Raw genomic sequence first — 115,343 nt, forward strand, 5'->3', positions numbered from 1 at the left:
GACCGTCGCGACCGGTGCCCTTGACCTTGGCCGGGTCGACACCGTGTTCGAGGATCGCGCGACGCACCGACGGCGACAGCGCGGCGGCGTCGACATTGCTGTCGCCAGCGGCCGGAGCCTGCTGCGCAGCGGCCGGGGCGGCGGCAGGCGTGGCTGCGGCGGGTGCCGGAGCGGCTTCCGCCTTCGGGGCAGCGGCGGCGCCGTCGCCCGATTCGATCGTCGCGATCATCGCGCCGACCGACACCGTGTTGCCGGGCTGCACGGCGTGCTGCCCCATGACGCCCGCGACGGGTGCCGGCACCTCGACCGACACCTTGTCGGTTTCGAGGCTGGCGATCGGTTCGTCGGCGGCGACCGCCTCACCGGGCTTCTTCAACCATTCGCCCAGCGTCGCTTCGGTGATCGATTCGCCCAGCGTGGGGACCAGAACTTCGGTTGCCATCGGATCTTCCTCATCTCCCCCGTGTCGGGGGTAATAACACGGTTAGGATGCGGCCTTGCCGGTGGCGCGGTCGCCCTCGGCCTGACGGGTGCGGCGGATTTCGTCGCGGACATTGTGGCCGAGCGCATCGGCGACCAGCGCGCCCTGTTCGGCCTGGTGCCGCTTCATCAGCCCGGTGGCGGGCGATGCCGCCGCCGCGCGACCGGCATAGCGGGCGCGTGCGACCGGGGCACCGGCCTCGGCCAATGCTTCCTCGATCGCCGGTTCGACCAGGAACCACGAACCGTTATTCTTCGGCTCTTCCTGTGCCCAGACCACGTCGGTCAGGTTGGGCAGTCGCTTCAGGCGCTCGACCAGCGCGTCCGACGGGAACGGGTAAATCTGTTCCACGCGGACGATCTGGGTCTGCGTATCGCCGGCCGCATCGCGCGCCTCGATCAGGTCGAACGCGACCTTGCCCGAACACAGCACCAGCCGGGTCGTGTTCGCATCGGCCGGTGCCGACGGATCGGACAGCAGCCGCTTGAAGTGGGTACCCGGCAGGAAGTCCTCGGTCTTCGACACCGCCAGCTTGTGCCGCAGCAGCGACTTGGGCGTCATGATGACCAGCGGCTTGCGGAAATTGCGATGCATCTGGCGGCGCAGCAGGTGGAACAGGTTCGCCGGCGAAGTGACGTTGGCGACCTGCATATTGTCGCCAGCGCACAGTTGCAGGAAGCGTTCGAGACGTGCGGAGCTATGCTCCGGACCCTGGCCTTCATAGCCGTGCGGCAGCATCATCACGAGGCCGTTGGCGCGCAGCCACTTGGCCTCGCCCGCCGCGATGAACTGATCGATCATGATCTGCGCACCGTTGGCGAAATCGCCGAACTGCGCTTCCCAGATGACCAGTGCCTTCGGATCGGCGAGCGCATAGCCATATTCGAAGCCGAGCACGCCATATTCCGACAACGGGCTGTCGAGCACCTCGAAGCTGCCATGCTCGATATTGTTGAGCGGGACGTACTTATGCTCGTCGGTCTGGTCGACCCACACCGCGTGGCGCTGCGAGAAGGTGCCGCGACCCGAATCCTGCCCCGACAGGCGGACGCCGAAGCCTTCCGAGAGCAGCGAACCGAAGGCCAGCGCCTCGGCCGTCGCCCAGTCGAAGCCTTCGCCATTGGCGAACATGGCGCGCTTGGCGTCAAGGACGCGCGAGAGCGTCTTGTGGACCTGGATGCTGTCAGGGATCGTGGTCAGCGTACGGCCGAGCGAGTCGAACAGCTTCTGTTCGATGCCGGTATCGACCGAGCGACGCGAGCCTTCAGCATCCATCGGCGCGTGCAGGCCCGACCAGCGACCGGCGAACCAGTCGGCGCGATTGGGCTTGTAGCTCTTGGCGTTCTCGAACTCACCTTCGAGCAGCTGCGTGAACTCGGCGGTCTTGGCGGCGACGAATGCGTCGTCGATCACGCCTTCTTCCTGCAACCGCTTGCCATAGATGTCGCTGACGCCGGGATGGCCCTTGATCTTCGCGTACATCAGCGGCTGGGTGAAGGACGGTTCGTCGCCTTCGTTATGGCCGAAGCGGCGATAGCACCACATGTCGATGACGATGTCGCGCTTGAACGCCTGACGGAATTCGATCGCCATTTTGGTGGCGAAGGTCACCGCTTCGGGATCGTCGCCGTTGACGTGGAAGATCGGCGCCTGCACGCCCTTCGCCACGTCCGACGGATAGGGCGACGAGCGTGCGAATTGCGGGCTGGTGGTGAAGCCGACCTGGTTGTTGATGATGAAGTGGACGCAGCCGCCGGTGTTGTACCCGCGGATGCCCGAGAAGCCGAGGCATTCCCACACGATCCCCTGACCCGCGAATGCCGCGTCGCCATGGATCAGGACCGGGAGCACCTGTTCGTGCTTTTCGAGGTCGCCACGGAAGGTCTGCTGCGCGCGCACCTTGCCCAGCACGACCGGGTTGACCGCTTCGAGGTGGCTGGGGTTGGCGACCAGCGACATGTGCACCGACACGTCGTCGAAGCTGCGGTCGGTCGAGGTGCCGAGGTGGTACTTCACGTCGCCCGAACCGCCGATATCGTCGGGGTTGGCGCTGCCGCCCGCGAATTCGTGGAACAGCACGCGGAACGGCTTGGCCATCACGTTGGTCAGCACGTTCAGGCGACCGCGATGCGCCATGCCGTAGACGATTTCGCGCACGCCGAGCTGACCACCATATTTGATGACCGCTTCGAGCGCCGGGATCATCGATTCACCGCCGTCGAGGCCGAAGCGCTTCGTGCCGACATATTTGCGGCCGAGGAACTTTTCCCACTGTTCCGCCTCGATGACCTTGGCGAGGATCGCCCGCTTGCCTTCGGGGCTGAACTGGATCGCCTTGTCGCGGCCTTCCATCCGGTCCTGCAGGAACTTGCGCTCCTCCACGTCCGCGATGTGCATATATTCGAGGCCGACATTGCCGCAGTAATTTGCGCGCAGGATGTCGACGATCTCGCGTACGGTCGCCCATTCGAGGCCGAGCGTGCCGCCAAGATACACCGGCGTGTCGATCTCGGCATCCGAGAAGCCGTGATATTCGGTGCGCAGGTCTTCGGGCAGTTCGCGCCGGGCGAGGCCGAGCGGATCGAGATTGGCAGCAAGATGGCCGCGCACGCGATAGGTGCGGATCAGGATCTGCGCGCGGATCGCGTCGCCGGCGGCCTTCGCCACATCGACCTTGGGCGCAGCGGGGGCAGCGGCTGCCGGGGCGGGCTTGCCGCCGCGCGCGGGCTTGGGCGCCGGCTCCATCTGCGTCGGGTCGAGCGCGGCGGTCAGCTCGTCGGTGTCGGTCAGCGGCCAGCGCTTGCTCGCCCAGCTGGGATGCTGCGTCGCGCCCTCCAGCCCTTCGAACCACTGACGCCAGCCGGCATCGACCGACGAGGGATCCTCGCGGTAGCGACCATAAAGCGTTTCCACGAATGCCGGGCTGACGCCGGCGGCGATGTCGAAATCCTGGCCTTCGTAGCCCATGGTCACATCCTGTCCGCTTGTGCCCGGTCGAACCGGGCGGTGCCCCGTGCGGGTGGTCGCACGGGGCAAGTCACCTTCAACCGTTCAGCACTTCGAGCAGCGTCGAACCCAGCTCGCTGGGGCTCGCCGCAACCTTGATGCCGGCGGCTTCCATCGCCGCGATCTTGCTTTCCGCGTCGCCCTTGCCACCCGACACGATCGCGCCGGCATGGCCCATGCGACGGCCCGGAGGGGCGGTGCGGCCCGCGATGAAGCCGGCCATCGGCTTCTTGCGGCCACGCTTCGCTTCGTCGATCAGGAACTGCGCGGCCTGTTCCTCCGCATCGCCGCCGATCTCGCCGATCATGATGATCGACTGGGTTTCGTCGTCCGCGAGGAACAGCTCCAGCACGTCGATGAAGTTGGTGCCGTTGACCGGATCGCCACCGATGCCGACGGCGGTCGTCTGACCCAGGCCGGCGTTCGAGGTCTGGAACACCGCTTCATAGGTCAGCGTGCCCGAGCGCGAGACGACGCCTACCGAACCCTTCTTGAAGATCGAACCCGGCATGATGCCGATCTTGCACTCGCCCGGCGTCAGCACGCCCGGGCAGTTCGGGCCGATCAGCCGCGACTTCGACCCCGACAGCGCGCGCTTGACCTTGACCATGTCGAGCACCGGAATGCCTTCGGTGATCGCGACGATCAGCGGGATTTCGGCGTCGATCGCCTCGAGGATCGAATCGGCGGCGAAGGGCGGCGGAACGTAGATGACCGAGGCGTCGGCGCCGGTCTTCGACTTGGCTTCGGCGACGGTGTTGTAGACCGGGAGACCCAGATGCTCGGTGCCGCCCTTGCCCGGCGTCACGCCGCCGACCATCTGCGTGCCGTACTCCAGCGCCGCCTTGGTATGGAAGCTGCCGGTTTCGCCGGTCATCCCCTGGGTGATGACCTTGGTGTTCTTGTTGACGAGGATGCTCATTGCGTTCTCCGAAATATATTGAGCCAGCTCGCCTTCGGCGTCGCGGGCGTATCTTCAAGCGATTTGAACTGATCGGCGACCTCACGCCATGCACCGCCGGAGGGAGGGCTGCGTTCGTCGCCGGGGAAATAGATTTCTCCGTTCCCCTCGTCTCCGCTTACATCGTAAAAACCGACCCGATGCTCGACCGCTAGCCGGCGAACTGCTTCATAGGCTTCTTCGGCAACAGACCAGCGGAAATCGACGTAGATCACATGGGCGCCCACGCTGTACCCGGTGACGTGCGGGTCATCGATCCGATCGTCCTCTACTTCCTGCATATCAGGCCATGCCAGAAGCATGGCCTGATGCCAGTGTCGCAAAGCCTCGGGCAGTGCTTCGACCGTTCCCTCGCCTTCGCCCCAATCCGTCTGCGCTTCGAACCACTGCATGAATGCAGCACGTCCTCTGGGAGCGACGCTAGGGTCGAATACGAGGAGGTCGTAGCTCACCGACCTTACGCCAACGTCTCGTCGATCCCCTTGCAGGCGACCAGCAGTTCCTTGACCGCATCGACCGATACCTGAAGGTTCGCCTTGGCTTCGTCGCCCAGCTTCACTTCGACGATCTTTTCGACACCGCCGGCACCGATCACGACGGGCACGCCGACATACAGATCGTCGACGCCATATTCGCCCGACAGATACGCCGCGCACGGCAGGACGCGCTTCTGGTCATAGAGATAGGCTTCGGCCATCGCGATGCCGCTGGTGGCGGGCGCGTAGAAGGCCGAACCGGTCTTGAGCAGCGCGACGATCTCGCCGCCGCCGCCGCGGGTGCGCTTGACGATGGCGTCGACGCGTTCCTTAGTCGACATGCCCATTTCGATCAGGTCGGTGACCGGGATGCCCGACACGGTCGAATATTCGAGGACCGGGACCATCGTGTCGCCATGGCCGCCCAGCACGAAGCTGTTGACGTCCTTGACCGACACCTTGAACTCGTCCGCGAGGAAGTGGCTGAAGCGCGCGCTGTCGAGCACGCCGGCCATGCCGACGACCTTGTTGTGCGGCAGGCCGCTGAATTCGCGCAGCGCCCACACCATCGCGTCGAGCGGGTTGGTGATGCAGATGACGAATGCGTCGGGGGCGTTGTTCTTGATGCCCTCGCCGACGGCCTTCATCACCTTCAGGTTGATGCCGAGCAGGTCGTCGCGGCTCATACCCGGCTTGCGGGCGACGCCGGCGGTGACGATGATGACGTCCGCGCCCGCGATATCGGCATAGTCGTTGGTGCCGGTGATCGTAGCGTCGAACCCTTCGACGGGGCCGCACTGTGACAGGTCGAGCGCCTTGCCCTGCGGCACGCCGTCGACGACGTCGAACAGAACGATGTCGCCCAGCCCCTTCAGAGCAGCGAGGTGGGCGAGCGTGCCGCCGATGTTGCCAGCGCCGATCAGCGCGATCTTCTTGCGAGCCAAGACGTCTCTCTCCGTAGCAAGTCGGGCGCGGTCCTGCCGCGACGCGGGCGCTGTACGGCGTTTCGGGATGAGAAACAACCCTAAAGCGTATCTTATCGATAATGGATCGCAAATGCAATAAAGTACCAATACCGCAGAAATTCCCGGTTCGGCGTTCGCACATCTCAAAATATGCCGCCATATCGGCCGATCGAGGCGACAAAGCGCGATTCGGTGCGTTCGAACGTGCGACTCTGATGGCAAGCGGCGCGGGCTTTGCTATGCAGACCTATAATCTCGATCGCTACTCAAGGTTTCGTCCATGCCCAACGCCCGTATCTATCAGTATCCCAAGAACGCGATGCAGTCGGGGCGCGCCAAGACGCAGATTTGGATGCTCGAATTCGAACCGGCCGAACCGAAGCAGGCCGATCCGCTGACCGGCTGGGCCGGGTCGGGCGACACCCGCGAGCAGGTGAAGCTGCGCTTCCCTTCGCTCGACGCGGCGACCGACTATGCGAAGCGCGAAGGTATCGATTTCCACGTCGTGCCGGCACCCGAACGCAAGTTGAAGCTGCAAGCCTACGCTGACAACTTCAAATGATCCGCACCTGCCTCGCCGCGACCGCCATGCTGATTGCCATGCCGGCGTTGGCGGCGACGCCCATCGCCGGGCGCTACGTTACCGAGGACGGGTCGGGCGTGATCGAGATCGGCCGTTGCGGCGCCACCATGTGCGGCAAATTGGTCCGTATCCTCAAGGCCGAGCCGAACGCGCCGAAGACCGACGTGAACAACAGCGACCCGGCGCTGCGCTCGCGACCGATTCTGGGGATGCCGATCCTCAGTGGTTTCACCGATGCCGGGAAGGACTGGCGCGGCCGGATTTATGATCCGCGCAACGGCAAGACGTACAAGTCGATTGTCTCACGCAACGGCGACGGCACGCTGAAGGTGCAGGGGTGTATCGCGTTCCTGTGCCAGACGCAGACGTGGAAGCCGGCGGCCTGACGATCAGGCGGCCTCGGCGATCCGGGGCAGGGTGATCTCGGGCAGGCAGCGCAGTCCCGGGCGGGCGAACAGATAGCCCTGCATGAAGCGGATGCCGATCGCGCGCAGGACGGCATATTCCTCGATCGTCTCGACCCCTTCGACGATGATCGCCATGCCGAGCGACGTAGCGATCCGCACCATTCCCTCGACGATCAGGCGGCGGGGCGTGCTGACGTCGATGCCGCGGATCAGGTCCATGTCGAGCTTAAGCATGTCGGTCTGGAACTGTGCCAGCAGCCCGAGGCCGGCATGACCGGCGCCGAAATCGTCGAGCGCGGTGGCGAAGCCCATCCGGCGATAGGCGTCGACGATCGTCCGGACATGACCGACATCGCCCATTTGTTCGTTCTCGGTGAATTCGAAGATCAGTCGTTCGGTCGGCAGGCCGCTCGCCCGCGCGCTGGCGAGGGTGACTTGGATGCAGGCGACTGGTGAGTATACCGCGTTGGGCAAAAAGTTTATCGACAGCCGCGCGTCGGTGTCGAGGATGCCGGCGGCGACAGCGCCCTCGATCGCGGCGACGCGACATTGCTGGTCGAACGCATAGCGATTTTCGCGAGTCACGCCCGACAGCACGGTCGCGGCGCTTTGTCCTTCGCTGCCACGGACCAGGGCCTCATAGGCAAAGGGCAGGCCGGTTTCGACGTCGACGATCGGCTGGAACGCCATCGCGATCGCGAAATCCTGTTGTCTTGTGCGGCAACCGTCGCAACCTGATGGCATTCGGAGTTCTCCCGTCTGCCGCCGTTCTACGCGCAAGTCGCTAACCGGATGTGAAGTATCTTCGTCAGCTTTTCGGATGAGGGGTGGACGCAGAAAGGCCGGGAAGGGACCACCCTTCCCGGCCTTTTTGTTCGGGTCCGGATCCGGCGACGGCAAAGCCGCCGCCCGTCGGTCGGGTGACAGGCACCCGCCGGCCGGATCGACGTGCGTCCTGCGCGAGCCATCGCTCGCGCAGGCCACGTTCGATCAGAAGTCCATGCCGCCCATGCCGCCCATGCCGCCGCCGGCGGGCATGGCCGGAGCCTTGTCCTCGGGCAGTTCCGAAACGGTCGCTTCGGTGGTGATGAGCAGGCCGGCGACCGAGGCCGCGTTCTGCAGCGCGGTGCGGACGACCTTGGTCGGGTCGATCACGCCGGCGGCGACGAGGTTCTCATACTGGTCGGTCGAAGCATTGAAGCCGAACGACGTGTCGCTCTGGTCGAGCAGCTTGCCCGAGACGACCGCACCATCATGGCCGGCATTCTGCGCGATCTGACGCACCAGCGCGGTCAGCGACTTGCGGACGATGTCGACGCCGCGCGTCTGGTCGTCGTTCACGCCGGTCACGCCTTCGAGCGCCTTGGTCGCGTACAGCAGCGCGGTGCCGCCGCCCGGGACGATGCCTTCTTCGACGGCCGCGCGGGTCGCGTGCAGCGCGTCGTCGACGCGGTCCTTGCGCTCCTTCACCTCGACCTCGGTCGCACCGCCGACCTTGATCACCGCGACGCCACCGGCGAGCTTCGCCAGACGCTCCTGCAGCTTTTCACGGTCATAGTCCGACGAGGTGACTTCGATCTGCTGACGGATCGCATCGGTGCGGCCCTTGATCGCTTCGGCTTCACCGGCACCATCGACGATGGTGGTGTTGTCCTTGTCGATCGTGACGCGCTTGGCGGTGCCCAGCATGCCGAGCGTGACGGTCTCGAGCTTGATGCCGAGGTCCTCGCTGATGACTTCGCCCTTGGTCAGGATCGCGATGTCTTCGAGCATCGCCTTGCGACGATCGCCGAAGCCCGGTGCCTTGACCGCTGCGACCTTCAGGCCGCCGCGCAGCTTGTTGACGACGAGGGTCGCCAGCGCTTCGCCTTCGATGTCCTCGGCGATGATGAGCAGCGGACGGCCCGACTGCACCACCGCTTCGAGGATCGGCAGCATCGCCTGCAGCGACGACAGCTTCTTCTCGTGGATCAGGATGTACGGGTCGTTGAGTTCGACCTGCATTTTTTCCGGGTTGGTGATGAAATAGGGCGACAGATAGCCGCGGTCGAACTGCATGCCTTCGACGACGTCGAGTTCGAATTCGAGACCCTTGGCCTCCTCGACGGTGATGACGCCTTCCTTGCCGACCTTTTCCATGGCTTCGGCGATCTTCTCGCCGACTTCACGGTCGCCATTGGCCGAGATGATGCCGACCTGCGCGACTTCCGACGAACCCGAGACGGGCTTCGAACGGCTCTTCACGTCCTCGACCACCTTGGTCACGGCGATGTCGATGCCGCGCTTCAGGTCCATCGGGTTCATGCCGGCGGCGACCGACTTCATGCCTTCGCGCACGATCGCCTGGGCCAGCACGGTGGCGGTGGTGGTGCCGTCGCCCGCGATGTCGTTGGTCTTCGAGGCCACTTCGCGCACCATCTGTGCGCCCATGTTCTCGAACTTGTCCTTCAGTTCGATTTCCTTGGCGACCGACACACCGTCCTTGGTGATGCGGGGCGCGCCGAACGACTTGTCGATGACGACGTTGCGGCCCTTCGGCCCCAGCGTGACCTTCACCGCGTCGGCGAGGATGTCGACGCCGCGCAGGATGCGTTCGCGGGCGTCACGACCGAATTTTACGTCCTTGGCTGCCATGGTGGCTACCCTTTCAGAATGGAATTGAGTTGGTCAGGATTCTTTGATCTGGGCCCCGGCCTTCGCCGGGGTTGATACCCGTCGGCTCAGCCGACGATCCCCAGAATGTCCGATTCCTTCATGATGAGCAGGTCTTCGCCGTTGACCTTGACCTCGGTGCCCGACCACTTGCCGAACAGGATGCGGTCGCCGGCCTTGACGTCGAGCGGGGCGACTTCGCCCTTGTCGTTCTTGGCACCGGCGCCGGCGGCGACGACTTCGCCTTCCTGCGGCTTTTCCTTGGCGGTGTCGGGGATGATGATCCCGCCGAGCGTCTTTTCCTCGGCTTCGACGCGGCGGACGAGCACGCGGTCGTGCAGCGGACGGAAGTTCATGCGCGATTCCCTTTAATTGGTAGTCCGAAACATGTCTTGGCACTCACCGTTCGGGAGTGCCAGCAGCCGGGATATGTGCAGCCGTTCATCGACCGTCAAGCGCACCGGGAACAATTTTGATGCTGGTACGTGGCGCCCGTCAGACGGGTCGAACCAACCGGAGCCGATCGCGGCGACGCCAGCGGTCGACCAGCAGCAGCGCGACGGCGAGCAGCCCGAGCGCCAGCCCGATCCACACCCCAACGCCGGCCAGTCCAGTCCAGAAGCCGAGCACGACCGAGGTGGTAAAGCCGATCCCCCAATAACCGATCAACGCGATTACCATCGGCACCCGCGTATCCTGTACCCCGCGCAACACGCCCGCCGCCACCGCCTGTGCCCCGTCGGCCAACTGGAACACGGCAGCGACGGCGAGATATTGCAGCGCCAGCGCGACCATCGCCGCGTTGGCGGGTGCCTGCGTATCGACATAGACCGAGATGAACGCGCGCGGTGCGATCCACAGCAGCAGCGCGGTGAACCCCATAAAGCCGGTGCCGACCGCCAGCGCCGCCCAGCCCGCCCGCCCGATCCACACCCGATCGCGCGCGCCATAGGCGAGACCGACGCGGATCGTCGCCGCCTGGGCGATGCCGAACGGCACCTGGAACAGGAAAGCGGCGATCTGCAGCGCGATGGCGTGCGCAGCAACCTCCGTCACGCCGATCCGGCCCATCAGGAAGCCGGCGGCGGAGAACAGCGCGCCCTCGAACGTCATCGTCGCCGCGATCGGCACGCCGAGCACGACGATCTGACGCAGGCGCGCCCATTCGCCGCGCCACCAATTGCCGAACAGGCGGAAGCGCCGCAGCCGGCGATCGGCAAGCAGGACGATGGCATAGGCGAGCATCATCGCAATCGCGGTGCTCAGGCTGGCGATCGCCGACCCCTCAAGCCCCAATGCGGGGAAGCCGAGATTGCCGAACACCAGCAACCAGTTGGCGAGGATCGAGACGACAAGGCCCAAGGCGGTGATCGCCATCGCCCAGCCGGCGCGCCCAAGTGCCGAGGCGGTGATCCGCATCACCGTGCCGGCCAGCGCCGGAATCATCGCCCAGAGCAGAATGTCGAGAAACGCGTCGGTGCGCACCGCGACGCGCGGATCCTGTCCGGCGAGCAGCAACAGGCTCTCACCATGCGCCAGCAGCGCCATGAACGGCAGGCTGCCCAGCACCGCGATCCATGCGCCCATGCGGAACGAGCGTCGTACCTCGCGCACGGCATGGCGGCGACGCCCGAGTTCGGCGGCGATGATCGGCGCGGCGGCGCCGACCAGACCCGACATGGCGAACAGGATGACGCTGTAGATATAGACGCCGAGCGTGGCGGCGGCGAGTTCGACCGCACCCAGCCGGGCGACGAACACCACATCGACGGCATAAACCGCCATCTGCAACAGGTTCGCGCCGACCAAGGGTGCCGCCAACCGCAGCGTCGCGGCCAGTTCGGCGCGGGCGCTGGCGGGTGCGGCAGGGGCGGCTGCGTTGGTCATGGGCGCGCGTGTAACGGGTTCGACGGGGGGAGGCCAGTTGGGGAGGATCGTCACCTGCTACACCGTTCGTCCTGAGTAGCCGCTGAGCCTGTCGAAGCGGCGTATCGAAGGACCGCCACAGGTGCTTCGATACGGGCCTTCGACTTCGCTCATTCCCTACTCAGCACGAACGGTATGGTTTGTATTCTCCCGCGCCCCTTCGTGGGAGTGACGGTGCGAGCGGTAGCCTGTGTCCACCCGATGACGTCGCCGGTAAATCCCGGTAGGATGAGGCGATGACCGACAATGCCGAGCCACGGCCGAACCGCGCGCCGCGGCGCGATGCGCAGTTGCGGCGCGATGCGCTGATCGATGCGGCGGCGACCTGTTTCGCCGGACAGGGCTATGGCGTGCCGCTGGAGACCGTTGCTGCCGCCGCCGGGGTCGGCCGGGCGACGCTGTATCGCAATTTCGACGATCGCGAGGCGCTGGCGCTGGCGATCTTTTCGCGCGAGGTCGACCGGCTGGCAGCGATGCTCGATCCCGATGCGCCGATCATGGATACGATCGCGACGATGGTGCGCGCCGGGACGGGTGCGTTTTCGCTGTTCGCACGGATTTCGGCCGAACTGCATCTCGACGATGCCAATCGCGCGGCGTTTCAGGCGCTGGGCGTCCGCATGGAAGCGATTCTCGCACCGGCGCTCCACGCGGCGCAGCGGCGCGGCGAGGTGCGGGCCGACGCCACCCCCCGCGATCTGGTGATCGCGCTGCGCATGGCCGGCAGTCTGGTGCTGCCGGTGATGAGCGACGACGAAGTCGGCGTGCAGATCGAGACGGGGTTGCGGCTGCTGTTTACGGGGCTGCGTCCGCGCTGACAGGATCGGTCCAGCCCAGGCCCAGCGCCTTGTTCACCGCGATATAGCTTTGCGTCAGCCCGGCGCGCGCCTGCGCGACGGCGCTGGCGGCCGCGAGTTGCTGGCGCTCCACGTCGAGCTGATCGATCAACGTCGCGGTGCCGGCGGCGACGCGCTGGCGGTTGAGCGCGGCGGCGCGGGCGGCGGTCGCCTCGACCTGGACCAATTGCCCCAGTTGCCGGCGGCGGTTGCCGAAGCGCGACAGCGCGGTCTCAGCATCCTGCAACGCGTCGAGCACGGTACGGCGATAGGTCGCATCGGCCTGATCGCGCTGCGCCTCCGACACGCGCGTCGCGGCCTTTGCGCGGCCGAAATCGAGGAACGACCAGTTGAGCGACGGTACGGCGAGCGCGGCGAGATTGCCGAGGTCGAAGATCTTTTCGGGCGAGGTGCCGCCGAGCCCCAACAACCCGAGGAAGCGGATGCCGGGCAGTTCGCGCGCCTTGCTGACCCCGATTGCGGCGGTACCGGCGGCGAGCTGACGCTCGGCCGCGCGGATATCGGGGCGGCGGGCGATCAGCGATGCGGGATCGCCGACCGCGACGCTTTGCGGCGGGAGCGGCACCGGGGCGGGCGGGGCCAGCGTCGCGTCGAGCGTGCCGGGGGTGCGGCCGGTCAGGACCGCGAGCTGGTTCAGATATTCATCGCGCTGCGCGGCGAGCGGGATCGTCTCCGCCTGCGTATTTTCCAGCTGGGTCTGGAGCCGCTCGATCGCGAGTTTGGAGGCGGTGCCGGCGGCGAAGCGCTGGCGGGTGAGGTCGAGCTGGCGCTGTTGCAGGCGGGCGTTGGTTTCGCTCAAGGTGATCCGCGCCTGGACGTCGCGGAGCGCGACATAGGCCTGCGCGACGGCAGCCGACAGCGATACCTGCGCGTCGGCGAGGTCGGCGCGGCGGGCACCGGCGGTCGCCTGTGCCTGTTCGACCGTCCGGCGGCCGCCGCCGAACAGGTCGGCCTCCCACGAGGCATTGAGACCGAGATTGTAGAAGCTGGCGCTGGTGCCGCCCGCCCCCCGTTCGATCGGCGGGAGTTCGGCGAAGATCGCGGTGCCGTTGGCGCTGGCGCTGGGGAGCTGGCCGGCGCGCTGTTGCCCCAGCCGCGCTTCGGCCTCGCGCAGGCGGGCGGTCGCGAGGTCGATGGTCGGGCTGTCGGTCAGCGCGTCGTCGACGAGGCGGGTTAGCAGCGGATCGTTCAAACCCTCCCACCAGCGGGCGAGGCCGGGCGCGGGGGTGAGCGCCGCGTCGGTCGCGCGGACGAAGCGGTTCGTATCCGATGCCGTTGCAGGCGGGCCGGCATAGTCGGGGCCGACGGTACAGGCACCGAGCAGCAACAGGGCGAGCAGGGGAAAAGATCGGGTCATCAATGCACCATTGCCGGTTCGGCGCCCGTAGGCAGCGGTCGCAGGAACAGGACCAACGGCAGGACGGCGAAGGCGCCTATGCCCATGATCCAGAAGATGTCGTTGTAGGTCATCGTCAGCGCCTGTTGCGCAATCTGTTGCGATAACAGGCGTAATCCGGCGGCCGGGTCGCCGACCGACTGGCCGAGGCCGTGGACATAGTCTTGCACCGACGGGCTGTTGGCGCTCAGGCTTTCCTCGATCCGGCGCGAATGGAAATACATGCGCTGGTCCTGCAGGATCGAGATTCCGGCCAGCGCGAAGCTGCCGCCCAGATTGCGCATCGCGTTGAACAGGCCCGACGCGTCGCCGGCCTCCTCGGGCGGGACCGAGCGGACGCAGGCCTGGCTGAGGAACAGCATCGCCAATATCTGCCCGACGCCGCGCAGCAGTTGCGACACGGTGAAGTCGGGGCCTGAGGATTGCGCGGTCAGGTTCGCGTCGAGCAGCGCGGCGCTGCCCATGATGAGTAGCCCGGCCGACACAGCGATGCGGATATCGATTCGTTTGAGCAGGATCGGGACCATCGTCATCAGGATCAGGCTGGGGATGCCCGAGAGCAGCACGACCTTGCCCGCCTGCAACGCGTTGTAATCGGCCAGCGCCGCGAGGAATTGGGGGATGGCGTAGCTGGTGCCGTAGAGGACGATGCCGAGCACCACGCCCATCAGCGCGACCGATCCGAATTGCCGGTCGAGCAGCAGTTTCAGCTTGATGATCGGGCGCTGCGCCGTCGCCTGTCCGTAGAAGAGCAAGCCGAAACCGGTCGCGCTGACGAACGCCATCCAGCGGATCAGGTCGGAATCGAACCATTGTTCGCGCTGCCCGTCCTCCAGCAACACGGTGAGGCCGCCAAGTCCCAGCGCCAAGCCGGCGATGCCGAACCAGTCGGCCTCGCGGAACAGTTCCAGCTTCGCCTTTTCGTGGCGAAGGCCGACGAGGAGCAGCGTGACGAGGATCGCGCAGATGGGGACGTTGAGGAAGAAGGCATAATGCCAGCTGATATTCTCGGTCAGCCAGCCGCCGACCAGTGGCCCGAGCACCGGGCCGAGGATCGCGGTCACGCCGAACACGGCGATGCCGATCGGCTGCTGCGAGCGCGGCAGGCGCTGGGCGATGATCGTCTGCGCGGTCGGGATCATCGCCCCGCCGGTGAACCCCTGTCCGACGCGGCCGATGATCATCATCGGCAAGGTGGTGGCGATGCCGCAGACGACCGAGAAGATCGTGAACAGCCCGGCGGCGATCAGCAGGAAGGTGCGCAGGCCCAGCATCCGCTGCAACCAGCCGGCCATGGGGATGATGACGATTTCAGCGACCAGATAGGCGGTGGCGATCCACGTCCCCTCGGTCCCGCTGGCGCCAATTTCGCCCTGAATGGTCGGCAGCGCGGAATTGACGATCGAGATGTCGAGCGTCGCCATCAGCGCGCCGAGATTGCCCGCGATCACCGCCAGCCACGCGCTCAGGTCGGCGCGCTGCGGCGGGGCGGCGGCGGTCTTCGCCGCACTGGCCATGTCAGCGCCCCGCCTGCTCGCGAAGCTGCTCGATTTCGTCCTTCGCCGATTTGGTGTCGACAGTGACGGTCACCGACAGGCCGGGAACCAACAGGCGGCGGGCGGCGGGCGTCGCCTCGATCGAGACGCGGACCGGCACGCGCTGCGTGATCTTGGTGAAGTTGCCGGTCGCATTCTGTGGCGGCAGCAGCGAGAATTGCGCGCCGGTACCCGGCGCGAGGCTTTCGACGCGGCCCTTGATCGGCACATCGTCGAGCGCGTCGACATGGATCTCGACCGGCTGGCCCGGCCGCATGAGCGCGAGCTGCGTTTCCTTGAAATTGGCGGTGATGTAGAGGCGGTCGAGCGGCACGATCGACATCAACCGGGTGCCGGCCTGGACATATTGGCCGATCGTCACCGTCCGGTCGCCGATCCGCCCGCCGATCGGCGCGGTCAGTTGCGTCGCGCCGACATCGACACTCGCAGCGGCAAGCTGGGCACGGGCGGCCTGCCCCTGTGCGCGGCCCTGCGCCACCTGGGCGTCGAGCGAGCCGACGCGGCGCTGCTGGGCGGCGACGGCGGCCTCCGCGGCGCGGACATTGTCGGCGGATTGACGCGCGGTGACCTCGAGTTGGGCCAGCGTCTGGCGGGTTTCGGCGCCCGACGCGGCGAGCGGGCGATAGCGCGCGACCTCGGCAGCGTCATAGGCGGCCTTGCTGCGCGCGGCGGCGAGTTGCGCGCGCGCCTGATCGATCGCGGCATATTGTTCGGCGATCTGGGCGCGGGCGGTATCGGCCTGTGCGCCGGCGACGGCGATCTGCGCCTCGGCCTGTGCCGCCTGCGCGCGCGCGTCGCGGGGGTCGATGCGGACCAAGGGCTGGCCGGCGCTCACGTCCTGATTTTCGGCGACCAGCACCTCGGCGACATAGCCCGACACGCGCGGGGCGATCGTGACCATGTCGGCCTGCACGGTCGCGTCGTTGGTCTCCTGCATATATCTGCCGTGGTTCTGGTAGCCGATGTACCACCAGATGCCGGCGACCAGCGCGACGACGAGCAGGAGCAGCAGGATGACCTTAGCCCGGCCGTTCTTGCGGGTCGGGACGGGTTCGTCCTGGACAGTGGCGGGCACTTCGTCGGGCTGGTGGTCGGTCATGCGTGGTCGTTCCGAAAAGCCGCGGAACGCCGCTTCGCCCGCTGCATCGCACAATAAGCGGACAAAGTGTCCGGTTCAAGGTCGACGGGTCAGATTCTTCACGTCAGGATCGATGGGTCGGCGGTGCGGAGGGTGGCGAGGATGGTGGCGATCAGCAACTGATCGTCGTTCCGCAGGAAATGCCCGCCGGGCAGGCCGACGACCTGCGCGCCGCTGCCGCGCAGGGTCGGGCACAGGCTTTCGGTTTCCTGCCTGCCATAGATGCAGATGACCGGCGCCCAGTGCAGCGCGCGCATCCCGGCCTCCGGGTGCGCGTCGGGGGTGCCGTGATAGAGGATGCCGGTCGGGTCGGAGCGGAAGAACACCGTCTGCGCCGGCACGACGACGTTGATCGCCGCGACCTTCGCGCGCAAGTCGGCGGGTAGGTCGGGGGCGATGGCGGAGACGATATCGGCGCCGAACGACTGGCCCATCAGGATCACGCGGCGCGCCCCGGTTTGCGCCAGCGCGGTGCGGATCGCGCCGGTGACGATCGCATCGGCCTGTGCCCGGCTGCGCGTCGTGCCGAAATTGACCGGCGAGCTGACCCCGATCACCGGAATGCCGTGCGCGGCGAGCGCGGGAACGACCTTGCTGCCCATGCCGAAGCGCAGCCCCATGTCGCCGGAGAAGTACACCGCGACGACGTCGGGATGCTCGCGCCCCTGAAAGAAGCGGATCGACTGGGTATCGATTAGGTGGAGGGCGGGTGCGGCCAGCGCGAGCAGCATCAGCAGCCCGGCGAGCAGCGCGCTGATGCCGATCCGGCGGCGCAGGCGGTGGCGGCGGCGGGCGCGAGGCGACAGGGTCATGGATGGACTTTCGCTTCGTCCGTGGGGGCGGCGGACGCGGGGGCGGGGGGCAGATATTGGGCAGGCTGCGGGCGGCCGATCAGGCGGGAAAGGTCGCGCAACCCCTGCAACAGGCCGATGCCGCCGGGGCCGGCGATGTAGCGCGGCTCCCAGCCGGGGGCGAACTTTTCCTTGTACGTACGAAGCCCGCGAAAGCCGTAGAAACGCTCGCCATGGCGGAAGATGAATGCCGCCGCCTTGGCCCAGGCGGGGGCGAGGCGGCGATCCTCGATCCCCGACAGCGGCGCCATGCCGAGCGAGAAGCGGGCATAGCCCTGCGCCTGCGCCCACAGCATCAGGTTGACGAGCAGGAAATCCATCGTTCCCGGCGGTGCGTCGATCCGGTGGCGCATCAGGTCGACCGAGGCTTCGTTCTTCGATGCGGTCAGCCATAGATTGGCGAAGGCGACGATGCGGTCGTCGATCGTCACCACTGCGACGTCGAAATGGCTGAGATAGGCGCGGTCGAAATGGCCCAGGCTGAAGCCCTTTTCGCGCTGCGCCTTGGCCATCAACCATTCGTCGGACACGCTTTCGAGTTCGTCGATGATGGTGCTAAGTTCGCTGGCAGCGACGATGTGCAGCGTCGCGCCCTTGCGCGCGACGGCGCGTTCGGACTTGCGCAGCGCGCGCAGGCGGGGGGTGTCGAGGGTGAAGGTCGTGAGGTCGACCACCGCATCCTCGCCATATTTAACGATGTTCAGCCCCATGCCGATCGCGATGTCGAGAACGGGAGAGGAGACTTCGTAGAGCAGCAGCCGCCCCTGTTCGCGGTCGGCGAGATCGCGCAGGTTCCACAGCAGTTCGCCCCATGCTTCACGCGGGCCGACCGGATCGCCCATTACGATCCAGCTGGTGCCGTACACCTGATACATGACGAAGGCGTCGCCCGCCTGCGACAGCAGGAAGCGTTTGTCGCCGGTCAGCGCCAGCATCGCATCGGTGCGGTTGGCGGCGTTCAGGATCCGGCGGACGCTGGCGGCGTCGATGGCGGAGGGGGCGGCACGCAGCGGGGCGGCGGTCGGTGCCATCAGCCGCCAGATACAGGCCCCGCCCAGCATCACGATCACGCCCAGCGATGCGCGCAGGAAGCGGGGTGCATCGCTGTGCAGCGCGAATTTCCACCACAGATTTTCGGAGTAGGGCACGTGGCGATAGGCGAAGAAGCCCGCCCAGATGGTCAGCGCGATGACCGCTGCGACCGATGCGATCCAGCCGGGGCCGATCGGCTGGCTGGTCAGCGTCGTGCGGCGGTAAAAGGCGCTGCGCGTCCATTGCAGCAGCGCGGCGACGGTCAGGCAGATCGTCGCTTCCTCATAATCCAGCCCCTTGCCGATCGAGAAGAGCGCGCCGACGATCAACAGTCCACGGGCGGCGACGAATGCGCCGTCGAGCCGGCGATACAAAGCGGGGGCCAGCAACAGCAGCCCGGTGCCGGTCAGGCTGGCGGCGATGCTGCTCGCCTCGATCATCGGCAGCGGCAGGATCGCGGCGAGGTCGCCCATGCGCGCGCGGACCGACGGCAGCGATCCCGACAGCAGCAGCATCGCGCCGGTGGTGAAGGTCGCGGCGCTTAAGGCGAGCGGGGCGACGCCGGTGGCGACCGCGCGCACGCCCGACAGGAAGCGGACCGAGCGCCGCCGCTGCCGTGCGCCCTCATGCCATGCCAGCACGAGGATGCCGAGCGCGAGCGGCAACAGATAGTAGAGCACGCGGTACGCGATCAGCGCGGCGAACAGCGTCGCGCGACCTGCGGGGACGACCGCCAGCACCACCGCCTCGAACACGCCGATGCCGCCGGGAACATGGGTGACGACCGCCGCGACGATGCCGAGCGCATAGGCGAGGATGAAGGCGGGGAGCAGCGCCGGGGTCGCGCCGGGGATCAGCACGAACAGCGCGGCGCTGGCGCAGCTGATGTCGAGCAGCGCGATGGCGATCTGGAGCAGCAATTGCGTCGGCGTCGGCAGCGGGATGGTGAAGCCGAACAGGCGGATCGGGTTGCGGACCAGCGCGCAGGCGGCGAGCGAGGCGATGGCGAGGAGGGCGATCGCCCAGCCGGCGAGCGCGACCTGGCCTGCGCTCAGCTTCAGCCCGACCAGATCGAGCGGGCCGTGGTGAAGCAGCAACGCCGCGCCGGTGACGCTGACGACCCCGGCCCAGAAGGTGCCACTGGCGATGGCGACGACGCGGGCGACATCGGGGCCGTCAAGCCCGGCGGCGGTATAGATGCGGTAGCGGGCCGACCCGCCGGTCAGCAGCGCGAGGCCGAGATTGTGGCTGAGCGTATAGCTGGTGAAGGAGGCGAGCGCGGCGGTGCGCCATGGCAGCGGGCGGCCGATCACGCGCAGGGCCAGCAGGTCGTAGAAGGTCAGCGCCAGATAGCTCCCCGCCGTCGCCAGCAGCGCCAGCACGATCCGGTGCGGCGACAGCGCGTGCATCGCCGCGCGGACATCGGCGAAGCGCACCTCCTGCGTCAGATGTTCGAGCGCGGCGAAACCGAGCCCGATCAGCGCGAGGACGATCAGGACGCCGATCGGCGTGCGATAGCGTTCGATCCAGCGGCGCAGCTCAGCCATGCGGCACCTGAGCGATGCGGGTCCAGCGCTGCGTCCGGCACAGCATGTCGCCGATCAGACAGCCGCGAATCTGCAGGCTGTCGGCGGAGGGCAGTTCGATCCGCGACGAAAAGCGCCGGCCCATATCGGGGACGAACACCGTGCCCGCCCAGGCGCCGTTGCCGGTGGCGGCATAATCCTCAAGCAGTTCGGTGCCGATCAGCCGGTCGGTGCCGCCGGCGCGGGCATCGGCCTGGGCAGTGGGACTGGCCCAGACGACCCAGCCGCACAGCCGGCTGCCACAGGCGGCGGTGCGTACCGCCACGTCGTGGTGCGGGCTGATCCATATCCCCGCCGGGGCGGGTGCCGCCGCCGCCGGCACGGCGAGTGTCGCCGCCAGTATCGCCAACCATGTGCGCATCGCCCGCATCCCCTTCATGATCGGGGGATGTAGCCGCCGCATTCTTGCCGGGCGTTCAGCGCGCGCTGAACAATCGGTAATCTTCTACCGATTGAGCGAATAGGTGATGAGGAAACAGGCGGCGGTCAGCAGCAGCATCGCACTGATGAAAGTCGCATCGGCGATCCGCTCCAGCCAGTGCAGCCGGCGCACGCCCTGAACGCGCAACGCGAAATAGGAACTGAGCGTCGCGATCAGGAAGATCAGCGCGTCGATCGACAGCAGATCGTCGGCGATGGTCTGGCGCGCGCGGAAGGTGATAGTGACGTGGAGCAGGCCGATGCCGGTCAGACAGACGCCGACCATCGCCGCGGCGATCGGGCAGATCATCTGGCAGGTTCGCTCGTCAAGCGTGTCGCGACGGTTGCGCCGTCCGGCGCGCGGCGGATCGATGCGGCTGGTCATGACGGTGCTGCGGTGCGGCGAACCGGGCGGCGACGTCAAGCAAAGAAACGGGCGTGGCCGAGGGATCGGCCACGCCCGTCAGTTGGGGGAGGGTTCGGGCGGGATCAGAAGCGCCCGCGCACACCGACCAGCAAGGTGCGGCCGGGATTATATTCGTTGAAGGTCGCGTTCGGGAACTGGAAGTAGCTCGACTGCGCTTCCTTGGTGATGTTGATCACGTTGACGACGACGGTCGGCAGGTAATCGTTGCCGAGGATCTTGCCGAGGTCGAGATTGCCGGAGAAGTCGAGCTGCCCATAGCTGCGGCCGAAGATCGCGGCGGCGGGCAGGCCGTTCTGGTTCAGGCCCGACCCCTGCGACCCTTCGTTATAGGTATAGGTCAGCCGCGCCGACAGGCCGTTGCCTTCATAATAGCCGGTCAGCGTATAGGTGGTCGGCGCGACGCCCAGCGCGATGGCGGGCGCGCCCTGCCCCTCGCCGCGCTGGTCGATCAGCGTCAGATTGCCCTGCACGCCGAAGCCTTCGACGCCGATATAGCGGGTCAGAAAGTCGAGCGGCTGGGTGACCTGGAATTCCAGACCATTGACCTTCAGCTTGCCGTCGGCGTTGACCTGCTGCTGGATCTGCACCGGCACCGCTTCGGGAGCGATCCCCGCCGGACGCGCCCGGTCGAGCAGCGCCTGCTGCTGTGCCTGGGTCAGCGAGGCGAAGGTGATGCCGAACGGTTCGAGCGTCGAGAACGGCACGGTGGTGATGCCGTTGACGGTGAAGCCGGTGATCGATTTGCGGAACGCCGCGAACGCGATGACGCCTTCGCCGCCGGTATAATATTCGAAGCCGAGGTCGATGTTGTTCGAGATATACGGGCTCAGCGCATTGTTGCCGAGCGTGCCGACATCGGCCGAGGGCGAGGTGAACGACGCGCCCGGCAGCAGCTGGTTCGGATCGGGCCGAGTCATCGTCCGCGAGATCGAGCCGCGCGCCACCGCCTTGCGCCCGAAGCTGTAGGCGACGCTGGCCGAGGGCAGGAAGTTCGAATAGAGGCGGTTCGTCTCGGTAAAGTTGATGAGCGCCGGATAGCACGACCCGTCGAGCGCGAAGTTGTTGGCGCTGCTCCCCGGGCAGGTCACGCCGCCCCGGGTGTTCAGCGGGTTCGGAATGGTGGTGCGCCCGCCGACGATCTGTTCGGTGCGGACATAGCGCAGCCCGCCGTTCAGCCGCAGCGTGTCGTTGTCGCCGATATCGATGACGTCGTTCATCTCGACAAAGGTGCCGGTGACCTTTTCGCGGATCAGGCCGCCATTTGCGCCGCTGCTGCCCGACCCGATTTCCGTCGCGCCGGCGAGCAACTGGTCATAGCCGGTCGCGGCCTTCACCTTGGCCCAGTCGACGGTGATGAAGCCGTTGTCGCCGGGCAGCAGGAACGAGGGCACGGCGGCGGTCGGGATCAGCGACCCGCCATAGACCAGCGGCTGACCGCCGGCGGTGAAGCCGGTGCCATAGGCCGGATAGGTGGGATAGCCGCTCGGCGCGACCGTTCCGGGCAAGTTGGCGCCATCGCACAGCGGCTGACGGTTCGGACCCGGCAGGATGACGTTCGGATTGTTGCCGCAGATCGCGGCCTGCCACGGATTGGTGTTGTCGAACGGGGTGATCCGGCGCTGCGTATCGTCATAGGCGCCGCCGACGCGGACGCTGAAGCGCTGATCGTCGCCGAACAACAGGCTGCCGCGGATGCCGCGCGTCTCGGTCCGGCGCTCTTCGCCGTTGAGGTTGACGCGGCCGCCGCCGGCCCAGCCGAAATTGCGCGGATCGTTCAGGTCGATATTGCTGGTGATCGACGGGATGCCGCCGTCATTCCGGTAGGTGACGGTCGTGCCGCTGCTGGCGGGGGTGATGACGAGGAAGGTCGGGCTTTCGCGGCGGAAATTGCTCTGCGTGTAGTTCGCCTGCAAATCGCCCTTGATGAAATCGTTGACGACGAATTCGACGCCGGGGTTCACGCCCCAATAGTCCTGCGTATCCTTGTACGGGCGATATTCTAGGAAGAACTGCGCATTGGCATAGGTGCCGCCGGTGACGGTGCAGCCGACCGAACAGTCGGTCTTGTCATAGGTGGTGTTGAGCGGGATCGCCGCGCCGTTGCGCACCGCCCAGTTCATCGCGTTGCGGGTGAACTCGGTATCACGCTTCGCATACATGCCATCGACATAGAAATGCAGCGCGTCGCTCGGCCGCCATTCGAGGCTGACGAGACCGTTATAGCGCGTGCGTTCACCGATTTCGGTGCGCGGACGGCCGAGACGCGGAAGCAGGCCGTTGTCGATTTGCTGGATCGTGGCACCGGGATTGTTGCGCAGCAAAAACGCTTCGTCGATGACGGTGCCGGGGATCAGCCCGTTGCCGGCATTGGCGGGCACGGTGCCCGGAATGGTGAAGTTGCCGCCGCCGGTCGCGTTGCGGGTCGAACTGCTGCTTTGTGCCGCGGTCAGGTTCGGGTTGGTCCAGCCGATGGTTTCGAACCCGTCGACGCGGAACTGGTTATGGACCGCCGCCCCGCCGACGAGGATGCCGAAATCGCCGAACGTCGCACTGGCCAGCACATGGCCGCGATAGCCCCATTTATCGGCGCTGCTGACCTTCGATCCCTGCAGGCCGTAGCTGACATAGGGCTTGGGATTGTCGAACGGCCGGGCCGAACGCAGGTTGACGGTACCGGCGGCGCCGCCTTCGATCTGGCTGGCGGTCGGCGACTTGCTGACGGTCAATTGGGTGAACAGCTCGGTCGGGATCAGGTCGAGATCGACCTCGCGATTGGTGCTTTGCGCATCGAAGCGGACCGAGGCGATCGCGACCGGCGCACCGTTGAGCAGCACGCGGGTGAAGTTGGTGCCGAGGCCACGGATCGCGACGTTGGCGCCTTCGCCGGTGACTTCGCGGCTGATGGTCACGCCGGGGATGCGGTTGACCGATTCGGCGATGTTGGTGTCGGGGAACTTGCCGATATCCTCGGCAAAGATCGTGTCGGTGAAGCCGATCGAATTGCGCTTCGCATTGGTTTGGCTGGCGAGCGAGGCGCGGTAGCCGGTGACGACGATTTCGTCATTGCCGGTCAGTGACGGATCGGCCGGCGGCTGGTCGGTCGAATCGATCGCGGTCGGCTGGGTCGCGCCCGCGCCGTCATTGGTCTGGGCTGTCGGCGCTTCGTTGGTAGTGGTCGTTGCGGTCTGGGCGAGGGCGGGCCAGGCGGTGCCGGCCAGCAGCAGCGCCGACACGGTACCAGCACGGCGCAACAGGGTGTTCGTCAACATCTCAACTCTCCCACCAGCGCCCCGAATTCGGGGTCGCGTCCATTCGCAACGAATGATCAGTTGGTGTGGTAGCGCTATCACATGATAGGCGTCAAGCCAGTCCGGACAATTGGTTTGGCCGATATCGGTCACATCGATGACAGCCATGTCCCGCACGGAAAGCGCTGCAACTATTGGACGAAACGTTGACGCTGTGACTGGTTTGACCGATGAGCGGCATGTTTGCTCACGCGAGCAATGCTTTCGACCAACGATGTCGATATCCGGAGAGGTCATGCAGCAATCGATTCATCGTCCTGACCGGCGTTTGACGATCCGAGGAATTGGCCTGATAGCGGCAGCGGTCGGCATATTGGCCTCGAGCCCGGCATCGGCCTGTACCGGACTGGTCGCGATCTGCGGGAAAGCGTCGAGGGGCGCGATGACGCTGATCGAGGACGGGGTGCCGGCTCGGGTCGTTGTCGAACCGACCGTCGATGGCGGCGTTCGCGATGCCGCCGACGATCTAAGCCGCGACCTGACCGGACTCGCCGGCCGCAGCGGAGAGGCGCAGGGCCGGGCGGTGCTGATCGGCGTGCTGGGGCAAAGCCGGACGATCGACGCATTGGTCGCGGCGGGCAAGCTGGACGTATCGACGTTGAAGGGCCGGTGGGAGGGCTATGTCCAGCAGGTGGTCGAGGCACCGATGCCGGGCGTCGCCCGCGCGCTGGTGATCGTCGGCGCCGACAAGCGCGGGGCGATCTTCGGCACCTATGACCTGTCGCGTCGGGCGGGAGTGTCGCCCTGGAACTGGTGGGCGGACGTGCCGGTGCCGGTGCGCCCGAACCTGTATGTGACGACAGGGCGGCGGATCGACGCGCCGCAGGTGCGCTATCGCGGCATCTTCCTGAACGACGAGGAACCGGCGCTGGGCGAATGGGCGCGCAGCAGCTTTGGCGGGATCAATGCGCGCTTCTATGCGCGGGTGTTCGAACTGACGTTGCGGCTCAAGGGCAATTATCTGTGGCCGGCGATGTGGGGCAAATCGCTGTGGCAGGACGATCCGGCGAGCGCCGCACTGGCCGACCGGATGGGGATTGTACTCGGCACCTCGCACCACGAACCGATGCAGCGCGCGCATATCGAATGGGCGCGGGGCAAGGGCGGGGCGTGGGATTACACGACCAATGCCGAGAAGCTGCGCGGCTTCTGGCGCGAGGGAATCGTGCGCAATGCCGGGCGCGATGCGGTGGTGACGGTCGGCATGCGCGGCGATGGCGACGAGCCGATGACCAGCGGCACCGCGACCAAGCTGCTCGAACGCATCGTCGCCGACCAGCGCGGCATCATCGCCGAGGTGACCGGCAAGCCCGCTGCGCAGACGCCGCAGGTCTGGGCGCTCTACAAGGAAGTGCAGGACTATTACGATTCCGGGATGCGCGTTCCAGACGACGTGACGCTGCTGTTCGCCGATGACAATTGGGGCAATATCCGTCGCCTGCCCAAGGTCGGCGAAACCCGACCGGGCGGGTACGGCGTCTATTATCATTTTGATTATGTCGGCGGTCCGCGCAACTATAAGTGGCTCAACACCAACCAGATTTCGCGAACCTGGGAGCAGATGGCGCTGGCCGACGCGCACGGTGTCGACCGAATGTGGATCGTCAATGTCGGCGACCTGAAGCCGATGGAGCTGCCGACCAGCTTCTTCCTCGACATGGCGTGGAATCCGAAGGCGATGACCGTCGACGCGATGGCGGACTATCATCGCCGCTGGGCAGCCGAACAGTTCGGGGCGGGGCAGGCGGACGCGATCGCGTCGATCCTCGACCGCACGACCCGCTATCTGGCGCGGCAGAAGCCCGAACTATGGTCGCCCGATAGCTGGAGCCTGACCGACGGCACCGCCGACCGGGTGCTGGCCGAATGGGCGGCGCTCGACCGCGACGTCGCGGCGGTGCGGCCCAAAGTCGCGGGGCAGGACGCCTTCTATCAACTGGTCGCGCATCCGGTCGAGGCGGCGGGCAATCTCGCCCGGCTCTATGTGACGGTCGCGCGCAACCGCGCGGCGGCGGCGGCGGGCGATCCGGCGGCCAACCGCCTCGCGGAGGAGGCGGAGCGGCTGTTCGCCAACGATCGTGCGATCCGCGCGCGCTATGAGGGGCTGAACGGCGGCAAGTGGCGGTACATGATGGCGCAGACGCATATCGGCTATACGAGCTGGCAACAGCCCGAGACCGATGTGATGCCAGAGGTGCGTCGCGTCGCGCCCGGCACGCGGCGCACGCCGATTGCGGTCCAGCCGCCGGCGAAGCCGACCGAGATCGATGCGGCGGCGTTCGCTGCCAACCGTCCTGCCGACGCGGTGCGTTGGGTTATCGTGCCCGGCCTCGGCATCGCGGGTCGCGCGGTGACGCCATGGCCGCAGACGGCGGCGGCGCAGGTGCCGGGCAAGGGGCCTGCGCTCGATTACACGGTCACGCTGCCTGCCGGCACCGCGACGGTCGAGGTGCTGGCGGCGCCGTCGCTCGATGTGACCGGCGGCGGGCGGCGCTACGCCATCGCCATCGACGATGCCGCGCCACAGGTGATCGACCTGTGGAAAGGAACGGGTGAGAAGGAATGGGCGGAGGCGGTCAGCAATGCGGTTCGCGCGACCCGGTCCAGCCATCAGGTGGCAGAGGCCGGGCGGCATCGCATCCGCTTGTGGATGGTCGATCCGGGGGTGGTGATCGAACGGTTGCGCGTCCTGCCCTGACCGGCATTGCGCGCGCATAGTGTGGCGCACCGGTAACGGCGTCGTTCCGGAATCGGACGCATATGCGCGGCATATCGCCAAAGCATCTTCCATCCGCTATGGGCGCCTCGCCGATCGCGATGCCGACGCGGGGGCGGTGTGGAACTGTCACACTTCGCCAGTAGGGCGACTCGTCCATTCGGCAGGGGAATTTCGATGACGAGCGCAGCGCTGGAGCGGGATGGACGCCCCGGCCCGAAACTGGACGACGGCTTCGGCCGCGCCGGTACGTTTGGATTCGCCACGGCGATCGTCGCCGCACTCGGCTATGTCGTCTATAACGTATATCACGACGCAGCGGCGGCCAGCGTCGATCCGCTGACGCTGATGCCCTTCGCGCTGCTGGTGCTTGCGCTCATTATAGCGTTGGGCTTCGAATTCGTGAACGGCTTCCACGACACCGCCAATGCGGTCGCGACCGTCATCTACACCAATTCGATGCCCGCCCATGTCGCGGTGGTGTGGTCGGGGTTCTTCAACTTCCTCGGCGTGTTGCTGTCGACCGGTGCGGTCGCGTTCGGCATCATCTCGCTGCTGCCGATCGAACTGATCCTGCAGGTCGGGTCGTCGTCGGGCTTCGCGATGGTGTTCGCGCTGCTGATCGCGGCGATCGTGTGGAACCTCGCTACCTGGGCGCTGGGCATCCCGTCATCGTCGTCGCACACGCTGATCGGATCGATCATCGGCGTCGGCGTGGCGAATGCGATCCTGCAGGGGCGCAACGGATCGGCTGGCGTCGATTGGGACAAGGCGACCGAGATCGGCAAGGCGCTGCTGATCTCGCCGCTGATCGGCTTCGGGGTCGCGGCGCTGCTGTTTCTCGCGATGAAGACGCTGGTGCGCAACCGCAAGCTGTACGAGGCGCCGGTCGGCGACACGCCGCCGCCGCTGTGGATTCGCGCGCTGCTGATCTTCACCTGCACCGGCGTCAGCTTCGCCCACGGGTCGAACGACGGACAGAAGGGCATGGGTCTCATCATGCTGATCCTGATCGGCACGGTGCCGACCGCCTATGCGCTCAACCGTGCGGTTCCCGCCGAATATGAGGCGCAGTTCGCCACCAACAGCGCGGCGGCGGTGCAGGTATTGGCCCCGCGCGGCCCGCGCGTCGGCCTCGACGACATGGCCGCGCGCAGCCAGACGCAGCGCTATATCACCGAGCGCAAGCTGGACGCCGAAACCGTACCCGCCGTCACCGCGCTGGTCGGGACGATCGACCGCCAGGTCCGCGAATATGGTTCGCTGGCCAAGGTTCCGGCGGCGGTCAGCGGCAATATGCGCAACGACATGTATCTTGCCTCCGAAGCGGTGAAGCGCATCGGCAAGGAGAAGTCGCTGGGCCTGAACGATCGCGACCAGCAGGTGCTGACCGATTATCGCGGTTCGCTCGACGCCGGCACGCGCTTCATCCCGCTATGGGTCAAGGTCGCGGTCGCCTTCGCGCTCGGTCTCGGCACGATGGTCGGTTGGAAGCGGATCGTGGTCACCGTCGGCGAAAAGATCGGCAAGACCCACCTGACCTATGCGCAGGGCGCGTCGGCCGAGCTGGTGGCGATGGGCACGATCTTCGGTGCCGACAGCCTCGGCCTGCCGGTGTCTACCACGCACGTCCTGTCGTCGGGCGTCGCCGGCACGATGGCGGCGAACCGGTCGGGGTTGCAGATGGGGACAGTGCGCAACCTGCTGATGGCGTGGGTGCTGACGCTGCCGGTGTCGGTGCTGCTGTCGGGGTCGCTCTACCTGCTGCTGAACCGGGTCTTCTGATCGCATGACGGTGGCGACGCAGCGGGGGGACCGGTCGGTCGTGCCGCTGCGCCGTGATCCGGTGGCATGGCTGATCCTGCTGCTGGTCTGGTTTTCCTGCGCATGGTTCGGGTCGTGGGAGTTCAATCCCAACAACGCCGTGCGCATGTTCGCCACCCTGTCGCTGGTCGAACAGGGCGACGCGACGATCGATGAATTCGCCCCCCTGACGATCGACAAGGCGCAGTTCGGCAGCCATTATTATTCGGACAAGGCGCCGGGGATGACCGTGCTGGGCATGCCCGCCGTTGCTATCGCTGATCGGCTGTCGGGACAGCGCGCCGATGACTTCGTCCCCGGTTTCGAAAATCGCGAGTTCAACCGGTTCCTGAAAATCCGCATCCGGCTGGTCGCCGTCACCATCTGTGCGGTGCTGAGCGCGCTGGCGGCGATGCTGCTCTACGATCTGGTGCGACGGGTGACCGGCGATGTCGAGGCGGGCGTGGTCGCCGCGCTTTCCTATGGCCTTGGCACCACCATCTGGGGCTGGTCGACGACGATCTTCGGCCATGCCCCGGTCGCGGCGTTGCTGCTGATCGCCGCCTGGGCGGTGTGGCGGGGCACCGGGGCGGCACGGTCGCCCGGTCATGCGGTCGTCGCCGGGCTGGCGCTCGGCTGGGCGGTGCTGATCGAACATTCGGCGCTGATCGCCGGGTTGCCGGTCGCGGGCTTCGCGCTGTGGCGGCTGCGGACGGTCGCGCGGGGGGAGGCGGTGCGGACCGTCGCCATCGCATTGGCAGCGGGCGCCAGCGCGCTGGTCGTGCTGCTCGCCTATAACCTGATCGCGTTCGGGACGGTGTTCCGGCTCGGCTATTCGGGCGTCACCGATTTTGCGGGGATGCAGGAGGGGCTGTTCGGACTGACCTATCCCAAGCCCTATGTGCTGTACGAACTGATCCTCGGCGAACGGCGCGGCATGTTGTGGGTCGCGCCGATCCTGATCGTCGCGCCGTTCGGGCTGGCGATGCTGGTGCGCGATCGCGCCACGCGCGACCTCGGCTGGCTGGCGGTCGCGGGGGCGGTGGTGCCGTTCCTCATCAACGCCAGCTATTATTACTGGGACGGCGGCAACGCGACCGGGCCGCGCCACGCGCTGCCGGCGGTCGGGTTTCTGTGCATCGGTATCGGCGCGTTCTGGGCGCAGGCGACGCGCTGGTCGCGCGTGGCGGTGGCGGCGTTGCTGGCGGGGTCGGTCGTCCTCAACATGGCGATCGCCAGCGCGGAGATCACCGCGCCGCAGGACGAGCCGCGCGCGCTGGCGGTGGCGGTGTTCCGGGAGCGGTTCGATCCGGGCTATCTGCGTACCGTCGCCGATGAATGGCTTGGGTTCACGCCGTGGCAGGGGTTGGCGATCTGGGCTGTCGTCGCCGGGGTGCTGACGGTGGCGCTGTCGGTGTTTGTCGGTCGCGCCAGGGCTGAAAGAAGATAGGGTTCACGCGAAGGCGCGGAGGCGCGAAGGGGTTGCGTTCCGGGTGACGGTCGCGCGAGCGGGAGACGCCTTCACCGGCTGCAACGCAGATGAGGCCGGTGGCGCGGGCGGGATGTCCATCGGCGAAACCCCATCGCGCCTTTGCGCCTTCGCGCGAACCAACCCTACTCGGCTGCCTGCGCCTGCGGTTCGGGGATCATAAAGCCGTAGCGCGCCTCGACCGCCGGATCGAGCCAGGCATGGATATGGGCGAGGTCGGCGTCGGACACCGGTGGGTAGGCGGTCGGACGGAAGGCACGCCGACCCTGCCCCTTGTACGTGTCCTGCGCGACGAACGGTTCGGCCATGGTCAGGCCGGTCGCGGCGGCAAGATCGGCGATCACGCCCACCGGATCGGTGACGAACGCCTCGTGGTTCAGCAGCGCGACATGATGCGCCCGGTCGTGCAGTCCCGCCCAATGGCGCAGCTTCGCGGTACGCTTGGCGAGCGGGTTGGCGAAGCGTTCGCCGGTGTCGGGGCAGCGTTCGTGCAGCATCTCGCGGCCCAGCACCGGATGATCGTCCTCGACCCCCCAAAATTCGCTGTCCCAATAGCTATGCCACGGCGCGCGGATAAAGTCGGAGAAACCGAGTTTCTTCAGTTCGGGATGGGCGTGCCATGGTTGACGGTGCAGGCTGCGCACCCAGTCGACCGGATCGCGCGCCACCGCCAACACCATTACGTCGCGCGGGAACAGTATCTGTTCGGGCACGAACCAGTGTTTGAAGCCATGCTGTTCGGTAAAGGCGGCGCGGCCGAGATTGGCCTCGATCGACCGGATGAGGACGTTGGTGCCTGAACATCGCTGGCCATAGACCTGGATCGCGCGGATCGGCGCGTCGCCACGGCGCAGTATCGTCAGGCCGGGGCGCGGATTGGACCAGCCGTCATGCGTCGTCATGCAGGTTCTATTCCCATCTGAATCATCGGAAATCGTTGTGATTCCGAAATAATTTTTGGTATGGCGGTTACGCGGGGAGCCGGCAACGGTTCCGCCGCGTTCGTGCGCAGGTACGAAGACGGGTTTCTCCGGGGGACAGATGACGACGCGGCCGATCACCTTTTTCATCCATCATCAGGGCCGCGGCCACGCCAATCGGGCGATGGCGATCATTCGCGAACTGCCCGCCGAGCGGCCGGTGACGATCCTGTGCGCGCGGCCCGAATTGTTCGACGGCTTCGACCGGCCGATCGAGATCGTGGCGCTGCCCAACATGATCGGCGCGCCGGTCCCGACGCGCGCGCTGTTCGACCAGCCGACGCCCGAGGTGCTGCACTGCGTGCCGCTGGGCGTCGAGGCGACGCGGCGGACGATGCGGACGATCCTAGACCATCTCGACGATGCCGCCCCCGCGCTGTTCGTGGTCGATGTTTCGGCAGAGATCGCACTGCTGTCGCGCATCGCCAGCGTGCCGGCGATCAAGATCCGCATGCATGGCGACCGCACTGATCCGGGGCATCTCGGCGCCTATCAGGCGTGCGTCGGGTTGCTGGCGCCGTTCGATCAGCGAATCGAGCAGGACGACTTTCCCGACTGGGGCCGGGCCAAGACCTGTTATACCGGCGGGCTGTGCACCACGACCGATGCCGTGCCGACCAAGACCGAGGCACGCGCGAAGCTGGGCATCGATCCTAACAAGGAAGTTGTGCTAGTGCTGACCGGCGGCGGCGGGGCGGGGACGCCCTATGCCCCGCTGACCATGGCGGCGCGGGCGGTGCCCGACGCGCTGTGGCTGGTGATCGGACCGGTGCATCGCGAGGGGCATGAAACCGATTTCGGCAATTTGGTCGAACGCGGCTGGGTCGACGGCGTCACCGATCACATCGCCGCCGCTGATGTCGTGATCGCATCGGCGGGCGACAATACGGTGCATGAGATCGCGCGGGTCGGCCGCCCCTATATCTGCGCGCCGGAATGGCGGTATTTCGCCGAACAGACGCGCAAGGCCGACCGGCTGGCCGAGGTCGGCGCGGCGGTGGCGCTGCATCAATGGCCGGGGGCGCTGGCACCGTGGCGCGGGCTGCTGGACGCCGCCAAGGCGCTCGATCCGGCGGCGCTGGCCGCGCTGTACGATGCGGGCGCGGCGGGCCGGGCGGCGGATTATATCGAGGGGCTGGCGGTACGGCTCTGGGCCGACTGACGCACGGCGGGAACGTCCCCGTCCGTAGCGGGAGAATGGGGCGGCCGACGCCGCCCCATGCCCTTACTTGATGTCGAGCATCACTACCGACTTGGCTGGCAGCGTCACCGTCAGCGTGCCGTTGGCGACCTGTGCGCTGGTGAAGGCGGTCGGGGTCACGGCGTTGGGGTTGTCGAACGTGTTGTGCGCGGTGATCGTCGGCGCGGTCAGCACCCGGCTCGTCACGGTCGCGCCGTTGATCCCGGTCAGCGCCGCCGACACGGTGGTCGGACGGTTCGGATCGGCGTTCGACAAGGCGACATGGACCACGCCGTCCTTGCCGCGCACCGCCGAGGCCGACACCGCCGGCATCACCCATTTGTCACGCGAGTAATAGGGGCTGTTGACTGTGATCGGCAGCACCGTGCCGTCCATGAACGGCTTGTACATTTCGAACACGTGATAGGTCGGCGTCAGGACCATCTTCGGCCCGTCGGTCAGGATCATCGCCTGCAACACGTTCACCATCTGCGCGATGGCGGTCATCTTCACCCGGTCGGCATGTTTGGCGAAGATGTCGAGGTTGATCGCGGCGACCAGCGCGTCGCGCAGCGTGTTCTGCTGGCGCAGGAAGCCCGGCGTCGTGCCCGGATCCTGGGCATACCACGTGCCCCATTCGTCGACGGCCAGCCAGACGCGCTTTTGCGGGTCGTACTTGTCCATCATCTGCGAATGCTTGGTGATCAGCTCGTCCATCTTCCACGTCCGCGCGAGCGTTTCGGCCCAGGCGGATTCGTCGAACTCGGTCGGCGATGCCTTGGGCGGCCAGCCGCCGCCAGGCACGGTGTAGTAATGCAGCGAGACGGCGTCGATCTGGTTGATCGCCTCGCGCATCATCACGTCGGTCCAGTTATAGTCCTCGACATTGGCGCCGGATGCGATCTTGAGAACGCGGCTGCCGGCCGGCGACTTGATGAAGGTCGCGAAGCGCTTCGTCTCGTCGGCGGCATATTCGGGGCGCATATTGCCGCCACAGCCCCACAGCTCGTTGCCGATGCCGAAATAGGGCACCTTCCACGGCGCCTTGCGGCCGTTCTTCGCGCGTTCGTCGGCGAGGGTGCCGGCTTCCTGCGTCATATATTCGACCCACTCGGCCATTTCGCGCGGCGATCCGTTGCCGACATTGCCCGAGATATAGGCTTCGGCGCCGACCTGTTCGGTCAGGTCCATGAATTCATGGGTGCCGACCGCATTGTCCTCGGTCACGCCGCCCCAGTTGGTGTTGATCTTGACCGGGCGCTTGTTGCGGGGCCCGATCCCTTCGCGCCAGTGATATTCGTCGGCGAAGCAGCCGCCGGGCCAGCGGATGACCGGCACGCCGAGGCGCTTCAGCGCGGCGACGACATCGTTGCGGAACCCGCGCGTGTTGGGAATGCGGCGGTCGTTGCCGACCCACAGGCCGCCATAGATGCCGTTGCCGAGATGTTCGGCGAACTGGGTGAAGATACGCCGGTCATAGGTCGGACCCTGCTGATCGCCGCGGATCGCGATCTGCGCCGGTTCGCCCGGCTGCGGCGTCGCGGGGGCGGGGGCCTGGGCAGATGCCGACGCTGCGATCAGCACCGATGCCGTACCGAGCACGAAATTGCGTGCGCGGGTCCGCAATGTGCGGCGCGCGGTCGATTGAGTACGCATGGGTTCTCGCCCCCTCCTCTGTTCTTGTCGGACTATTGGGTAGCGGGCCTGCCGGGGCGGATCAAGCACCGACTTGCGGTGCGCGCGCGCTTTGCTTGCGTCGCTGCCGCGGGTAAGAAGGGCGTCATCGGATATTATAGCGAGGTTAGCTTTTGACGTCTTCTCCCCAGTCGTGCGGCCTGGTCGCGGTCCTTGGCGCCCCGAATGCGGGCAAGTCGACGCTGGTCAATGCGCTGGTCGGGCAGAAGGTCGCGATCACCAGTCCCAAGGCGCAGACGACGCGCACCCGGTTGATGGGCATCGCGATCGAGGGCGACACGCAGCTGCTGCTGGTCGACACGCCGGGCATTTTCGAACCGAAGCGGCGGCTGGACCGGGCGATGGTGTCGGCAGCGTGGGAAGGTACGGCGGGTGCTGATGCGATCGCGGTGGTGGTCGATGGCAAGGGCGGGATCGGGCCGAAGGTCCGCGCGATCGTCGAGCCACTGGCCGCGCGCAAGGAGCCGAAGCTGCTGATCCTGAACAAGGTCGACATCGCCGACAAGCCGCGCCTGCTCGACCATGCCGCGCGGCTGCACGAGATGGCGGCGTTCGAGGAGACGTTCTTCGTCAGCGCGACGACCGGCGATGGCCTGGCCGAGATGAAGGCGGCGCTGGCGAAGCGGATGCCAGAGGGGCCGTGGCATTTCCCCGAGGATCAGGTGAGCGACGCCACCGACCGGATGCTGGCGGCGGAGGTGACGCGCGAGCAGCTATACCATCAGCTCCACGAGGAACTGCCCTATGCGAGCGCGGTCGACACCGAACGCTATCTGGAGCGCGAGGACGGGTCGGTCGAAATCCACCAGCAAATCTATGTTGCGCGCGACACGCAACGCGCGATCGTGCTGGGCAAGGGTGGGCAACGGATCAAGGAAATCGGCGCGACCGCGCGCAAGGAATTGCAGGAGCTATTGGGCGTTCGGGTACATCTCTACCTGCATGTGAAGGTCAAGCCGAACTGGGAAGAGGACCGGATGCTGTACCGGGATATTGGGCTGGACTGGGTGGAATAGGGGGCGGTCCTTCACTTACGACCTCGTCATCCCCGCGCAGGCCTTCAAAACAGCTTGCGCACCGAGAGCTTCATGATCCGGCCATAGGGATCGAGAAACGCCGGCTGGAAGCGGAACGGCACCGCGCCGTTCCGGTCGCGGACATCGGGCCGGTCGTTCAGCAGGTTCTGGATTTCGAACTGGACGGTCATGCCTTTGGTCCAGGCGGCTCTGGGTGCCAGTTGCTGCCCTTCGAGTTGCGAATAGAAGCCGACGAACGTCGCGGGGGTGAAGCGCAGGTCGGATTCGGCGATGCTGCTGCGGATGCGGGTCGGTGCCTGCCAGAAGGCATAGGTGCCAAGGCGTACCGGACCATAGGAACCGCCGATATTCGCCTGCGCCTCGTAGCGCGACCGCCCGCTATTGCCGTCGAGCGAGGCGCCATCGAGCAAATCGAGTTCGGGCTGGCCGGGGCTGAGCACCAGCCGGTCGTCGAGCCGTGCCGTGACGGTGGTGAAGCTCCACAACATCGGCCGCTGCTTGGGTGGCGGCGGCGGCGGCGCGTCCTTGGCCGGGGGCGTCGGCGCGGGCGGCTTGGGGCCGATCTGTCCGAAGAACGACCAGCCCGCCGTGATCTTGCGTTCGCGTTCGTCGAAGGCGTTGATCGGGCGCAGGTCGGCGCGCAGCAATTGTCCGGCGGCATCACGCGGGAATCGTTGGGGAAAGGCGGCCTGCAATTCGGCGGTCGCGCTGCCCGGATAGACGAGCTGATCGGTGATGCGCGTGTCGACATAGGCAAGGTTCAGGCGCAGCTCGCTGCCCTTGATCGGTTGCCAGTCGAGGCCGAGTGTACGAACCTGACGTTCCTCGGGCGCAAGGTCGGTGTTGCCGCCGCCGGTGACCGCGATCAGCGCGCTGGTGCCGGTAACGAAGTCGAAGAACGGCGTGTTGGGAACGGTGACGATCGGGTTGGTCAACGCCGCGATGGCTGGCGGGGTCTGCGCGGTGTTGATCGACGCGGTGATCTGGATCGGGCGCCACGGGTTCCAGCGGAGCGCAAGGTTGCTGCTGGTCAGATTGCCATAGTCCGACACCCCGGTGACCCCCAGCGTCGCATTGGCCGAGACCGTGCCGATCGCGTCGAGCACGCCGCGATCGACCGAGGTGATCGGCAGATCGAGACTGGCGCTGGTGCCTGCGATCGTCCGCGTCAGCGACGTCGCCGCGCCGATATCGTCGGCCAGCCGCCCGTTGCTGTTCGAATAGGCGTAATCGGCGTTGAGCGTCAGCAACGCCTGCCCGGCCGGCAGATGGAAGGCCGGGCCGTTGGCGGTCGCCTTGGCAGTGGCGGTGTTGGTCAGGGTGCGGCTGCGGGTGACGATCCGGCCGGCGGTGGCGATGCGGTCGGACAGGTCGTAGGGATCGGCGCCGGCATCGACCGCCGCCTGCAACACCGCCGGATCGACGCCGCGATCGACCGAGGCGCGGGCACGGACGCGGTCATATTCCCCGCTGACCGTCCACATCCAGCGGCCGATCCCGCCCTGCACCGCCGATCCGGCGTGCAGCGTCAGATTGTCGTTGCGCTGGGTCAGCGTCCCGGCTTCGTCCAGATAGCGGTAAAGCAGCACGTCGCCGGCAAACGGGCTGGCCGGATTGGCGGCGGGCAGGCGCAGCGTCGCGCCCTGCAACCCGGCGAGCGCAAAACCGCGTTGCGCGTCCATGATCAGGTTCAGCGACCCGGTCATGGTCTTGCCGATCGGGACGGCGTGAGTCATGTCGACCTTCAACTGGTCGTTGCTGCGCAGCGACAGGAAGGGCGAGATGTCGGTCGCGCGGGTCGTGCCGGCGGCATAGGCGTTCACGGTGTCGCGTTGTGTCGGATCGGTCGGCACGGCGGTGGCGGTGATCGCCCGCCCGGCAAGGGCGTCGAGCGCGGGGTCGATGCTGCCGCCGTTCAGCCCGCGCAGATTGCCGGTCCGGTCGAACAGCGTATCGTTGTCGACCTGATAGGGACGCTCATCGGCGAATAACGGGTTCTGCCGGTCGTAGTTGATCGCCAGCGTGGTGCGGCGATTACCCTCGATCCGGGTCGCGCCCAGTTGGGTGCGCGCGGTCCCGCCGCCGCCGTCGGTGGTGGTGCCCGCCCCCTGTTCGACGGTCAGTCCGCGAAAATGTTTCTTGGTGACGAAATTGACGACGCGGACCGTTGCCGGAAAGCCGAAGCGCGCCGAATCCTGTTCGTTCAGGATTTCGGTCCGCTCCAGCGCTTCGGGCGGGAGGGTCTGGATCTCGCGATAGCCCGAAATGCGGCGGCCGTTGAGCAGGAATACCGGTTCGCCGCTGCTGTTCGACGTGGTCAGCGGTTTCAGCAGTTTGAGCAGTTCCTCGATGCTGGTCACGCCCATTGCCCGGATCGCCTCGGCATCGAGTACCGCGACCGGCGCCGCATCGCCCAGAGCCGATCCCGGCGGACGTTTGCCGGTGACGACAATCTCTTGCCCGGGCGTTTCCCCGCCCGGTTGCTCGGTATCGTCCTGTGCCCATGCCGGGACGGGAGCGGTAAGGAGTGCCGCGCCGGCGAGCGTCCGCCAGCCGTCCCGCCCGTATCGCGTCATGCACGCCACTCCGTTACCGTTGCGCCCGCGGACTACGCAGGGTTTCCGGCCGGATCGTGGCAGAACGGGGCAATTGAACGGCGGTCCGGCGACAAGGTGGCGTCGTACCTGGTTTCGGCAACCGGGCGGGCGCAACGCAAAAAGGCCGGCCCTCCTTGTCGGAGGACCGGCCCATTCCCGTGACCCCGTTACGCCACCGGGGGTTCGGGAAAGCGCTTAGCGGCGGCAGTAGCGCGGGGCGTCCGCCTTATCGATCGCCCGGCCGGCCAAGGCGCCGACACCGCCACCCAGGATGGTGCCGAGCAGGCGGTTGCCGTTGCCGCCGACCTGGTTGCCGAGCAGGCCGCCGGCGATCGCGCCGATCACCGTGCCGCCGTCACCATTTTCGCAACGTTCGCCGCGACGGTTGACGTAGCGGTTGTTGTAATAGCCGCGGTCGCCGCGATATTCGCGGTAGCTGCGGCCGTCCCGGTAATCCCGCTCATAGCGGTCCCCGCGCCAGCTCTGCGCCGAAGCGGCGGTGGGGGCGGCGGCGGTGGCGACCGTGGCAAGGGCGGCGGCAGCGAGCGTCAGCTTCTTGAACATGGGTCTTCTCCCTCAAAATCTGGTGACGGTTCCTGATCGGGATGTCCGTCTGTGATTTGGGGTATGCCCTGATTCGCTTGAGCCGATACTGAATGCGCCTGTTAGCTGCCGTTCAGTATCGGCCGGGACGGATGGGCCGTTTCACGCGACCTTCGCGTACCCCTTCGCAGGTGGCTGTCCAGGGTTGCAAAGGCGGGCGGCAACATTGCTTGGTTCTGGACCCCCGCCTGTTCGGGGTACGGTGAACGTTGAGGGGGGCTCATCGTCCCGCAAACCGCCCACGGGCCCATGCGGGTTTTGCTTTAGTTCCCGGCCACGAAACCCTATATACTCGCTATGGCAACGAACCCCAATCAGAACGACTACGGCGCAGATTCGATCAAGGTGCTGAAGGGCCTGGACGCGGTCCGCAAGCGCCCCGGCATGTATATCGGCGATACCGACGACGGCTCCGGCCTCCACCACATGGTGTTCGAGGTCAGCGACAATGCGATCGACGAGGCGTTGGCGGGGCATTGCGACCGCATCCTCATCACGCTGAACGCCGATGGTTCGGTGTCGGTCGAGGATAATGGCCGCGGCATCCCGACCGGCATCCATTCGGAAGAGGGCGTGTCGGCGGCCGAGGTCATCATGACCCAGCTCCACGCCGGGGGTAAGTTCGAGAACACCAACGACGACAATGCGTACAAGGTGTCGGGCGGCCTGCACGGAGTCGGCGTGTCGGTGGTGAACGCGCTTAGCGACTTCCTCGACCTGACCATCTGGCGTGACGGGCAGGAGCATTATATGCGCTTCCGCCGTGGCGATGCCGAAGCGCCGTTGAAGGTGATGGGGCCGTCGGACAAGCGCGGGACGCGCGTCACCTTCCTGCCATCGCCCGAAACGTTCAAGATCGTCGAGTTCGATTTCGACAAGCTCGAACACCGCTTCCGCGAGTTGGCGTTCCTGAATTCGGGCGTGCGACTGGTGCTGGTCGACGCCCGGCACGAGGAGCCGCGCGAGGTCGAGCTGTTCTACGAAGGCGGGATCGCCGCGTTCGTGAAGTATCTCGACCGGACCAAGACGCCGCTGATGCCCGATCCGATCGCGATCCATGGGTTCCGCGACGATGTCGGCATCGACGTCGCGCTGGAATGGAACGACAGCTATTACGAGAATGTCCTCGCCTTCACCAACAACATCCCGCAACGCGACGGCGGCACGCACATGGCGGCGTTCCGCGCCGCGCTGACGCGGACGCTGAACAGCTATGCCGACAAGTCGGGCATGCTGAAGAAGGAGAAGGTCAGCCTCACCGGCGACGACATGCGCGAAGGGCTGACCGCGATCGTGTCGGTCAAGCTGCCCGACCCGAAATTCAGCAGCCAGACCAAGGACAAGCTGGTCTCGTCCGAAGTGCGCCAGCCGCTGGAAGCGCTGATGGCCGACAAGCTGGCCGATTATCTGGAGGAAAATCCGGGTAATGCGAAGGCGATCATCCAGAAGGTGATCGACGCCGCCGCCGCGCGCGAGGCCGCGAAGAAGGCGCGGGAGCTGACGCGGCGCAAGGGTGCGATGGACATCGCCTCTCTCCCCGGGAAGCTCGCCGATTGCCAGGAGCGCGATCCCGCCAAGTCCGAACTGTTCTTCGTCGAGGGTGACTCGGCTGGCGGCTCGGCCAAGCAGGGCCGCGACCGCCATTTCCAGGCGATCCTGCCGCTGCGCGGCAAGATCCTGAACGTCGAGCGTGCGCGGTTCGACCGGATGCTCGCCAGTCGCGAGATCGGGACGATCATCACCGCGCTCGGTACCGGCATCCGCGACGACTTCAACCTCGACAAGCTGCGTTATCACAAGATCGTCATCATGACCGACGCCGATGTCGACGGCGCACATATCCGCACGCTGCTGCTGACCTTCTTCTACCGCCAGATGCCCGAGATCATCGAGGCGGGGCACCTCTATATCGCGCAGCCGCCGCTGTATAAGGCGACCAAGGGCCGGTCGGAGGTCTACCTCAAGGACGACAACGCGCTCGACGAATATCTGGTCGAAGGCGGCGTTAGCGCGCAGGTGCTGGAAACCCCCGCGGGCGCGCGCAGCGGCGACGATCTGAAGGCACTGCTCAGCCATGCGCGGCGGATGCGGACGTTGATGCGCTATGTCCCGCGCCGCTACGATATGGGCATCGTCGAGGTGCTGGCGCTGGCCGGCGTGCTCGATCCGGCAATCGGGGATGCGGATCGCCAGACGCGGTTGCAGGATGCGGTGTCGCGCATCGGCCGCACCGATGTCGAGGCCGAATGGACCGCGCGCGTGACCGAGGATCATGGCCTGCAGTTCCAGCGGCGCTGGCGCGGGGTAACCGACACTCACAATATCGAACCGGCGTTCCTGTTGTCGGCGGAGGGGCGGAAGCTCCACAGCCTCGCCGCAGAAGAAGCGGCGAGCTATGCCGGCGTCTCGAAGCTGGTCAGCGCGCGCAGCGCCGCCGATCCGGTCGCCGAGGGCGAGGAAGAAACGCCTGCAGTCGCGGGCAAGGGCGAGACGCTGGTCGCGCGGCCCAGCCAGTTGCTCGACGCGATCCTGGCGGCCGGGCGCAAGGGGCTCTCGATCCAGCGCTACAAGGGGCTGGGTGAGATGAATGCCGAACAGCTGTGGGAGACGACGCTAGACCCGGCCAACCGGTCGATGCTGCGCGTCGCGATCGATCAGGCCGATGTGGCGGACGAGATATTCACGCGACTGATGGGCGATGTCGTCGAACCGCGCCGCGATTTCATTCAGGAGAATGCGCTGAACGTCGCCAATCTCGACGTTTGAGGCCGGACCGTATCCCCGCGCTGGCGGGGATCCAGGGCCAAGGGCGTTGCGCTCCATTACCCTGGACCCCTGCCTGCGTGGGGGTACGGCTCTTGTTATCCCGTTCGGTTCGAGTAGCTTCGAGCTTGTCGAGAAGCGTCTGTCGAGAATGCGGTGTTTGAGGCACCCCCTTCTCGACTTCGGTTCTCGACAGGCTCGAACCTGCGCTCGAAGCAAACGGGAGTGAGAGGGTATGGGTAGGGGCTATGATCCGGGGCAGGCGGTAGACGCGGACCGCCCCTCTCAATCCAGCGCCATCGCCTGCGCCGCCAGTGCCTCCGCTTCGACCAGTAGCGCATCGTCGGCCGACCCCTGAGTCACCCGCTCGCGGCCGATCAGGACCAGTACCGGCACCGCCAGCGGGCTGACCCGCTCCAGCGTCACATGCCGCATCCGGGCCTGCGCGGTTTCCAGCAAGGTCGCCAGACGCCCGACATCGGTCATCCGCGCGCGCGCATCCTCCCATGCCGCCTGTAACAGTAAATGGCCCGGTTCATATTTGCGCAGCACGTCGTAGATTAGATCGGTCGAGAAGGTGACCTGCTTGCCGGTCTTGCGCTTGCCCGGATGCTGGCGCTCGACCAGGCCGCCGATCACCGCCACCTCGCGAAAGGCGCGTTTGAGCAGCGCCGATCCCTGTACCCAGTCGACGAATTCATGTTCGAGAATGTCGGGTGAGAACAGCGCATGCGGATCGGTAATCGGTTCGAGCGCGTAGCACGCGAGCGCATAGTCGTTCGATACGAAGCCGATGGGATTCAACCCCAGCGCCTCCATCCGCCGGGTGACCAGCATGCCTAGCGACTGATGCGCGTTCCATCCTTCGAAGCTGTAGGCGACCATATAATGCCGCCCGTCATGCGGGAAGGTTTCGACCAGCAGCTCGCCCGCGCGCGGCAGCACCGATCGCCGCGCCTGTATCTCCAGCCATTCGCGGACATCGTCGGGAAAGCGGTGCCATTCGCCCGCATCGGCAAGGAAGCCGCGCACCCGGTCGGCGAGGTTGGTCGACAGCGCCATGCGCGTGCCGCCATATTTGGGAATGCGCGCCGGCTTGCTGGTCGCGCGCACGACCAGATCGGTCAGCTCGATCTTCTCGACTTCGAGGCTCAATCCGGAAAAGAAGAAGGTATCGCCCGGCGACAGCGTCGAGGCGAAATATTCCTCGACCGTGCCCAGCCGCCGCCCGTTCTTGAACCGCACGTCGAGCGTCGGCGCGTCGACGATGATACCCGCGTTCAGCCGGTGCTGGGCGATGAAACCCGGTTTGGTGACGGTCCACAAACCGTCGCTGCCTAGGCGCAGGCGCTTGAACTTGTCGTACGCCTTCAGCGCGTAGCCGCCCTCGGCGATGTAATGCAGGACGCGGTCGAACGTGTCGCTGTCGAGTGCCGAATAGGGCAGGGCACCCCGCACTTCGTCGAGCATTTCGGCGGCGTCGAACGGTTCGGCGCACGCACAGCCCATCAGATGCTGGGCGAGCACGTCGAGCGTGCCGGGGCGGAAGATGTCGCGGTCGAGTTCGCCCGCATCGACCGCGTCGAGCGCCGCCTGCGCCTCCAGAAACTCGAAGCGGTTGCCGGGGACCAGCAACGCTTTCGACGATTCGTCGAGCCGGTGGTTGGCGCGGCCGATGCGCTGCAGCAGGCGCGACGACCCCTTGGGCGCGCCCATCTGGATCACGCAATCGACATCGCCCCAGTCGACGCCCAGATCGAGGCTGGCCGTCGCGACCAGCGCGCGCAACTTGCCGTCGGCCATCGCCTGTTCGACCTTGCGCCGCGCCTCGCGGTCGAGGCTGCCGTGATGGACGCCGATCGGCAATTGGTCGTTATTCGCCTTCCACAAATCCTGAAAGATCAGCTCGGCAAGGCTGCGGGTGTTGCAGAAGACGATGGTCGTGCGGTGCGCGCGGATTTCGCGCATGACCTGTTCGGCGGCATAGCGTCCCGAATGGCCCGACCATGGGATGCGCTCCTGCGGCAACAGGATGCGGATATCGGGGTCGGCGCCAGCCTCGCCCTGCACTGCGGCCACCGCATCGATATCGCCATCGGGAGCGAGCCACGCGCGATAGCCATCGGGGTCGGCTACGGTAGCCGACAGCGCGACCCGGCGGAGGGCGGGCGCGAACTTCTGCAACCGGGTCAGGCATAGCGCCAACAGGTCGCCGCGCTTGTCGGTGGCAAAGGCATGGACTTCGTCGATGACGATCGTCGACAGCGACGCGAAGAGTTTGTCGCTGTCGGGATAGGACAGCAACAGGCTGAGCGACTCGGGCGTGGTCAGCAGGATATGCGGCGGCTTGGCGCGCTGCCGCGCCTTGCGGTCCGACGGCGTGTCGCCGGTGCGCGTCTCGACCCGTATGGCCAAATCCATTTCGGAGATCGGGGTCAGCAGGTTGCGCTGTACGTCGACCGCCAATGCCTTGAGCGGTGAAATATAAAGAGTGTGCAGCCCGTCGCGGGGCCGTTCGATCAAGTCGACCAGCGTCGGCAGGAAGCCCGACAGCGTCTTGCCGGCCCCGGTCGCGGCGACCAGCAGCGCATGGCGGCCGGCCTGCGCCTGTTCGAGCATGTCGAGCTGATGGCGGCGGGGTGTCCAGCCGCGTGCGGCGAACCAGTCGGACAGGGGAGTGGGAAGGTCGCGCACGATCGACGATGTAGGATCGCGGCAGCGCGACTGCAAAGCGGGCGGAGCGCTTCCACGCCCCGCCCGCATGTTGCCGGACTTACTTCTTGTCCGTGCCCGAGGCGCCTTCGATCGCCGATCCGGCCGACTTCAGGTCCTTGCCGGCGCCGTTCACGGTGTTGCACGCACCCAGCGTGACGGTGGCGGCGAGGGCGACGATAAGACCGATCTTGCGGGTCATGGTGATGCTCCTTCCTTATCAAAACGGGGTTGTGGCGGGCCGAAATACGCCGACCCGCCACCTACACTCAGCGCAACTTACGACGTGCCGCCGTGGTTGCACCGAAACCTGCTGCAGCCGCGCCGATCAGCAGCGCAAGCACGAGGACGAACGAGGTGCCTGCCGCAGCACCGGCTGCCTTGTCGGTGGCCGACTTGGCGGTGGCGACGGCTTCGTTCTTGGTCTGGACGAATTGCTGCTTGGCGCGCGTGACCTGCGCCTGCGCCTCGGGACGGCTGATCTTGCGCTGTGCGGCGACGACGTCGACGATGCGGCTCTCGGCCTGTTGGCCCTCGGCGCCACCACGGGCGAGCGCAGGCAGCTGGCGGGCGATCTCGGCTTGGGCCTGTTCGGGCGTCATCTGCGCCGGATCATTGGGCGCGTCCGACAGATAGGCGGCGGCTTCGCTGCGCACGTCCTGCGCGGCGTCCTTCACGTCATTGGCGTCGACACCGGCGACCGCCGCTGCGGCGGGCGCTGCCGACGCGACCGTGCCGACCGCGCTGCCCGCCGTACCGGCAACCGCACCCACGGTACGGAACGCGCCGCCGATGATGCCGCCGACCGCCGAGGTCAGCAGATACAGCGTCAGGATCAGCGTGACGCCCCATACGACCAGCCCATGGACCAGCGCATCGAACCGTTCGGTCACGCCCGACACCCGCGCCGCCGCATAGCCGCCCGCCCCCAGCGCGACGACGGTGGTGACGAGCCAGTAGAGACCCGCGCCGATGCCGAAGCCGGCCGCCCCCGGCGTCGTACCCTCGACCGGGTCGACCATCGTCAGCCCGATGCCGGCGCCGAGAATGCCGAGCACCAATTGTACCGCGATCGCGATTACCACGCCGGCAAAGACCGCGCCCCACGAGATGCGGGTCGGCGTCTTGTCGACATAAACGGGGTCGGCCGGCCGATAGCCGGTGTTCAGATTCGTCGCCATGGATACTCCTGTTGTTACGGATCGCTTGCGGCTTGGAGCCGCTAGGATTTGTCTTTGTCGGCCGCTTCGCCCGCCGCCTTTTCGGCGGAGCCATGCGCGCGCGCACTGTCGTCGCCGATCAGCTTGCCGATCGCTTCGTGGACCGATCCCTTTGCAGCGCGAACCGACGGTTCGTCGGGGTTGCGCTTGCGATCGGTCGCCTTGCTGTCGTTCATGCGGCTGCCTCCCGATCGCCGGTTTCCAGCCGGGTGCCGTCGTCGAACCCGCGGCTGCGCGCCCATGCCACCGCCGCGATCCGGCGATTGACGCCGATCTTCGCATAGATGCGCGCGACGTGGTTGCGCACGGTGTTGCCCGACACGTCCAGCGTCCGCGCGATCGTCTTGTCGTCCTGTCCCCGACAGATCAGCGCCAGCACGTCGCGTTCGCGTGGCGTCAGGTCGTTCAGCCCGGGACCGGCTTTCTCGCCTTGCGGCGTGCGCAATCGGGCCAGCTTGTCCATCACCGACCGGCTGAACCAGCTGGTATCCTTCATCACCGCCTCGATCGCCTCGACCAGTTCGACTTCGGTCGCCTTGCGCTGGGTAATGTCCTGCATCGCCCACAGGATGCAGGCACCGTCGCCCAGCCGGATCGCCTCGGTCGACACGATGCAGTCGAGGATCGCGCCGTCCTTGGCATGGATACGCACCTCTTCGTCGCGCAGGTCGTGTCCGGCATCGATCGCTGCCTCGACCCGGCGACGGACCGCGGCACTTTCCCACAGGCCGACATCGCCGAGCGGCCGGCCGATGATCTCGTCGGGGGCATAGCCGGTCATCTGCGTGAAACTCGCATTGACCTCGCACAGCAGATGTCCGTCGCGCGCGCCGATCGCCATCGGCACCGGTGCCATCTGGAACGTCCGGGTGAAGCGTTCCTCGCTGTGGCGCAGCGCCTCCTGCGCGCGGCGACGCGGTTCGAGATCGGCGAAGGTGAATAGCAGACAGGGTTCGTCGCCCATCTCGATCGGCTGTCCGGCGACGATCACCAGCTTGGTCTCGCCGCTCGGCAGGTCGAGTTCGGCCTCCATCTGCGGGATGGTACGCCCCTCGGTCAGCCGTTCCTTGGCCAGATCGCGGCGTTCGGCACCGCGCAGCACGTCGATGTCGTACACCGTGCGATCGAGCACCTGGTCACGGGCGTAGCCGGTCATGTCGAGAAACCCCTGATTGACCTTCACGAACCGCAGGTCGCGCAGACGGCAGATGACCGCTGGCGCGGGGTTCGCGTTGAACGACTGTTCGAACCGGTCCTCCGCCTCATACTGCGCGGTCACGTCCTGCACGATCAGCACCAGACAGGTCGGTTCGCCGTCGTCGCTGTCGTTCAGCACGAGGCTGCGTACCTGATGCGTCCAGCGCGGCTTGTCCTCGCCGGCCACGGTCACCTCGACCACCACTTCCGAAAAACTGTCGCCCGACACGACCCGGTCGATCGGATAGTCGTCAGCGGACAAACGGTGGTTGTTGCGATAGTGCAGCTGGAAGCGCGACCGATATTCGTCGACGGTCGCGCCCAGTTCGGAAAGGTCCTGCACGCCGTGCATCGCCAGCGCGGCGTCGTTCGCCCATAACAGGCTCTGATCGGGATCGATCAGGATCACGCCTTCGTCGAGACCGACGATGATCTGCCGCAAATGCCGCAGATCGGCCGTCTCGCGCAAAGATTTGAACGACGCCGTCGGCATGATGCGCTCAGTCGTGCCGCCCGTGGATGAGCCAGCCAAGACCATAACCGAGCGCGATCGCGCCAAGCGCCCAGACCAGCGGCTGTTCCTTCGCGGCGCGGGCGGTCGTCTGGCCACCACGCTGTGCGGCGTCGGCGACCTGCCTGCCGGTGGTCTCCAACCGGTCACGCGCGTCCTTGACGAGGCCCGGCGCGCTGTCGATCGCGTCGTTCAGGATCGACTTGGCGCGACCATAGCCATGCTGCACGCCGCCCGCGACCTGGTCGACTACGCCGTCGGCCTGCCAATCGCGGCGGTCGGTAACATCGCCCACGGCCTTTTCGACCTTGCCGGTCGCATAGCGGACATTGCCTTCGAATTCGTCGCTGTTCATCGAATTGCTCCTCTGGTTGCGAATGGGAACCGGGGCGTTACGGCAGGACGTTGCAGCCCGCCGCCGCCTTGCCGACCGCCAGAGGGATCGCCGGGTCCTTCAACTCGCTCGCGACCCGGATGAGGTCGCCGACGGTCAGGACGCCGGGATTGGGATCGTTCTTGCCATAGGCCGCAGCGGCACGGCCGAGTTGCTGCAGCTGCCCGAGCGACAGATCGCCCTGCAGGCGGGTGCCGACGCAATCGGCCCGCTGTGTATCGAGACCATAGCGCTGCAACCCCGTAGAGATACGGGTGGCGGGTGCAGCACAGGCCGACAGCGTGGCTGCACCCAGCAAGATCAGCGCCAACGATTTCATGGTCGGTTCCTCCGGCCGGGGCGTAAGGACGCGTCCGGTTCGGGCGCATCAACCGTCCGAAAGGAGGTGCGTTCCTGGTATTTCTGCCAGAAGTCCTAGTGGGAAAGTACCAATAGGTTCGGCATATTTCGCGACGAACCGTGGTAGTTTCGATGTCACGCGAATTGAGAACGATTATTTACGCAACACTATCAACAATTTGCCTTGCGAGGCGTCGACGCGTGGCCGATGTGCCGGAAATGCACCCGTGGCGGCGACGACCGTTGCGGAACCGGTCCGATGGTACGGTACCGCACGCGCGTCGTTACCATAGATCGGCGATTAGCTTGTCCAGCCGCGCCTTGCACTCGCGGGTCAGTGCGATCCAGCTGCGGCGGGCGTCCGTCGGATCGGGCTGGCGTACGACCAGTCCGGCCTCCTCCATCAACGCCACCCAGCGCAGCCAGGTGGTCGATGGCACGCGGATCATCGGCGCCACCGCCGATACCGACATCGGCCGCCCCTCCTCCTCGGCGATATAGAGCTGGAACAGCGCGTCATAGACGGGGTCGGTGACCTTGACCGGATAGAAGCCGGCGATCCGGTCCTTCATCGCGATCAGGCGGCGGGCGCGGGCGGCGTTTTCCGGCGTCGCGTCGTCGACCACGCCGGATCGTGCCCCGCGCGACGCAGTCGATGACGATGGCGCAGCGTCCCCGCCAGGATCAGCATCAGCGTCGGATAGGCGCTCATCGCGTGCAGGATCAGGTAGACTTCCCGGTACGAGCGCGGAGCGTACCAGATCGCCAGTTGCAGCATTACGCCGACGATCAATATTGCGCTTAGCCATAACGGCCAGAACCTTTCCGCCAGCATCGCCAGCGTACAAATCACTAGGGTCAGGACCAGGTCGACCACGAAGATGCCGGTCTCGCGGCTGGTGAACACATGGTTGGACGCGACCGCGATCGTGGCGGCGACCGCGAACAGGATCGCGAGCATCGCGATCCGTTCGGGTGCGCCACCACGCCACAGCGTCCAGACCGAAACGGTCAGCAGCAGTGCCAAATAGAGCCAGGCGTTCACGCGGTTGCCCGATCGGTCAGGCCGCCAGGGGCAGCGGGGATCGGGCCGGCTCGCTCGCGCCGGTCGTCGGAAACACGTCGCCATGCGCGGTCGGCGCGAACAACGCGTGCTCGACGCCGATCTCGTGCATCCGCTTGTGGCAGCGGCCGAGATGCGCGCGGGCCTCCACCGCCAGCATCATCGCCTTGGCCGCATCGGTCAGCGGCGCCTGGATCGTGCCGAACTGGAGTTGCAACTGCCCGCGATCGGCGACCAGCGCCTGGATCATCGCCGCCGCCGATGCGATCGCATCGTCGTTCGACCGTTCGGCGGTCAGCAGGCCGTGGGTAATGTCGGTGACCACCGGATGCAGTGGTGTATGCATGAAATGCCCCCTTCGTCGCTCAAGGACGCAGGCTCGCAAAGATCGACACGAGGCCCACGGCGGCGACGACCGACATGGCGAGCGCGGCGCACAGTGCCACGACCAGCCCGACGATCATCAACGTGCGACCCCCCACCCCGAAACGACGCGGTTCGGTCGTCCGTTCGAGATAGAGCAGCCGGGACAACCATCCCCCCGATCGACTCTCGACCTGCGGGGCGGATGGTGGCGTGATCGGCGCGGCCGGCTCAACCCGTTCGAACATACCCCTATCTTCGGACGGGGTGTCGGAAACCGTTGTTTCGATGGGGGAAACCGGGGCGGCGCCCAGCATCCGCGCTGCTTCCTTGCGGTTGCGCGCCCCCAGTTTCTGACGGGCATCGGCCAGATATCCGTTCACCGTCGCGACGCTGATGCCGAGTTCGGCGGCGATCTGTCCGGTGTCGTAATGCCGCGCTACCAATTCGAGGCAACGGCGTTCGCGCGGTGTCAGGCGGGCAAGGGCTTCCGATTCGGTCACATTGGACCTTTACCGCCACCGCCGACCTTTCCAACGCCCCGCATATAGATTGCCGGAAAAAGCGCGGGTCCGGTGCGCGTTGTGCCGACGGCCGGAACGATCCGATCGATCAACCGCAGCGTGCGGCGATCACCCTGCCGTCATCGTCGACGACGATCGTCAGCCTCTCGGGGCGCAGATCCATCGTCATCGCCTGCCCGCGCCGCACGATGCGGACCTGCCCCGGATGCGCCTGCGCCTGCGCCAGCAGCGCGTCGGGCACCGGCTGGCCGCGTTCGACCCGCTCCGCCCCGCAACCGCCAAGGTCGCAGGGCGCGGCACTGCCGGCAAGTCCCGCCGAGATCGGGTTCGGTTTCGGGTCGAAAACGGTCATGCTTCGCGCTCCATCGGGAAAGGGGGCGCGACCGGTCGTTCCGGTCGCACCCGTGCATCAGCCCTCGCTGGCGATATCCGGCACGTTCAGGACATAGACGTAATAGCCATTCTCCATGCCGGCGAACTTCAGCCCGGTATCGGGATTGACGCCATCGAGTAGCAGCTTGTCGCCGCGGCTCGACTTGTCGAGGTTGAGGATCCCGTCGCGACCGAAGGTGATGATGCCATCGCGGTTGCTGTCGCGCAGCGCGGCGGTCAGCATCAGCTTGTCGCCTGCGGAGAAGTCGGTGATGCGGTCGACGCCCGACGTCCCCTTGTTGTCGAAGAAGAAGGTGTCGTTCCCCGCACCGCCGGTCAGGACATCGTTGCCCTTGCCGCCGTCGATCCAGTCATTGCCCGCCCCGCCGTCGATGGTGTCGTTGCCGCCCAGCCCGTACAGCTTGTCGTCGCCGCGCATGCCGTACAGCTTGTTGGCGCTGGCGTTGCCGGTCACCTTGTCGTTGCCGTCGCCGGTCACCGCATTCTCGATCAGCGTACCGCGCTGGAGCGAGAAGGCATGGGTGCCGCCGAAGCTTGCTCCGCCGGTAGTGCCGAGGTCGAGCATGACGTCGCCCGACACCGCGGCGGCGTTGATCCAGTCGATGCCGCCATTCTTGTCGCTCAGCACCGCGCGATCGGCTTCGCCGGCGATCGCCGCCATGGTGAAGAATTCATCGGTATAGCTGTAGACGTCGTCATTGGTCGGTGGCGCGCCGTACAGGTCCATCTTCAGGCTTTCGATCGTCACGTCGGTAGTGATGATTACCGGCCGGCCGTCGCGATCGCCGTTCTGCGCATAGGTGGCTACCTCGATCGTCCACGTGCCCTTGCTTTCCACCCCCTGGAAATTGGCGAGGCCGAAGGTGAATTCCTGCGAACCGTCGACCCAGCCGCGATTACCCGGCTGCGTAGTGAACATTTCGGTCCCGTCGGGCGCGATCAGCTTGAACTGGGTCATCGACATGTCGGACAGATAGGTGTCGAGGATGTTGCCATCGGCATCCTGCACCTTGATCCGGCAGGTGAAGCGCAGCGTGAGGTCGATATTCTCGACATCCATCGCGTCGGTCACTTCGAAGCTGAAGCGGACCGGGTCGTCGACGAAATCGGTAATCGCCCTGCGGTCGCCGATCGCGGATGCGGGGTCGCCGACCACGGATGCCGGGTCGCCAAGCGCCGTGATGCCGACCTTCGTATCGACCGCGGCGTGCATTTCGTTCGCCGATGTCTTCGCCGGGCCGAATAGCGACCAGACCTCGGCCATGCGCACCGCGGCATAGGCATCGACCGCGCCATAGCCATAATCGTTGCTGTAGTGCAGACCGCCGCCATTCACGTTCGCGGCCTGTCCGCCGATCGTGAAATAGCGTTCGTTCAGCGAGACGTTGTACATCCGGCCGTTATACTCGCCGATGTACGAAACCGGTCCGGTTTCGAAGGCGATCGGCATCTTGGCCGATTGTGCGAAGATCGTGCGCACGTCGCGCCAGCCGAGTTGGTCGTTGGCGTCGAGCATCAGCGCCGCGACGCCCGCGACTAGCGGGCCGGAGCCGGACGTGCCGCCGAACGCATTGGTATAGTCGGACATAGCGAGGTTCGGATCGTCGTCATACGGATCGTTCCACCAGTTATAGCCGTCCCCGCCGACCATGTCGGTCGTGACCAGTCCGGTGCCGCCCACGAACAGCCGGTCGCTTGACGGTGCCGAGATCAGCAGAACCGGCCCATAATTGCACCAGCTGGAAGAAACGCCGTCGGCCTGCCGATAGGCGGCGGCGTTGATCAGATAGCGCGACGTGTTGCTCGAATCATGCTGGGCATCCCAGGAGAAATTACCCGCCGGCTTGACCGTGATCGTGCCCAGCCCGTCGCGGCCATGATCGGCGAGATAGGCATAGCCTTCGTTATAGCCCCATGCCCAGCCGCCCTGCGATCGCGAATTGTAGGTGGCGATGGCATAATGGTCGGGACGGATATAGCTGCAGTTGGTGACGTCATACTGGTTGGCAGCGGCCTTCAGTACCGCGACGAAGTTCCAGCCGTCGACATAGGTCGGCTCCCACCAGTCATAGACGTTCACCGGCGTGAAGCTGGCGCCATAAGCCACGCCGACCCCGCCAAGGCCGTTGCGCGCCGCGACGACCAGACCGCTTGCCGCCGTGCCGTGGTCGCCCCAGTAATTGGCGCCCGAACGAACCTGGCCATCGAGCACCAGGCTGTTGTCGGCATCGTAGTTGGCGGCGAGATCCCAGTGTTCGACCTGCACGCCATTGTCGAGCGGGGCGTAGTGAACGCCCTTGCCGGTGAAATCCGCCCAGATCTTCACCAAGTCGCCGAGGTAACCCAGCTGCCATTGCAGCCCGAGTTCGGGATCGTCCTTGCCGGTGTCGTAGATCGGCATCGCCAGCGTCACCGCCTTGCCGGTACGGGTGTCGTACGACACCCGTTCGGGCGGGCTGAAGGCTGCGTCCTGTGTTGTCCCGGACGGCCGTGGCGCCTGCGAACCGGCGAAGGGCAATACGCTGTCGACGGCTTCGCTGGCGAATATGTGCGTGTTCGAGATGGTCTGCGTCATGATTCAAACTCCCCCCGGAGATCGTCGTGCGCGAATGATCGGAACGGGACTTGTGCCGGTCCGGTGATCGCGATCGGTCCGGCGATGCGAACCGATGCGGAACGGGCCCGGATCGCTCCGGGCCGGGCGGTCGGGGTCAGCTAAGCCCGTCGACGTCGCCCGTATTCAGGACATAGACGTAATAGCCATTCTCCATGCCGGCGAATTTCAGCCCGGTATCGGGATTGACGCCGTCGAGTAGCAACTTGTCGCCGCGGCTCGACTTGTCGAGGTTGAGGATCCCGTCGCGACCGAAGGCGATGATGCCGTCGCGGTTGCTGTCGCGCAGCGCGGCGGTCAGCATCAGCTTGTCGCCTGCGGAGAAGTCGGTGATGCGGTCGACGCCCGACGTCCCTTTGTTGTCGAAGAGGAAGGTGTCGTTCCCCGCACCGCCGGTCAGGATGTCGTTGCCCTTGCCGCCGTCGATCCAGTCATTGCCCGCCCCGCCGTCGATGGTATCGTTGCCGGCCAGCCCGTACAGCTTGTCGTCGCCGCGCATTCCGTACAGCTTGTTGGCGCTGGCGTTGCCGGTCACCTTGTCGTTGCCGTCGCCGGTCACCGCATTCTCGATCAGCGTACCGCGCTGGAGCGAGAATGCGCGGGTGCCGCCGAAGCTTGCTCCGCCGGTAGTGCCGAGGTCGAGCACGACGTCGCCCGACACGGCGGCCGCATTGATCCAGTCGATGCCGCCATTGCTGTCGACCAGCACCGTCCGGTCCGACTGGCCCGTGATCGCCGCCATGGTGAAGAATTCGTCGGTATAGCTGTACACGTCGTCATTGGTCGGCGCCGCGCCGTACAGGTCCATCTTCAGGCTGTTGATGGTCAGGTCGCTGGTGACCACCGCCGACTGGCCGTCCTGGTCGGTCGTCCGGGCATAGGTCGCGAATTCCAGCGTCCACGTCCCCTTGCTCTCCACGCCCTGGAAACTGGCGAGGCCGAAGGTGAATTCCTGCGCCCCGTCGACCCCGGCCATCGTGCCCGGCTGGGCGGTGAAGGCCGTGGTCCCGTCGGGGGCGATCACGCGGATCTGGACGTTGGTCAGGTCGGAATCATAGGTCGATGCGCTGCTGCCATTGTCGATGGTCAGCCGGTTGAGGAAGCTGAGCGTCAGGTCGACATGTTCCAGATCGACCTTTTCCCCCACTTCGAAGGTGAAGCGGACCGGCGTCGTCAGGAACCCGCCCTGCGCCTCGCGGCTGACCGGCACCGCCGATGCGTCGCCATGCGCGGTCAGGCCGACATTCGTTGCGACCGTTGCGTGGACCTCGTTCGCCGAGGTCTTCGCCGCGCCGAACAGCGACCAGACTTCGGCCATCCGCACCGCGGCATAGCCATCGACCGCGCCATAGCCATAGTCGTTGCTGTAATGCAGCGACCCGCCATTGACGTTCGCCGCGTCGCCCGACAGCGCGAACTGACTTTCGTTCATCATCACCGTGCGGTCGGCACCCTGGATGAAGCCGGTATAGGATACCGGCCCGGTGTCGAAGGCGATCGGCATCTTGGCCGATTGCGCTAGGATCGTGCGCACGTCGCGCCAGCCGAGCTGGTCGTTGGCGTCGAGCATCAGCGATACGACACCGCTCACGATCGGCCCGGACGCGGACGTGCCGCCAAAGGCGTTGGTGTAATCCGACTTGCTATAGTCGATCTTGCCGGTGTTTATATCGGCATACCAGTTGATCCCATCGTCGCCGAGCAGATCGGTCGTGACGAGATAGGTACCCTGCATCGACAGCCGGTCGCTCGACGGTGCCGACACCAACAGATAGGAGCCGCTGTTGCTGTAGCTCGTGGCGACGCCATCGACTTGGCGATAGGCGCCGACGCTGATCGTGTAGCGGGTGGTGTCGCCGCCTTCGCTCTGCACGTCGGCCGCGCTGTTGCCCGCCGATTTGACCGATATGGTGCCGAGGCCATCGCGACCCTGTTCGGCGAGCGCCGCCCACCCCTTGGCATATCGCGCTGCCGCGCTGTCCGGGTTGGAACGCGAGGTGCTCGTGTCGAGCGAACTGCCGCCGCCGCCCCAACTGTTGTTGACGACGTCATATTGATGCGACGCCGCCTCCAGCGCCTTCCAGAAATCATGGCCGTCGACATAGGATGGCTCCCAGTCGGAATAGATCGATATCCCGCTGAGCTTCGCGTCATAGGCGATGCCGACACCGCCCCGGTCGTTGCGCGCGGCGGCGATTAGGCCGGCGACCGCCGTGCCGTGATAGGGGCCGTCCCAATTGCCGTCGACGACGAAGCCATCGACGTTCAGATGGTTGGCGGCATCGTAATTCGGGGCGAGATCCCAGTGCCGCCCCTGGATGCCGTCGTCGAAGACGCCGACCTTGACGCCCTTGCCGGTGAAGTCCTGCCAGATCTTCGTGATGTCGCCGAGAAAGCCGAGATGCCACTGGCCGGCGGTTTCGGCGACGCTGGCGGTCGAATAGACCGGCATGGCGAGTTTCACCTCGGCACCCGTCCGCGTGTCGTACGACATGTCGCGCGGCGTGCTGGCCGGCGATGCGGTGTCGGTGCCACTGGCGAGCGGCACGATATCGTTGGCGTCGAGCTGGATCGTGCGGGCGGTCGGCGATTGTCGTGACATGGCGGAAATTTCCCCAAGATGGTCGGGCGTGCGTCATCGATCGGTGCCGGCCCATCCCGTCCGGCCACGGCATGTACCGGTGGCGACGGGCAGGGGAGCGGCGGACCGTGCGACGTCGGTCGTGAAAAAAGGGGCGCGCCGGACCTGCCGGCGCGCCCGTCTGCATCAGCCGTGCAGCGCGGCGGTCGGTTCGTTCAGGACATAGACGTAATAGCCGTTTTCCATGCCTGCGAACTTCAGGCCGGCCGCCGGATCGACTCCTTCCATCGTCACCCGGTCGCCCTTGCTCGACGAATCGAGGTTCAGGACGCCGTTCGATCCGAAGGTGATGATGCCGTCGCGGTTGCCGTCGCGCAGCGCCGCGGTCAGCATCAACTTGTCGCCGCTGCCGAAGTCGGTGATCCGGTCGACGCCCGACGTCCCCTTGTTGTCGAAGAAGAACACGTCGTTGCCCGCGCCGCCGGTCAGGACGTCATTGCCCTTGCCGCCGTCGATCCAGTCATTGCCGGCCCCGCCGTCGATGGTGTCGTTGCCGGCCAGCCCGTACAGCTTGTCGTCGCCGCGCATGCCGTACAGCTTGTTGGCGACGCTGCTGCCGGTGATCACGTCGTTGCCGTCGCCGGTCACGGCGTTTTCGATGACGCTGCCGACCGCGATCGAGAACGCCTTCTGTCCGCCGAAGGTCGCGCCACCGGTGCCGGCGGCAAGGTCGAGTACGATGTTCTTCGACACCGCCGCCGCGTTGATCCAGTCGCTGCCGCCATTGGTGTCGGTCAGCACCGCACGGTCCGATTCCCCGGCGATGGCCAGCATCTTGAAGAATTCGTTGGTATAGGTGTGGACGTCGTCCTTGGTCGGCGCAGCGCCGTACAGGTCCATCTTCACCCCGTTGACGGTCAGCTTGTTGATCGATCCCCAGATCGCGGCATCGGCGCTGTCGTCCATCTTGCCAGTATGGCCATAGGTCGAGAATTGCAGCGTCCACGTGCCCTTGCTGTTCACGCCGTGGAAACCGGCAAGCCCGAAGGTGAATTCGTCGTTCTCCGGGCCTCCGACATACCAGCGGTTCGATGCCCAGAAGGCTTCGGTGCCGTCCGGTGCGATCAGCTTGATCTGCACATTGCTGAGCGCCGAGTTGAATGCATTATTATAGCCAGGGGCAGTGATGGTGGCGAGTTCGGTGAACAGCAGCGACAGGTCGACATGTTCGACGTCGATCGAATCCTTGACCTCGAACTGGAAGCTGACCGGGGTGTCGGCGAAGCTGTTGTAGATCTGCAAATGGCCGGGATTGAGGTTGCTGCCGCTGCTGACGGCGGTCACGCCGACCTTGGTCTCGACGGTGACATGGGCTTCGTTGGCCGAGGTCTTGGCCGGACCGAACAGCGACCAGACTTCGGCCATGCGCGTCGCGCCATAGGCGTCGACCGCACCATAGCCATAGTCGTTGCTGTAATGCATCGTGCCGCCGTTCCAGTTGGCATCGGCACCGCCGAGCTTGAACTGGCTCTCGTTCAGCGGCAGCGTCCGCGTGCCACCTTCAACGGGAATGGTGAACGCGACCGGACCGGTTTCGAACGCGATCGGCATCTTGGCCGATGCGGCGAGGATATCGCGCACGTCGCGCCAGCCGAGATTTTCGTTGGCGTCGAGCATCAGCGCGACGACCCCCGACACGACCGGCGTCGCGCCCGACGTGCCGCCGAAATCGTCGGTATAGTCGGTGGCGCCGGTCGGGTTGACGGCCTGGTTATAGCCGCGCTCGCCCAGCAGGTCGGCGGTAACCTGTCCGGTGCCGCCCAGCGTCAGATAGTCGTTCGACGGGCCGGAGACCAGCAGATACGGGCCATGGTTGCTGTAATAGGAGGCGACGCCGTCGGGTCCGCGATAGGCGCCGACCGCGACCGTGTGGCGGGTGGTGTTCATCCCGTCGCCGGCATTGTCCTGGCTGTCATTGCCCGCTGCCTTCACGAAGATCGAACCCAGCCCGTCACGCCCGTCCTTGGCGAGGTTTTCGAGGACGTCCATCGTCGACTTGAAGCCGACGTCGCTGGCGCGCGAGAAGCCCGAAGTTGCTAGCATGAAAAAGGCCGGAAAGCCCCAGCTATTGCTGAGAATGTCGAAATGGCCGCCCTGCGAGATCGACCAGTCGGTATTGGCTGCTTGTGAATAGTAATCGAAGATGTTCACGCCGGTCATCTTGACGTCATAGGCGATGCCGATGCCGCCCTTGCCATTGCGTTCGGCGCCGATGATGCCGGCGACCGATGTGCCATGCGCGCCGTCGGTCAGGTCCTCCGGGAAAAAATAAACCGGTTCACCGCTCAGGACCTTGCCGTTATCGTCGACGAGTTGCTTCGACGTGTCGATATTCTTGCCGAGATCCCAGTGCGCGCTCTCGATGCCCTGGTCGTAGACGCCGACGCTGACGCCCTTGCCGGTATAGTCCTTCCACACCGTGGCGAGATCGCCGAGGTAGCGCAGATGCCACTGGCCATAGGCTTCCCGATTGCCGTTGCCGGGCGAATACAGGTCCATGTTCAGGGTGACCGCCTTGCCGGTGGTCAGGTCGAACGTCATGCTGAGGGGAGCGCTCGCGATGTTCGCCATCATCTCCGCCTGGGTCATCCCGGCGACGGCGGTGGGTTCGGCAAAGGTTGAGACATAGGCGGTTTGCGCGGTGAGCGCGCCGGCTGCCTTCGCCTGTGCCAAGGACATAGTCGGTGCGGACGAAATCGTCGGTATTTTCAATGTAGCCCCCTGAAGTCGGCATTTAAACAATTACGCGCCTGCGCTGTCGGCAGGACGCATTCCCCCAACCGTTGCGGCACCCGCATCGGAAGATCCGTTCGAAATCCGTCAGTTCCCGCGTGCCATGCGACCCGATGCCCGAAATACGGCGCATCGATGCCGATCCTGATCCCTTCGCTCTCGAACGAAGAATCGGCCGGGTTCGACATTACTGCAATGCAGCTATTTTATTGTTTTTGTAGAAGGGTTTATTTCAATCCTTTCCACTGGTTTCGAAAGGATTAAGTCATCGATGAAACCTTGTGTCAACTGATACTAGTGACATATTCCGGGACAATGTGAACGGATATACCATAGAATGACCGTCAAAACCAGAAATTCGCGAGGGTTTTCAATGACAGGTCAATATTTAGTACGAGTTGTATTTTCCTAAATCTCTTATGTACCGCCATTTTGTTGCGGTTCTGCTTCGACGTTCGGTCTCAGCGCCGATCATTTGAAATATTCAGGTTTTTCAAGAGCTATGGACACGCCAACCGTGTCGACACCGAAACGATCTGATCGACGTGGGCGACATGTTTGGTGGCGGACCGGTTTGGCACTGCGCATGAGCTGTCGGGGTTGACGCGGTTGGGCGCCACCGGGGAGCGGAAAGGGGCGCCGGTCACGCGCGGGGGTGCGTACCGCCGCCTTCTTCTGATTGCAGTCAATGGTCCGCGACGATGGCGCGCGGCGGATGCTGTTCGACCTCGACCCGTCGGTGCACACCCTGGCCGCCGAACGCGGGCAGGGCGATGCCGTCGTCGTGCGGCTGACCGGGCCGTATCACAATCTGTTGCGGCGCTGGGCCGACGCCCGACCGTTACCGGCGCGTTCCGATGGCCGATGCGGCGATCGGGCGCAGCTTGATATTGCGGAACGCCACCGGCTCGCCATGGTCCTGCAGGCCGATGACCCCGCTCGAAAAGGTGCCGAACGCCGGCATCGTCGCGAACTTCGATCCTGCCACCCGCTTGCGCCACGCCGCGTCGCCATAGGAGACGTCGGCGGTCGGCGTCCCGTTCAGCCATTGACGGATGCGGCCGCGCTCGACCAGCAGCCGCGCATGGTTCCAGCTTCCCGCCGGCCGCGCCGCGTCGGTCGGCGGCACGGTCAGGTCGTATAGCGCGCCGGCGCGGTGGGTCGGGATCCGGCCGTCGGCATGGCCGGCATTGTCGAGCACCTGCATCTCCAGCCCGCTCTGGTAGAGCAGCGGCGCATTGGTCGTGTTGCGGGCGAGGTAGAGCACGCCGCTATTGCCGCCGCGCGCCACTTTCCAGTCGAGCGTCAGCTCGAACGCGCCATAGCGATCGGCGGTGACCAGATCGTCGCCGCGCATCTCGCCATCGCGCTTGTCGAGCATCAACGCGCCATCGCGCACTACCCAGGAAGCGGCCGGCGCCGAACCATCGAACGACCGCCATCCCGACAGGTCGCGCCCGTTGAACAACAGCCGCCACCCCTGTGCCCGTTCCTGCGCGCTCAGGACGTTGCTCCGCTCCTGCGCAGGTCCGCCCATGACCGGGGAGGCCATCATCGCCAGCGCCAAACCGATGCCGAATGCCGTGCGCATGGGTTTCTCCTACCTATCGACCGGCGTTTTCGCCGCGTTGCCGATGGCTTAGCGGCTGCGCATCCGATGACAAGCGGTTGCCGCCACGCAATGCGGCCGGCTTCGCATGTCGGCGGCCATTGCGGGACGGCGCCGGCGGTGCGACACCGTCGCCATCCCTGTACCGACGGAGCCGTCATGCGCCTGTTTCCCGTTACCGCTGCCGCTACTATCCTGATGCTGTCGACCACCGCCATCGCCGCGCCGCTGCCCGCGACCAACCCCTTCGCGCGCGCCAGCACGCTGCCGTTTCAGGCGCCGCCGTTCGACCGGATCAAGAGCGACGATTACGGCCCGGCGATCCGCGCCGGCATGGCCGAACAACGTGCGGAGATCGCCGCGATCACCCGCGCCCGCAGTGCGCCGACCTTCGACAACACGATCGCGGCGATGGAGCGGTCGGGCCGGCTGCTCGAACGCGCCAGCCTCGCCTTCTCCGGCGTCGTCGGCGCCAATACCGACGACACGCTGCAACGCACGCAGGCCGAACTCGCCCCCGAATTCGCCGCGCATCAGGACGCGATCAATCTCGACCCCGCCTTGTTCGCGCGGGTCAGGACGCTGTACGACCAGCGCCAGTCGCTTAAGCTGAACGCCGAACAGTTGCAGGTGTTGACGCTCACCTATCAGGGCATGGTCCGCGCCGGGGCATTGCTGTCGCCCGCCGACAAGAAGACGCTGAGCGGGTACAACGCCCAACTCTCGACGCTGGAAACCGCGTTCCAGCAGAAACTGCTCGCCGCGGCGAAGGCCGGCGCGCTGGTGGTCGACGATCGGTCCAAACTCGACGGACTGTCGGAGGGCGAGATCGCCGCGGCGGCCGATGCGGCGAAGGCGCGCGGGCTGGCCGGCAAATATGTGCTGACGTTGCAGAATACGACGCAGCAACCCGAACTGGCGACGCTGAAGGATCGTGCGACGCGCGAGGCGCTGTTCAACGCCAGCTGGACCCGCGCGGCGAAGGGCGATGCGAACGACACCCGCGCGACGATCGTGCAGATCGCGGCGCTGCGTGCGCAAAAGGCGAAGCTGCTCGGTTTCAAGACCTGGGCCGATTACGTGCTCCAGGACCAGATGGCGCAGAACCCCCAGACCGCTTTGGGCTTCATGCAGCGCCTGGGCACGCCGGTCGCCGCCGAACAGCGGCGCGAGGCGGCGGAGCTGCAGGCGCAGATCGCCGCGACCGGCGGCGATTTCCAGCTCAAGCCATGGGACTGGGACTATTATTCCGAACAGGTCCGCAAGGCGCGCTACGACCTCAACCAGGACGAACTGAAGCCCTATTTCGAAATCGACAAGGTGCTGACCGACGGCGTGTTCTATGCCGCCAACCAGCTGTACGGCGTGACGTTCAAGCGGCGGACCGACATTCCGGTCTATCATCCCGACATCAGCGTCTATGAGGTGCTGGGGGCGAACGGCACGCCCGTCGGGCTGATGTATTTCGATCTGTGGAAGCGCGACAACAAGAATGGCGGCGCGTGGATGTCGAACTTCGTCAACCAGTCGAAGCTGCTCGGCACGAAGCCGGTCATCTATAACGTCGCCAACTTCACCAAACCCGCCGCCGGACAGCCTGCGCTGATCAGCTTCGACGACGTGACGACCATGTTCCACGAATTCGGCCATGCGCTGCACGGCCTGTTCGCGAACCAGACCTATCCGAGCATTTCGGGCACCAACACCGCGCGCGACTTCGTCGAGTTTCCGTCGCAATTCAACGAACATTGGGCGCTCGATCCCAAGATCCTGCCGCATTACGCGGTGCATTACCGCACCGGACAGGTCATTCCGCCGGCGTTGATCGACAAGATCAAGCGTGCCGGCACGTTCAATTCGGGCTATTCGTTCGGCGAGGCGCTGGCCGCCGCCGAAATGGACATGAGCTGGCATTCGCTGACCGCCGCGGACGGGGTGCAGAATGCCGATGCGTTCGAGGCGAAGGCGCTGGCCGCGACCGGGCTGGACATTGCCGACGTGCCCCCGCGCTATCGTTCGACCTATTTCCTGCACATCTGGGGCAATGGCTATGCGGCGGGCTATTACGCCTATAGCTGGACCAAGATGCTCAGCGCGAATGCGTTCGACTGGTTCGGACGGCATGGCGGCCTGACCCGCGCCAATGGCCAGCGCTTCCGCGACCTGATCCTGTCCAAGGGCCATACCGAGGATTACGCGACGATGTTCCGTAACTTCAACGGCGCCGACCCGCAGGTCGGCCCGCTGCTGCGCGACCTGGGCCTCAACGCCGACGGATCGCGCATCGCGACCGACGGGGCGGCAACGGTCGCGAAATAGCCGATGCCCGCCCGATCCGGTGCCCGGCCACCGGATCGGGCGCCCTTGCGTTGATCGCCCGGCCCGGTCATCCTCCCGCGCGACGATGTTTCGGGGGCAGGGCCATGAGAATGCGGTGGGTGACGGCGACGATGCTGGTGTCGCTGGCGGTTCCGGTGTTCGCGCAAGGGGCGTGGGCGCGCGGGCCGGTCGCCGCGAAGAAACCGTATCAGGTGACCTCGCCGAACGGCACGCGGGACGACGACTATTACTGGCTGCGCGACGACAGCCGCAAGCGGCCGGACATGCTGGCCTATCTGGCGGCCGAGAACGGCTATGCCGATGCGCAGCTGGCCGCGCTCAAGCCGCTCCAGACCAAGCTTTACGAAGAGGCCGTCGGACATATCAAGCAGGACGACAGCAGCGTCCCGTTCCTGAAGAACGGCTATTGGTATGCGTCGCGTTTCGCGACCGGTGCCGACTATCCGGTGATCGAACGGCGTCGGGGCAGCGCGACCGCGGCTCCGGCGGTGCTGTTCGATCAGCCCGCCATGGCGAAGGGGCATAGTTTCTTCGCGCTGTCGAGCTGGTCGGTCAGTCCCGACAACCGGATGGTCGCCTGGGCCGAAGATACGGTCGGGCGGCGGCAATATGTGCTGAAGGTAAAGGATATCGCGACCGGCCGGGTCCTTGCCGATACCGTTTCGAACATCGAACCCAATATCGTCTGGGCCGGCGACAACCGCACGATCCTCTATATCGCGAAGGACCCGGTGACGCTGCGCGGCTACCGCGTGATGGCGCATACCCTCGGCACGCCGGTGAGCGCTGACCGGATGCTGTACGAGGAGAAGGACGACACTTTCCAGATGGGGATCGGCCGGACCACCGACGATCGCTATGTCTGCATCACCGTCCAGAGCACGGTCAGCGACGAACAGCGTTGCGCGCCGGCGACCCGGCCGGACGCGTTCACCGTGATCGCGCCGCGCCGGCGCGAGTTCCGCTATGGCGCGGACCATCTGGGCGAGCGCTGGATCATCCGCACCAACCGGGATGCGCTGAACTACAAGCTGGTGACGCTTGCCGACCGGGATGCGGCAAGCGGCGTCGCCGCGTGGCGCGATCTGGTGCCGGCCAGCGACACGGTGTTCATCGAGGATTTCAAGCCGTTCGCCGGCTTCGTCGCGATCGACCAGCGCGAGGGTGGCAACCGCATGATCCGCCTGCTGACCGATACCGGCCGATCGGTCCCGGTGCAGGCGGGCGAACCCGCCTATCGCATGGGCCTGTCGACCAACGAGGAGCCGGATACGCCATGGGTCCGCTACACCTACAGCTCGCTGGTCACGCCGACGACGACCTTCGAGATCAACGCGCGGACCGGCGAGCGCCGGACGCTGAAGGTGACGCCGGTACCGGGCTATGATCCGTCGAACTACGTCACCGAACGGCTATGGGCGCCGGCCCGCGACGGGACGCGCATTCCCGTCTCGATCGTCTATCGCAAGGGCGTGCAGCGCAACGGCACCGCGCCGCTGTTCCAATATGCCTATGGCAGCTACGGCTATTCGACCGATCCGTCGGTCGATCCGGGACAGATCGCGCTGCTCGATCGCGGCGTGGTCTATGCCATCGCGCATATCCGCGGCGGGCAGGAAATGGGCCGCCGCTGGTATGACGACGGCCATCTGCTCAAGAAGAAGAACAGCTTCACCGATTTCATCGACGTCACCCGTTATCTCGTCGCGCAGAAATATGCCGCCCCGGGGCGCGTCGCCGCGATGGGGGGCAGCGCCGGCGGGCTGCTGATGGGCGCGGTCGCCAACATGGCGCCGCAGGATTACAAGGTGATGATCGCGCAGGTCCCCTTTGTCGACGTCGTCACGACGATGCTCGACGCCTCGATCCCGCTGACGACCTTCGAATATGACGAATGGGGCAACCCGGCGGACAAGCCCTATTACGACTACATGCTCAGCTACTCGCCCTACGACAATGTCGCGGCACAGGCGTATCCGGCGCTCTATGTCGGCACCGGCCTGTGGGACAGCCAGGTGCAATATTACGAACCCGCCAAATGGGTCGCGAAGCTGCGCGAGCGCAAGACCGACACCAACCCGCTGTTGTTCCGCATCAATATGGAAGCGGGACATGGCGGCAAGTCCGGCCGGTTCGAACGCCTTCGCCAGAATGCCGAGTGGCAAGCGTTCATGCTGTCGCAACTGGGCGTGACGGGCTAGGCATCGGCCTTTATGGGCGATGGCCGCTCATCGTGTCGCCGGCGTCCGTCGCGAATTGCCGGTTCCAGAAGAACGCCGCGGCCGAGATCGCCGATACGACCATGAACGACGTCGAGAAGACCGCGAGGGTCGGCGCACCCCCGCCGCGGGCCAGCGTGCCGACCTCCAGCACCGTCGCCGCGACGCAGATGCCGAGCGACAGCATGAGCTGCTGGAACGTCGCATAGAAGCTGGCCGCCGCGCTCATCCGCTCGTCCGCGACCTCGGCATAGGCGATGGCATTGTAGCCGGTGAACTGGAACGAGGTGAAGAAGCCGGACAAAGCGAGCACGCCGATGATCGCCGCGATCGGCCAGTCGGGCCGAAAGAATGCGCAGGTGGCATAGCCGAGGCTGCTGACCAGCCCCGATACGATCAGGCTGCGGCGAAAACCGAACCGGCGCAGCACGCGCGGCGCCAACGCCTTCATCGCCAACGCGCCGATCGCGGTCGCCATGGTGATCGTGCCGGTCGTCGCCGCCGTCAGGCCGAACCCGATCTGGAACATCAGCGGCAGCAGGAACGGCTGCGCCCCCTGGGTGATCCGCGTCAGCGACCCGCCGATCACCGACAGGCGAAAGGTCGGCACCTGCATCAACCTCAGGTCGAGGATCGGGTCGGTGGCGCGCCGCGCATGGCGGATATAGGCGTATCCGGCGGCCAGCCCGGTGCCGACCAGCGCCAGCGCGATCCAGCCGGTCCCCGACCGGCTCGACAGTTCGAACCCGAACAACAGGCAGCCCAGCGCGATCCCCGACAGGACGAACCCGCTTGTGTCGAACCGCTGCGGCCCGTCGCCGCGAATGTCGGGGATCAGCGTCAGCGCACCGAGGATGCCGGCGATGCCGATCGGAATGTTGAGATAGAAGATCCAGCGCCAGTCGAGCCACGTCACGATCAACCCGCCCAGCGGCGGCCCGAGGATCGGACCGACCAATGCGGGCATGACCAGCCATGACAGCGCCTGCACCATGTCCTCGCGTCGCACGCTGCGCAGCAGCACCAGTCGCCCGACCGGCACCATCATCGCCCCGCCAATGCCCTGCAGGAAGCGCGCCGCGACCAGCATCGGCAGCGACCCCGCCTGTGCGCACAGGATCGACCCGAGCAGGAACACGCCGATCGCTCCGCAAAAGATCGTCCGCGACCCGAACCGGTCGGCCAGCGTCCCGCTCGCGGGAATGAACAGCGCCAGCGACAGCAGATAGCTGGTCAGCGCAAGGCTGAGATTGGTGGCGGGCACGCCCAGGTCGCGCGCCATCGTCGGCAGCGCGATGGTCAGCACCGTGCCGTCAAGCTGTTGCATGAACAGCGCCGACGCCACGACCAGCGCGATCACGCGGTAGCCGCGCGCCGCTGCGGGGCTGGCATCGGTGACGTCCGGCAGGCCGCTGCCCGGCGGGACCCCGTCGCCCGCATCCGCCATCGTCGTCGCCAATCTACCGCGTCGCGACCCCATGCCGTCCCACTCGTTGCTGCACTGCAACCTTGAACGCATCAGAACGCGATTTGCGCCCGTCCGATCAGGCTGCGGCCATGGTCGCGCGCCATCGCGCCCGCGACCGGGTTTGCCAACATCCAGTCGATCGCGTTCAGCTGCAGCCGGACGAAATTGTTGAGGTACCAGTTGACCCCCAGCGTCAATGCCGTCCCGCGCCCGGCGGTCGGATTGTCGCTATAGTCGAGTTCCTCGTATCGCGCGGCGAGTTCGACCGCACCGCTGCCGCCGGTGGTGAAGGGCCGCAGCACCTTCGGCCGGCTCCACACCCCGCCCCGCGTCAGATAGGGCGGGGTTTCGCCGGTCAGGAACCAGCCGCCCTGCACCGCCCATGCGTTCTGATGTGTGGTGTCGCCCGCGCGATTCGCCAATTGCCGGCTGCCCGCCTCGGCATAGGCCCAGAGCGAATGGTGGAAGGTGCCGAGTTCGACGCCATAGCCATCGCCCGACACCGGACCGGGGAAGCTGCCCGGCGCGATCCGCAGATTGTCGTTGTAGAAGCCGCCGACGGCGATGCTGCGCGTCGGGCGGCTGACATCGCTCGCCAGCCGTTCGTGGAAACCCCATAGCCCCAGATGCACCAGCCAGTCGTCGGTGCGAACGGGGTTCCAGTGCGCGCGCGCTGCGATGGTCATCCCGTCGCCCGCGGTGCCGGGGTTGGCGATATCGTCCCCCGACAGCTGCACCCCGACATGCCAGCCCTTGCCATAGACGCGGGCCGCCGCGCCCAGTCCGAAAAATCCGCGGGCCGGGATGATCCCCTGCGCCACGACATTGCGTTCGAGGAACGGGACCGCGATCGTGCCGCTCGACCCGTCCAGCCCGCGATCGTTCAACCGGTTGCCGAGTGCGAACTCGGCCTGCTGCCCCAGGAATCCGGTGGTCCAGGCGAGATAGGCCGATTTGATCGCCACCTCGTTATCGGCGAAATCGCCTTCGAGCAGATAGGACAGATGCTTGCCGAACGTCCCCTCGATGCCGAGGCGGAGCGATCGCGCCTGCGTGGCGGTTACGTTGCGGCTGGCGACGTCGCTGCCGGTCGTGGTGCCGGCATCGATCAGGATGCGGCCGCGCGGACGGAAGCTCAGCGCGCCATCGGCGCTGACGAATTCGGGTGTGCCCTTCGACCAGTCGACATGCGCATTTTCGCGCTGTGCCCGCTCGACCCGCGCCATCCGCGCCTCCAGCGACGGCGGATGCGCGTCGGACGGCAGCGACTGGCCGAGCGGGGCGGGGGTGCGGACCGGGGGCGTGGTCTGCGCCACTTGTGGCGGCGGCGCATCGGTCGCGGGGGCAGCGGTGCCTTCGACCGCGGCCAGCCGCGCTTCGAGGCGTTCGATGCGGGCGGCCTGTTCGCGAACCAGCCGGGCCAGCGTCGCGACATCGGCGTCCTGCGCCGCTGCCGGCGCGGCGATCAACAGGCTCGTGGCCAACAGGCTGGCACGAAACATGGGATTTCTCCGAATGGGGCGGATGGAGGTTGTGCCTCCTCGTCTCGGACCGTCGTTCCGGCAGACGCAGTATCGCTGCGGAACGCGGTTCCCGTACCCCGGCGAAGGCCGGGGCCCAGTTGGGGGACGTTCGTAAATCTCTGAAAAGACGTACCAACTGGACCCCGGCCTCCGCCGGGGTACGACCAACTTGCATTCAACGACGCGACGTTTGCAGCGGCCCCGCCCTTGCGGGAATGACGATGCCGGCGCTGTTCGTCCAGCTGACATACCCCGGCATCCGCCGGGGCATGTCCGATCGATCACCCCGCCTTGCGCCGCGCCCGCGCACTGCCGATCAGCAGCGCGAGGAGCGACAGGATCGCGGCGGCGGCGCACCATGCGCCGGGGATCGCCTTGTCGCCGGTCGCCCCGATCAGCGCGGTGCTGATCGCCGGGGTGAACCCGCCGAAGATCGCGGTGGCAAGGCTGTAGGCGAGGCTGAAGCCGACGGTGCGGACATGCGCCGGGATGACTTCGGTCAGATAGACGATGAAGGCACCATTATAGGTCGCATAGATCGCCGCGAGCAGCAGCTCGACCGCCAGCAGCCGCCCGAAGCTGGGCGACGCGACCAGCCAGCTCATCAGCGGATAGGCGAGCACCGCACCCAGCACCGTCGCGGTGATGAGCAGCGGGCGACGCCCGACCCGGTCCGACAGCGCGCCCATCACCGGCAGCAGCACGAAGTTGGTGATGCCGACACAGGCGGTGACGAACAGGCTCTCGCCCGGGCTGAGCGACAGCACCTTGCTGCCGAAGGTCGGGGTATAGGCGGTGATCATGTAGAAGAAAACGGTGGTCATCACCGCCATCAGCGTACCCTGCAGCACGACGCCCCAATTGCCGCCGATGGTGCGCAGGATCTGGCCGAGTTGCGGATGCTCCTTGCGGTTCAGGAACGCCTCGGTCTCTTCCATGTGGCGACGGATGACGAACAGGAACGGGATCATCACGCAGCCGATGATGAACGGGATGCGCCATCCCCATGCCTGCATCGTGTCGGGCGACAGGTTGGTCGACACCAGCAGCCCGATCAGCGCGGCGAACACCACCGCCGCCTGCTGGCTGGCCGACTGCCACGAGGTGAAGAAGCCCTTGCGGTTGGGCGGCGCGATCTCGTTCAGATAGACCGATACGCCGCCGACCTCGACGCCCGCCGACAGACCCTGCACCAGTCGCCCGATCAGGATGATGATCGGCGCGGCGAGGCCGATCTGTTCATAGGTCGGCGTGACCGCGATCGCGAGCGTGCCGAGCGCCATCAGCCCCAGCGTCAGCAGCAAGCCCTGCCGCCGCCCGTGCCGGTCGATATAGGCACCCAGCACCAGCGCACCGACCGGCCGCATCAGGAAGCCCGCGCCGAAGGTCATCAGCGTCAGCATCAGCGACGCGAACTCGCTGCCGGTCGGAAAGAACGCCTTCGCGATGTAGGTGGCGTAATAGCCGAACACCATGAAGTCGAACATTTCGAGGAAGTTGCCGCTGGCGACGATGAAGATCGACTTGAACGCCGACTTCTTGGCGGCGGCCGAAATCGGCGGCGCGGCGCCCGCGCTGTCGGCGGGATAGGGGATGGCTTGGGTCATGGTGTCACCTTTGCGACGACCGGTTCGAGGCCGCTGTCGCGGATCTGCCGGTGGGCTTTGGGGGAGGCGAGATAGGCGATCAGCGCGCGCGCTTCGGCCTGATGCGGGGAATAGGCGACGACACCGGCCGAGAAGGGCGTGACCTTCTGCAACGTGTCGGGCAGCAGGCCGACGATGCGGATGCCCTTGACGGGCTTGAGTTCGCTCAGTTGCTGGAACCCGATTTCGGCCTGACCGTCGGCGACGATCTTGCCGACCGGGGTGGCGGGGATCATCCGTCCCTTGGGCCGGACCTGATCGGCGATGCCAAGCCGGTCGAGCATCGCCGACTGGATGTACACGCCTGATGCGCTATCGGACCATGCCACCGACTTGGCGGTCAGCAGCGTCGATCGCAGCGCGTCGGGGGTGGTGATGTTCGGGGTGGGCGCGCCTGCCTTCACCGCGACCGCGATCTTGGACAGGCCCAGATCGATGGTGGTGCCCGGCGTCACGACCTTCTGTTCGGCCAGCTTGTCGAGCCCGCTGCGCGCCAGGATGACGACATCGGCGGCCTCGTGCCGGGCAAGCCGGTTGGGGATCGCCTGTGGCGTGTCACCCATCGACGGCCCGTGTTCGGTGACGATATGGACGCCGGTATCGCGTTCATATTGCTTGGCCAGTGCCTCGAACGCGGCGGTGAACCCGCCCGAGGTGAAGACATGGAGTTCGCGGGGGCGGCGCTGCGCGGAGGCATCGCCGGTCTGGAAGCCGATCAGCGCGGCAAGTCCCAGGAACAGCGCGGTGCGCCGCGACAGGACGGCCATCGGCCTGGATAGTGGATCGTGCATGAACACCTCTCGTTCGTCCCGCTCTCCGGCGGATTCCCGTGGCGGCAAAGGCTTGAGCCGGCGTGCCGTATGCGACACTAAGCAGCACCGGCGGCCTTTCGATCAAATGCAATGATCGAGCCGCTTTATGCGTCAGGCGCATAAATTGCCGCGAAAGGACGGTCGTTACGCGTAACCTTCGTCACCTTTGGGTTCAGATGCTGCTCGGAATCGCGGCCGGTACGCTGATCGGCGTCTGGCTGCCCGACCTCGGCCGCGCGCTGGGTCCGCTCGGCATCGCCTTTGTGAAGGCGATGCGGATGATGGTGTCGCCGGTCCTGTTCTGCACGATCGTCGAGGGAATCGTGCGCCACGGCGCGGCCCGCGACACCGGCGCGACCGTGTTGCGCAGCATCCTGATCTTCCTCGCAATTACCCTCGCCGCACTCGGGCTGGGGCTGGGCGCCGCGCTGATCCTCCATCCGGGCGAGGGGCTGGTGCTCGCCCCCGACACGGCGATGCTCGACCTCGTCGCGCAACAGGTCCGCGCGCGCGCGATCGCCGGGCCGGGCGATTTCCTGCTCCATATCGTCCCCGACACGTTGTTCTCTGCTTTCACCGCCGGCGACGTCCTGCCGGTGCTGTTCGTCGCCGCACTGGTCGGCTTCGGCCTGCTGCGCATCGGCGAAGCGGGCGCGCCGATCGTCCGCGGTATCGAGGCGCTGACGCGGTTGCAGTTCGCGATCTTCGGCTTCCTGATCCGCGCCGCCCCGGTCGGGGCGTTCGGGGCGATCGCCTTCACCGTCGGCACCTACGGCGTCGGCTTCATCGGGTCGCTCGGCATGCTGGTCGCGACGCTGGCGCTGGCCTGCGCCCTGCTGGTCGCGGGGCTGCTGCTGGCGGTAAGGCTGGCCACCGGCATCGGCCCCGGCGGGCTGTGGCGCCTGTTCCGCGACGAAATCCTGATCGTTCTCGGCACCTCCTCGACCGAGGTCGTGCTGCCGCGCCTGATCGAAAAGCTCGAGGCGATGGGGTGTCCGCGCGGCATCGTCGGGCTGACCGTACCACTTGGCTACTCACTGAACCTCGCCGGGACCGCCGTCTATCTGATCGTCGCGACGCTGTTCCTCGCCGAAGCGGTCGACGTGACCCTCTCCCCCTCGCGCATCCTCGCCTATTTCGCGGTGATGCTGGTCACGTCGAAGGCGGCGGCCGGGGTGACCGGCAGCGGCTTTTCGGCACTGCTGCTCACCCTGTCGCTGATGCCCGACGTCCCCGTGGGGGCGGCGGCGCTGCTGATCGCGATCGACCGCTTCCTGTCCGAAATCCGCGCGCTGACCAGCGGTACCGCCAATGTCGCCGCGTCGCTGCTGGTCACCCGGTGGAGCGGGGTCCGCCCCGCCCTACCGACCCCACGCCGCGGCGAGTAGCGCCATCAGCCGGGTCGCGGTTGGTGAAAGCGTCGCCGACGCGCGGCGCAGCACGCCGATCGTCCGCACGACCTCCGCGCCGGCCAGCGGCCGCCACACCAGATCGCGCGCTTCCGGCCCCTCACAGGCGAGGCGCGGCAGCACCGATGGCCCGAGTCCCGCCTGCACCAGCGCCAGCGCTGAGGTCAGCCGCGTCACTTCGTAGAACCAGCGCAACTCGATCCCCGCCCGCGCCAGCCCGGCGTCGAGCGCCGTCCGGTTGCCGCTTCCCATATGCACCGTCACCAGCCGCATGCCCGCAAGGTCGGCCCAGCCCGGTGCGGGCATCGCGGCCAGCGGATCGTCGCGCCGGCAGACCAGGCCATAGGGATCGTCGGTCAGCGGCTCGAACGACAGGTCGGCATCCGACAGCACCGGCAGGGTGATGGCGAACTCCGCCTCGCCGGTCCGCACCGCCTCGGCACATTCGGTCGCCGACAGGTCGAGCACGCGGACGCGGACGTTGCGATATTCCTGCCCGAACTGTTCCAGCACGTCGGGCAGGAACCGCACCGTCGCGCTGGGGATGCTGGCGACGGTCAGCCGCCCGGCGCGCCGCTCGCCCAGTGCCATCATGCCCAGCAGCGAATGGTCGACCTCCTCCAGCAACCGCCGCAGCAGCGGTACGATCTCCTGCCCTGCGGGGGTCAGCCGGACGCTGCGGGTCGTCCGTTCGAGGAGCGGCGTGCCGACCATCGCCTCCAGCTTCTGCACCCGCCGGCTGAGCGCGGGCTGCGACAGGTTGAGCTGTTCCGCCGCGCGCAGGAAGCTCTTGCCCTCCGCCACGGCGAGGAGTGCGCGCAGGTCCAGCAACTCGCAATTCAACTGGGACATGCATCACTCTACGGCGTTGCGGGAAATCGGATGCCGGCTTGGCGCTGCCGCGCTCGATCCGGCAGCCTGGCCGGAAGATGGACGTTCCGCACGCCGGGGTCCAGAGTCCGGCGCCATATTCGAACAGGACGAATGCGGCCGCCCTCCCGAAAGGGGGGCGGCCCGTCTTGATCATTTCGCGGAACCGGAACCTGGATAACGAACGCCGATCTGATCGAGATAGGTTGGATATTTGCTCGCGTCGTAGTAATATTTCTCCATCTCGGGCCGCATCTCGCGCATCAGCTTTTCGTTCAGCCAGATCGCAGGCTTGTCGTCCGGGCCGATCAGCGGGGCATAGCTGTCGGTCTTGAGCTGGACGTCGCGGAAATAGGTCTTGGCCGCGCTGACCAGTTTCGGGGTGGTCATCAGGTCGAGCACGGTCATCGCCACCGCCTTGGCACCCGCCTCCACGCCCTTGTGCGCGATCGGCGTCGCCATCGCCATTGCCGAGGAGATGTGATGGCCGATCATGTTCGGGATGTTCGACGGGAAACGGACGGTGATCGTTGGCACCGTCCACATGATGTCGCCGATATCGTCCGACCCGCCGCCGAACACTGCGGTTCGGTTTTCGGGGGTGCTTAGCGGGCTGGGCGCGCTGCGCAGCGCTTCCACCTTGCGGCCGTTGGTTTCCTGCACCGTCTTGGCAAAGGCCTGATCGGCGGGCGTCCATTTCGGCATGCCGACCGCCGTGATGTTGGCATAGGCGGCTTCGGCGAGCGGCTTGTTGCCGAAATTGGGCGCGGCATAGCCGAGGATCTGGCGCGTCACCGTCGTTCCGCTGGCGCGCGCGGCACCCTCGGCGATCTCGTTGCCGGTATCGAACAGCGTCTTGACCCCGGCAAAGGTGCGGTCGCGGAAATAATACCACACCGACGCAGTGTCGGGCACGATATTGGGCTGCCCGCCGCCATTGGTGATGACGTAATGCGACCGCTGCGTGACGGGCAGATGCTCGCGCCGGAAATTCCATGCGGTGTCCATCAGTTCGACGCCGTCGAGCGCCGAGCGGCCCTCCCACGGCATGCCGCCGGCATGCGCGGTCTTGCCGTGGAACGTATATTCGACCGAGACCATGCCGTTCATGCCGAGTTCGCCATAGGCGGTGCCGAAGTCGCTGCTGACGTGCGAGAAGATCGAGGCGTCGACATCCTTGAACACGCCGGCGCGGACATAATAGGCCTTTGTCGCCAGCAATTCCTCCGCGACGCCGGGCCACAGCATCAGCCGGCCGGGGATCTTGTTCTTTTCCATCACCTGCTTGGCGGCGATCGCGGCGGCGATCATCATCGGCATGCCCGAATTATGTCCTTCGCCATGGCCCGGCGCGCCGGGCACCAGCGGCTTCTGCTGCGCCACGCCCGGCATCTGCGACAGGCCGAGCAGCCCGTCGATATCGCTGCCGAGCGCGATCAGCGGGCCGCCCGAACCCCAGGTCGCAACGAAGGCGGTCGGCATGCCCGCGACACCGCGTTCGACCTTGAACCCGTTCTTTTCGAGGACATCGGCCAGATAAGCAGACGTGCGCACCTCCTGAAACCCGGGTTCGGCGAAGCTGAACACGGTGTCGACCATCACCTGGATATCCTTGGCCTGCGCGTCGACGGCGGCGGCGGCCTCGACCTTCAGCGGCTTGGGCGCCTGCGCCATGGCCGGGGTGAGGGCGGTGCCGGCCATCGCGGCGATCAGCAGCGCGGCTGCGCCCTTGTGCAGATAGGTCATCTTGTCACTCCCCTTGGATAGGTCAGAATTTGATGGTGAAGGCGACGCGGAAGGTGCGACCGATCACGTCGTACATCGACCGCGCGGTCTGGGCGTAGGCGGGCACGTTGTTGCCGTCGGGGCCGTTGCCGACCAGCACCGGATCGCGGTTCGTTAGATTGTTGACGATGAAGTTCAGGCTGCCCTGATGCCCGCCGGCGTTGAGCTTCACCCCGACCGATGCGTCGAGGTACATCATGCCGGGAATGTTGTTTTCGTTGATCGTGCGCGCACGCGTTGTCGAGGTCGGGCATCCCGCGGTGCATTCGATATAGTCGTTGCCATAGACGCCGTTGCCGAACCCGCGCGCGACCAGGTTCAGGCTGACCGGATCGAGTTCGTAGAAGGCGCTGACCCGGTAGCGCCAGCTTGGCACCGAGAAGCCGCCCGACAGGCTGCCGCCATTCACTCCGGCATAGTCGATCGGGAAGATCCCGTTGTCGATTACGTTCGAGATGTAATGCGTCGCCGCGCCATGGATGCTGATCCGGCCGGGCAGCGACCCGCTGATCGCCGACAGGTCGGTGCGATAGCTCGCCTCGATATCGAAGCCGCGTTCATGCTGGCTGGCGAAGTTGAACGGCTGGATGATGATCCGTTGCAACGCGCCGCCGGTATAGACGATGTTGCCGCAATATTGGTTCGACCCGGTGTAGCAGAAATCGACGGTATTCTGCGACGTGATCGATCCGATCGCATCGTCGATCGTGATGTCGAAATAGTCGAACGAGGCGGTAAAGCCGGAGACGAAGCCGGGACTGAACACCGCGCCCAGCGTCCATGTCTTGGCCCGTTCGGGGTCGAGGCTCGTATTACCGATCGTCGTTTCGAGGAACTGCTGCGATCCGGTCAGCGGCGCGTTCGACGGCAGGATGACCGTGTTGGTCCGCGCGGTGCCTGCCGCGAACAGTTCCTGCAGATTGGGGGCGCGGATGTCGCGGCTATAGGTACCGCGGAACTTGATGTCGGGGACCGGCTGCCACGTCGCGCCCACCTTCCACGTCTGGACCGTGCCCGAGGTCGAATAATCGGTATAGCGCCCGGCACCGTTCAGGTTCAGTCCGGGCAGCACCGGCAGGTCGACTTCGACGAACCCTTCCTTCACCGAATATTCGCCGCGATTGACCAGATAGTTGCCGTACAGCCAACCCGACGAGAATTGCGGGTCGACGGTGCCGTCAATCTGTTCCTTGCGCCATTCGCCGCCGAACGCGATCGCCGCAACCCCGCCGGGCAGTTTGAACAGCGCGCCGTTGACGCTCGCGGCGGCGACGTCCTGCTGGATCGTTTGGTCGCGCTGCGGCTGTGCGGTGCCGTAAATGTAGGAGAGCGCCGCCGCCGACACGCCGCCGGTGCCCAGCCGGTCGATCGGAACGCAGCCGTTGGTCGGATTGGTCAGCGTCGACCGGCAGACGATCTGCCCACCCGACAGCACCGCATCCTGCGCCAGCGCCATGCGGGCATTGTTCCAGGTGTTGGTCAGCTCCTCATGCGACTTGGTCGCGCCATGCTGGTAATAGCTGTCCCACGTCCATCGTTGCCCAAATAGCTGGAATTTGCCTTTGGCACCGAGAACGTAGCGATAGACTTCGCGCGTATTGTCGCTGCCCGGTACCGGAAAGCCGAAATTCGACGTGCCGATCGCGATCGAGGCGAGGCCATTGGCGCGCATCGCCGCCGCGACCGCCGGATATTGGCTCAGCAGATACGCATTGTCGCTACGGATGGTGACGTTGGTGCTCGGCGTCTGCTGGTAGAAACTCTGCCCGCGATAGCGGTTATACGACGCCTGGCCATAGACCTGCAGCGCGTCGCTGACGTCGAACGCGATCCGGTCGAAGAAGCTGATCCGCTCCTCGTGCGGGATCAGCGAATTGGTACCGACATGGCCCTCCAGCGTCGTCCGCCAGTCGCCGCCGATCATCCAGGGCGAAGAGGTGGCGTTGGTCGTGCCGAAGGTCAGTTGCCCGGTCTGACCGTCCCCCAGGAAATAGGTGCCGCGCAACGGCCCGGCGGTGATCAGCCCTCCCTTGGTATAGGTTGCCGGACCGAAACCCGATCCGACCAGCCGCTGGGGCAGGCCGTTGGTCGCGGTATAGGCGGGGTTGTTGATCTGGAAATAGCCATTGTCGTTCCAGTCGCGCGCGATCGTGTCGACGCCGTCCTGCCGGAAATATTCGCCGCTCAGCAGGACGTGCAGGCGGTCGTCGAACCCCGAGACGCCGATCGTCGCCGCCAACCGATAGTTGCGCCCGTCGCCGTAGGTCGAAATACCCTGATCGGCCGACAGCTTCAGCCCCTTGAACCGTTCGTCGAGGATGAAGTTGACGACGCCGCCGACCGCGTCGGACCCATATTGCGCCGATGCGCCGCCGGTAACGACCTCGACCCGCTCGACCAGATCCTGTGGGAAGGTGTTGATGTCAACGACGCCGTTGACCGCCGACGCCACCGAACGCTGCCCGTTGAGCAGTACCAGCGTGCGCCCGGCGCCAAGGCCGCGCAGATTGACCGAATTGATGCCGGCAATGCCGTTCGACAGCGATCCCGAACTGTTGCCCGACGTGCTGCCCTGCCCGATGCTGGGAAGCTGGTTCACGAAGTCGGAGATGTTGGCAGGCTTCTGCGCCTGAATATCGGCGGCGCCCAGCACGGTGACCGGGGTAGGGGCACTATAGCCGTCGCGGACGATGCGGCTGCCGGTGACGACGATGTCGTTGTCGACCTTTTCCTCGTCGGCCGCGTCCTGCGGCGCGTCCGTCGCGGCGGTGGCAGGCGAGGGTGCCGCCCCGGTCGCGTCCGCAACCTGCATTACCTGTCGTGCCCGACCCGGCGTTGGTGCGATTAGCGCCGCTGCGACCGTCGCCAGCAACGCCGCGCGTATGCTGACGTCGCAACCCGCCATCCGTTCGACCGCCCCTGTGCGCGTCTGTGTCCCCGCCATGTCGACTCCCCGAAGCTTTGTTCAAAAGCCTCCGGGCACCGCTCCCCCGACATCATTGTGGCGAACTCGACGGCATCGGGTGGAGAGCGGTCCGCTCGTCCGACCGAAGCCATCGGCGAAACGATCGGATGCCGATGCCGGCGTCCGACCGATTTCACGAAGTCCGTTGCCTAAGACAGGATGTTTCCCCCTGATCCTTTTCGTGAAGCGAATATTGCACGAAGTCGCGCGCATGATCCCGGCAAAATGTCGCTTATATTTCTGTCGTTTCTTCGAAATACGACGCCGAATCGTCGATCGACGCAGGATTTTGGGTCCGTTAGCGGCACCATGTGCCGTGATCCGGCAATCACCGGTCGCGATTCCCGAACAGCACCGGCGGCGCATTGCGATCCGCGACCTGCCGCATGACGAAACTGCTGCGGATACGCGCGACATGCGGCAGCTTCGACAACTCGCTGCGATAGACCCGGTCATAGTCGCCGAACGAGCGCACATGGACCATCATCACGAAATCGGTGTCGCCCGACACGAAACTGCAAAAGCTCATCGACGGGCAGCGTACCACCGCTTCCTCGAACTCGTTCAACACGTCCTCGGCCTGCGACCGCAGTTCGATCGACACCAGCACGGTCACGCCGAACCCCAATCGCTCCATGTCGAGATTGGTCGTGTAGCTGTTGATCGCCCCGCGTTCTTCAAGGAACTTGCGCCGCCGTGCTGCGGCGGTACTCGAAAGGTGAACACGTTCGCCCAATGCAACGTCGGATATGCGTCCGTCCGCGGTTATTTCCTGCAGAAGCCGATAATCGGTTTGGTCGAGCGCGAGCGGTTCCTCCATCGTACAAACGGCCTCCTGCTAGGTCGTTGTGCAACGCACAAGAATTCGCCCGCACCGTCAATCCGCAAAATGCGGCGCGTCAGTTACGGTATATGCCGGCACTAAGCGGTACAGCGCACCACCGATCGCTAAGGCATGCTTCCCGCAGTGTAACCGCCGCGTCATGCCATCGTCGCTTAGCTTTCATCATGCGCCGTCAGTGGGGCGCCCTGTATTGCAAAGGGGCAGACATGGTTGGGCGTATCGCATTTTCCTCCATCCTGCTGGCGTCGGCATCCTGCTTCGCCATGCCGGCCGTGTCGGCGCAGGCATCGGCACAGCCCGTCGCGGACGCCAAGGACGCAGGCGGTAACGACATCATCGTCACCGCACAGAGGATCGAACAGCGTGCCAGGGACGTGCCGATCACGGCGTCGACCGGGTTCCTGCGCAACGCGTTCGACCGGGATGATCTGCTCGACGCCGGCAATACCGGCGGCGGCTCCGGCATCCCAACCTTTATCCCCGGCGAGCCGCGCTTCTACGGTGCGCAACTGACCGCCCGTTTCTAACAAGGATGATGACGATGACGATGATCGGACGACGCGGCGCATTGGCGCTGATCGGCGGCGGGGCGGGGATGCTGGTGCCGGGGGCGGCGGCCAGCGCAGCGACGGCGCGGTTCGACCACGGGGTCGCCAGCGGCGATCCGGCGACGGACGGCGCGGTGCTGTGGACCCGCGCGACTGTCGATACGGGGGCGGGGGACGTCGCGCTCGACTGGCACGTCGCCGAAGCGCCCGATGCCAAACCTTACCGTTCGGGACGGGTGACGGCGCGTGCGGCGGCGGACCATACGGCGAAGGTCGAGGCGACCGGCCTCGCCCCCGGTCGCGACTATCATTTCTGGTTCATCGCGCCCGACGGCACGCGCTCCCCCGTCGGGCGGTTCCACACGCTGCCGCGTGGCAGGGTCGACCGGCTGGTAATCGCCATCGCCTCCTGCCAGCTCTTTCCCGGCGGACTGTTCAACGCCTATGCCGACATGGCGGCGCTGCCGCAGCTCGATGCGGTCCTGCACCTCGGCGACTATATCTATGAATATGGCGCCGACGGTTATGGCGCGGACATCGGTCGCACGCTGGGCCGATTGCCCGATCCGCCGCACGAGATCGTCGCGCTCGACGATTATCGCCGCCGCCATGCGCAGGTGAAGCGCGATCCCGATATGCAGGCGGCGCATGCCCGTGCGGCGTTCATCTGCGTCTGGGACGATCACGAGGTCGCCAATGATGGCTGGGTCGGTGGGGCGGAGAACCATGACCCCGCGACCGAGGGCGACTGGACCGCGCGCAAGGCGGCGGCGATGCAGGCCTATTTCGAATGGATGCCGATCCGCGAAACCCGACGTGGACTGGGGCGCGAAGCCATCTATCGCAGCTTCGAGTTCGGCGATCTCGCGACGCTGGCGATGGTGGAGACGCGGTTACTGGCCCGGTCGCAACAGGCCGCGTTCAAGGGGGACGCACCCGAGCCGGACGAGGTTGCCGCCGTGCTGGCGACACGCGCCCGACCCGACCGCGAGATGCTGGGTGCCGAGCAGCAGCGCTGGCTCGAACAGGTGTTGTCGCAATCGGTCGCGGCGGGGAAACCATGGCAGTTGCTCGGCAATCAGGTGGTGATGGCGCGCGTCGCCGGACCCGATCTGCCGGTGCTGATGGGTCGGGAGCGCTATGAAGCGGCGCTGGCGACGATGCCCGCCTCCTTCCGCCAACGCCTGCCGGCACTGGTCGCGGGCTATCGTGCGGGGGTGCCGTTCAGCCTCGATTCGTGGGACGGCTATCCGGCGGCGCGCGAGCGGCTGTACGCCGCCTTTGCCCGGGCCGGCAGCCGACCAGTGGTGTTGTCGGGCGACAGCCACGCCGCATGGTCGAACGACCTGTATGATGCAGGCGGGCGGCTGGCCGCGGTCGAGTTCGGCTGTACGGCGATTACCAGCCCGTCCTATGGCGCGCTGCTACCCGGTATCGGCAAGCTGGTGGCCGAAACGAACCGCGAGGTCCTGTTCTGCGATCAGGATCACAAGGGCTATTCGCTGCTGACGCTGACCCCCGATGCGGTCGTGACCGAGCATGTCGCGGTGTCGAGCGTCATGGCGAAACCGTTCACCCGCACCGTCGCCGCGCGCCACCGGGTGACGACCGACCGGTCGAAGGGGATCGTCGACGCATGAAGGGAAACCGGGCGGGGGACTGCTCCCGCCCGTTTTTCCAGGACTCCGGCGTACCGACGGAGATTGTCACCGACAGGTCATCGATCCGTCGCGCAGGATTAACCAACGCATCGCAGGGCGCGCCCCGAAAGGACGGCAGTTCAGCACGTCCGGGGGGAATATCATGACTGCACGCCTATGGCTGCTCGGCACCGCACCGATCGCACTTATCGCATCTTCCGCGCATGCGCAGGAACCCGTCGTCGTGGCAGCGACTGCCGCACCCGATGTCGACGAAGCTGCTCCGGTCGAGGGCGATGAGATCGTCGTCCTTGGCTTTGGCCAGACCCGACAGGTGCAGACGATCTCGGCGGCCGACATGGAGCGGCTGACCCCCGGTACGTCGCCGCTGAAAGCGGCGGCCAAGCTGCCTGGCGTCAATTTCCAGTCGGCCGACGCATTCGGTGCCTATGAATGGTCGACGCGCATCTCGCTGCGCGGCTTCAACCAGAACCAGCTGGGCTTCACGCTCGATGGCGTGCCGCTCGGCGACATGAGCTATGGCAACGTCAACGGCCTGCACATCAGCCGCGCGATCCTGTCGGAAAATATCGCGACGACGACCGTCGCACAGGGTGCCGGTGCGCTCGGCACCACCTCGACAAGCAACCTGGGCGGGACCCTCGAGTTCGTCAGCCGCAAGCCGTCCGACACCGCCGATGTCGTCGCATCGGGCACCTATGGCAGCAACGATACCGTCCGTGCCTTCGCCCGGATCGACAGCGGCGACATGGGTGGCGGGCTGATGGGCTATCTGTCCTATGGCTATCTCGGCACCGACAAGTGGAAGGGCTTCGGCATACAGCGCCAGCACCAGGCCAATGCCAAGCTGGTCAAGGAAATCGATACGCGTGGCAGCATCACCGCGTTCGTCAATTTCTCCGACCGGCGCGAAAACGACTATCAGGATCTGAGCTACGACATTATCGCCCGTCGCGGCCTGCGTGCCGACAATATCTCGAACGACTATCCAACCGCGCTGCAGATTGGCCGCGTGTACCAGAATCAGGCGGCGCGCAGCGCCTATGCCGCCGCCAATGGCGGTTCGACCGCCGGCTTCGTGGCACCCTGGACCGGAGCGGGCTTCACCTTCCCGACCGGGTTCGGCACCGTTGACGATGCCTATTACGATGCCGCCGGGCTGCGGCGCGACTGGTTGGGCGGGCTGACCGTCGATGCGAAGCTGACACCCGAATTGTCGCTGACCTCGACCAGCTATTATCATCACAACAAGGGGCAAGGGTCGTGGATCACCCCCTATTCGCCGACCCCGGCGGGCGCGCTCGGCCCCGACGGCACCGCGCTGCCGGCTTCGGCGACCTCCACCAGCGGTCTTGCCTCGCCGCTCGGTTTCCGGACCACCGAATATGGCATCGACCGTGCCGGCAACCAGACGCGCATGGCGCTGACCACCGGCGACAACCGGATCGAGATCGGCCTGTGGTACGAAACCAACACCTTCCAGCAAGCGCGCCGCTTCTACGGAATGAACGACGCCGCGTCGCCGAACCGCAATGTGCGCGATTTCCAGGCCAATGCCTATCGCACCCAATGGGACGGGAAGTACGACACCGAGACGCTGCAATATCACATCGCGGATACGCTCGACCTCGGCGCGCTGACGCTGAACGGCGGGTGGAAGGGGCTGCGCGTGAACAACGCCGCCAATCTGCGGACCGGCTCGTTGGTCGTCGGTGAGATCAAGGCGCGCGACTGGTTCCTGCCACAGGCGTCGGCGCTGTACCGCCTCGGCGGCGGGGCGGAATTGTTCGCCAGCTATACCGAGAATCTGCGGGCCTTCGTATCCGCGGCGACCACCGGTCCGTTCGCGACGACACAAAACGGGTTCAACGCGATCCGTGCGACGCTGAAGCCCGAAACCTCGAAGACGATCGAGGGCGGCGCGCGCCTGCGCTCGGGCGGGCTGCAATTGTCGGCGGTCGCCTATCATGTCGATTTCGCGAACCGGCTGCTGAGCTTCGCCAATGGCGCCGGAATCATCGGCAACCCGCCGACGCTGAACAATGCCGGCAGTGTCGAAAGCTATGGTGCCGAACTCGCCGCGACCTATCGCGTCATTCGCCCGCTAACGCTGTTCGCCAGCTATTCGTACAACAAGGCGACCTATCGTGACGACGTCCGCAACGCGGCGGGCGTGGTGCTGCAACCGACTGCGGGCAAGACCGTGGTCGATACCCCCGAGCATATGGCGAAGGGGGAAATCGCCTATGACGACGACCGCTTCTTCGCCCGGGTCGGCGGCGACTATCTATCGAAGCGCTACTTCACCTATCTGAACGACCAGTCGGTCGGTTCCCGGCTGCTGGTCGACGCCAGCATCGGCTATCGCCTGACCGGCATCGGGGGCGTACTCGACGGATTGGCGATCGAGGGTAGCGTCAACAATTTGACCAACCGGCGGTATATCGCGACCATCGGCACCAACGGCTACACCGCGCGGGGCGACAACCAGACGCTGCTCGCGGGCGCGCCGCGTCAGTGGTTCGTGACGCTGCGTCGCGGTTTTTGACCCGAGCGGACCGGCGGGATGATCCTCTCATCCTGCCGGCCGCCATGCTGATGCAAATGTTCGCCGGCAAGGCGTCTCGATCGGGATGGGCGGCGCATGGCGTGTCGCTACGGTAAGGTTACGACCGGGCGGATTTGCCGACATTTTCCCCGAAAGCACATATCGGGGGACCAGGTGGCGGAGCGGGAGGCCGTTGAACCAAACTCCGAAACCCGCAGAAAACCGTCTCTGAAAATCGGTTCGGGACATTCCGTCCATGTTTTATACCATGGACGGAAAATCTCCCCAAACCGGAAGTCAGGATCGGAGATCATCGGTTGCGGATGATCAGCTCCGTCACCTTGCGCCCGGCGCCGGCTGCATGGCCCGACACCGTCCAGGTCGTCGCGACCTCCTCGATCGCGAAGCGCGCGAACGTCTCACGCACGAACGGGGTCGCGTTGATCGACAGCACGAAGCCGCCAGCGATACCGTCCAGCTGCTCGGCCATCGCGACGTACTGGTCCCGTCCGAACGGCAGGCCATAACCGGTCGTCTCATCGTACGGCGGGTCGAGATAGAACAGCGCGTCCGGCGCGTCGTACCGCCGGATCAGATCCGCATAGTCCAGCTGCTCGATCACCACCGGCGCCAGGCGCGCGCTTAGCGCCTTCAGATCGACGCGGAGCTTTGCGTGGTTGAAGCGCGACGGACCGCCGCGGTTGACCCCGTAGGTGCGGCCTTCGACCTTCCCCCCGAACGCCAGGCGCTGAAGGAAGAGGAAGCGGACCGCACGGTCGATATCGGTCAGCGTCGCCGGATCAACCCGGCGCTGGCGATCAAATTCCTGCCGGCTGGCAAACAGCAGCTCGAGCTCGTCGACGAACGGGCGGTAGTGCCGGCGGACGACGCGGAACAGGTTGGCGACGTCGCAGGACAAGTCGTTGATCACCTCGACCGGCGCCGGCCGGGGACGGCGAAGGAAAACGCCGCCCATGCCGACGAACGGCTCGATATAGGCGCGGTGCGGGATCGTCTCGATGATCGCGCACAGGCGCACGGCTAGATTGCGCTTGCCGCCCATGTAGGGGGCAGGCGGACGGGCAACAGGCAGTTCGGTCAAAGTCAGCATCTTCCACAAGGAAGCACGTCAGCTAACGCGTGCTGATGACGCCGCGATCGCGGCGAGGGCCGCAACCCTCCGAACCGCCGGACCTCGCGGATCCGAAGGTTAGGACGATCGCGGTTGTCCGGAGTTGAGGCCGAAGCTCAGACCTAAGCTGCTGGGGTGGCCTTCGGGGTTTCGCTGGCGGATCGCCTGCCTAACCACCTGGTACCGGGTGGTTAGCTGAGCAGCACAGGCGACTGCCTCCCGCGTATTCCCCGAAGGTCTTATATTCCGCAGGCCACCCGGCAAAACCGGTCAGCCTGTGTCCGCGCGCGCGGGCTGATCCTCACTGCTAAATTCGGACCAGCCCGGTCGCTATGCCCTGCCGGGCAAGGTGCCTCAAGAGGCGATCGCAGACCCGTCAATCACGATCCGGAAGCGCGTCGACGCGCCGATCGCCAGCGTGCCGATGTCGAACACGACGTGGATTGAATCGTCACCCTTGCGCTTGGTGCCGACCGGCAGCGCGGTGATGGCATAGGGATCGAGCGTCGGCGGGACGGCGGTCGCCAGCCCGATCGTCGCGCGAGGATCGTCGCTGCCGACCAGCAGCACCCGGTCGCCCGCCATCGTCGCCCGGGCCCGACCGCGCTCCACGACCTCGTTGACGGTCTCGAACGCCCCGGGCTGGTCGAAGTCGATCAGGCGCATATACCGCAGGTCGACCAGCTCGGCGCCGGTCCGGTTGGTCAGCTCGACGTCGATCGCGATCAGCTTTCCGTCAACCGAGATCCGCTGGTCGACGAAGACCTTCTCCGGGGTGTTGCCAACGAAACGGATCGCATCCGCCTCTGCCGACACGGCGCCGGCGATCTGGGTATAGCCGGTCAGCAGCGCCGATGCCGACTGGACCTTCTTGCCGTCCACGCGGTGCGCAACGACGAAGCCTTCGACCGATCGGCCATACATGATCGCGTCGGCCATCAGCGGCATCGTGGCGTGGCAGAAGAGCGCGGCGCGCAGGAAGCCGCGATCGGCATCGGTCGGGATGCCAGCGGGCAGCGGGCCAGCGGTGCCGAGACTGCCGAGGCGACCGACACCCAAGGTGTAAAAGTCGGTCAGCAGGAAAGCCTCGAGCTTGCCGGCGTCGGTGGTGAAGGTGGCGGTCCGGACCTTCGTTTGCGCTGGCGGCTGCACGATGACCGGCGCAGTCGTGCTGTAGGTCGTACCTTCGACAAGGTACAGCCGCTCGATGCCGACGAGGAAGCATACGCGGGTGCCCCAACGATAGGCGTACTTCCGCTTCTTTGTGTCCCAATCGCCTTCGGTCGTGTTCAGCACGGCGGGAAACTTGATCTGCTGGCCGGGCTGCAGCTTCGGGGTTGCGCCGTGCTTCGCATCAATCGTGGTGACGTCGGTCATGATTGCTCCACTTCGGATCAGACGGATTGTTGAAACCACGAAATTTGCCCAGATATGGGACAGGTGAGGCACCGGGCTTTCCGGCCTCGATCGTGGGGTGTGGGGGATGCCAAGGTGGCAGAAGGCTTGGCTGGCGTTCTGGCTGACGGCGTTGATTGCTATCAGCGGATTAGCGGTGTGGCGGGACAGCGATCCGGAGCGCGTCGAGTGGGAAAGGACGCGCCCGGCGAAGGTGCCGCTGTAGCGGCACCCTGACCGGCTTCGCCGGGATCACCCGTTCTTGATGAAGTTGTAGTAGGCCGTGCCGACGACGTTCGATCCCAGCTTGTTCAGGTGAATGCCGTCCGTGTGCATGTAGCCAGCGGCGGTTGCAGCTTCCAACGTCTCGAAACCCGGGATGGTCGTAATATCAAACAGCGCTACGCCCTTCGCCGCCGCAACGTCCTTAACTGCTTGATGCAGTTCGACCTGCTTCGACTGCGGCCGCGATCCTGTTGCAACCCAGTGCGGAACGATGAGCATTGCGTCCGCGCCGCACGCTTTGATGTCGTCCACCATGTCACCCAACCGGGTCGTGAACGTCGCAACCGCTACCCCGAGCGTATCGCTGCGAGCGTCGTTGATCCCCAGGTTGACCGAAACCAGCTTGATGCCGAGTTCGGTGATGATCCGACGCAATGCCTGCGGCGGGCCGTAGATCGGCGATAGACCATCCGGATTCCCGGCAGCACCGCGCCAGCTTGCCGTGGTCGCGCCGCTCCAACCACCGTTCATGACCATGACACCGCTTGCCGTCATGTCGCGGGCGATCACGGCAATGATGCGGTTGTTCGTGGTGGTGCTGGCGATCTTCGAAAGGCCGCTTACAGCTGGCGAACCAGACGTGGCTGTAGTGGAGGCGGCATAAGTGAACGTCGAGAACCGCAGTTCGTCGGCCGCCGCACTATCAGTCTTCGTGCCCGTGATCTGTACCCCAGATGCGCCGGGATAAAGCACGTTATAGGTCGAGAGGTTCGTCCCGAACGGATACATGATGTCGAGACGGCTGTACTTCTTCGTGCCGTCGTCATTGAACCCGAGCGCGGTAGTGCTGCCGCCGCCCGCCATGGCACCACCGATCGACATTTCGGGCGCAGCGGTCGATCCCCACTGGCCGTTGCGCAGGTCGGGCCGGTACGACAGCGTGCTGCCGCTGCCCATACCGCTGTCACCCATACCGGTCAGTGAGTTGCCGATGGACGGAAGGCCCATGTCCGTCTGGAACAGCTTGTTCGCCACGATCGGCGGCGAGTTGCCATAGGCGTTATTGTTGTACCCGTCCGCCGTGTCACCGCTTTGCGAACCTGCCGTGGTGCTGTCGCCCGCCGCGAACACTAAGGCCTGACCTTGGCCGGTTTTCGCCTTGTTGAGCTGCGCCTGCCACAGCGGCATCAACGTAGCCGCCCCCGCGGCAACCACCGACAGAGCGGTGTTGGTCGTCCGCGGGCTGTTGGTAGCCCCGGCTAAAGTTTCGACGACGTTGACTGCTCCCGACGCCGTCGGCGTACCAGTGATCGCGCCGGTCGAATTGTTGATCGACAGTCCGGCCGAGCCGGCGCCGGTCAGCGCTAAGTTGCTGCCTGCGGTCCGTCCGCTGACGGTACCGCTATAAGGCGAACCGACCGTGCCCGAAGACGGTGCCACCGAAACGGCGCTCAACGTTGGGCTGGGAGTTGGCGTAGGCGACGGCGTCGGCGTTACCCCACCGGGCATTCGATCGAGCGGCATCGGCACCGGGTACGCCCCGGCGCCAGACGTGACGAGTGCAGCGGCCGCGGTTTCCGTCAGGTCGAGCAGCACCGGCGCAAGGAATAGATACGGCGGATGAAAATAGAGAACCTTGGTCATGGATATGCTCCCGCAGGATCAGCGCGGCTGATCGGTGGTGCAGCCGGCAGGGGCGGTGCCGGTGCTCAGAATGGCGTCGAGGCAGGTCCGCTCGTGGCGGACGGCGGTGGCGCGGCCGTTCCCGCGGCCGATGGCCGCGACGGCTTCGGCGAACCGCTCCAGCAGCTCGGCGAGGAAGGCTTTCGGGACCGAGACCAGCTCGCCGGTTTGCGGTGCCGTCAGCGGCTTGATCGTCTCGGTCCGCGTCAGCGCTTCAGGGAGCGCCGGCAGTTTCGGCCGTTCGGTTCGCGCGAGCGATGCTCGCATTGAGGTCGTCGCGCAGCCGGTCGACAGGCACGACAGGAGGAGCAGCGCCGGCAACAGCCGGCGGCATGGCATCGATCGCATTGCGCAGATCCTCGATGGTGTGGCGGAGAAGGGTCTCGGACAGCGCGTCCGCGCGCACGGTCCGGTCGGCGATCGCCGTCGTCACATCCGCTGCCAGGCGCTCGTCACCGCGCGCCTCGGCAGTGCGCTGGCGATGCTGTTCGCCGATCGCGACCTTGGCGCTGGCGCCGCCGGCAGTCCGGCCGGAGCGATAGATCAGCGCGATCGCCAGCCAGATCGCGCCGCCGATCGCCAGCACCACCGCGGCGATCGCCAGCGGCTTCGCGGCCCGGGACGGAACCCCGAAGCCGATCGCCAGCTTGGCGAGCCGAGCGATCACAGGAAGAGGTATTCGCCGCGAGCGTCAAAGCTCGGGCAAGCCTTCACCCACTCGTTCTTATCGATGCGACCGTCGCCGTTCCGATCGGGCGAGAGGTCGCGGTGACCGCAGATCTTTGCCGTGGGATATTCCGCCTTCAGCGCGCGCAGCAGGTCGAGCAGCGCCGCCTTCTGTGCCGGGGTGCGGGTGTCCTTCGGCGTCTTGCCGTCGCTGGCAACGCCGCCGACGTAGCAGATCCCGACCGTTGTGCGGTTATGCCCTTCGACATGCGCGCCGGCGGTGCGCAGCGGCCGGCCGACTTCGATCGTGCCGTCGAGGCGGATGACGAAGTGATAGCCGATGTCCGACCATTTCTTGGCGAGATGCCAGCGGCGGATCTCGGCTGCGTCGACCGACTGCCCCTCGCGCGTCGCCGAGCAATGCACGACGATGCCGGTAATCGCACGATTGATCGGCGTGCGGACCGCGCGCAGCCACGCCGGCACCGCCCCGCCCAGCAGGCCGAGCCGTTCTGCAACCGCCGGCTGCGGCATGCCGCGGGCGATGATCACCAGGACGAACAGCGCGCCGCCGATCCATTCCTGGAAGCGGGCGGGGATGAAGGCGACGACCTCGGGCGGCAGCGACTGCCATGCGGCCTGCAGCGAGACCGGATCGATCGCCGCGAACAGCGACACCAGGGCACCGACCACGGCGATACGGACCGAATGCGCGCGCGCGAGCACGCGCCCCCGGGTAAGGAGCGACGTCAGCATTTGAATTCCTCTGGAAAGGGCGGCGTCAGCCGCGAATGGTATCCACGACCGCCTGCGCGATCGGCAGCAGCGCGCCGACCAGGATGAGGAAAAGTCCGCCGTCGATCATCGCCTTGCCTCCCGGTCGTGCTGCGGGACCAGGACGTCGAGCTTCGCCTCGATCCGCGTGGTCCGCTTGTCGATTTCCTGCTGCTGCTTCGCCATTTCCTCCAGCACCGCGATGCGGCGGCCCTGCTCGTCGAGCTTGGAAATGTACCCGCCGCCGGTCAGCAGCGCGCCGGCGATGAGTGCGCCAACCGAAGCGGCCGGCATCCACGCCAGCCACCGCGGCGCCGGCAAGGGCGTCGTGTCGGTCATCGCAATTCCTTCGGTATGGGTCAGCCGCGACTGATCACTGCCACTTCACCGCGGCGTAGATGGCGCGCATCTCGGCGAGCGTTTTCGCTGCCAGCAGCTTCTCGACAGTCACCTGTTCGATCGCCTCGATCCGTGCCGTACTAGCGTTCGATGCGTCGGCGCCGGCTGCATACCGGTCGATCGTCTTGGCAATGTCCGTCTCGCCGCGCGCCGTCGCTTCAGCCAAGGCGAACCGGAAGCGTCGGCCGCGGGCCACCGGCGTCAGCCCGAGCAGCGCCTGGACGCGTCCGACCGCGGTCGTGGCGAGGGCATTGTACGCTTCAACCTCGGCCTGCTTCATCGAATAGACCGCCTTCTTGGCGCCGCCAGGCGACATATAGCGCATGCGCCAATCCTCGGCGTCCTGCTTGACCTTGGCGATCAGGTCGGCGCGCAATACGGCCGGTGTCGGATCCGTCATCGAGCGCGGCGCAAAGCCGCTGGGTCCGAATTGCCAGTCGTCCGGCATGACGGCTGTATCGGGGCACGGCATCGGATCACAGTCCGCCGGGCAGTTCATCATCAACGTATCCAGATCGTCGGCGCTGACGATGCGGCGCACGACTGAATCGGATTGCCGGACCATTGCGTAACGCTTCACTTCTTGAACTCCGAAACCGCGATGCTCGCCCGGTACACGTAGTAGATACGGGTCCCCCCCGACGTGCTGAGGACCAGGTCATAGGTGACTTGGCCGGCTGCAGGGCTGTCGAGAAACCAGAACGAGTAAGGCGCGCGGGCGCTGGCCGTGCTGACGGTGATCGGGGTTCCGATCCGCACGGTCTGGCCGCCTTGGGTGCGGTTCAGGTACATCTCAGCGCCACCCGCGCTCGTGCCCGCGGACACCGAGGTCTCGTACTGGATATCGACCCGCGTGTACCCAAGCCCGGTCGCGCTCAGCGAGGCGGACTGTGCGATCCGGACCTCGCCGTTGCTGGCCTCCTCGCTGCCACCCGAGACGGCGACGTTAGACGTCACCGCCTGGTTGGCGATCTTCAGCGTGCCGACCGACAGCTCGGCGATCTTGGCGGAGCCGACAGCGAGGTCGGCGATGTAGGCGCTGTCGATGATCTCCAGCGCGGATACGGTGCCGAGGATCTGCTCCCATCCGCCGCCGTTCCACCGCCGCCAGATCCGCGGCGCGGTCCGGGTCACCCATGTATCGTTGAAGACGGGGTTCGTGGGTTGCGCGTCCTGGTAATAGACGATCGTGTCTCGCCCTGGCGCGCCATCTTTGCCGTCGGTGCCGTTCCGGCCATCGGTGCCGTTGCGGCCGTCCGTGCCGTTCGTGCCGTTGGTACCGTCCGCGCCCGCTCTGCCGGCAGCGAGGAAGGCGATGTTGTCGATGCGGCTTCCGGGACCTCCGGCGATTGCCGCATCGAAATACATCAGTCGATCGGCGGTCGTCGCGACGGTGCGATAGACGACCCCGTTGTAGAGGTATTTGACGGTCCGGCCGTCGTAGACGACCTGGAACGTACCGCTGCCGTACCCCGAAACGAAATGCCCCACGGGACTGCCGCTCTCGTAGATATGGGCTTGGCCGTTTCCGATCAGGTACCAGGCGTAATCGATCGAGGCGTAGCTGTTATCCGCGGTCGGATCGCTGTTGAGCCCAGCCATCAGCTCGCTGACATTCTGCGCGCTGAAGCTGCATTGCGCGCCGCCGACATACCCTTCCGTCGAGTATCCGCCGCCGCTGTTCCATCCGCCGCTGCCCTGCTTGATCAGCGAGTTGCCGCCGACGAACACGTCGCCGCTGCCGGCCAAGCCAAATGCGGGCGGTCCCTTGTACGGGATCCAGGTGTAGTCCCGGAAATTGAGGCTGTCCGCCTCGGTATAATCCGAATAGCTGCCCTGCCATGCGCGGCCGCCTGGTACCCGACCGGCGTTGAAGTTGACCGAGCCATCGGGACTGTCGGCATAGGCGTAGTGGATGTACGAAGTCCGACCGTCCGCGCCTTTCTGCCCCGGTGCACCGTCCGTACCGTTCCGACCGGCCGCGCCATCCGCACCCGCTTTGCCGGCGGCTGCGAAGGTGATGTCGGTCAGCTTCGCGCCCGGATTGTAGAGCGAGCAATCGAAATAGAGCGTTAGGTCGGCCGGTGCCGCGATCTTGCGCAATTCACGGGTGCCGAGGGTGTATCGGATGAAGCGGCCGTCATAGCTAACCTGTGCCGTATCAGCGGTCGAATAGGCGCCATACTCATCAATATGGACGCCATTCTCGTAGATGCGACAGATCCCGTCGCCAGCGAGGAAGCAGGCATAGTCAATCGTGTCGAAGCTGTCGTTCGCTGCGGGATCGCTGTTAAGCCCGAACATCACAGCCCGGTCAGTCTGCCCGGCTCGTGCCGTTGCGACCGCGCCGCCGGAAAATCCTGTGGTCGAGTAGGCGCCCGAATTCCAATCGTCGAACGGATTCGTCTTCGTGATCTGCGATCCCGCGATCGCCACCCCGGCACCGGTCAGACCGAACGCCGGACCGCGATACGGCGTCCAGGCGTAGTAGATCGGGCTGTCTGGCTCGGTGGGCGAAGTGCCGGTACCGAAGCCGACATAGGCACGCCCAACCGGAGATCCGGTGGTAAAGTCGACCGAGCCATCGGCTGAATTCGCATAAGCGAAATAGAGATAGTTGGTCGTACCGTCCGCGCCCTTGACGCCGGGCACGCCGTCAACCCCGTCCTTGCCCTTCGCGCCGTCACGCAGGCGCACGATCGAGACGCTGTCGGTGACGTCGCTGCCGGCGAGCCGCGCGCGATAGGTGATCGTCTCGCCGTAATTGTTCGCGAGGAAGTTGAACGTGTCCTCGTTGAGCAGGACGTTGTTATAGTCGAGGTGCGATGAGACCCAGCCTATCGACGCAAGCGACGGTGCATCCGTCCAATCGATGAACGCATGTCCATCCGCACGGAAAACCGCCCACTCGATACCGGCGGTGGTGTTGAAGGCAGTCGCAGTCAGGCGGACCGTCTTCGCCTTGATTGCTCCGGCCGTATCGAGCGTAAACGACTGGTCGGACGCCGTCAGGACAATGTTCGGGCCGGTCGCACCCGTCTTGGTCCGCGTCGCGCTCAGCTGCTTGGCGATCGCGCGCCCTTGGAACACGGCGATGACGAACGCATAGCCCTGGTCGTTGCCGAGATAGTTGGCCGAATAGTTGCCAGCGGCGTCGACGGTCACGCCCAGCCAGTAGGGTTGCTGGACCGTGAAGGTGCAAAGCGACGTCACGTCGCGGCTGCCGAGGAACACCTTCATCTGCCCGTCGCCGATCCCACCGGTGATCGAGGTCGGCGCGCCGTTGGCGTCGGTCGGGTGGGAAAAGGTTTCGTTGGTCAGGTAGGCGGACAGCGTTTCCTTGCCGTCCTCGCCGCTGATCCGCACTGGAGCTGACCAGGCGCTGTCGAGACTGCCGTCCGCCAAGCGCTTGGCTCGCGACAGGAACAGCGGCGGCGGGTTTTCCAGCTTGTAGTGGAACGCGAACACGCCGAAATTGTCGACGGCGTCGATCTGCCCCCACGGACGCATGAACGTCTTGCCCGGCGGCACGACGATATACCCGTCGACGTCGGCAGCGGTACCTGCGTTCGCCCCGCCGGCGGCCACCCAATCGAACGTCGATCCGTCGTTCGGATTACTCGCGAAGTTCAGGCCGAGATTGCCTCGAGCGTTCGTTTCATATGCGTTCGCAGAGCCAGTGACCCGGTAGACCTCGCCAGGCTGAACGCCCAGCCACTGATCCCCGCTCGGATAGGCATCGCGGCCGCGTAGGACGATATCCTGAAACGCGGTAGGCGTCGGCGCATCGTACCAATGCAGAGGCGCGGTACCGGCAGGCGTCGTCGGAACGACGGAACGATGGCGGAAACGGCTGTCGACATATCCGCCATCGGCTCCACGCACACCGTCGCTGCCATCCTCGCCGACCGCAAGAACGGCCGGGCCAAACACATTCCCGCCGTCATTCGACATGCGGAAATAGCGGTCGCCAAGCTGGTATTCGTTGTGCCAGTTCGTCGTGCCGTCGATCGACCATTGCGTGATCAGCAGCGGTGCGTCGGCCCCGTTGCTCCCGTTCGATCCGACCAGGCGCGTGTCGACCGCGACGTCGTCGAAGATCTCGCCGCCGGTCAGGCGCGGCGTTGCCGGTGCGGTGCCGGTGCGGCCGAGCGCGAAGTCGTGCTTCGCCGCGGTTTCGCCGCGCAGGATCAGCTCGACCGTCATCGAGACCGGATCGAAGGTGCGCTTCAGCACGACGCACGGCTGATTGACCAGGCCGTCGTCGGGCAGATGCACGATCAGCAGGTCGCCCGCGCCATAGCGTCGCAGGCGCGGCTTGCAGGTCAGCACGATCTCGCCCAGCTCGCGGGCGTCCAGCAGCTCGTACGCGGCAAGCTGCGCCGCCTGGTCCTTCGACTGGACGAGGTTGTACTGCCGCTCCTCGGCCTTCTCCTCGCCGTCCTCGGCAAGGTAGCCGGCGATCGTCACCGCGGCCGACGGGACATATTCCCATTTGTGCGCGGCCGACCGGTACTTCGGAATGATCGTATTGAGCCGGCTTTCCCAGCCCTGCATCGCGCCGACCTCGACGTCGTCGGTCGCGAGGTCGTATTCGGAGATGGTATCGAGGGCGACGCCCGGCGCCGACAGCTTCAGCCCGAGCTTGCCGCCGATCCAGCAGCGCTCGGCGCCGCCGGCGATCAGGATATTCTTCAGATTATCGTCGCGATTGCCCGGCTCGTGGATGACGCCATCCACGTACCAACCATTCGCATCGCAGACATTCGCCAGTGCGACAAAATCGGCGACGCGGATGCCGTCGAGCGGAATGCCGATCCCAAACGTCTTCCGATAGGTCGCGTCCGCGTTGTTCTCGTCGCGCTCCCAAGTGCCGAGCGCATAGCGCAGGCCCTGCAGCCCGGGGCAGCGCGACCATTCCCACGTCGCCTTGGCGGCGGCGAAGGCGACCTTGTCGGTCGGACTGGCCCAGCGATGCGGACCGCTCCCGCCCGGATAGGTGCTGTCTTTGCGCGGATCATAGGCCAGCACGCCGCGCCACACGGCGCCGGTCTGCGGCGTGCCGGCGGCGAAGCGCTTGCCGTCCTCGTCGAAGCGCAGGCACCACGAGATGGCGGCGAAGCTCGACAGCTTGTGCTGCGGCCCCCAGGTCTGCGCGCCGTTCCAGTGCGTCGACAGCGCTGCCGGTTCGGGCGTGCGGCCAAGCTGGTGATAGACGTAAAGATGGTTGGCGGCATAGCCGGTCGCGGCGTTCCCGTTCAGGGTGACCGGCACGAAGTCCAGATAGGGTGCGACGAAGCCTTCGATCGGGCCGGCGCCCGAATAGACGTCGACCAGCACCATGTACGGGTTGTTGACCTTCGAAACCTTGCCGCCGAACCCCTCGTGGTTGATCCGGTTGCCGCCGTAATAGGTCTCACCGATCAGATACGGCTTGGGCTGGTTGGCGCCGATGCTGACGCGGTTGACGCTGCCGGTCATCGCCGGCGGCTTCTTCGCGGTCAGCTGCGCGGTCACGTTGGCGGCGACCGCGACGGCCGCAGCGATGGGCTGGTGCGGCCCGGGGATCAGCGCGGCGATGCCGGCGACGGTGCCGATGAACTTGGCGACAGCGCTCATAGCCGCCACGCGCCCTTGAACGCCTGCGGGATGATGTTGACGATGCCGGTGCCGAGGTGATCGGCATGATAGCCGGCGACCAACTGTCCGCCGCCGATCGGGCCGGAGCCCGTCTGGCCGGTGGCGATGACGATCGCGTCGAACGGATCCTCGTCGCCGCTTTCCATCAGCGCCAGGTCACCGATCCACATCGCCGCCGGCGCGATGCGCGGGAGCATCGAATCGAGCAGGCTGGTGAGATCCGGGTGACCGGTTGCGCGGAGCGCCTTGGCAGCGCCGATCGCCGAATAGAAACGCGGGATCGTCGGCGGCCGGTGGCCGAGCGCCCGCATCTGCGCCCGCGCGAGGTGGATACAGGTCCCGCCGCGCCCCCAAGAGAACGAGCGCGCGCGGAATCGGGCGATCACCTCGGACGTTTTCTCGGCGCGGGTGTGGAGGTTCATCATGCGCGCTGCACCCCCCGAGGGGGCGACACGACGCCCCACGGAATTTCGATGTCCATGCCGACCGCGTTGTCGAAGCCGCGTTCGCCCGGGAACACGCGCTGGTGCGCGGGCGAGGTCAGCGCGTTGCCGTCGTTGCGGATCAGCAGCCGCTGCGATCGGGTGACGCACCCGATCTCCAGCGCCCGCGTGCCGGTCGCCCTGCGCAGCACCGTCTTGTCGGTCTGCCAGTCGGCCATCAGGTCCGGCTGACCGATGATCCGGCCGGACGCTTCGTCGACCTCCGCAATCCACATGCGCAGGCGCGAATTCTGATAGGCGGGCTGCGAAAGCTCGACCGCGCCGGCGACGTCGCGCGGCAGGAAAGTGATGGTACCGGCAGGCAGCTCGTCGCCGGTGCCCTCGGTCAGCGCTTCGAACATCGAAACGGTGCCGAAAACGTCGTCCGACGACTGGTACAGCTGCCCGTCGAACGGAACGACACCGCCATCGCACAACAGGATGTCGCGGCCGGGCAATTCGAGCTTCAGCAGCCCGACGAGGGTGACCCGTTCCATCAGGCGGTCTCCTCGAGCACGAAGGCGATGCGGGTGTTATGGTCGACCGCGAGGTCCCATTCCTGCTCGCTGCCTTCGATCAGGCCCTCGATCATGGGGCGGGCGAGATGGACGCGCGCGCCATCGGCGAACGACCGCCGAAGCATCGTGTCCGCGACCGACAGCGTCGCCCGGCCGTCGACGCCGGCGGTGACCTCCGACCCGCTGTTGTGCAGGTAATGCTGGCCGCTGCTGCTCTCGATCGAGAACCAGAACCCTTCGCGCACCACCGCGAACGGCGGCAGTCCCCGCACCTGGATCGAACCGCCCGTCTGCCCCGCGCCGTCGACGACGACGCTGGTCCCGCACCCCGACTGGTCGACCGACAGCAGTGGATACGGCACGCGCAGGCCCTGCCGCTTCGCCCGGATCAGCCGCGACACGACGATCGCCGCGCCGGCGGCGTCATTGAGCGGCGGCAGGGTCAGCGAGATCCGGTAATGTGACCCCAGGCGGTTGACGCGCAGCGCGCTCGCGCCGCGCTGGACGCCACCGCGATCGACAAGCGCCGGGGTGGCGCCGCTCGGCGCGATGTTGTTCGGCAGCAACAGCATCAGCCGAGGCTTTGCCGTGCCTGGAGCGAAGCCCGGCGGTTCGATGCGCGGGTCGTGCGCACCGACACGTCGCCGCTGATCGACTGGACGCGCGGTTCGAAGGTCTGCCCTTCACCGACCACCAGCTGCACGATCGTCGGGAGCGACCGGTTGTCGTTCCCCGGCCGGCGGATATCGACCATTTCGCCCTTCGTCGCGCGGAAGGCGACCAGGTTGGCATCAACGCCCGACATGCCGCCGACCGTGAACGAACCGCCGGTGCGAAACCCGGGGAAATCCATCGGCCCGAGAACCGGATCATTACCTCCGGTCGACCCGCCGCCGAACGACGGTTTGCCCTTGCCGGTGAGCGAGCCGAAGACGCTGCCGATGGTATCCCAGAAGCTGCCGCCGCCCGCGCCGCCGGTGCCGCCCTTCAGCTTGTCGAACAGGCCGGCGATGACGTCGGACAGCGAGTTGAGTGCGTCCTCCATCCCCTTCGCCATCCGATCCTTCCACCAGTTCTTGAAGAAGTCGCCGAGATTGCCGTCCAGCGCAGCGCGCACCCCGTCCTTAAAGGTCTGGCGGAAATTGCCCGTCATGCGCGCCTTGTCCGCCTCGTCCCATTCGGTGGCTGCGCGCGTCGCCGCCTCGGCACTGTCGACGCCCTGGTTCTCCAGCTCACGCGCCCGCTTCTTCACATCGATCTCGCGCTGAAGCAGCCGGATGCGCTCCTCGCTGTCGCCCCGGGCACGCGCGAGGTCGACCGCACGCTCGCGCTGGTCGACCTCGAACCATTCCTTGCGAACGGCCGCGCGCGCCTCGTCCATCTTGACCTGGTCGGCCTCGGCAAGCCGGGTCGCCTCGGCCAGGTTCTTGGTCTGCTCGTAATAGAAGGCGATCCGGCGCTTCAGCTCGGCCTGCCGCTCGAGGCTTTCGACCAGTGCCTGATTATGGCCGAGACGGGCGACCTCGATCGCGGTTGACGCCTGCTGGTCGGCAATCTCGCGCGCCGACGATTCCGCGCGCGCCGCCGCGATCGCCGCCATGTCGCGGCTCGCAGCGACCCGCGCCTGGTCGACGGTCAGGCCAGCGCGCGTGTACGCCTCGATCTGGCGCGACAGCGCGAGGCGATCCTGCAGCCGCTGTTCGGCCGCCTTGTCGCCCCGCTCGCGCGCGGCCTCAAGCTCGACCTGCAGCGCCAGCTGTTCGCGGTTTTCCTGATCGTGGCTGGTGTCGCGCCCTTTGCCCTCGCGCGCACTGCGCGCCTTCTTCGGCGCCTTGGGATCGTCGAAGCTGACGGTGCGGGTGCCGGGGGGAGCGGACACGCGCGGCGCGGCTCCAGCAGCAGGCGCGGCCGGCGCCGCCGGCGTCTCATCCTGCCCGACCCCGCCCAGCCCGAGCCGTTCCTTCAGCGCGGCATATTTGTCGCCGATCCATTTCGCCGCGTTGCCGATCCAGGTCATCAGCCCGCCGAACTTGTCGACGAGCCAGCCCTTCACTCCTTCGTACACCCCCTTGGCGGCGGTCACGACGGTCGGGAAGGCGTTGGCGACATAGTTGACCGCGGTCTGGACCGTCTCGGCGAACCATTGGCCGATGCTCGCGAAGCCGTCGCCCAGCCACGCTTTAGCCGCGGCATAGACCAGCTGCAGCTCGGTCCCGACTTCGGGCACCAGCGCGGCCGCCATGTCCACGATCGCGCCGCATACTGATTCGATGATACCGACGACCGCCTGCCATGCACCGGAGAAGTCGCCGGCCAGCAATGCCGAGATCACGTCGACGACGCCGCTGACGACGTCGACCAGTCCACCGAACGCGGCGATGATCACGCCCAGCGTCCGCTCGATGATCTCACCCGACACGACGATCCCCGCCGCGAGGCCGGTACCGAGGAAATCGCGCAGATCGCCAAGCCAGCCCATCAGCGTCGAGAAGGCACTGCCGATCGCGCCGCCCGACAGCTTGGCAAAGATCGCCTGGCACTTGTCCATGATCGCCGACAGCGGCGGGCCGAGCGTCTCGCTCAGGCTCTTCCACACCAACGCCAGCGCGTCGATGATATAGTCCTTGAAGACAAGGAACGCGGTGACCGCGATCCCGATCGGGCCGGTAACGCCGAGCATCGCGCGGCCGAGCATGGTCAGGACGCCGCGCAGGCCGACCTCGCCCAGCAGGCCGATGATCGTCGTCACCGGCGACACGATCAGCCCGATCAGGCGGCCGATCATCCCGAAGCCCGAAGCGAATTTTGCGATGATCACCTTGCCGATGGTGCCGAGCATCAGCACCAGCGGCCCGGCCGCGCTGGCGAGCAGGCCGAAGGCAACGCCGACCTTGTGCACCGCCGGGCTGGCGCCCGCCATTGATTCGAGCACCGATGCGAAGCTGCTTTTGATCGCGGTCATGGCGGCGGTCAGCCCGGCTTCCCCGATCGAGATCTTCAGGCTTTCGAACGCATTCGCCATGCGCTGCGTCGCGGCGGCCTCGCCCTCCAGACGCTTCGAAATCTTGCCGCTGACGTCGCCGCCCGCGATCGTCCCCTGCAGGTCGACGATGCCCTGCCGACCCTGCTCCATGAGGCCGATCGCGGTCCGCGCCGCGTCCGACCCGAAGATGGTCTTCAGCGCGTCGGTCTTCGACTGGTCGGATAGCCCGATCAGCGCGTTGCGTAGGATCTCGGCCTGTTCGGCGAGCGGCTTCATGCGCCCGGTCTTCAGGTCGAAGAAATTGATACCGAGCTTGTTCATGGCGCGCTCGGCCTCTTTCGAGACGGGCACCAAGCTCTGGATATAAGTCTTGAACGACGTGCCGGCGTCCGACCCGCTGCTGAACTGCGTGCTGGTCGCGGCGATCGCCGTCGCGAAGTCGGAGAAGGACACGCCGGCGGACGCGGCGACGCCGCCGCCCTGCGCCACCGCCTGCTGGAAATCGATAAAGCCGAACTTCGACGCATCGAGCGCGCCCACGACATTGCGCACCGCGATCGGCAGCTCGTCGGCCTTCACCTTGAACTGGCCCATGACGTCGGTGACCAGCGACGCGGCATCGGCGACGGGCGCGGCGCCGGCGGCGGCGAGATCGAGCGCCGACTTCAGACCGCCGCCAAGGATGTCCGCCGTCGCGACGCCGGCGAGGCCGAGCGCCTCGATGCCGTCGGCCGCTTCGGTCGCGCCCTTGCCGACCGCCGGGCCCAGCGATCGCGCTTGGTCGGACAGCGCCTTCAGCTCGCCACCGGACACGCCCTTCAGCGCCGCCTCGACGCGCTTCATCGACGCCTCGAAACCCGACGCCGTCTTGTTCGCCGCCGCCCCGAGCGTTGCCAGCGGCACCGTCAGGCCGGCGGTGATGCTAAGTCCAAGTCGCTGCGTCGACCCGGCTATATTGTCGAGTTTGCCACGCAGCTGCTCGAATGCGGTCGCGACCGTGCCGAGGTCGCTGCGTACCCGACTGATCGCCGGCGTCCAGTCGGCGGTATCGAGGACAAGGACGCCGCGAAGGGCGCCGACAACTGCGTCTGCGCTCATGTGACCTCCTTGTCGTTTTCCGGTCCCGCCACCGCCGACCACATGCGCGCGATCGTCAGCATCTGGTCGCCGGACATCGCCCGGCGTTTTGGGGTGCGTTTTTTGGGTTTGGTGAGATCGGCGAGCGCCGGCATGCGCTTCGCCCTGGTCAGCGCGGCGATCGTCCATGCCGTCCACGCGCGGTCCGCGTGGTCGGCTTCGGCCTTCCGCCGCTTGCCCTCGACGATCATCGTCAGCAGACGCGGCGTCGACCGCCAGTAGCTATCTGGGTCGAGCCCTAGCTCGACCCAGATCGTCAGCGCTTTCGACCAGTCCCAGGCTTCTTCGGCGCTGGCACGTTTCCCTCCCCGTCTCCTTTCGCGGCGTCGGGGAACGCGGCCTTGAATGCCTTGCCGATGATCTCACCGGCCTGTTCGACGCCGAGGTCGTGGATCAGACGACCCGCCTCGATGTCGGACATGGCGCCGTGATGCGCCTCGAGGCCGATCCGAAACACCGAGCGCAGCATCGACGCGCTGGACAGCTTCGACCCGATGTCGGCGACGTCGATCTCGAGATCCTGCTCGATCGTGCAGAGCGCGTTGAAGTCGTACAGCAGCATGAAGCTGCCGCCGGCGGCGGTGAAGGGGACCTCGCCCTTGATCGCGTTTGCCATGACGATCAGCCCGCCGAGGGTGCGGCGCGGACGATCGAGCCGCTGACGCGGCCGGTGATCTGCGCGGTCAGGCGGTCATTGAGCGGCGCGGTCGGCTTGAAGCCGCGGATCAGCAGGTTGAACGACCAGACCGCACCATTCGGCCAAGTGAACTTGAACGGCACGCTGCGCTTCGTCGCCTTGGCACCGAAGATCAGGTCTTCGGTCGCGCCGCCGGGAATGTAGTTGATGCCGAAGGTGCATTCGCCCGGATCGGTCATGCCGCCGATATATTCCTTGAACCCGTCGGGGCTGGCGAAATTGCTCACCTCGATCTCGTCGTCCATCTGCTCGGGCGGCTCGATTTCGAACGGCTCGCCGATATCGGTGTACGTTGCGGCGGCGGCGGTGGCTTTCATCGCAATGATGATGCCGAGACCCGTCATCGCCTGACTGTTACCTGCCATGGTCGTCTTCCTTGCTTATGAGGAGTGGTGCCACGCCATCACGTCGACGGCGGTGCGGAAGGTCGTCGCCGGGTCGCCCCGGCTGCTGTCGTTGCGGACATTGGCGATGCGGACGCTGTCGAAGGGGGCGCCAAGCACCTTCCCCTCGACGGCCGCGATCGCCGCCTCTCCGATCTCGTCGGCCAGGCCGCGGCTGTTGCCGAGGCAATCGAGCTGCAACCGCGCGCGGCGCAGCGACTGCGCACCGGAATAGGTCATGGGGCGCGGATCACTGACCAGCAGGATCACGATCGCCGGCAGCGGATCGCCTTCCGGCCGCTCGTCGCGGTAAACCCGCGTGCCGACCAGCGCCGCGACACCCGGGGCGGCGAGCAGGGCATCGCGAAGCGCGGCCGAGACCGACATGGTCAGCCCTTCGCCGCGCGGTGAAGAATGCCGGTCAGCCCGTCGGCGACCGCCTGGACGATGTCGCCTTCCTGTTCGTCCCAGGCGGGACGCATGAACGGGTGCGCCTGCGTCGCGTCATACTGGCGGCCGGATGCCGAGATCTCGGCCGGGCGGCCCATCTCGACGTCGACGGCGTAATAGGCATCGGGCGTCGGGCCGACATAAGCGGCCAGTTCGCTCGAGCTTTCCCCCTCGGCCTGGTCTGACACGGTGATGTCGTCGCGCAGCTTGCCCGAGCGGACCGGCACGATCTGGCGCGCGCGGTCGGCGACCGGTTCGAGCGCGTCCATCAACACCGGCACGACCTGGTCGCGGTCCTGCAGCGCGTCGCCGACGCGGCGCAGCCGTTCGTCCATTTCGTCGAGACCCTCGATCCGGAACTTCGGGCGCATCAGTCGACCCTCGCCTGCGCGGTGACCTCGATCGCGGCGCGCTTGCCCAGCTCGGCGATCGCGCGGACGTCGAACTGCTGCCCATCGTCGATCAGGCGGTCGCGCGGCGTCAGCGCGGCGATCGCTGGCGACCACGGAAAGAAGAACCGCACCGTCTGCCAGGCGACCAGCTGGTCGGCACCAACATCATCGGTTTCCGCGCCGACGAGATCGATCCGCGCGGCGCTGAAGGTGCCGGCGTCGGTGAAGCCCGGCCGGGCGTCCCCATACCGGTCCTTCGTCGAACCGCTGACCTGGACCAGCACGTCATGGTCGAGCAGCGGGACGTCACAGATCCAGCTGAGACCATGGCTGTCGCCTTCCGGCGGCAGCGCCAGGACATAGACATCGTCGCCGACGATCAGCGTGTCGCCGACAATCGGCTCCTCGACGTCGCGCGCCTGGATGTCGAACGTCTTGCCGTTGCTGACCGGCCGCGGCCGAACGGTACCATCGGTCTCCATGCGCAGGCGCGGAATGACCGAGATCGGACGGGTCGTGCCGTCCGCAGAAACATAGACCGCCGCCACCGCGCGGGGGCCGGCGAAGAGCGTCCCCAGCCCGGTGGCGAACGGATCGGCCATTAGAACGTCACGCCGTTCAGGCGGACGCGGTAGACCGTGTCGGTGGTCGACGCGGTGCGCGTGGTGGCACCGATGAGCACCGTGTTGCCGCCCGACGTCTTGGTGAACGTCTTGAGCGCCGTGTCGAAATAGATCTTCGTGCCCGGGGCGGCGTCGGTGTTGGCACCGGTCGCCTTCGGGAAGGCAAACACGCCTTCGACGTCACCCTCCACCTCGGCGCCCTGCGCGGCGTCGCAATTGGCGACGGCGAACAGCGAACCAACGACGAAACCGGCACCCGAGGCGACGGCATAGGGGGCAACGAACGTGCAGGTCCGGCCTGCGTGCAGGAAATTCTTCATTCGGGGTCTCCCAAACGACGACGAGCGGCACGATGGCCGCCCGCGTCAAAGGTTGGTCGGGACGTCGGCGGATCAGCCGCCGGTACGATCCAGGCCGCGGTGGTCGATGACGGCGGCGGCGAAGTCGAGCGACGCCTTCAGGTCGACACCGTCAACGGTGAAGCCCATCCGGTTCGACAGCTGCACACCCTCGGCGCCTTCGAGATAGGTGTATTCGACGGTATCGATCTGGCTGTTCGATGCGGCCAAATAGAACGCCGACGTCGACGTTTCGTCGAGGAGCGGTTCGACGATCGGATCAAGTGCGGTGCGGCCGCCCGAACGGAACTCGTTCGTATCGGTCGACTTCGCCGGCACGAACTGCGCGCTGGTGAACTGGTAGGCGAGTTGTTCCTGATCGGTCGGCACGATCAGGTGCGTGGGCGCGAGGTTCAGCAACTCGCCCTGCATACCCTTCTGCTTGCGCATGCGGGTGCGGCCGGCGCCAAGCGACGTGACCGAGATCGCAGCGGCAGCGCCGAGGTTGCCATGATCCGCGTGGAACAGGGGTACGCCGTCGGGCATCGCCTTGTTGTCGGTCAGCTGGGCATAGACCGTGCGGTTTTCGAGGCGTGCGGCCGAGCCGGCGAAACCGGTCAGAATGCGATCGAGCGCGTTCAGGTCATCGTTGATGATCAGCTGCCGCGACAGGCTGACGATCCGGCCGTAGGTCGTGATGCCGTAGCTGACCTTGCCGTCCGAGAAGGTGCCGTACCGGAACTCACCGCCCTCGTTGACCTTCATCAGGTCGGGCATCGCCGACATCTGGACGACGTCGATCGACTTGAAGTTCGGCGCGTTGGGCGCGCGACGTGCCCACTGGCGGTAGGTCGGCTGATGCTCTTCGTACGACGAGCGCAGGCGACGGCCCAAGGCATTGGCCATCAGCGCCGGGAAGTCCGAGGTGGTATGCAGCGCGCGTTCGGCGATCTCATGCGGCGTCATACCGCGCGTTGAGATACCGCTCGATCCGAGCAGATCCTCGGCCATACGCAGCAGGCCCATGCCGCGGAACTGCCGCGATGCCTCGGGCAGTTGCGAACCAGGCGACAGGCGATGCAGCACCGCGTCCGACATCGCGCGGGCCATGCTCACATTGTCGCCGCCAGCGGCGGGCACCCGGTTTACGGTCGGAGCCGAGCTGTCGCGCTCGGCGAAACGGCGGCCGATATCGGCCATCAGCCCGTCGTGGGTGAAGGCGTTGGTCGCATGGCGGACGAGCAGTTCTTCGCGCGCAGCCCCGTCGAGACCGGCATTTCGCGCGGCGGTCAGGACGGCGTTCGCATCGACGGTCGCCGGTGCCTGGCGCTGTTCCTGGGCGGGCACGGCCGGAGCGGCAGGGGTGGCGGGATCCTGCCGCTGTTCGGTACCGGCAGGCGCGGCCGGGGCGGTCGGAGCGGCGGCGGTGGTCGGGGCGGCCGCAGCCGCGCCGCCCGCTAGGTTGCGTCGCATATCGTCTTCCTCTTGATTGCCGTGCGGTTGGGGATTGCCCGGGGCGGATCGAACCACGGCGTTCGGATCAGCGGGAACGGGGACGAGACTGGCCTCGAGCAACTCCCAACGGGTTGCGCGCCACGTCTCATGGTCGTTTTCATCGATCGCGGTCCGCTGCCACGCGGTCACGCGGTACCCGATCGAGATCGCGCGCAGCTCGCCACTGGCGACGCGCGCCTCGATCGCACGGCCGGCATCGGAATCGGCAAAGGCGACGACGCCGATCAGTTGGCCGTTATCGATCCGGGTCGACAGGACGCGACCAATGACGCCGGACAGCGAATACTGATTATGCGTGTCGAGCAGCGGGCAGACGCCGCTGGCGACGCGCGCCAGATCGATCGCCTCGGCCGAGATCTCCAGCTCTTCGGTGAAATAGTAGCGGCGGACGCCGGTACCCGCCGACAGCACCACCTCGACGGTCCGCGCGGCGGCGTCATAGCTGTCCGGGGTGACGGTCAGGCTGCGCTCGCCACGTCCGCCCGTCTGCGGCTGTCGCCGCTCCTCGGCTTCGTCGGTCGCCGGTGCCGAGCGGGTCAACGGCGCGACCATCATCGTCGTCGCTGCCATCTTGGCGAAGTCGGACGCGGGTCGCGCAGTTGCGCCGATCGTCGCCACACGCGCGCGATCGGGCGACGCCGGCGGCGCCGTCGGTTTGTCGTTCATCGGTTTCTCCGGGAGGTCAGGCGGCGTCGTCGGCCGCGTCGGTCTTTTGCTTGTCGTCGGACTGGCCCGACGTGGCGGACTGATCGCCGCCCTTCGCCTTGCGCGGATCGCCGTCGAACATGAACCCGGGCGCGATCGCCGCCTCGGCCGCCGCCAGATCCTCGGCATATTGCGACAGGAATTCGACGTAATCGTACCCGCGCTCTTCGACGAGCTGCGACAAGGTGACCTTGCCCATCCGCAGGTTGAGCAGGTCGGCCTGCGCATCCTTGTACGGATCGACCGAAATGAAGCCCGGGGGCGTGAAACGCCACCCGAAGTTCGACGTCGGCAACAGCCCCGCCGCCAGCGCCGCATCACGGTACCGGCGCGCGATCACCCGGCACAGTTTGTGGATCACCACCAACCACTGGATGCGCTCCATGCGCCGGCGGAACCCATGGCCGCCGGCACGGAACGACGAATAGTTGACCCGGGAAAAGTCGCCAGTGACCTGCTCGTACATCAGCCCGGCCGCCGCCGCCGCTTCGCGCAGATACTGCGCGGCCATGGCGTCGATACCGGCATCGGCGAGCGGCGGATTAAAGGTGACGTCTTCGTTCGGCAGCAGCCGGGTCATCATGCCCGGTTCCATCCGCTGCTTCTGCGGACCAAAGGTCTTCATTCGCTTGGTATCAGGGTCGAGCCCGATCTGTACGTCGGGATCTTCGGTCTTGATGAACCCGACCATGCACGCGGCGGTGCGCTTGCGGACCAGCTCGGCCTCGAAATAGCCGCGCAGGTTCTGCAGCGTCATGATCGCCGGCGCGAGCAGCGGCATGCCACGATCCTGCCCCGGGCGCAGCTTGTTGTAGAGGTAGACGATCTCACCCGCGGGCACGCGCTCGCTGACCATCCGACGCATCCGGAAGCTGGCGACGTCGCCTGGATGCGCCGGGAACAGCCAATAGGCGACCTTGCGGCCCAGCGCGTCGTATTCGATGCCCCGGTCGATCCATCCGCCGCCGGCGACCGCACCGTCCTTCATCGTGTCGATGAAATCGGGTTCCATCACCTGCAGCTTCAGCGGGGCGATCTTCACGCTCGAATCGAACTGCTGCCGGCGGAAACGGATGATCGTGGCACCGCTCTCGCCCATGCCCTTCACCGACGACCAGACCAGCCCGTTCAGATCCTGGTCGTCGTCGAAGTCGCATTCCTCCGACCAGTTTCGCCATCCGGTGGAAATGGTCTTGGCGTTACGGCCCTTCACGCCCGTAGGCGCGCCGACGATGCCGGTACCGACGATGCTGTCGGCATAGGTCTCGACGATCTGAAGCGCGTATCCGTTGTTGCGCACAAGGTCGCGCGATCGGTTGCGGACGATCTCTTCGCCGCCGGCGACTTCACCATTCGCACTGGTGCCCGGCGTCATCCAGTTGGCGGTCCGGTGATCGCGTTTCGCGCCATCATAGGCCCGCGCCTGCATGTCCATCGCGCGGCGGGCGGAGATCCGTTGCAAGCCCGCGCGGGGATTGAACCATCCGACGGTGCGATCGAGGAAGTTCATCAGAACGACGCCACCCAGCTGCGCGACGTCGATCCGGCCGCCGGCGTTCCGACTTCCGCCTCCATCACGCGCAAGGTCTCGCGCATATCGGACAGCGACCGGTACCGGACCTCGCTGCCATCGGCATAGCGAACGCTGGTGGCGCCGGTGGCGATCGCGCGCTTCAGCGCGACGATGTCTTCGGGAGTGAACATGAATTATCCTCCGAACCAGCTTCCGCCGCTGCCGCCGTCGATCCAGCCACCCGACGATTCCGCCCATCGCTCCGGCTCGGTGACCGGCTCCGGTGTCGGTTCGACGTACCGGTCCAGTACCGCCGCGGCGGCGTTGTCGAGGTTCACGCCAAGGTGGATCAGCCCCTGAAGCGCGGCATACCCGTAGACCCGGCAGTCCGACGCCTCGTCGGCCTTGCTCTTGGGCGTTTCCCAGGTCGTGAAGCGGCGGCCGGCCTTGATCTTCAGCATCAGCTTCGGCGCGAGCATCTGCTCGTACCACCCGATGTCCCGCGACTGGTGAACGTGCATGTACCCGGCACCGGGCTTGTCGAGGCCGAGCCGCGACCGGATCGTATCTTTCGCGGCATTGGTCCCGACGATCGTCGGCCGGTACTGCGCCTTCTTCTTCGTCGACGGTTTGACGGTCGGCCATACCGGCGCCCGCTTGCCCGCCTGCTCCGACGCGCCCTTCACAGCCCAGACCTTCCGGCCGAGACGGTCTTTGGCGAAACGGTAGACTTCCTGTGTCCGGTGGCCGCCTGAATCGATGCAGGCGGCGTCGACCGTGAACGGTCGACCATCCGCCCGTCGCCATACGCGCAGCAGCTGCTCGTCAACGCGGTCCCAAGTCTCGGCCTTCGACGTGTCGCCTTCGATCACGACATAGGCGATCGACCAGCTTTCCTCGCCGCGACCCCAGCCAATGAACTCCAACTCGACGCGATCGTCCTGCGTATCGCCGCCGACCGTGATGACCGCGACACCGTCTGGCACCTCGGCCGCCCAATTCTCCGCCCGGGCCGCGAGGACCTCGGCGCGCAGATCCTTCGACGCCTGCCGCTTGTGCGGTCGGCCGCGCTGCGTGTTGTCGAACACGACCCGGAGATCCGGATCATTCTCGGCCGCCAGAAACTTCGCCGCCTGCTTGGGCGGGGCATCCTTCGGCCACGGGCTGAACAGTTTGCCGGCCGTGAAGCTGGCATGCTCGTTGTCGATCGGCCACTTGCCGCAGTCCGGGCAGCGCGCCCGGTAAACCGCGTGCCGGTCCGATGCCCACCAGTCCCACACCGCAGCGACCGGATCGCGGGTACCGCCTTTCCAGTGGGCCTCGAAATCCACCATCGGGTCGCGGTGCTGGCCGCAACAGTGATAGGGCTTCGTCTGGTGCCAGCGGGTCGTCTGAAGCGCGGCCAGGTGCTGGCCTTGCGTCCAAGGCACCCCGCATGCCTCGCAATGGATCGCGGCGGTCTTGGGGTGGTGTGCGACGACCACCCCGGCCTCGCTGTAATCCTTATCCCATTCGACGTTGCGGAAGAACTCGAGGAAATTGCGGTGGCCGCAGTGCGGGCAGTCGACCGATGCCTGCCGCTGGTCGCCATCGAGATAGCTATCCTCGATCCGGCTCTCGCCCGAAATCGTTGGCGAGCAGGTCCGGATCGACAGGTAGCGCGGAAAGGTGGCCTGCCGCTCGTCGCCCAACGCGATCGCGTCGCCCTCACGGGTGACGACGTATTTGTCGACCTCGTCGTAGAGCGTTACCTGGACCGGCCGGCGCGCCAGGTTATCGGGACTGCCCGCACCAACCATGGCGAGGAAGCCGCCGGGGAAACTCTTGAACGTCAGCGTATCCTCGGCTGACCTGGTCTTCCGGTTGCCGACCAGCTTGCGCAGCTTCGGGGTCGCCTTGATCAGCGGCCCGATCCGTTCCTTCGAAAACCCTTCGACCGCATCGTCCTTGGGCTGGACCAAAAGCATCGGGCATGGATCGAGGTGAATGTGATAGCCCACCACGCTCTCGATCAGCGCCGTTTTCATGAGCTGAGTGCAGACCATGAGCGTCAGGACATGGACGCCGGGTTCGGTGACCGCGAGCATGGGTCCCCGCGCCGCCTCGACGGTTGACGTCCGGAAATCGCCCGACGTCGAACCGGCGCCCGCTGCCAGCTTGCGGAAGCGGTCCGCCCATGCCGGCACGCTGATGCGCGGCGGCGGCGTCATCCCGCGCCGCCACGCCCGTTCTAGCCGTTCCTCCTTCGAAAGCTCAGGGCTAGTCGTCCTCGAAAGCCGCGTCGGGATCTCCAAGGTCGTTGAGCTGCTGCTGGACATGCTTGTTCAGCGCCTCCAGCACCGGGTCGGGCGGCACCCCCAACTCGGCCGCGATCAGTGGGCCGACACGCGCCGGCCAATTCATCCAGGCGTCGCGAAATTGGCGAGCTTGATTGAAAAGGACCGTTTCAGCGACCTCGATGTCGATGACATCGCCAGCCTCTTTCATTGCGACGAGCAAGTTTTTCGCCGCCGCGCCGTTCTCCTTCACCCGTTCGGCATCGGTCATCGAAAGGAACTGTCCGGCGAGCACCTTCGAGATGAAATCGTCGATCTGAACGACCGCGGCGCCGGGGTCCGCACTGGCCGTGGAAGGTGCGGACATTTTGCTGCTGTCCGCACCCTTGTCCGCACCGTCCGCGGTACGTCGGTTTTGCCTCCGCCATCCCGTGCCAGCGAGTGCGGCATCGATCTTTCCATCGCCAGAAACCGGCAGTTTTCCGGCTTTTATGGCATTACGGACCAGTTTGTCGTTGCAGCCGTCAAGCCGCGCAAATTCCCGCGCACTGACCAGATTTACGGGTGCGGACATCTGGGGTGCGGACCCCTTTCACAACTCGTAGCTGGCGGCACTGTGCGCGTCGGAACCCCGCATGGCGCCGGCCCCGGGGGAGGACCCGCGACCGGGGGGGGGTAGGGTCAGCGACCCCGCACCGCCGCCCGCGCGCGGGCAACGATCCGCTCGACCTCGGCGATGCGACGGTCGCTTTCCTGGATCGAATGCGACGGCTCGGCGAAGTCGAACGCGATCGCATGAAGGTCGCCGGCCAGATGCTCGAGCTCTTTGGCAACGGTGGGCTTCGGCATGGCGCGCACCCCCTGAAACGACAAAGCCCGCCGGGTAAGCGGCGGGCTTGAAAGCGTCGGTCACACATCGGTGCGACTATGAATTTCCGTAGCGATGCCCGATTATTGAGCAGGCGTCAAGCGGCCGCCATTGCGGATGGTCCACAACCCGTCCAGCCCCTTTGTGAGCGTGGCCTGCGCATCTGACCAGCGCAGTTGGTACCGCTCGGGCAGGAACAGGTGCCAGTCCTGCAGCTGGACCATGCGATCCTGCCCTGGTGGGGGCATCGCCATGCCGAGCGTAGCGTCGACGGGATCGCCGGAACGGGCATGCGCAGTGCTGACCATCATCTTCTCCGCCACCGCACGCTGCGTCCGGCCGATGACGCTGGCCCGCGCCTGGATCAGCCAGTCCAGCCACGATGGTCCAGCATCAGCAAATGGGTCGAGGACCAGTTCGTCGACGGCGCGACGGGTAGGGCGTCCCAACCGATCGAGGGCGGCGATGATGCGGTTCAACGCGTCCTCCTGTCGGCGGTCGCGGGCATCGGCCTCTTCGATCGTCGCTTCACGATCGACGCCGGCAGGCAGTTCGTCGACCAGTCCGGACACCATTTTCGCGTATAGCCCGCTGACCGGTGACGGTGCAGGCAGCTTGCGCCAGTACAGCATCGAGAAGCGGCGGCCGGCGTCGCGCAGTTCCTGCGCAATCGCCTCGTCGGCATCGAGGAGCCCCGCAGCCCATGCCCGCCCGATCGGATCGATCGTCTCCTCGGCGTTGACCGCCTTGATACCAGGAACGGCAACGACGCCGGCCCGGCGCTGCGCCTTGTTCGGCATGGTGCCTGCCAGCGCCGCCGCTGCGCCCTCCGACACCCATAGCGCCCTCGACGCGGCCGGGACCGATCCCGACCGCGCCAACCGCTGCATCTGCAATTCGGGCGTGCCCTTATCGCGCGCCGGCGTGCGCACCAGCTGACCGCTGGGATGCCGTTTGCCCGCTTTGCGCTTCCGTCCTGCTCGTGCCATGTCGCTCCCCGCACCGCGGGACTGCGATGTTCACGGTACGTGCTTCAGAGCGTCCAAGGCAGCTAGTCCGAATTCCGGCACAACAGGATCAACGGGATAGGCGGTGGCGAGCGGCTGCACCGACAGCGCGGGTTCGGTTACCGTCCACCCGCGCCCTGCACAGGCAAGATGCAGCTCGGCGTCGGAGAAGTTGGCCGCACGGTCGACCAGGACGATCGAGCGCGCGCGGCCGGGCGTATAGGTGATGACGCCGGCGGCCTGCAGCTCGTCGAGCCAGCGGCCGACATGCTGGCGGGTCAGGCCGGTTTCCTGCGCGATCTCGCGGTGGCTGGGCGATGCCCCGACGGCGCGGAAATGGCGGCGGATGCTTTCGAGGACGAGTTGGCGACGGGACGACATGGAACGCGACGGTGTGAGCTTGGTCATCAGCCCCCCGCCGCACGGCGCCGCGCGGCGTCCGCCTGGTCCGTCATGCCCATCCGCTCGTACCGGGCGATCGTATCGGCGAGGTCGACCGGCACGCCGTCGTCGACGCGCGGCTCGGCCAGGCGCAGCATCTTGCCGTCGCGGATCGGGCTGGCGCCCAGCTGGACGACCCGAGCCGCCCAAACCTCGTCGTGATCGACCGCCTTGCGACCCGACCCGACCATGTGCGCCCGGTGGCCGTCGCCCTGTGCCGCATACGCCCCGGCCGGCCATTGCAGCGCGATCGTCCGTGCTGGCTCGGGCAGGTCGTCGGCGGCTTTCGGTTTCCAATCCGATCGCATCGGCGCAGCCCGCTTTTTCCCGCCCTCGGGGGCAGAAAATGCGTCAGCATTTTCAGGGGTATGGTTCCTAGAAGGTTCTGCATCCCTATTCTGGGAGCCTTTCGGGCGTGAAACGGTAGTCTTTACGCCATCCACAAAGGCTCCCGTTTTTGGGATGCTTCCGCCGAACGGCCCGCCACGCGCCCCTGTGGCAGTCGGAGAGGGCTTGCGTGGCGCGCGCGCTGGTAAGGCGTCCGGTTCCGGTAGGCTTTCCATGCCCAGCCGATAGACCTTCACCTGCTGCGTCCGCCCGACGCGATCGCCGGTGTCGACCAGCAGCGCCGCGTTATTCAGCCGGTCGATCGCGGCGCGCGCGGTCTTCGCATTCAGGCCCGACAGGCGGGCAACGGTGGCGTTCGACGGATACGCGCAGCCGCGATCGTTGGCGAAATTGGCATAAACCAGCAGCACCAGCTTTTCGGATGCGGACAGCCCGGCTTGATCGAAGGCCCATGTCAGGGCGGCGGTGCTCATGAAAATAGATCCGGCTGAATGTGGATAGGTGCGGGGGTTCGTGGCGCCGGAGCGCGACTGGCAGGCGGGGTGCCGTCCAGCCGCGCGCGGAGATCCTGCACGATCGATTCGAGCGCGGCCGCCCGGACTTGATGGCCACGCGCCGGATCAGCGCGCAGCTCGGCCGCCCGCGGGACCAGCCGCGCAAGCATGCCGTTCGCCCAGGCGCGATATTCCGGCGTCGGATGCGTGACGGCCATCAATAGGCGTCCTGCTGATCGCGCTCGCGTCGGAGGCGCGCTGCCAGTTCGTTGCTGGCTATCTCGCGACGCGCATGCTCGCGCGTGCCGGGAATCTCCGCTTCTATAATCCGCCGCGCCTCTGCCGCGGGGATCCGACGCAGGACCAGCCGCTTGTATTCCTCGCGGCGATCGAGTGGGCACCACGACAGTTTCGCCTCGGCGCAGTTGTCCGCGCCGCGCTGTCTCTGCTCCTGCGAAAGGGGGTATGGCGCGGCATGGGTGCGATACAGCCACTTGCCGTGGTCCCGCTGCGCCTTGCGCTGCGCTGGGGTCATGTTTGCCCGATACCGCGCGGCACCTTCGAGCATCTTCGCCTGTCGCGCCGCCACCGCCTCGGTATTGTTGAGGAACGCACGCCGCCCGGCTGCCAGCCTCTCCCGATAGGCTGGGTCGGCATGATTGGCGGCGATCGCGCAGGGACGGCACATGCCGGTCTTGCCTCGCGCCCCGATCCTCGCGCCGCACCCTCCCGTTGCGCAGATCCGCGTTGGTCGCTTCCTGCTCATCGGCCGGCCGCCTCCGCCGTCGTCCATTCGGCGCAGGTCCGGTGCTGGACGAACGGATAGGAGCCGTCGGCCGCACGCCGGCGCAGGGAGCGGGGATCGATGCGGACTGGCCGCTGCTGAACATAGCGAGGCGCGACCATTATGCCTCCTCCCCATCGGCGATCGGCGGGCCTTCGAACGACAGATAGGGCGGCACCCATCCTGCGCCGCGCTGTCGCGCTGCGTCGCTGATGCCCAGCCGGTGCTGGTCGGCCAGCAACCCGCTCATTGCCTGCGCACAGATCTCGCTCAGCTCGTCGGCACCCTTCGATGCCACGCGCTTCGCCATCGCCGGGTCGACCGCGTCGAGCGCCTTCAGCTTCTGGTTCTTCGGCAGACGGGCGAAGAACGCCTTGTCCGGCGTGAAATGGTCGCGAACGTGGCTCGACACGTCGAGCAGGTTGGCCAGCCGATCATGGATCTTGACGCGGAACCCTTCAGTCCCCAGCGATCGCGCCAGCATCGTCGTCGCCACCAGCGCGGCCGCGCGTTCGGTATCGATATGCGGGGCGTTGACGAACAGGCGGAACGCCTCGCCGGTGTCCGGTTCGGTCATCCATGCTTGTGCCCGCAACCGCGCCAATGCCTCGCGGCGTGTCGCCGCCCCCGGCTGGTCGACCAGGTCGGCCTGGGCAACGTGCGGATCGTAGTCATGGCTGGGCAGGCGATCGACGCCCAGCTCCGCCGAACCCTCCCGCGACACCGCGCCCTGATCGGCCGGGCGCAGCATCCCGCGCGCGAGGACGAAGATCAGATAGCGATGCGCCAGCCGCTCAGCTGTGGGACCGCTCAGCAGCGCCGATGCCAGGATCTGCCGGTGATGCGACCGCATGACCTCGACCGCGTCCTTGGTCAGCCCGAAGTCCTCGCGCGCGACGTCCTCCGGCTGGCGGTACACACCGGAATAGGCGGCGCGATCGGTCCGGAACCCGTTGATCACGGGCTTCGGCTTCGCTTCTTCGGTCCGGCCGGCGGGTGCAGGGGTTACAGGTGCAGCTGGTGCAGCCTTGCCGGGCGCCGGCGCGGCGACGCCGCCGATCGGCGCCGGCCGCCAGCCGTGCGGTCGGTACAGCCCGACGATATCGATCTGGCCCGCTTCGACCGTGCCAACTGCGATGACGGGCCCGTCGGGATAATTGCCGATCGAATTGATCTCGATCGCCTCGGCCGCCAGCCGCTTCTCTTCGGCGACCAGGTTCGCGACCTCGGAGGCATTCTCACCGGCCAGCGCAACCCAGCGCGGCGCGACGCCATCCATTTCCAAGTCGGCGATCATGTCCAACCGATCGGCGATTGCCTCGGTCCGCGCGTCGATCTCGCGGAGCCGCGCATGCTGCTCGTCGGTCAGTTCCGTCACGACGTCGATCGGCAGACCGACACCGCCGGCATCGAACTGTAGCGTGACATTGTCGGGCAGCTGCAGGCGCTCGCGCTCGGCCGCCAGTCGCCCGTCGTACAGTTCGGTCAGCAGCTCGAGGTCGCGAAGCCGCGGCCCTTCGCCACCGAACAGATCCTCATCGGCTTGCCCGCCGGCGGCGACATAGGCGTCCATCCCGACGAGCTTCAACTTGCGGTCGACGCCGGCCGCCGTCGCGTCGCGGTTCAGCGCGGCGCGGATCTCGTACCCATGGACCAGCCGCTGGTCGAACACCCGGCGTTGCAGCGCGAGGTCGGTCGTCGACGCATAGATCTTGGCCGCGTCGAGCGTCAGCCGCCCGGCCGCCAGCGCGTCGAGGATATCTGGGTGCAGCTGCCCCAACCGCATCCGCTGCTGGACGTGCAACACCGTCGTGCCGAACCGCTGCGCGATCGCAGCGATGTCCGCGCCGTCGTCGGCCAGCTTGGCGAACGCCTGGAACTCTTCGACCGGCGGCAGCGCGACCCGAGCGGTGTTCTCGATCACGCTGATCTCGGTCGACGTCGCGGCATCGGCCTCGCGGATCTCCACGTCGACGGCATGGTCGGCTGGCAGGGTGCCGGCGTCGCGAAGGCGCTGAAGCGCGCGCAGCCGCCGGCCACCGGCAAGCACGCCGTAGGATCCGCGCGGCTTCGTCACCTTGTGAACGATCAGGTGCGACAGCATCCCGTGCGCGGCGATCGACGCCTCTAGATCGGTGGTGTCGTGGGTGTCGTCGGTCTGCCGCACGTTCAGCGGCGAAATGACAAGCTTCGACAGGGGTATGGTGGTAAGGCTCATGGGTGATCCTCGGCTTGTGGTAACGTCAGGGGCGATCCGGGGGCGGGGCTGTGGCATTCAGTCCCGTCCTCGCTACGGTCGGCGGCGATGACTGCTCGACCGAAGAGGGTGAGCAGCGCCGGGCGTTGCCGCGTGACGATCCGCCGCCGGCGCAGCGCCTTGATTGTCATGCCGTGGCCGACGACGACGGCGCGATCGGCGAACAGGTCCTCCTGCGCCGCCGCCAGCGCGCGACGCATCGGTCCCGACAGGGTAGCAGCGACGCCAGCCGCATCGGCCGCGGTCATGCCGCCAGTCCCAGCTTGCGGCCCAGCTGCTGGGCCAGCGCCGACGGCAGGTAATGCTGGCCGGCCTGCAGCTGCGCGCGCAGCAGCGCGCGCGATCCGACTGCGGCCGATTCCTGCTCGCGCCGCTCCTGCGACGGATCGACCCGGTACCGGTAAACTGTGTCCCGAACGTTGGTCAGCGACTTGCCCAGCGTCGAGGCGATCTCGGCGAAGGTGAAACCGAGATCGTCCATATCCATGATCGCGGCCTCGACGCGGCCGAGGCCGTGCTTCTCTAGATCCACGCGAAGCCGGTCGGCCGGCGCGCTCATCGCGGCAGGCTCCGGCTGATCGGCACCGGCAGGATCGCCGGACGTGCAAATTCGTCCGCGCCGGCGACCGCCGACGCGCTGGTCTGGTACTGCATGCTTCCTCCTGCGGCCGGCGGCGCCGGCCGGTTACGGTTCGGTCAGACTGATGGTTTTTCCCCCTCGGCAATTGCCTTCAGCCGCTGGCGCAGCCGGGCGCTGGCACGATCGAGCTCGTCGACGTGCTCGAGGACGGCGACCGCCTCGGCCGGCGTGACGTCGGCGCCGCCGGCGCTGCTGCTCGACATCGCCTCGCTGATCGCGCGCGACACGTCGCCCAGCTCGGTGGCGAGCTCGAGCGTCGACGCGACCAGTCCTGCGTCATCATAGTGCACGTCCGGCAGACGCACGACGATATGGCCGCCAACGATCCGGGCGAGCGCGTTCAGGATGAAAGGATGCCCCTCCTTCCCGAACCCGATCGCCTCGATCACTGCCGCGTCCCGAATCGTCAGGCTGTCGCGCTGGTTGGGCGAGCAGCAGCGCGACAGCTGGCTATCGGAGATCCCGGTCTCGCGTTCGCATACCTCCAAGCCGCCAGCCGCCTGGACGGCCCGCTTGGTCGCCAACGCGAGGACCTGCTCGTCAGAGGGAAGGGCGCGATCAGCCATGCGCCCGCTCCCGCCGAGGGGAATTGTTGCGGGCGTTTCCCGGTGCGGGCGCGGTGGCCGAACCCGTATCGCTTCCGTCATGAGCAGACAGACGACCAGGACGCGGCGGCAGATCGTCGAACGCCTCGAACGCAACCGGCTGGCCATGGTCGGCCAAATCCTTGGCGATG

96 protein-coding genes and 1 pseudogene (1 of these 97 running past the window's edge) are annotated in these 115,343 nt (G+C 66.3%); 16 read left to right on the plus strand and 81 right to left on the minus strand.

Going from position 1 to position 115,343, the window contains the following annotated elements; genetic code table 11:
* From AAIO73_RS15795 to mdh, 5 genes are all read right to left on the minus strand, one after another.
* Window positions 1-442 (minus strand): biotin/lipoyl-containing protein (locus AAIO73_RS15795; RefSeq protein ID WP_345879180.1); only part of this gene is annotated, 442 nt, incomplete at its 3' end.
* Between the two features lie 42 nt (window positions 443-484).
* Entirely contained in the window at window positions 485-3,448 is a 2,964-nt protein-coding gene (locus tag AAIO73_RS15800) for a 2-oxoglutarate dehydrogenase E1 component (protein ID WP_345879182.1), read from the minus strand.
* A gap of 76 nt (window positions 3,449-3,524) precedes the next feature.
* Window positions 3,525-4,409 (minus strand): succinate--CoA ligase subunit alpha, encoded by an 885-nt coding sequence (gene sucD / locus AAIO73_RS15805; RefSeq protein WP_056001204.1) that lies wholly within the window; start codon window positions 4,407-4,409, stop codon window positions 3,525-3,527.
* Window positions 4,406-4,840 (minus strand): hypothetical protein, encoded by a 435-nt coding sequence (locus tag AAIO73_RS15810; RefSeq protein WP_345879185.1) that lies wholly within the window; start codon window positions 4,838-4,840, stop codon window positions 4,406-4,408. The genes sucD and AAIO73_RS15810 overlap by 4 nt, the downstream gene beginning before the upstream one ends.
* Window positions 4,841-4,905: 65 nt before the next feature.
* Window positions 4,906-5,868, minus strand: a complete 963-nt coding sequence (gene mdh / locus AAIO73_RS15815; RefSeq protein WP_345879186.1) for a malate dehydrogenase — start codon at window positions 5,866-5,868, stop codon at window positions 4,906-4,908.
* A gap of 301 nt (window positions 5,869-6,169) precedes the next feature.
* Here mdh and AAIO73_RS15820 point away from each other — a divergent pair, with 301 nt between their 5' ends.
* Both AAIO73_RS15820 and AAIO73_RS15825 read left to right on the plus strand, forming a co-directional pair.
* On the plus strand, window positions 6,170-6,451 hold the full coding sequence (locus AAIO73_RS15820; RefSeq protein ID WP_056001213.1) for an ETC complex I subunit: 282 nt from the start codon (window positions 6,170-6,172) through the stop codon (window positions 6,449-6,451).
* Window positions 6,448-6,858 (plus strand): DUF2147 domain-containing protein, encoded by a 411-nt coding sequence (locus AAIO73_RS15825; protein WP_345879188.1) that lies wholly within the window; start codon window positions 6,448-6,450, stop codon window positions 6,856-6,858. Before AAIO73_RS15820 ends, AAIO73_RS15825 begins: the two co-directional genes overlap by 4 nt.
* Before the next feature lie 3 nt (window positions 6,859-6,861).
* Here the strand turns inward: AAIO73_RS15825 and AAIO73_RS15830 are convergent, their stop codons facing one another.
* The 4 genes from AAIO73_RS15830 to AAIO73_RS15845 all read right to left on the minus strand — a co-directional run bounded on the left by AAIO73_RS15830 (window position 6,862) and on the right by AAIO73_RS15845 (window position 11,418).
* The gene (locus AAIO73_RS15830) at window positions 6,862-7,623 is read right to left on the minus strand and encodes an EAL domain-containing protein (RefSeq protein WP_526023818.1); all 762 of its coding nucleotides are present in this window, start codon (window positions 7,621-7,623) and stop codon (window positions 6,862-6,864) included.
* A 246-nt stretch (window positions 7,624-7,869) separates the two neighbouring features.
* Entirely contained in the window at window positions 7,870-9,513 is a 1,644-nt protein-coding gene (gene groL / locus AAIO73_RS15835; RefSeq protein ID WP_345879192.1) for a chaperonin GroEL, read from the minus strand.
* 86 nt (window positions 9,514-9,599) lie between these two features.
* Window positions 9,600-9,887 carry a co-chaperone GroES gene (groES, locus tag AAIO73_RS15840; protein ID WP_066692772.1) on the minus strand — a complete coding sequence of 96 codons (288 nt, stop codon included), beginning with the start codon at window positions 9,885-9,887 and terminating at the stop codon, window positions 9,600-9,602.
* Between the two features lie 139 nt (window positions 9,888-10,026).
* Window positions 10,027-11,418 (minus strand): MATE family efflux transporter, encoded by a 1,392-nt coding sequence (locus AAIO73_RS15845; RefSeq protein ID WP_345879198.1) that lies wholly within the window; start codon window positions 11,416-11,418, stop codon window positions 10,027-10,029.
* Between the two features lie 275 nt (window positions 11,419-11,693).
* On the opposite strand from AAIO73_RS15845, the gene AAIO73_RS15850 reads away from it, so the two are divergent.
* Window positions 11,694-12,275, plus strand: a complete 582-nt coding sequence (locus AAIO73_RS15850) for a TetR/AcrR family transcriptional regulator (protein WP_345879199.1) — start codon at window positions 11,694-11,696, stop codon at window positions 12,273-12,275.
* Here AAIO73_RS15850 and AAIO73_RS15855 read toward each other — a convergent pair.
* The 8 genes from AAIO73_RS15855 to AAIO73_RS15890 form a co-directional block, all read right to left on the minus strand.
* Window positions 12,253-13,671: an efflux transporter outer membrane subunit gene (locus AAIO73_RS15855; protein ID WP_345879201.1), complete on the minus strand. Its 1,419-nt coding sequence runs from the start codon at window positions 13,669-13,671 to the stop codon at window positions 12,253-12,255. The genes AAIO73_RS15850 and AAIO73_RS15855 overlap by 23 nt on opposite strands.
* Window positions 13,671-15,227: an MDR family MFS transporter gene (locus tag AAIO73_RS15860; RefSeq protein ID WP_345879202.1), complete on the minus strand. Its 1,557-nt coding sequence runs from the start codon at window positions 15,225-15,227 to the stop codon at window positions 13,671-13,673. Before AAIO73_RS15860 ends, AAIO73_RS15855 begins: the two co-directional genes overlap by 1 nt.
* A 1-nt stretch (window position 15,228) precedes the next feature.
* Window positions 15,229-16,365 (minus strand): HlyD family secretion protein, encoded by a 1,137-nt coding sequence (locus AAIO73_RS15865; protein WP_345879204.1) that lies wholly within the window; start codon window positions 16,363-16,365, stop codon window positions 15,229-15,231.
* Window positions 16,366-16,463: 98 nt separating this feature from the next.
* On the minus strand, window positions 16,464-17,216 hold the full coding sequence (locus AAIO73_RS15870; RefSeq protein WP_345879206.1) for an AcvB/VirJ family lysyl-phosphatidylglycerol hydrolase: 753 nt from the start codon (window positions 17,214-17,216) through the stop codon (window positions 16,464-16,466).
* Window positions 17,213-19,834: a bifunctional lysylphosphatidylglycerol flippase/synthetase MprF gene (mprF, locus tag AAIO73_RS15875; protein ID WP_345879208.1), complete on the minus strand. Its 2,622-nt coding sequence runs from the start codon at window positions 19,832-19,834 to the stop codon at window positions 17,213-17,215. The genes AAIO73_RS15870 and mprF overlap by 4 nt, the downstream gene beginning before the upstream one ends.
* The gene (locus AAIO73_RS15880; protein WP_345879210.1) at window positions 19,827-20,252 is read right to left on the minus strand and encodes a DUF2147 domain-containing protein; all 426 of its coding nucleotides are present in this window, start codon (window positions 20,250-20,252) and stop codon (window positions 19,827-19,829) included. Before AAIO73_RS15880 ends, mprF begins: the two co-directional genes overlap by 8 nt.
* Window positions 20,253-20,318: 66 nt before the next feature.
* Window positions 20,319-20,678: a hypothetical protein gene (locus tag AAIO73_RS15885; protein ID WP_345879212.1), complete on the minus strand. Its 360-nt coding sequence runs from the start codon at window positions 20,676-20,678 to the stop codon at window positions 20,319-20,321.
* Window positions 20,679-20,782: 104 nt separating this feature from the next.
* Window positions 20,783-23,989 (minus strand): TonB-dependent receptor, encoded by a 3,207-nt coding sequence (locus AAIO73_RS15890; protein ID WP_345879214.1) that lies wholly within the window; start codon window positions 23,987-23,989, stop codon window positions 20,783-20,785.
* 253 nt (window positions 23,990-24,242) lie between these two features.
* Here AAIO73_RS15890 and AAIO73_RS15895 point away from each other — a divergent pair, with 253 nt between their 5' ends.
* From AAIO73_RS15895 to AAIO73_RS15905, 3 genes are all read left to right on the plus strand, one after another.
* Window positions 24,243-26,726: a glycosyl hydrolase 115 family protein gene (locus AAIO73_RS15895; RefSeq protein WP_345879215.1), complete on the plus strand. Its 2,484-nt coding sequence runs from the start codon at window positions 24,243-24,245 to the stop codon at window positions 26,724-26,726.
* A 195-nt stretch (window positions 26,727-26,921) separates the two neighbouring features.
* Window positions 26,922-28,529: an inorganic phosphate transporter gene (locus AAIO73_RS15900; RefSeq protein ID WP_345879217.1), complete on the plus strand. Its 1,608-nt coding sequence runs from the start codon at window positions 26,922-26,924 to the stop codon at window positions 28,527-28,529.
* Between the two features lie 10 nt (window positions 28,530-28,539).
* Window positions 28,540-29,997: a hypothetical protein gene (locus AAIO73_RS15905; protein ID WP_345879218.1), complete on the plus strand. Its 1,458-nt coding sequence runs from the start codon at window positions 28,540-28,542 to the stop codon at window positions 29,995-29,997.
* 164 nt (window positions 29,998-30,161) lie between these two features.
* Here AAIO73_RS15905 and AAIO73_RS15910 read toward each other — a convergent pair whose 3' ends face one another.
* Window positions 30,162-30,938: a hypothetical protein gene (locus AAIO73_RS15910; protein ID WP_345879220.1), complete on the minus strand. Its 777-nt coding sequence runs from the start codon at window positions 30,936-30,938 to the stop codon at window positions 30,162-30,164.
* A 139-nt stretch (window positions 30,939-31,077) separates the two neighbouring features.
* On the opposite strand from AAIO73_RS15910, the gene AAIO73_RS15915 reads away from it, so the two are divergent.
* Entirely contained in the window at window positions 31,078-32,178 is a 1,101-nt protein-coding gene (locus tag AAIO73_RS15915; RefSeq protein ID WP_345879221.1) for a glycosyltransferase, read from the plus strand.
* A 63-nt stretch (window positions 32,179-32,241) separates the two neighbouring features.
* On the opposite strand, the gene AAIO73_RS15920 is transcribed toward AAIO73_RS15915, so the two are convergent.
* On the minus strand, window positions 32,242-33,852 hold the full coding sequence (locus tag AAIO73_RS15920; protein ID WP_345879223.1) for an alpha-N-arabinofuranosidase: 1,611 nt from the start codon (window positions 33,850-33,852) through the stop codon (window positions 32,242-32,244).
* A gap of 152 nt (window positions 33,853-34,004) precedes the next feature.
* Here AAIO73_RS15920 and era point away from each other — a divergent pair, with 152 nt between their 5' ends.
* On the plus strand, window positions 34,005-34,907 hold the full coding sequence (gene era, locus AAIO73_RS15925) for a GTPase Era (protein ID WP_345879225.1): 903 nt from the start codon (window positions 34,005-34,007) through the stop codon (window positions 34,905-34,907).
* Between the two features lie 44 nt (window positions 34,908-34,951).
* Here the strand turns inward: era and AAIO73_RS15930 are convergent, their stop codons facing one another.
* Together AAIO73_RS15930 and AAIO73_RS15935 are read right to left on the minus strand one after the other, a co-directional pair.
* Window positions 34,952-37,504 (minus strand): TonB-dependent receptor, encoded by a 2,553-nt coding sequence (locus AAIO73_RS15930; RefSeq protein WP_345879227.1) that lies wholly within the window; start codon window positions 37,502-37,504, stop codon window positions 34,952-34,954.
* 216 nt (window positions 37,505-37,720) lie between these two features.
* Window positions 37,721-38,089, minus strand: a complete 369-nt coding sequence (locus AAIO73_RS15935) for a glycine zipper 2TM domain-containing protein (protein ID WP_056459912.1) — start codon at window positions 38,087-38,089, stop codon at window positions 37,721-37,723.
* Between the two features lie 336 nt (window positions 38,090-38,425).
* Here AAIO73_RS15935 and gyrB point away from each other — a divergent pair, with 336 nt between their 5' ends.
* Window positions 38,426-40,894: a DNA topoisomerase (ATP-hydrolyzing) subunit B gene (gene gyrB / locus AAIO73_RS15940; protein WP_345879232.1), complete on the plus strand. Its 2,469-nt coding sequence runs from the start codon at window positions 38,426-38,428 to the stop codon at window positions 40,892-40,894.
* A 282-nt stretch (window positions 40,895-41,176) separates the two neighbouring features.
* Here gyrB and AAIO73_RS15945 read toward each other — a convergent pair whose 3' ends face one another.
* From AAIO73_RS15945 to AAIO73_RS16015, 15 genes are all read right to left on the minus strand, one after another.
* Complete coding sequence (locus AAIO73_RS15945) at window positions 41,177-43,585, minus strand: ligase-associated DNA damage response DEXH box helicase (RefSeq protein ID WP_345879235.1); 2,409 nt, start codon at window positions 43,583-43,585, stop codon at window positions 41,177-41,179.
* A gap of 79 nt (window positions 43,586-43,664) precedes the next feature.
* The gene (locus AAIO73_RS15950; RefSeq protein WP_082438795.1) at window positions 43,665-43,805 is read right to left on the minus strand and encodes an entericidin A/B family lipoprotein; all 141 of its coding nucleotides are present in this window, start codon (window positions 43,803-43,805) and stop codon (window positions 43,665-43,667) included.
* Between the two features lie 67 nt (window positions 43,806-43,872).
* Entirely contained in the window at window positions 43,873-44,784 is a 912-nt protein-coding gene (locus tag AAIO73_RS15955; RefSeq protein WP_345879240.1) for a hypothetical protein, read from the minus strand.
* A 41-nt stretch (window positions 44,785-44,825) separates the two neighbouring features.
* Window positions 44,826-44,999 carry a CsbD family protein gene (locus tag AAIO73_RS15960; protein WP_345879241.1) on the minus strand — a complete coding sequence of 58 codons (174 nt, stop codon included), beginning with the start codon at window positions 44,997-44,999 and terminating at the stop codon, window positions 44,826-44,828.
* On the minus strand, window positions 44,996-46,513 hold the full coding sequence (locus tag AAIO73_RS15965; protein WP_345879243.1) for a helix-turn-helix transcriptional regulator: 1,518 nt from the start codon (window positions 46,511-46,513) through the stop codon (window positions 44,996-44,998). Before AAIO73_RS15965 ends, AAIO73_RS15960 begins: the two co-directional genes overlap by 4 nt.
* A gap of 7 nt (window positions 46,514-46,520) precedes the next feature.
* Window positions 46,521-46,886, minus strand: a complete 366-nt coding sequence (locus tag AAIO73_RS15970; RefSeq protein WP_345879244.1) for a CsbD family protein — start codon at window positions 46,884-46,886, stop codon at window positions 46,521-46,523.
* Window positions 46,887-46,923: 37 nt separating this feature from the next.
* The gene (locus AAIO73_RS15975) at window positions 46,924-47,244 is read right to left on the minus strand and encodes a hypothetical protein (RefSeq protein ID WP_345879246.1); all 321 of its coding nucleotides are present in this window, start codon (window positions 47,242-47,244) and stop codon (window positions 46,924-46,926) included.
* A gap of 304 nt (window positions 47,245-47,548) precedes the next feature.
* Window positions 47,549-47,890 (minus strand): MarR family transcriptional regulator, encoded by a 342-nt coding sequence (locus AAIO73_RS15980; RefSeq protein WP_345879248.1) that lies wholly within the window; start codon window positions 47,888-47,890, stop codon window positions 47,549-47,551.
* Window positions 47,842-48,309, minus strand: a complete 468-nt coding sequence (locus AAIO73_RS15985) for a hypothetical protein (RefSeq protein ID WP_345879250.1) — start codon at window positions 48,307-48,309, stop codon at window positions 47,842-47,844. Before AAIO73_RS15985 ends, AAIO73_RS15980 begins: the two co-directional genes overlap by 49 nt.
* A gap of 16 nt (window positions 48,310-48,325) precedes the next feature.
* Window positions 48,326-48,673, minus strand: a complete 348-nt coding sequence (locus AAIO73_RS15990; RefSeq protein ID WP_345879251.1) for a hypothetical protein — start codon at window positions 48,671-48,673, stop codon at window positions 48,326-48,328.
* Window positions 48,674-48,692: 19 nt separating this feature from the next.
* Window positions 48,693-49,193 (minus strand): helix-turn-helix domain-containing protein, encoded by a 501-nt coding sequence (locus AAIO73_RS15995; protein ID WP_345879252.1) that lies wholly within the window; start codon window positions 49,191-49,193, stop codon window positions 48,693-48,695.
* A gap of 109 nt (window positions 49,194-49,302) precedes the next feature.
* Complete coding sequence (locus AAIO73_RS16000) at window positions 49,303-49,566, minus strand: I78 family peptidase inhibitor (RefSeq protein WP_345879253.1); 264 nt, start codon at window positions 49,564-49,566, stop codon at window positions 49,303-49,305.
* 57 nt (window positions 49,567-49,623) lie between these two features.
* Entirely contained in the window at window positions 49,624-52,182 is a 2,559-nt protein-coding gene (locus tag AAIO73_RS16005; protein ID WP_345879255.1) for a S8 family serine peptidase, read from the minus strand.
* 136 nt (window positions 52,183-52,318) lie between these two features.
* Window positions 52,319-54,823: a S8 family serine peptidase gene (locus AAIO73_RS16010; RefSeq protein WP_345879256.1), complete on the minus strand. Its 2,505-nt coding sequence runs from the start codon at window positions 54,821-54,823 to the stop codon at window positions 52,319-52,321.
* A 165-nt stretch (window positions 54,824-54,988) separates the two neighbouring features.
* On the minus strand, window positions 54,989-57,541 hold the full coding sequence (locus tag AAIO73_RS16015) for a S8 family serine peptidase (RefSeq protein ID WP_345879258.1): 2,553 nt from the start codon (window positions 57,539-57,541) through the stop codon (window positions 54,989-54,991).
* Between the two features lie 733 nt (window positions 57,542-58,274).
* Here AAIO73_RS16015 and AAIO73_RS16020 point away from each other — a divergent pair.
* Window positions 58,275-58,430 (plus strand): annotated as a pseudogene (locus AAIO73_RS16020) (PKHD-type hydroxylase); the annotation flags it as partial.
* Window positions 58,431-58,436: 6 nt separating this feature from the next.
* Here the strand turns inward: AAIO73_RS16020 and AAIO73_RS16025 are convergent.
* Window positions 58,437-59,186, minus strand: coding sequence for a 3-keto-disaccharide hydrolase (locus tag AAIO73_RS16025; RefSeq protein WP_345879260.1), 750 nt, complete (start codon window positions 59,184-59,186; stop codon window positions 58,437-58,439).
* Window positions 59,187-59,363: 177 nt separating this feature from the next.
* Here AAIO73_RS16025 and AAIO73_RS16030 point away from each other — a divergent pair, with 177 nt between their 5' ends.
* Together AAIO73_RS16030 and AAIO73_RS16035 are read left to right on the plus strand one after the other, a co-directional pair.
* Window positions 59,364-61,523 (plus strand): M3 family metallopeptidase, encoded by a 2,160-nt coding sequence (locus AAIO73_RS16030; protein ID WP_345879262.1) that lies wholly within the window; start codon window positions 59,364-59,366, stop codon window positions 61,521-61,523.
* Window positions 61,524-61,627: 104 nt separating this feature from the next.
* Window positions 61,628-63,745, plus strand: a complete 2,118-nt coding sequence (locus tag AAIO73_RS16035; protein WP_345879264.1) for a S9 family peptidase — start codon at window positions 61,628-61,630, stop codon at window positions 63,743-63,745.
* Window positions 63,746-63,755: 10 nt separating this feature from the next.
* Here AAIO73_RS16035 and AAIO73_RS16040 read toward each other — a convergent pair whose 3' ends face one another.
* From AAIO73_RS16040 to AAIO73_RS16055, 4 genes are all read right to left on the minus strand, one after another.
* The gene (locus AAIO73_RS16040; protein WP_345879527.1) at window positions 63,756-65,243 is read right to left on the minus strand and encodes an MFS transporter; all 1,488 of its coding nucleotides are present in this window, start codon (window positions 65,241-65,243) and stop codon (window positions 63,756-63,758) included.
* A gap of 38 nt (window positions 65,244-65,281) precedes the next feature.
* Window positions 65,282-66,733: an OprO/OprP family phosphate-selective porin gene (locus AAIO73_RS16045; RefSeq protein WP_345879266.1), complete on the minus strand. Its 1,452-nt coding sequence runs from the start codon at window positions 66,731-66,733 to the stop codon at window positions 65,282-65,284.
* Window positions 66,734-67,035: 302 nt separating this feature from the next.
* Window positions 67,036-68,361, minus strand: a complete 1,326-nt coding sequence (gene tcuC, locus AAIO73_RS16050; protein WP_345879267.1) for an MFS transporter — start codon at window positions 68,359-68,361, stop codon at window positions 67,036-67,038.
* Window positions 68,358-69,167: a substrate-binding domain-containing protein gene (locus AAIO73_RS16055; RefSeq protein ID WP_345879268.1), complete on the minus strand. Its 810-nt coding sequence runs from the start codon at window positions 69,165-69,167 to the stop codon at window positions 68,358-68,360. Before AAIO73_RS16055 ends, tcuC begins: the two co-directional genes overlap by 4 nt.
* A 221-nt stretch (window positions 69,168-69,388) precedes the next feature.
* Between AAIO73_RS16055 and AAIO73_RS16060 the strand changes: the two genes are divergently transcribed.
* Entirely contained in the window at window positions 69,389-70,600 is a 1,212-nt protein-coding gene (locus AAIO73_RS16060) for a cation:dicarboxylate symporter family transporter (protein ID WP_345879270.1), read from the plus strand.
* Here AAIO73_RS16060 and AAIO73_RS16065 read toward each other — a convergent pair.
* From AAIO73_RS16065 to AAIO73_RS16080, 4 genes are all read right to left on the minus strand, one after another.
* Window positions 70,574-71,473, minus strand: coding sequence for a LysR family transcriptional regulator (locus AAIO73_RS16065; protein ID WP_345879272.1), 900 nt, complete (start codon window positions 71,471-71,473; stop codon window positions 70,574-70,576). The genes AAIO73_RS16060 and AAIO73_RS16065 overlap by 27 nt on opposite strands.
* 171 nt (window positions 71,474-71,644) lie before the next feature.
* Window positions 71,645-73,237 carry an amidohydrolase gene (locus tag AAIO73_RS16070; protein WP_345879275.1) on the minus strand — a complete coding sequence of 531 codons (1,593 nt, stop codon included), beginning with the start codon at window positions 73,235-73,237 and terminating at the stop codon, window positions 71,645-71,647.
* Between the two features lie 22 nt (window positions 73,238-73,259).
* A complete protein-coding gene (locus AAIO73_RS16075; RefSeq protein WP_345879276.1) occupies window positions 73,260-76,220 on the minus strand; it encodes a TonB-dependent receptor plug domain-containing protein in 2,961 nt (986 codons plus the stop codon).
* Window positions 76,221-76,569: 349 nt separating this feature from the next.
* Window positions 76,570-77,061 (minus strand): Lrp/AsnC family transcriptional regulator, encoded by a 492-nt coding sequence (locus AAIO73_RS16080; protein WP_242119001.1) that lies wholly within the window; start codon window positions 77,059-77,061, stop codon window positions 76,570-76,572.
* A 230-nt stretch (window positions 77,062-77,291) separates the two neighbouring features.
* Between AAIO73_RS16080 and AAIO73_RS16085 the strand changes: the two genes are divergently transcribed.
* The 3 genes from AAIO73_RS16085 to AAIO73_RS16095 all read left to right on the plus strand — a co-directional run bounded on the left by AAIO73_RS16085 (window position 77,292) and on the right by AAIO73_RS16095 (window position 81,842).
* Window positions 77,292-77,612 (plus strand): hypothetical protein, encoded by a 321-nt coding sequence (locus tag AAIO73_RS16085; RefSeq protein ID WP_345879533.1) that lies wholly within the window; start codon window positions 77,292-77,294, stop codon window positions 77,610-77,612.
* Window positions 77,613-77,626: 14 nt separating this feature from the next.
* Window positions 77,627-79,273, plus strand: coding sequence for an alkaline phosphatase D family protein (locus tag AAIO73_RS16090; protein WP_345879280.1), 1,647 nt, complete (start codon window positions 77,627-77,629; stop codon window positions 79,271-79,273).
* 163 nt (window positions 79,274-79,436) lie between these two features.
* Window positions 79,437-81,842, plus strand: a complete 2,406-nt coding sequence (locus tag AAIO73_RS16095) for a TonB-dependent receptor domain-containing protein (RefSeq protein ID WP_345879282.1) — start codon at window positions 79,437-79,439, stop codon at window positions 81,840-81,842.
* 310 nt (window positions 81,843-82,152) lie between these two features.
* Here AAIO73_RS16095 and AAIO73_RS16100 read toward each other — a convergent pair whose 3' ends face one another.
* The 36 genes from AAIO73_RS16100 to AAIO73_RS16275 all read right to left on the minus strand — a co-directional run.
* Entirely contained in the window at window positions 82,153-82,905 is a 753-nt protein-coding gene (locus tag AAIO73_RS16100) for a DNA adenine methylase (protein WP_345879283.1), read from the minus strand.
* Window positions 82,906-83,328: 423 nt separating this feature from the next.
* On the minus strand, window positions 83,329-84,351 hold the full coding sequence (locus tag AAIO73_RS16105; RefSeq protein ID WP_345879286.1) for a hypothetical protein: 1,023 nt from the start codon (window positions 84,349-84,351) through the stop codon (window positions 83,329-83,331).
* A gap of 270 nt (window positions 84,352-84,621) precedes the next feature.
* Window positions 84,622-86,238, minus strand: coding sequence for an SGNH/GDSL hydrolase family protein (locus AAIO73_RS16110; protein ID WP_345879288.1), 1,617 nt, complete (start codon window positions 86,236-86,238; stop codon window positions 84,622-84,624).
* A gap of 18 nt (window positions 86,239-86,256) precedes the next feature.
* Entirely contained in the window at window positions 86,257-86,544 is a 288-nt protein-coding gene (locus tag AAIO73_RS16115) for a hypothetical protein (RefSeq protein WP_345879289.1), read from the minus strand.
* Entirely contained in the window at window positions 86,492-86,944 is a 453-nt protein-coding gene (locus tag AAIO73_RS16120) for a hypothetical protein (RefSeq protein WP_345879290.1), read from the minus strand. The genes AAIO73_RS16115 and AAIO73_RS16120 overlap by 53 nt, the downstream gene beginning before the upstream one ends.
* Window positions 86,941-87,699, minus strand: coding sequence for an N-acetylmuramoyl-L-alanine amidase (locus AAIO73_RS16125; protein ID WP_345879292.1), 759 nt, complete (start codon window positions 87,697-87,699; stop codon window positions 86,941-86,943). The genes AAIO73_RS16120 and AAIO73_RS16125 overlap by 4 nt, the downstream gene beginning before the upstream one ends.
* Before the next feature lie 105 nt (window positions 87,700-87,804).
* Window positions 87,805-88,056, minus strand: a complete 252-nt coding sequence (locus AAIO73_RS16130; RefSeq protein ID WP_345879294.1) for a hypothetical protein — start codon at window positions 88,054-88,056, stop codon at window positions 87,805-87,807.
* Window positions 88,057-88,090: 34 nt separating this feature from the next.
* A complete protein-coding gene (locus tag AAIO73_RS16135; protein WP_345879295.1) occupies window positions 88,091-88,696 on the minus strand; it encodes a hypothetical protein in 606 nt (201 codons plus the stop codon).
* On the minus strand, window positions 88,693-93,735 hold the full coding sequence (locus AAIO73_RS16140; RefSeq protein WP_345879297.1) for an RHS repeat domain-containing protein: 5,043 nt from the start codon (window positions 93,733-93,735) through the stop codon (window positions 88,693-88,695). Before AAIO73_RS16140 ends, AAIO73_RS16135 begins: the two co-directional genes overlap by 4 nt.
* Window positions 93,732-94,181 (minus strand): DUF6950 family protein, encoded by a 450-nt coding sequence (locus tag AAIO73_RS16145; RefSeq protein ID WP_345879298.1) that lies wholly within the window; start codon window positions 94,179-94,181, stop codon window positions 93,732-93,734. Before AAIO73_RS16145 ends, AAIO73_RS16140 begins: the two co-directional genes overlap by 4 nt.
* Entirely contained in the window at window positions 94,178-94,735 is a 558-nt protein-coding gene (locus tag AAIO73_RS16150) for a hypothetical protein (RefSeq protein WP_345879299.1), read from the minus strand. The genes AAIO73_RS16145 and AAIO73_RS16150 overlap by 4 nt, the downstream gene beginning before the upstream one ends.
* Window positions 94,735-95,328, minus strand: coding sequence for a hypothetical protein (locus tag AAIO73_RS16155; RefSeq protein WP_345879301.1), 594 nt, complete (start codon window positions 95,326-95,328; stop codon window positions 94,735-94,737). Before AAIO73_RS16155 ends, AAIO73_RS16150 begins: the two co-directional genes overlap by 1 nt.
* Window positions 95,328-98,837 carry a phage tail tape measure protein gene (locus tag AAIO73_RS16160; RefSeq protein ID WP_345879303.1) on the minus strand — a complete coding sequence of 1,170 codons (3,510 nt, stop codon included), beginning with the start codon at window positions 98,835-98,837 and terminating at the stop codon, window positions 95,328-95,330. The genes AAIO73_RS16155 and AAIO73_RS16160 overlap by 1 nt, the downstream gene beginning before the upstream one ends.
* Window positions 98,834-99,067 (minus strand): hypothetical protein, encoded by a 234-nt coding sequence (locus AAIO73_RS16165; RefSeq protein ID WP_345879305.1) that lies wholly within the window; start codon window positions 99,065-99,067, stop codon window positions 98,834-98,836. The genes AAIO73_RS16160 and AAIO73_RS16165 overlap by 4 nt, the downstream gene beginning before the upstream one ends.
* Window positions 99,068-99,132: 65 nt before the next feature.
* Window positions 99,133-99,492 (minus strand): hypothetical protein, encoded by a 360-nt coding sequence (locus AAIO73_RS16170; protein WP_345879308.1) that lies wholly within the window; start codon window positions 99,490-99,492, stop codon window positions 99,133-99,135.
* A 5-nt stretch (window positions 99,493-99,497) separates the two neighbouring features.
* Window positions 99,498-99,938 (minus strand): phage tail tube protein, encoded by a 441-nt coding sequence (locus tag AAIO73_RS16175; RefSeq protein WP_345879310.1) that lies wholly within the window; start codon window positions 99,936-99,938, stop codon window positions 99,498-99,500.
* Between the two features lie 15 nt (window positions 99,939-99,953).
* Entirely contained in the window at window positions 99,954-100,343 is a 390-nt protein-coding gene (gene gp17, locus AAIO73_RS16180; RefSeq protein ID WP_345879312.1) for a tail completion protein gp17, read from the minus strand.
* A gap of 2 nt (window positions 100,344-100,345) precedes the next feature.
* Window positions 100,346-100,777: an HK97 gp10 family phage protein gene (locus AAIO73_RS16185; protein WP_345879314.1), complete on the minus strand. Its 432-nt coding sequence runs from the start codon at window positions 100,775-100,777 to the stop codon at window positions 100,346-100,348.
* Window positions 100,777-101,400, minus strand: coding sequence for a head-tail joining protein (locus tag AAIO73_RS16190; RefSeq protein ID WP_345879315.1), 624 nt, complete (start codon window positions 101,398-101,400; stop codon window positions 100,777-100,779). Before AAIO73_RS16190 ends, AAIO73_RS16185 begins: the two co-directional genes overlap by 1 nt.
* Window positions 101,400-101,741 (minus strand): DUF2190 family protein, encoded by a 342-nt coding sequence (locus tag AAIO73_RS16195; RefSeq protein ID WP_345879317.1) that lies wholly within the window; start codon window positions 101,739-101,741, stop codon window positions 101,400-101,402. The genes AAIO73_RS16190 and AAIO73_RS16195 overlap by 1 nt, the downstream gene beginning before the upstream one ends.
* 72 nt (window positions 101,742-101,813) lie before the next feature.
* Complete coding sequence (locus tag AAIO73_RS16200) at window positions 101,814-103,940, minus strand: prohead protease/major capsid protein fusion protein (RefSeq protein ID WP_345879318.1); 2,127 nt, start codon at window positions 103,938-103,940, stop codon at window positions 101,814-101,816.
* Between the two features lie 16 nt (window positions 103,941-103,956).
* Window positions 103,957-105,489 carry a phage portal protein gene (locus AAIO73_RS16205; RefSeq protein WP_345879319.1) on the minus strand — a complete coding sequence of 511 codons (1,533 nt, stop codon included), beginning with the start codon at window positions 105,487-105,489 and terminating at the stop codon, window positions 103,957-103,959.
* Window positions 105,489-105,683: a phage head-tail joining protein gene (locus AAIO73_RS16210; protein ID WP_345879321.1), complete on the minus strand. Its 195-nt coding sequence runs from the start codon at window positions 105,681-105,683 to the stop codon at window positions 105,489-105,491. The genes AAIO73_RS16205 and AAIO73_RS16210 overlap by 1 nt, the downstream gene beginning before the upstream one ends.
* Before the next feature lie 3 nt (window positions 105,684-105,686).
* Window positions 105,687-107,702, minus strand: coding sequence for a phage terminase large subunit family protein (locus tag AAIO73_RS16215; RefSeq protein WP_345879323.1), 2,016 nt, complete (start codon window positions 107,700-107,702; stop codon window positions 105,687-105,689).
* Between the two features lie 49 nt (window positions 107,703-107,751).
* A complete protein-coding gene (locus tag AAIO73_RS16220; RefSeq protein ID WP_345879324.1) occupies window positions 107,752-108,342 on the minus strand; it encodes a hypothetical protein in 591 nt (196 codons plus the stop codon).
* A 107-nt stretch (window positions 108,343-108,449) separates the two neighbouring features.
* On the minus strand, window positions 108,450-108,617 hold the full coding sequence (locus AAIO73_RS16225) for a hypothetical protein (RefSeq protein ID WP_345879326.1): 168 nt from the start codon (window positions 108,615-108,617) through the stop codon (window positions 108,450-108,452).
* Window positions 108,618-108,719: 102 nt separating this feature from the next.
* Complete coding sequence (locus AAIO73_RS16230) at window positions 108,720-109,625, minus strand: hypothetical protein (protein WP_345879328.1); 906 nt, start codon at window positions 109,623-109,625, stop codon at window positions 108,720-108,722.
* A 30-nt stretch (window positions 109,626-109,655) separates the two neighbouring features.
* Window positions 109,656-110,051 (minus strand): LexA family protein, encoded by a 396-nt coding sequence (locus AAIO73_RS16235; protein WP_345879330.1) that lies wholly within the window; start codon window positions 110,049-110,051, stop codon window positions 109,656-109,658.
* Window positions 110,051-110,905: a helix-turn-helix domain-containing protein gene (locus AAIO73_RS16240; RefSeq protein ID WP_345879332.1), complete on the minus strand. Its 855-nt coding sequence runs from the start codon at window positions 110,903-110,905 to the stop codon at window positions 110,051-110,053. Before AAIO73_RS16240 ends, AAIO73_RS16235 begins: the two co-directional genes overlap by 1 nt.
* Entirely contained in the window at window positions 110,902-111,144 is a 243-nt protein-coding gene (locus AAIO73_RS16245) for a hypothetical protein (RefSeq protein ID WP_345879334.1), read from the minus strand. Before AAIO73_RS16245 ends, AAIO73_RS16240 begins: the two co-directional genes overlap by 4 nt.
* Window positions 111,144-111,614 (minus strand): hypothetical protein, encoded by a 471-nt coding sequence (locus AAIO73_RS16250; RefSeq protein ID WP_345879335.1) that lies wholly within the window; start codon window positions 111,612-111,614, stop codon window positions 111,144-111,146. Before AAIO73_RS16250 ends, AAIO73_RS16245 begins: the two co-directional genes overlap by 1 nt.
* A 217-nt stretch (window positions 111,615-111,831) precedes the next feature.
* The gene (locus AAIO73_RS16255) at window positions 111,832-113,928 is read right to left on the minus strand and encodes a ParB/RepB/Spo0J family partition protein (RefSeq protein ID WP_345879337.1); all 2,097 of its coding nucleotides are present in this window, start codon (window positions 113,926-113,928) and stop codon (window positions 111,832-111,834) included.
* Window positions 113,925-114,215: a hypothetical protein gene (locus AAIO73_RS16260; protein WP_345879339.1), complete on the minus strand. Its 291-nt coding sequence runs from the start codon at window positions 114,213-114,215 to the stop codon at window positions 113,925-113,927. Before AAIO73_RS16260 ends, AAIO73_RS16255 begins: the two co-directional genes overlap by 4 nt.
* Complete coding sequence (locus AAIO73_RS16265) at window positions 114,212-114,526, minus strand: hypothetical protein (protein WP_345879340.1); 315 nt, start codon at window positions 114,524-114,526, stop codon at window positions 114,212-114,214. Before AAIO73_RS16265 ends, AAIO73_RS16260 begins: the two co-directional genes overlap by 4 nt.
* A 137-nt stretch (window positions 114,527-114,663) precedes the next feature.
* Window positions 114,664-115,173, minus strand: coding sequence for a phage regulatory CII family protein (locus AAIO73_RS16270; RefSeq protein WP_345879342.1), 510 nt, complete (start codon window positions 115,171-115,173; stop codon window positions 114,664-114,666).
* Window positions 115,166-115,343 carry the 3' portion of a hypothetical protein gene (locus AAIO73_RS16275; RefSeq protein ID WP_345879344.1) on the minus strand. Its footprint extends 116 nt past the window's final position, so only the last 178 of its 294 coding nucleotides appear in the window; the start codon falls outside the window, past its right edge; its stop codon occupies window positions 115,166-115,168. The genes AAIO73_RS16270 and AAIO73_RS16275 overlap by 8 nt, the downstream gene beginning before the upstream one ends.

This window comes from Sphingomonas epibiotica, from assembly GCF_039615155.1.
In the GTDB taxonomy this organism is placed as follows: Bacteria; Pseudomonadota; Alphaproteobacteria; order Sphingomonadales; family Sphingomonadaceae; genus Sphingomonas.

Coding starts and splice junctions, on each gene's coding strand:
- AAIO73_RS15800 (WP_345879182.1), bottom strand. CDS start 3,448: ATGGGCTACGAAGGCCAGGATTTCGACATCGCCGCCGGCGTCAGCCCG.
- sucD (WP_056001204.1), bottom strand. CDS start 4,409: ATGAGCATCCTCGTCAACAAGAACACCAAGGTCATCACCCAGGGGATG.
- AAIO73_RS15810 (WP_345879185.1), bottom strand. CDS start 4,840: ATGCAGTGGTTCGAAGCGCAGACGGATTGGGGCGAAGGCGAGGGAACG.
- AAIO73_RS15820 (WP_056001213.1), top strand. CDS start 6,170: ATGCCCAACGCCCGTATCTATCAGTATCCCAAGAACGCGATGCAGTCG.
- AAIO73_RS15825 (WP_345879188.1), top strand. CDS start 6,448: ATGATCCGCACCTGCCTCGCCGCGACCGCCATGCTGATTGCCATGCCG.
- AAIO73_RS15830 (WP_526023818.1), bottom strand. CDS start 7,623: ATGCCATCAGGTTGCGACGGTTGCCGCACAAGACAACAGGATTTCGCG.
- groL (WP_345879192.1), bottom strand. CDS start 9,513: ATGGCAGCCAAGGACGTAAAATTCGGTCGTGACGCCCGCGAACGCATC.
- groES (WP_066692772.1), bottom strand. CDS start 9,887: ATGAACTTCCGTCCGCTGCACGACCGCGTGCTCGTCCGCCGCGTCGAA.
- AAIO73_RS15845 (WP_345879198.1), bottom strand. CDS start 11,418: ATGACCAACGCAGCCGCCCCTGCCGCACCCGCCAGCGCCCGCGCCGAA.
- AAIO73_RS15850 (WP_345879199.1), top strand. CDS start 11,694: ATGACCGACAATGCCGAGCCACGGCCGAACCGCGCGCCGCGGCGCGAT.
- AAIO73_RS15855 (WP_345879201.1), bottom strand. CDS start 13,671: ATGACCCGATCTTTTCCCCTGCTCGCCCTGTTGCTGCTCGGTGCCTGT.
- AAIO73_RS15860 (WP_345879202.1), bottom strand. CDS start 15,227: ATGGCCAGTGCGGCGAAGACCGCCGCCGCCCCGCCGCAGCGCGCCGAC.
- AAIO73_RS15865 (WP_345879204.1), bottom strand. CDS start 16,365: ATGACCGACCACCAGCCCGACGAAGTGCCCGCCACTGTCCAGGACGAA.
- AAIO73_RS15870 (WP_345879206.1), bottom strand. CDS start 17,216: ATGACCCTGTCGCCTCGCGCCCGCCGCCGCCACCGCCTGCGCCGCCGG.
- mprF (WP_345879208.1), bottom strand. CDS start 19,834: ATGGCTGAGCTGCGCCGCTGGATCGAACGCTATCGCACGCCGATCGGC.
- AAIO73_RS15880 (WP_345879210.1), bottom strand. CDS start 20,252: ATGAAGGGGATGCGGGCGATGCGCACATGGTTGGCGATACTGGCGGCG.
- AAIO73_RS15885 (WP_345879212.1), bottom strand. CDS start 20,678: ATGACCAGCCGCATCGATCCGCCGCGCGCCGGACGGCGCAACCGTCGC.
- AAIO73_RS15890 (WP_345879214.1), bottom strand. CDS start 23,989: ATGTTGACGAACACCCTGTTGCGCCGTGCTGGTACCGTGTCGGCGCTG.
- AAIO73_RS15895 (WP_345879215.1), top strand. CDS start 24,243: ATGTCGATATCCGGAGAGGTCATGCAGCAATCGATTCATCGTCCTGAC.
- AAIO73_RS15900 (WP_345879217.1), top strand. CDS start 26,922: ATGACGAGCGCAGCGCTGGAGCGGGATGGACGCCCCGGCCCGAAACTG.
- AAIO73_RS15910 (WP_345879220.1), bottom strand. CDS start 30,938: ATGACGACGCATGACGGCTGGTCCAATCCGCGCCCCGGCCTGACGATA.
- AAIO73_RS15915 (WP_345879221.1), top strand. CDS start 31,078: ATGACGACGCGGCCGATCACCTTTTTCATCCATCATCAGGGCCGCGGC.
- AAIO73_RS15920 (WP_345879223.1), bottom strand. CDS start 33,852: ATGCGTACTCAATCGACCGCGCGCCGCACATTGCGGACCCGCGCACGC.
- AAIO73_RS15930 (WP_345879227.1), bottom strand. CDS start 37,504: ATGACGCGATACGGGCGGGACGGCTGGCGGACGCTCGCCGGCGCGGCA.
- AAIO73_RS15935 (WP_056459912.1), bottom strand. CDS start 38,089: ATGTTCAAGAAGCTGACGCTCGCTGCCGCCGCCCTTGCCACGGTCGCC.
- gyrB (WP_345879232.1), top strand. CDS start 38,426: ATGGCAACGAACCCCAATCAGAACGACTACGGCGCAGATTCGATCAAG.
- AAIO73_RS15950 (WP_082438795.1), bottom strand. CDS start 43,805: ATGACCCGCAAGATCGGTCTTATCGTCGCCCTCGCCGCCACCGTCACG.
- AAIO73_RS15955 (WP_345879240.1), bottom strand. CDS start 44,784: ATGGCGACGAATCTGAACACCGGCTATCGGCCGGCCGACCCCGTTTAT.
- AAIO73_RS15960 (WP_345879241.1), bottom strand. CDS start 44,999: ATGAACGACAGCAAGGCGACCGATCGCAAGCGCAACCCCGACGAACCG.
- AAIO73_RS15965 (WP_345879243.1), bottom strand. CDS start 46,513: ATGCCGACGGCGTCGTTCAAATCTTTGCGCGAGACGGCCGATCTGCGG.
- AAIO73_RS15970 (WP_345879244.1), bottom strand. CDS start 46,886: ATGAACAGCGACGAATTCGAAGGCAATGTCCGCTATGCGACCGGCAAG.
- AAIO73_RS15975 (WP_345879246.1), bottom strand. CDS start 47,244: ATGAAATCGTTGGCGCTGATCTTGCTGGGTGCAGCCACGCTGTCGGCC.
- AAIO73_RS15990 (WP_345879251.1), bottom strand. CDS start 48,673: ATGCATACACCACTGCATCCGGTGGTCACCGACATTACCCACGGCCTG.
- AAIO73_RS16000 (WP_345879253.1), bottom strand. CDS start 49,566: ATGACCGTTTTCGACCCGAAACCGAACCCGATCTCGGCGGGACTTGCC.
- AAIO73_RS16005 (WP_345879255.1), bottom strand. CDS start 52,182: ATGACGCAGACCATCTCGAACACGCACATATTCGCCAGCGAAGCCGTC.
- AAIO73_RS16010 (WP_345879256.1), bottom strand. CDS start 54,823: ATGTCACGACAATCGCCGACCGCCCGCACGATCCAGCTCGACGCCAAC.
- AAIO73_RS16015 (WP_345879258.1), bottom strand. CDS start 57,541: ATGTCCTTGGCACAGGCGAAGGCAGCCGGCGCGCTCACCGCGCAAACC.
- AAIO73_RS16025 (WP_345879260.1), bottom strand. CDS start 59,186: ATGCGCACGGCATTCGGCATCGGTTTGGCGCTGGCGATGATGGCCTCC.
- AAIO73_RS16030 (WP_345879262.1), top strand. CDS start 59,364: ATGCGCCTGTTTCCCGTTACCGCTGCCGCTACTATCCTGATGCTGTCG.
- AAIO73_RS16035 (WP_345879264.1), top strand. CDS start 61,628: ATGAGAATGCGGTGGGTGACGGCGACGATGCTGGTGTCGCTGGCGGTT.
- AAIO73_RS16040 (WP_345879527.1), bottom strand. CDS start 65,243: ATGGGGTCGCGACGCGGTAGATTGGCGACGACGATGGCGGATGCGGGC.
- AAIO73_RS16045 (WP_345879266.1), bottom strand. CDS start 66,733: ATGTTTCGTGCCAGCCTGTTGGCCACGAGCCTGTTGATCGCCGCGCCG.
- tcuC (WP_345879267.1), bottom strand. CDS start 68,361: ATGACCCAAGCCATCCCCTATCCCGCCGACAGCGCGGGCGCCGCGCCG.
- AAIO73_RS16055 (WP_345879268.1), bottom strand. CDS start 69,167: ATGGCCGTCCTGTCGCGGCGCACCGCGCTGTTCCTGGGACTTGCCGCG.
- AAIO73_RS16060 (WP_345879270.1), top strand. CDS start 69,389: ATGCTGCTCGGAATCGCGGCCGGTACGCTGATCGGCGTCTGGCTGCCC.
- AAIO73_RS16065 (WP_345879272.1), bottom strand. CDS start 71,473: ATGTCCCAGTTGAATTGCGAGTTGCTGGACCTGCGCGCACTCCTCGCC.
- AAIO73_RS16070 (WP_345879275.1), bottom strand. CDS start 73,237: ATGACCTATCTGCACAAGGGCGCAGCCGCGCTGCTGATCGCCGCGATG.
- AAIO73_RS16075 (WP_345879276.1), bottom strand. CDS start 76,220: ATGGCGGGGACACAGACGCGCACAGGGGCGGTCGAACGGATGGCGGGT.
- AAIO73_RS16080 (WP_242119001.1), bottom strand. CDS start 77,061: ATGGAGGAACCGCTCGCGCTCGACCAAACCGATTATCGGCTTCTGCAG.
- AAIO73_RS16085 (WP_345879533.1), top strand. CDS start 77,292: ATGGTTGGGCGTATCGCATTTTCCTCCATCCTGCTGGCGTCGGCATCC.
- AAIO73_RS16090 (WP_345879280.1), top strand. CDS start 77,627: ATGACGATGATCGGACGACGCGGCGCATTGGCGCTGATCGGCGGCGGG.
- AAIO73_RS16095 (WP_345879282.1), top strand. CDS start 79,437: ATGACTGCACGCCTATGGCTGCTCGGCACCGCACCGATCGCACTTATC.
- AAIO73_RS16100 (WP_345879283.1), bottom strand. CDS start 82,905: ATGGGCGGCAAGCGCAATCTAGCCGTGCGCCTGTGCGCGATCATCGAG.
- AAIO73_RS16105 (WP_345879286.1), bottom strand. CDS start 84,351: ATGACCGACGTCACCACGATTGATGCGAAGCACGGCGCAACCCCGAAG.
- AAIO73_RS16110 (WP_345879288.1), bottom strand. CDS start 86,238: ATGACCAAGGTTCTCTATTTTCATCCGCCGTATCTATTCCTTGCGCCG.
- AAIO73_RS16115 (WP_345879289.1), bottom strand. CDS start 86,544: ATGCGAGCATCGCTCGCGCGAACCGAACGGCCGAAACTGCCGGCGCTC.
- AAIO73_RS16125 (WP_345879292.1), bottom strand. CDS start 87,699: ATGCTGACGTCGCTCCTTACCCGGGGGCGCGTGCTCGCGCGCGCGCAT.
- AAIO73_RS16130 (WP_345879294.1), bottom strand. CDS start 88,056: ATGACCGACACGACGCCCTTGCCGGCGCCGCGGTGGCTGGCGTGGATG.
- AAIO73_RS16140 (WP_345879297.1), bottom strand. CDS start 93,735: ATGAGCGCTGTCGCCAAGTTCATCGGCACCGTCGCCGGCATCGCCGCG.
- AAIO73_RS16145 (WP_345879298.1), bottom strand. CDS start 94,181: ATGATGAACCTCCACACCCGCGCCGAGAAAACGTCCGAGGTGATCGCC.
- AAIO73_RS16150 (WP_345879299.1), bottom strand. CDS start 94,735: ATGGAACGGGTCACCCTCGTCGGGCTGCTGAAGCTCGAATTGCCCGGC.
- AAIO73_RS16155 (WP_345879301.1), bottom strand. CDS start 95,328: ATGCTGTTGCTGCCGAACAACATCGCGCCGAGCGGCGCCACCCCGGCG.
- AAIO73_RS16160 (WP_345879303.1), bottom strand. CDS start 98,837: ATGAGCGCAGACGCAGTTGTCGGCGCCCTTCGCGGCGTCCTTGTCCTC.
- AAIO73_RS16165 (WP_345879305.1), bottom strand. CDS start 99,067: ATGATCGTCGAGGGCAAGCGGCGGAAGGCCGAAGCCGACCACGCGGAC.
- AAIO73_RS16170 (WP_345879308.1), bottom strand. CDS start 99,492: ATGGCAAACGCGATCAAGGGCGAGGTCCCCTTCACCGCCGCCGGCGGC.
- AAIO73_RS16175 (WP_345879310.1), bottom strand. CDS start 99,938: ATGGCAGGTAACAGTCAGGCGATGACGGGTCTCGGCATCATCATTGCG.
- gp17 (WP_345879312.1), bottom strand. CDS start 100,343: ATGTCGGTCTCGGCCGCGCTTCGCGATGCCCTGCTCGCCGCCCCGGGT.
- AAIO73_RS16185 (WP_345879314.1), bottom strand. CDS start 100,777: ATGCGCCCGAAGTTCCGGATCGAGGGTCTCGACGAAATGGACGAACGG.
- AAIO73_RS16190 (WP_345879315.1), bottom strand. CDS start 101,400: ATGGCCGATCCGTTCGCCACCGGGCTGGGGACGCTCTTCGCCGGCCCC.
- AAIO73_RS16195 (WP_345879317.1), bottom strand. CDS start 101,741: ATGAAGAATTTCCTGCACGCAGGCCGGACCTGCACGTTCGTTGCCCCC.
- AAIO73_RS16200 (WP_345879318.1), bottom strand. CDS start 103,940: ATGAACGACAAACCGACGGCGCCGCCGGCGTCGCCCGATCGCGCGCGT.
- AAIO73_RS16205 (WP_345879319.1), bottom strand. CDS start 105,489: ATGAACTTCCTCGATCGCACCGTCGGATGGTTCAATCCCCGCGCGGGC.
- AAIO73_RS16210 (WP_345879321.1), bottom strand. CDS start 105,683: ATGTTCACTCCCGAAGACATCGTCGCGCTGAAGCGCGCGATCGCCACC.
- AAIO73_RS16215 (WP_345879323.1), bottom strand. CDS start 107,702: ATGACGCCGCCGCCGCGCATCAGCGTGCCGGCATGGGCGGACCGCTTC.
- AAIO73_RS16220 (WP_345879324.1), bottom strand. CDS start 108,342: ATGTCCGCACCCGTAAATCTGGTCAGTGCGCGGGAATTTGCGCGGCTT.
- AAIO73_RS16225 (WP_345879326.1), bottom strand. CDS start 108,617: ATGCCGAAGCCCACCGTTGCCAAAGAGCTCGAGCATCTGGCCGGCGAC.
- AAIO73_RS16230 (WP_345879328.1), bottom strand. CDS start 109,625: ATGGCACGAGCAGGACGGAAGCGCAAAGCGGGCAAACGGCATCCCAGC.
- AAIO73_RS16235 (WP_345879330.1), bottom strand. CDS start 110,051: ATGACCAAGCTCACACCGTCGCGTTCCATGTCGTCCCGTCGCCAACTC.
- AAIO73_RS16240 (WP_345879332.1), bottom strand. CDS start 110,905: ATGAGCACCGCCGCCCTGACATGGGCCTTCGATCAAGCCGGGCTGTCC.
- AAIO73_RS16245 (WP_345879334.1), bottom strand. CDS start 111,144: ATGGCCGTCACGCATCCGACGCCGGAATATCGCGCCTGGGCGAACGGC.
- AAIO73_RS16250 (WP_345879335.1), bottom strand. CDS start 111,614: ATGTGCCGTCCCTGCGCGATCGCCGCCAATCATGCCGACCCAGCCTAT.
- AAIO73_RS16255 (WP_345879337.1), bottom strand. CDS start 113,928: ATGAGCCTTACCACCATACCCCTGTCGAAGCTTGTCATTTCGCCGCTG.
- AAIO73_RS16260 (WP_345879339.1), bottom strand. CDS start 114,215: ATGACCGCGGCCGATGCGGCTGGCGTCGCTGCTACCCTGTCGGGACCG.
- AAIO73_RS16265 (WP_345879340.1), bottom strand. CDS start 114,526: ATGAGCGCGCCGGCCGACCGGCTTCGCGTGGATCTAGAGAAGCACGGC.
- AAIO73_RS16270 (WP_345879342.1), bottom strand. CDS start 115,173: ATGGCTGATCGCGCCCTTCCCTCTGACGAGCAGGTCCTCGCGTTGGCG.